The sequence below is a fragment of the Metabacillus halosaccharovorans genome, from assembly GCF_002019635.1.
GTDB lineage: Bacteria > Bacillota > Bacilli > Bacillales > Bacillaceae > Metabacillus > Metabacillus halosaccharovorans.
The window spans coordinates 1,903,162-2,018,504 of sequence record NZ_KV917372.1; the positions used below are offsets into that span (position 1 = coordinate 1,903,162).

At 35.0% G+C, this 115,343-nt stretch carries 88 protein-coding genes (2 of these 88 only partly in view); 6 read left to right on the forward strand and 82 right to left on the reverse strand.

Translation table 11 applies throughout. The features are described from left to right. Positions 1-240, reverse strand: partial view of a beta-mannosidase gene (locus BK577_RS23180; RefSeq protein ID WP_078435108.1) — the start only. The gene continues 2,226 nt to the left of window position 1, outside the view; 240 of the gene's 2,466 nt are visible here — the first part of the coding sequence; its start codon is at positions 238-240; the stop codon falls past the left edge of the window. Between the two features lie 434 nt (positions 241-674). Between BK577_RS23180 and BK577_RS23185 the strand changes: the two genes are divergently transcribed. Continuing rightward, the gene (locus tag BK577_RS23185; RefSeq protein WP_218970503.1) at positions 675-2,912 is read left to right on the forward strand and encodes an alpha-galactosidase; all 2,238 of its coding nucleotides are present in this window, start codon (positions 675-677) and stop codon (positions 2,910-2,912) included. A 187-nt stretch (positions 2,913-3,099) separates the two neighbouring features. Here the strand turns inward: BK577_RS23185 and BK577_RS23190 are convergent, their stop codons facing one another. The 6 genes from BK577_RS23190 to BK577_RS23215 all read right to left on the reverse strand — a co-directional run bounded on the left by BK577_RS23190 (position 3,100) and on the right by BK577_RS23215 (position 12,050). After that, entirely contained in the window at positions 3,100-4,833 is a 1,734-nt protein-coding gene (locus BK577_RS23190; protein WP_078435110.1) for a glycosyl hydrolase, read from the reverse strand. 236 nt (positions 4,834-5,069) lie between these two features. Beyond that, on the reverse strand, positions 5,070-6,737 hold the full coding sequence (locus BK577_RS23195) for an ABC transporter substrate-binding protein (RefSeq protein WP_078435111.1): 1,668 nt from the start codon (positions 6,735-6,737) through the stop codon (positions 5,070-5,072). A 70-nt stretch (positions 6,738-6,807) separates the two neighbouring features. Continuing rightward, entirely contained in the window at positions 6,808-7,719 is a 912-nt protein-coding gene (locus BK577_RS23200; protein WP_078435112.1) for a carbohydrate ABC transporter permease, read from the reverse strand. A 12-nt stretch (positions 7,720-7,731) separates the two neighbouring features. Next, the gene (locus BK577_RS23205; RefSeq protein WP_078435385.1) at positions 7,732-8,670 is read right to left on the reverse strand and encodes an ABC transporter permease; all 939 of its coding nucleotides are present in this window, start codon (positions 8,668-8,670) and stop codon (positions 7,732-7,734) included. 256 nt (positions 8,671-8,926) lie between these two features. Then, positions 8,927-10,459 (reverse strand): response regulator transcription factor, encoded by a 1,533-nt coding sequence (locus BK577_RS23210; RefSeq protein ID WP_078435113.1) that lies wholly within the window; start codon positions 10,457-10,459, stop codon positions 8,927-8,929. Then, positions 10,452-12,050, reverse strand: a complete 1,599-nt coding sequence (locus BK577_RS23215) for a sensor histidine kinase (protein WP_078435114.1) — start codon at positions 12,048-12,050, stop codon at positions 10,452-10,454. Before BK577_RS23215 ends, BK577_RS23210 begins: the two co-directional genes overlap by 8 nt. 379 nt (positions 12,051-12,429) lie before the next feature. Here BK577_RS23215 and BK577_RS23220 point away from each other — a divergent pair, with 379 nt between their 5' ends. After that, on the forward strand, positions 12,430-13,080 hold the full coding sequence (locus BK577_RS23220) for a YesL family protein (protein WP_169908453.1): 651 nt from the start codon (positions 12,430-12,432) through the stop codon (positions 13,078-13,080). Positions 13,081-13,194: 114 nt separating this feature from the next. On the opposite strand, the gene sda is transcribed toward BK577_RS23220, so the two are convergent. From sda to BK577_RS23310, 18 genes are all read right to left on the reverse strand, one after another. After that, positions 13,195-13,389 (reverse strand): sporulation histidine kinase inhibitor Sda, encoded by a 195-nt coding sequence (sda, locus tag BK577_RS23225; RefSeq protein WP_034333476.1) that lies wholly within the window; start codon positions 13,387-13,389, stop codon positions 13,195-13,197. Between the two features lie 127 nt (positions 13,390-13,516). Further along, positions 13,517-14,128 carry an FMN-binding negative transcriptional regulator gene (locus tag BK577_RS23230; protein ID WP_078435116.1) on the reverse strand — a complete coding sequence of 204 codons (612 nt, stop codon included), beginning with the start codon at positions 14,126-14,128 and terminating at the stop codon, positions 13,517-13,519. A gap of 22 nt (positions 14,129-14,150) precedes the next feature. Beyond that, on the reverse strand, positions 14,151-14,669 hold the full coding sequence (paiA, locus tag BK577_RS23235; protein ID WP_078435117.1) for a spermidine/spermine N(1)-acetyltransferase: 519 nt from the start codon (positions 14,667-14,669) through the stop codon (positions 14,151-14,153). Positions 14,670-14,689: 20 nt separating this feature from the next. After that, positions 14,690-15,142, reverse strand: coding sequence for a MarR family winged helix-turn-helix transcriptional regulator (locus tag BK577_RS23240; RefSeq protein WP_078435118.1), 453 nt, complete (start codon positions 15,140-15,142; stop codon positions 14,690-14,692). Positions 15,143-15,634: 492 nt separating this feature from the next. Beyond that, entirely contained in the window at positions 15,635-15,928 is a 294-nt protein-coding gene (locus BK577_RS23245; protein ID WP_245823569.1) for a GNAT family N-acetyltransferase, read from the reverse strand. A gap of 287 nt (positions 15,929-16,215) precedes the next feature. Continuing rightward, positions 16,216-17,556: a 2-hydroxycarboxylate transporter family protein gene (locus tag BK577_RS23250; RefSeq protein WP_245823570.1), complete on the reverse strand. Its 1,341-nt coding sequence runs from the start codon at positions 17,554-17,556 to the stop codon at positions 16,216-16,218. A gap of 543 nt (positions 17,557-18,099) precedes the next feature. After that, positions 18,100-18,816 carry a response regulator gene (locus tag BK577_RS23255; protein ID WP_078435119.1) on the reverse strand — a complete coding sequence of 239 codons (717 nt, stop codon included), beginning with the start codon at positions 18,814-18,816 and terminating at the stop codon, positions 18,100-18,102. A gap of 10 nt (positions 18,817-18,826) precedes the next feature. After that, complete coding sequence (gene dcuS, locus BK577_RS23260) at positions 18,827-20,413, reverse strand: DcuS/MalK family sensor histidine kinase (protein WP_078435120.1); 1,587 nt, start codon at positions 20,411-20,413, stop codon at positions 18,827-18,829. Between the two features lie 460 nt (positions 20,414-20,873). Then, positions 20,874-22,097, reverse strand: coding sequence for an NADP-dependent malic enzyme (gene ystJ / locus BK577_RS23265; protein WP_078435121.1), 1,224 nt, complete (start codon positions 22,095-22,097; stop codon positions 20,874-20,876). Between the two features lie 322 nt (positions 22,098-22,419). Continuing rightward, the gene (locus BK577_RS23270; protein ID WP_078435122.1) at positions 22,420-23,925 is read right to left on the reverse strand and encodes a malate:quinone oxidoreductase; all 1,506 of its coding nucleotides are present in this window, start codon (positions 23,923-23,925) and stop codon (positions 22,420-22,422) included. Between the two features lie 194 nt (positions 23,926-24,119). Further along, a complete protein-coding gene (gene pckA, locus BK577_RS23275) occupies positions 24,120-25,706 on the reverse strand; it encodes a phosphoenolpyruvate carboxykinase (ATP) (protein ID WP_078435123.1) in 1,587 nt (528 codons plus the stop codon). Between the two features lie 151 nt (positions 25,707-25,857). Further along, entirely contained in the window at positions 25,858-26,886 is a 1,029-nt protein-coding gene (locus tag BK577_RS23280; RefSeq protein ID WP_078435124.1) for a glyceraldehyde-3-phosphate dehydrogenase, read from the reverse strand. Positions 26,887-27,058: 172 nt separating this feature from the next. Then, positions 27,059-28,264: an acetate kinase gene (locus BK577_RS23285; protein ID WP_078435125.1), complete on the reverse strand. Its 1,206-nt coding sequence runs from the start codon at positions 28,262-28,264 to the stop codon at positions 27,059-27,061. Between the two features lie 121 nt (positions 28,265-28,385). Further along, on the reverse strand, positions 28,386-29,726 hold the full coding sequence (locus BK577_RS23290; RefSeq protein ID WP_078435126.1) for a 2-hydroxycarboxylate transporter family protein: 1,341 nt from the start codon (positions 29,724-29,726) through the stop codon (positions 28,386-28,388). 1,142 nt (positions 29,727-30,868) lie between these two features. Continuing rightward, entirely contained in the window at positions 30,869-32,242 is a 1,374-nt protein-coding gene (locus BK577_RS23295; RefSeq protein WP_078435127.1) for an alpha/beta hydrolase-fold protein, read from the reverse strand. Positions 32,243-32,507: 265 nt separating this feature from the next. Next, entirely contained in the window at positions 32,508-33,797 is a 1,290-nt protein-coding gene (locus tag BK577_RS23300; protein ID WP_078435128.1) for an ABC transporter substrate-binding protein, read from the reverse strand. A gap of 82 nt (positions 33,798-33,879) precedes the next feature. Continuing rightward, positions 33,880-35,439 carry a response regulator gene (locus BK577_RS23305; protein WP_078435129.1) on the reverse strand — a complete coding sequence of 520 codons (1,560 nt, stop codon included), beginning with the start codon at positions 35,437-35,439 and terminating at the stop codon, positions 33,880-33,882. 1 nt (position 35,440) lies between these two features. Continuing rightward, positions 35,441-37,198, reverse strand: a complete 1,758-nt coding sequence (locus BK577_RS23310; RefSeq protein ID WP_078435130.1) for a cache domain-containing sensor histidine kinase — start codon at positions 37,196-37,198, stop codon at positions 35,441-35,443. Between the two features lie 294 nt (positions 37,199-37,492). On the opposite strand from BK577_RS23310, the gene BK577_RS23315 reads away from it, so the two are divergent. After that, positions 37,493-37,792 (forward strand): HPr family phosphocarrier protein, encoded by a 300-nt coding sequence (locus tag BK577_RS23315; RefSeq protein ID WP_281252637.1) that lies wholly within the window; start codon positions 37,493-37,495, stop codon positions 37,790-37,792. 242 nt (positions 37,793-38,034) lie between these two features. On the opposite strand, the gene BK577_RS23320 is transcribed toward BK577_RS23315, so the two are convergent. From BK577_RS23320 to BK577_RS23365, 10 genes are all read right to left on the reverse strand, one after another. Continuing rightward, entirely contained in the window at positions 38,035-39,351 is a 1,317-nt protein-coding gene (locus tag BK577_RS23320) for a prolyl oligopeptidase family serine peptidase (protein ID WP_078435131.1), read from the reverse strand. A 125-nt stretch (positions 39,352-39,476) separates the two neighbouring features. Further along, complete coding sequence (locus tag BK577_RS23325; protein WP_078435132.1) at positions 39,477-40,274, reverse strand: alpha/beta hydrolase; 798 nt, start codon at positions 40,272-40,274, stop codon at positions 39,477-39,479. Between the two features lie 52 nt (positions 40,275-40,326). Further along, positions 40,327-43,221 (reverse strand): alpha-L-rhamnosidase, encoded by a 2,895-nt coding sequence (locus BK577_RS23330; RefSeq protein ID WP_078435133.1) that lies wholly within the window; start codon positions 43,219-43,221, stop codon positions 40,327-40,329. A gap of 20 nt (positions 43,222-43,241) precedes the next feature. Next, entirely contained in the window at positions 43,242-45,473 is a 2,232-nt protein-coding gene (locus tag BK577_RS23335) for a glycoside hydrolase family 3 protein (protein WP_078435134.1), read from the reverse strand. A 105-nt stretch (positions 45,474-45,578) separates the two neighbouring features. Then, complete coding sequence (locus tag BK577_RS23340) at positions 45,579-46,202, reverse strand: YesL family protein (RefSeq protein WP_026560701.1); 624 nt, start codon at positions 46,200-46,202, stop codon at positions 45,579-45,581. Positions 46,203-46,314: 112 nt separating this feature from the next. After that, positions 46,315-47,208 (reverse strand): carbohydrate ABC transporter permease, encoded by an 894-nt coding sequence (locus tag BK577_RS23345; RefSeq protein WP_026560700.1) that lies wholly within the window; start codon positions 47,206-47,208, stop codon positions 46,315-46,317. A 17-nt stretch (positions 47,209-47,225) separates the two neighbouring features. Then, positions 47,226-48,095, reverse strand: coding sequence for an ABC transporter permease (locus BK577_RS23350; protein WP_139367455.1), 870 nt, complete (start codon positions 48,093-48,095; stop codon positions 47,226-47,228). Positions 48,096-48,394: 299 nt separating this feature from the next. Next, positions 48,395-49,861 (reverse strand): ABC transporter substrate-binding protein, encoded by a 1,467-nt coding sequence (locus BK577_RS23355; protein ID WP_026560698.1) that lies wholly within the window; start codon positions 49,859-49,861, stop codon positions 48,395-48,397. A gap of 141 nt (positions 49,862-50,002) precedes the next feature. Beyond that, positions 50,003-51,628, reverse strand: a complete 1,626-nt coding sequence (locus BK577_RS23360) for a response regulator (RefSeq protein ID WP_026560697.1) — start codon at positions 51,626-51,628, stop codon at positions 50,003-50,005. A 23-nt stretch (positions 51,629-51,651) separates the two neighbouring features. Continuing rightward, positions 51,652-53,373 (reverse strand): sensor histidine kinase, encoded by a 1,722-nt coding sequence (locus tag BK577_RS23365; RefSeq protein WP_034332473.1) that lies wholly within the window; start codon positions 53,371-53,373, stop codon positions 51,652-51,654. A gap of 344 nt (positions 53,374-53,717) precedes the next feature. Here BK577_RS23365 and BK577_RS23370 point away from each other — a divergent pair, with 344 nt between their 5' ends. After that, a complete protein-coding gene (locus BK577_RS23370) occupies positions 53,718-54,677 on the forward strand; it encodes a nucleoside hydrolase (protein WP_026560695.1) in 960 nt (319 codons plus the stop codon). Positions 54,678-54,834: 157 nt separating this feature from the next. Then, positions 54,835-55,872, forward strand: coding sequence for a LacI family DNA-binding transcriptional regulator (locus BK577_RS23375; protein WP_026560694.1), 1,038 nt, complete (start codon positions 54,835-54,837; stop codon positions 55,870-55,872). Between the two features lie 73 nt (positions 55,873-55,945). On the opposite strand, the gene BK577_RS23380 is transcribed toward BK577_RS23375, so the two are convergent. The 14 genes from BK577_RS23380 to BK577_RS23445 all read right to left on the reverse strand — a co-directional run bounded on the left by BK577_RS23380 (position 55,946) and on the right by BK577_RS23445 (position 74,067). Next, positions 55,946-57,418: a DUF5605 domain-containing protein gene (locus BK577_RS23380; RefSeq protein ID WP_026560693.1), complete on the reverse strand. Its 1,473-nt coding sequence runs from the start codon at positions 57,416-57,418 to the stop codon at positions 55,946-55,948. 101 nt (positions 57,419-57,519) lie between these two features. Next, entirely contained in the window at positions 57,520-58,785 is a 1,266-nt protein-coding gene (locus BK577_RS23385; protein ID WP_034332471.1) for an ABC transporter substrate-binding protein, read from the reverse strand. Between the two features lie 110 nt (positions 58,786-58,895). Beyond that, on the reverse strand, positions 58,896-59,723 hold the full coding sequence (locus BK577_RS23390) for a carbohydrate ABC transporter permease (RefSeq protein WP_026560691.1): 828 nt from the start codon (positions 59,721-59,723) through the stop codon (positions 58,896-58,898). 8 nt (positions 59,724-59,731) lie between these two features. Continuing rightward, on the reverse strand, positions 59,732-60,667 hold the full coding sequence (locus tag BK577_RS23395; RefSeq protein ID WP_078435137.1) for a carbohydrate ABC transporter permease: 936 nt from the start codon (positions 60,665-60,667) through the stop codon (positions 59,732-59,734). A 259-nt stretch (positions 60,668-60,926) separates the two neighbouring features. Beyond that, a complete protein-coding gene (locus tag BK577_RS23400; RefSeq protein ID WP_026560689.1) occupies positions 60,927-62,177 on the reverse strand; it encodes a response regulator in 1,251 nt (416 codons plus the stop codon). Between the two features lie 20 nt (positions 62,178-62,197). After that, entirely contained in the window at positions 62,198-63,958 is a 1,761-nt protein-coding gene (locus tag BK577_RS23405; protein ID WP_026560688.1) for a sensor histidine kinase, read from the reverse strand. A gap of 128 nt (positions 63,959-64,086) precedes the next feature. Further along, positions 64,087-65,610 (reverse strand): DUF1593 domain-containing protein, encoded by a 1,524-nt coding sequence (locus tag BK577_RS23410; protein WP_026560687.1) that lies wholly within the window; start codon positions 65,608-65,610, stop codon positions 64,087-64,089. A gap of 118 nt (positions 65,611-65,728) precedes the next feature. Then, a complete protein-coding gene (locus BK577_RS23415) occupies positions 65,729-66,655 on the reverse strand; it encodes a sugar ABC transporter substrate-binding protein (protein WP_051475573.1) in 927 nt (308 codons plus the stop codon). Positions 66,656-66,683: 28 nt separating this feature from the next. Further along, entirely contained in the window at positions 66,684-67,682 is a 999-nt protein-coding gene (locus BK577_RS23420) for an ABC transporter permease (RefSeq protein ID WP_078435138.1), read from the reverse strand. A 1-nt stretch (position 67,683) separates the two neighbouring features. Further along, on the reverse strand, positions 67,684-69,168 hold the full coding sequence (locus BK577_RS23425) for a sugar ABC transporter ATP-binding protein (RefSeq protein ID WP_078435139.1): 1,485 nt from the start codon (positions 69,166-69,168) through the stop codon (positions 67,684-67,686). A gap of 141 nt (positions 69,169-69,309) precedes the next feature. Continuing rightward, positions 69,310-70,797 (reverse strand): glycerol kinase GlpK, encoded by a 1,488-nt coding sequence (gene glpK, locus BK577_RS23430; RefSeq protein ID WP_051475572.1) that lies wholly within the window; start codon positions 70,795-70,797, stop codon positions 69,310-69,312. Between the two features lie 13 nt (positions 70,798-70,810). Continuing rightward, positions 70,811-71,776 (reverse strand): transketolase family protein, encoded by a 966-nt coding sequence (locus BK577_RS23435; protein WP_026560682.1) that lies wholly within the window; start codon positions 71,774-71,776, stop codon positions 70,811-70,813. After that, the gene (locus BK577_RS23440) at positions 71,773-72,603 is read right to left on the reverse strand and encodes a transketolase (RefSeq protein WP_026560681.1); all 831 of its coding nucleotides are present in this window, start codon (positions 72,601-72,603) and stop codon (positions 71,773-71,775) included. Before BK577_RS23440 ends, BK577_RS23435 begins: the two co-directional genes overlap by 4 nt. Before the next feature lie 27 nt (positions 72,604-72,630). Next, entirely contained in the window at positions 72,631-74,067 is a 1,437-nt protein-coding gene (locus BK577_RS23445) for an L-fucose/L-arabinose isomerase family protein (RefSeq protein ID WP_078435140.1), read from the reverse strand. A gap of 351 nt (positions 74,068-74,418) precedes the next feature. Here BK577_RS23445 and BK577_RS23450 point away from each other — a divergent pair, with 351 nt between their 5' ends. Continuing rightward, the gene (locus tag BK577_RS23450; protein ID WP_078435141.1) at positions 74,419-75,510 is read left to right on the forward strand and encodes a LacI family DNA-binding transcriptional regulator; all 1,092 of its coding nucleotides are present in this window, start codon (positions 74,419-74,421) and stop codon (positions 75,508-75,510) included. A gap of 214 nt (positions 75,511-75,724) precedes the next feature. Here the strand turns inward: BK577_RS23450 and BK577_RS23455 are convergent, their stop codons facing one another. The 33 genes from BK577_RS23455 to BK577_RS23610 form a co-directional block, all read right to left on the reverse strand. Continuing rightward, the gene (locus tag BK577_RS23455) at positions 75,725-76,027 is read right to left on the reverse strand and encodes a Dabb family protein (protein WP_026560679.1); all 303 of its coding nucleotides are present in this window, start codon (positions 76,025-76,027) and stop codon (positions 75,725-75,727) included. Positions 76,028-76,883: 856 nt separating this feature from the next. Next, positions 76,884-77,384 (reverse strand): thiol peroxidase, encoded by a 501-nt coding sequence (gene tpx, locus BK577_RS23460; RefSeq protein WP_026560678.1) that lies wholly within the window; start codon positions 77,382-77,384, stop codon positions 76,884-76,886. A gap of 164 nt (positions 77,385-77,548) precedes the next feature. After that, positions 77,549-78,829: a TRAP transporter large permease gene (locus BK577_RS23465; protein WP_034332469.1), complete on the reverse strand. Its 1,281-nt coding sequence runs from the start codon at positions 78,827-78,829 to the stop codon at positions 77,549-77,551. Positions 78,830-78,838: 9 nt separating this feature from the next. Next, positions 78,839-79,312, reverse strand: a complete 474-nt coding sequence (locus tag BK577_RS23470) for a TRAP transporter small permease (protein ID WP_034332467.1) — start codon at positions 79,310-79,312, stop codon at positions 78,839-78,841. A gap of 74 nt (positions 79,313-79,386) precedes the next feature. After that, the gene (locus BK577_RS23475; RefSeq protein WP_078435142.1) at positions 79,387-80,397 is read right to left on the reverse strand and encodes a TRAP transporter substrate-binding protein; all 1,011 of its coding nucleotides are present in this window, start codon (positions 80,395-80,397) and stop codon (positions 79,387-79,389) included. 84 nt (positions 80,398-80,481) lie between these two features. Beyond that, positions 80,482-81,507: a zinc-dependent alcohol dehydrogenase gene (locus tag BK577_RS23480; protein ID WP_169908454.1), complete on the reverse strand. Its 1,026-nt coding sequence runs from the start codon at positions 81,505-81,507 to the stop codon at positions 80,482-80,484. 425 nt (positions 81,508-81,932) lie between these two features. Further along, entirely contained in the window at positions 81,933-82,640 is a 708-nt protein-coding gene (locus BK577_RS23485; protein ID WP_026560674.1) for a FadR/GntR family transcriptional regulator, read from the reverse strand. 236 nt (positions 82,641-82,876) lie between these two features. Continuing rightward, a complete protein-coding gene (rpiB, locus tag BK577_RS23490) occupies positions 82,877-83,326 on the reverse strand; it encodes a ribose 5-phosphate isomerase B (protein ID WP_026560673.1) in 450 nt (149 codons plus the stop codon). 107 nt (positions 83,327-83,433) lie between these two features. Then, positions 83,434-83,562, reverse strand: a complete 129-nt coding sequence (locus BK577_RS23495) for a GapA-binding peptide SR1P (RefSeq protein ID WP_078435144.1) — start codon at positions 83,560-83,562, stop codon at positions 83,434-83,436. 205 nt (positions 83,563-83,767) lie between these two features. Further along, positions 83,768-84,478 (reverse strand): FadR/GntR family transcriptional regulator, encoded by a 711-nt coding sequence (locus BK577_RS23500; protein ID WP_026560672.1) that lies wholly within the window; start codon positions 84,476-84,478, stop codon positions 83,768-83,770. An 87-nt stretch (positions 84,479-84,565) separates the two neighbouring features. Next, entirely contained in the window at positions 84,566-85,324 is a 759-nt protein-coding gene (locus BK577_RS23505) for an SDR family NAD(P)-dependent oxidoreductase (protein ID WP_026560671.1), read from the reverse strand. 41 nt (positions 85,325-85,365) lie between these two features. After that, positions 85,366-86,316, reverse strand: coding sequence for a transketolase family protein (locus BK577_RS23510; protein ID WP_026560670.1), 951 nt, complete (start codon positions 86,314-86,316; stop codon positions 85,366-85,368). Next, on the reverse strand, positions 86,316-87,149 hold the full coding sequence (locus BK577_RS23515) for a transketolase (protein WP_026560669.1): 834 nt from the start codon (positions 87,147-87,149) through the stop codon (positions 86,316-86,318). The genes BK577_RS23510 and BK577_RS23515 overlap by 1 nt, the downstream gene beginning before the upstream one ends. 206 nt (positions 87,150-87,355) lie before the next feature. Next, positions 87,356-88,624: a TRAP transporter large permease gene (locus tag BK577_RS23520; protein WP_026560668.1), complete on the reverse strand. Its 1,269-nt coding sequence runs from the start codon at positions 88,622-88,624 to the stop codon at positions 87,356-87,358. Continuing rightward, positions 88,621-89,148 (reverse strand): TRAP transporter small permease, encoded by a 528-nt coding sequence (locus tag BK577_RS23525; protein WP_026560667.1) that lies wholly within the window; start codon positions 89,146-89,148, stop codon positions 88,621-88,623. The genes BK577_RS23520 and BK577_RS23525 overlap by 4 nt, the downstream gene beginning before the upstream one ends. 30 nt (positions 89,149-89,178) lie before the next feature. Then, the gene (locus BK577_RS23530) at positions 89,179-90,186 is read right to left on the reverse strand and encodes a TRAP transporter substrate-binding protein (RefSeq protein ID WP_078435145.1); all 1,008 of its coding nucleotides are present in this window, start codon (positions 90,184-90,186) and stop codon (positions 89,179-89,181) included. 545 nt (positions 90,187-90,731) lie between these two features. After that, on the reverse strand, positions 90,732-92,081 hold the full coding sequence (locus BK577_RS23535; RefSeq protein WP_026560665.1) for a gluconate:H+ symporter: 1,350 nt from the start codon (positions 92,079-92,081) through the stop codon (positions 90,732-90,734). 928 nt (positions 92,082-93,009) lie between these two features. Continuing rightward, positions 93,010-93,663 carry a response regulator gene (locus BK577_RS23540; RefSeq protein WP_026560664.1) on the reverse strand — a complete coding sequence of 218 codons (654 nt, stop codon included), beginning with the start codon at positions 93,661-93,663 and terminating at the stop codon, positions 93,010-93,012. A gap of 89 nt (positions 93,664-93,752) precedes the next feature. Continuing rightward, the gene (locus BK577_RS23545; protein WP_026560663.1) at positions 93,753-94,598 is read right to left on the reverse strand and encodes a sugar phosphate isomerase/epimerase family protein; all 846 of its coding nucleotides are present in this window, start codon (positions 94,596-94,598) and stop codon (positions 93,753-93,755) included. 340 nt (positions 94,599-94,938) lie between these two features. Continuing rightward, positions 94,939-96,171, reverse strand: coding sequence for a cytochrome P450 (locus BK577_RS23550; RefSeq protein WP_026560662.1), 1,233 nt, complete (start codon positions 96,169-96,171; stop codon positions 94,939-94,941). Positions 96,172-96,228: 57 nt separating this feature from the next. Then, complete coding sequence (locus tag BK577_RS23555; protein WP_026560661.1) at positions 96,229-96,468, reverse strand: ferredoxin; 240 nt, start codon at positions 96,466-96,468, stop codon at positions 96,229-96,231. Positions 96,469-96,493: 25 nt separating this feature from the next. After that, positions 96,494-97,510, reverse strand: a complete 1,017-nt coding sequence (locus BK577_RS23560) for an NAD(P)/FAD-dependent oxidoreductase (protein ID WP_139367425.1) — start codon at positions 97,508-97,510, stop codon at positions 96,494-96,496. A gap of 334 nt (positions 97,511-97,844) precedes the next feature. Beyond that, complete coding sequence (locus BK577_RS23565) at positions 97,845-99,035, reverse strand: sensor histidine kinase (protein WP_026560659.1); 1,191 nt, start codon at positions 99,033-99,035, stop codon at positions 97,845-97,847. A 248-nt stretch (positions 99,036-99,283) separates the two neighbouring features. Further along, positions 99,284-100,816 (reverse strand): glycoside hydrolase family 43 protein, encoded by a 1,533-nt coding sequence (locus tag BK577_RS23570; RefSeq protein WP_026560658.1) that lies wholly within the window; start codon positions 100,814-100,816, stop codon positions 99,284-99,286. A 49-nt stretch (positions 100,817-100,865) separates the two neighbouring features. Next, positions 100,866-102,581: a HAMP domain-containing methyl-accepting chemotaxis protein gene (locus tag BK577_RS23575; RefSeq protein WP_026560657.1), complete on the reverse strand. Its 1,716-nt coding sequence runs from the start codon at positions 102,579-102,581 to the stop codon at positions 100,866-100,868. 415 nt (positions 102,582-102,996) lie between these two features. Continuing rightward, on the reverse strand, positions 102,997-103,119 hold the full coding sequence (locus tag BK577_RS26695; RefSeq protein WP_281252638.1) for a hypothetical protein: 123 nt from the start codon (positions 103,117-103,119) through the stop codon (positions 102,997-102,999). A gap of 202 nt (positions 103,120-103,321) precedes the next feature. Next, positions 103,322-104,743 (reverse strand): MFS transporter, encoded by a 1,422-nt coding sequence (locus BK577_RS23580; protein WP_034332464.1) that lies wholly within the window; start codon positions 104,741-104,743, stop codon positions 103,322-103,324. Positions 104,744-105,165: 422 nt separating this feature from the next. Further along, the gene (locus BK577_RS23585) at positions 105,166-105,975 is read right to left on the reverse strand and encodes an SDR family NAD(P)-dependent oxidoreductase (protein WP_034332462.1); all 810 of its coding nucleotides are present in this window, start codon (positions 105,973-105,975) and stop codon (positions 105,166-105,168) included. Positions 105,976-106,010: 35 nt separating this feature from the next. Then, complete coding sequence (locus BK577_RS23590; protein ID WP_051475570.1) at positions 106,011-107,546, reverse strand: MFS transporter; 1,536 nt, start codon at positions 107,544-107,546, stop codon at positions 106,011-106,013. Between the two features lie 473 nt (positions 107,547-108,019). Beyond that, entirely contained in the window at positions 108,020-110,689 is a 2,670-nt protein-coding gene (locus BK577_RS23595) for a glycosyl hydrolase (protein WP_026560655.1), read from the reverse strand. 392 nt (positions 110,690-111,081) lie between these two features. Then, complete coding sequence (locus BK577_RS23600; protein ID WP_026560654.1) at positions 111,082-113,394, reverse strand: glycoside hydrolase family 2 protein; 2,313 nt, start codon at positions 113,392-113,394, stop codon at positions 111,082-111,084. A 103-nt stretch (positions 113,395-113,497) separates the two neighbouring features. Continuing rightward, the gene (locus BK577_RS23605) at positions 113,498-114,301 is read right to left on the reverse strand and encodes an SDR family NAD(P)-dependent oxidoreductase (RefSeq protein ID WP_026560653.1); all 804 of its coding nucleotides are present in this window, start codon (positions 114,299-114,301) and stop codon (positions 113,498-113,500) included. A 56-nt stretch (positions 114,302-114,357) separates the two neighbouring features. Further along, a protein-coding gene (locus BK577_RS23610) for a glycoside hydrolase family 1 protein (RefSeq protein WP_026560652.1) crosses the window boundary here: on the reverse strand, positions 114,358-115,343 show its 3' portion. Its footprint extends 310 nt past the window's final position; only the last 986 of its 1,296 coding nucleotides appear in the window; its start codon lies beyond the right edge, outside the window; its stop codon occupies positions 114,358-114,360.

Consider the following 115,343-nt stretch of genomic DNA (forward strand, 5'->3'; position numbering starts at 1 on the left):
ACGTAAAATAATATTTTCACATTGTATTAGTTCTTCTTCAACTATAAAATCCCGAATATATACATAGTCCTTTGAAGCAATATCATATGCAAAACGCTCATTATCTCGATAAAAAGGATCGTCAATTCCTCCATGACATAAAAGGTCATTCATGACAGTACCAGGAACTAGCACCTTAAGATTTTCTGAGCTACCCACACTCTTCATTTGCCAAGTACCATTTAAGTTGATTTTTCTCATTTTCCCTTTCCCCTCACTCTTTATAATATGTTCTAGTAAACACTTAAAATAAGCTTAATTATTCAATAGGAGTACTCTTATTGTTAAAATACTACCTCCTCCTAATTATCTCTCCGCAGCATTTAACTTTATCGTTAAGTTATCGTAAACTATATAATTAATGCTATATCAAAACCCCCTTCTCGTCAAATACATTTATGGAATTATTCATTTCTTAATACAAAGAATGTCAAGCATAATATGACTGTGATGAACTTCTTATTCTCCAATACTCCCTCAAATATATATTGCAGAAAAATCGCAAAAACTTATTACATTTTATAGACAACATGTTATAATGATAACATAAAATTAACTATTCGATAACTTAATATATAAGTTAATCGTTTGTAAAAAGTAGTCATATACTAACAAAACAGATGAGGTGTTATACTGTGCCAATTAAAGTAAATAACGAATTAAAAGAATTTCACTTATTTAACGAAAATGTAAGCTATATTTTTAGAGTTTTAGAAAAAAGCCATCAACTGGAACATATATACTTCGGAAATCGAGTGAAACATCGGGAAAGCTTTCACCATCTAATTGAACGTGAAGTAAGACCGTCAAGCAACTTGTTCGAAGGTGACCACACATCGTCTTTGGAACATATCAAACAAGAATATCCAAGCTATGGAACTACTGATTTTCGTTATCCGGCACATTCTATTACAGATCAGGAAAATGCCCATATTACAGACTTTCAGTATGAAAGCTTTCAAGTCATAAAAGGCAAACCTGCTTTAGAAGGCTTACCAGCCACTTATGTAGAAGATCATAATGAAGCAGAAACACTTGAAATTACGTTATATGATGCTGTGCTCAAAACAAAACTTATTTTGAGCTACACAATATATGCTGACCGAAATGTTGTCACGAGAAATGCAACGTTTTTAAATGAAGGCGATGCCCCCATTTTCCTTGATCAAGCAATGAGTGCCAGCGTAGATTTTCCAGACGATGAATTTGAAATGATTCACTTATATGGAGCATGGGCAAGAGAAACACATATGGAGACAAGAAAATTGTCAAAAGGGATTCAATCTATTTCCAGCGCCAGAGGAGCCAGCAGTCATGTCCACAACCCGTTTCTTGCTTTAAAAAGATTCGATACAACTGAACACTCAGGCGAAGCTTTTGGTTTCAGCTTGGTTTACAGCGGAAACTTTCTTGGGCAGGTTGAGGTAGATAGCTACAATGTCACACGTGTTATGATGGGCATTAACCCTTTCCAGTTTAAGTGGAAATTAAGTCCTAATGAATCATTTCAAACACCTGAATGTGTGATGGTTTATTCAAATAACGGATTAAATGAGATGAGCCAAACATTCCACCACCTTTATCGCAGCAGGTTGGCACGCGGTTATTGGAGAGATAGAACTCGTCCAATTTTAATAAACAACTGGGAAGCTACCTATTTTGATTTTAATGAAGACAAGATTTTATCTATCGTAGAATCATCAAAAGAACTAGGAATTGAGTTATTTGTACTGGATGATGGTTGGTTCGGAAACCGTGATGATGACTCTAGCTCATTAGGTGATTGGTTTGAGTACGAAGAAAAACTGCCAAACGGCATTAACGGCTTATCTCAAAAGGTAGAAGAATTAGGGATGAAATTCGGTCTTTGGTTTGAACCGGAAATGGTCAGTAAGGGAACAAAATTATTTGAAGAACATCCTGACTGGATTCTTGCAACACCTAACCGTCGTGCATCACATGGCAGAAATCAATTTGTCCTTGATTTTTCCCGAAAGGAAGTTGTCGATCACATCTTTTCACTTATGGATAACATCATTAGTAAATCAAAGATCTCCTATATAAAATGGGATATGAATCGATATATTACCGAGGCTTATTCACATGTTTTAGAAAAAGATCAACAAGGTGAAGTTTTTCATCGCTACATCTTAGGAGTCTACGACTTATATGATAGATTAATAAACAAATATCCTCATATTCTGTTTGAATCCTGTGCAGGTGGTGGTGCCCGTTTTGATCCGGGAATGCTTTTCTACGCGCCTCAAACCTGGACAAGCGATGACACAGATGCAGTGGAACGACTCAAAATCCAATATGGCACATCTATGGTGTATCCACTCAGTTCAATCGGAAGCCATGTTTCTGCCGTCCCAAATCATCAAGTTGGCCGTATGACACCAATTGACACCCGAGCAAATGTAGCGTATTTCGGTACCTTCGGATATGAACTGGATGTGACGAAATTAACAGAAGATGAAAAAGAAAAAGTAAAAGAACAGGTATCATTCTTCAAAGAATATAGAGACATGATTCACAATGGAACTTTTTACAGAATCTCAAATCCATTTACTTCTAATGAAACAACATGGATGGTTGTGTCACAAGATCAAAAAGAGGCCATTGTCGGTTACTATAAAGTCCTTGCTAAACCTAACGACTCTTATAGCCGAATAAAAATAAAAGGTTTGGACCCTGAGAAGTTATATACGATTAACAACAGTACTACCACACATTATGGTGATGAATTAATGAACATCGGTATTATTTTAGCGGAGAATTATACAGATCGCGCTTCAGAGTACTGGTCACGAGAACATCCGCATGATTACTATTCTAAATTGTTTGTGATTAAGGAATTCACTGGTCAATAGGATAGTTAAAAACGGTAAAAAAAGTACGTGTCGATAAACACGTACTTTTTTGTTATTGTTCTTTATTAACATTATTATAATGCTTCATCAATTTTATCGTTGTTTACTCAAGTAAAAACCCATTGTATAAACAATGGGCCTTTTTATATACTCGATAAAACAGAGCTACTCTTTTTATTTTATTAGTCTATCTGTTAATAAGTGTAATCCTTAGTTCATCCAAAGTCTTATTTAGTTCAATCTTTGCATTTTCTGATATATTATTTTGTAACCCTTTGTTATCAAGACTTTGTTTGAATTTATCCACATGTTGCACAGCTTGTTTATAATGCTTTTTATTGAATTGATCTTGTATTTGTTTGTATCTGTTATTTAATTGTTTTTTTAGTGCACCGGTTAATTCACCGTCTTTCTCATATTTGTCAATTATAGTAGATAACTTCCGTAACAATACATCTTCGTTATATGTTTTAAGATTAGGCATTTCATCCAATGTAATAACATAGTCGTGATTGTATACCTTCTTTAGGTGCTCTTGGCTATTTTGATCCTTCAGTACATCTCCATTCCATGTAGAAAACCAACTGTAATTAGCATGGTATATTGGCAATAAATCAGGATCTGGTATTGGACCATTTTCTGCTATAGAAATGATTTTTTTGTTATTAGTCAACTCTTTTAATGCCTCGTACTGACTGCTCATAGGACTATAGTTATTTCCACCCGGATATGAATCAAAGCTTACAATATCGACATATTCATCTCCTGGATACCAATCTTTCTCAATAGAATTCCAAACCCATATTAAGTTATTTAGGTTATGGTAATTCGTCATTCGATCATACATTAATCTCCATAATTCCTTTGTAGGCTCAGGACCTTTTGCTCCCCACCAGAACCACCCACCTTCTGCCTCATGCAGGGGGCGCCATAAGACAGGTACATCCGCTTCCTGTAATTTCTTTAATTCACCAGCTATAACATCGATATCACGAATAAGAAGCTTATAGTCCTCAGACTCCGGATGATTCAATGCGTATTCTATGTCAAAGGTTGTTGCGTCCGTATAAAAACCACTCCACCACTCTTTTCCTGGTTCATCTATCAAATCTTTTGGAGCATTCCAATGCCAGGAGAAGGAAACAATTCCACCTTTATTCCACCAGTCAATAGCTACTGGTGTTTCATCAGCTGAGGCTCCGTGCTCAACTCTTGAAGGACTGTTATCTATAAAGTCTAAACCTAAAATAGCCGGGTATTTACCAGTAGTTTCATAGATATATTCTAAATCTCCAGGTCTTGTACTTGGAAAATCATGTTGTCCAGAAAGGACCTTTTCACCAAAGTTATCAACAAGATAGCTTATTACAGCTTTTGCCTCATTTGTTGCATTTGGATTAATTAATTTCTTTTCTACTTCATGTTTTTCCGGTTCAGGTGCAGGCTTAACTTCTATATAATCAATGGCAAAATATGTCCAATTTGGTGTTATCGAAATTGTATTGGTGCCAGCGTTAAGTAGTATGTTTCCGGCTGATTCTTTACCAAACCCACTTCCCATGGTAAAAGAGCTTAACACCTCACCATTGACTACAACATTAGCAACTTTTCCATCTCCATAAATTGCTCCATATCCAATATTCAGATTATATAAGCCGGTTTCAGGTGCATCCACATGAAAAGTAACACTTTGAGAACTATTTTCAAAATCACCAACATATCCAGTACCTGAGAACCCCGCTACAGAATTCTTAACAGTCAGCCCATTTAAAGTAGCATCTTCTGCTTCAAAAATTCTTACTTCAGATTCTGCCTTTGTGACATTTCCTTTAGTAGGAATTATGGAAATACTTAATGCGAATATACTAGCAGCAACCATAGTATTCTTAGTGATTGAAATCATGTTTTTCTTTTTCCTCATCCTTCTTCCTCCTTCAGTTTCCTCTCAACCCAATTCATTTGTTCTTCACTTGTGCAATGAATTTTTGAATGAGTCATTGCAAATATCCTAAAAACTTATTGATGCTATAAGATTACATTTAAATTATCCGGTAAAAGGAAGCGCTTACTTTTAATTGCTATTTAGTTGACTAAGTATAAGATAGAAAGATGAAGGTCCTGATTTTAGGACCCTCTATACTTTTCAAAAAGGTCTTACTAATTATTCCATAACTCTACTGTATCTTTTACAATCTGTGTAAATTCCTCTTCAGATTCCTCAACACCCAATTTATCTAAATCCTTCATATATTGATCCCATATTTCGTCAAACTTTTTTGGTTCTGAAAGAATAGCTTCTGGTACACGTTTAAATGTAATATCCAGCATTCTTTGATTATTAACTTCAAGTTTAGAACCCGCAGGAATTGGTAAATTATATGCCGCTCCCCAAGGGCTTACAGGAATTTCATCTTTAGAAGGATATAAATCTTTCCACAATTCTACACCATAGTTCTTTAAAACTTCTTTTTCTATTTCTGTCTGGTTCGCTATTTGTTGCTCACGAGTATTTATTGTGTATGTTTGACCTGTTGAATCTAATGCACCGTCACCATACCGTGGAGCAAATCTCGAGAAGTTGTATCCAATTCCTGTTTCTTTTAAGAAATTTTTATCATTGTTACGTCTTTCTAAAACATCTTCCGGTATAACTCGTTTCCCATCCACAACTTCATAATGCTCACCTTCAATACCCCAATTAAGCATAACTTGAGTCTCTTCTTTAACTAAGTAATCAAGAAATTTTATAGCACGAACAGGATCTTTACAATCTTTTGTAATCCCAATACCCCAACCAACTTGAAAACCATTATCTCGAAATGCATTATGATTATACTCTTCACTTAATGTAATAGGATACATCCCATACATTCTTTCTTCCATTCCTGCTTCACGTAATGCTGACTGAGCTTCATATATCATCCAATCAGGAGCTATAGTAGCTAATGCACGACCTGTCGATAACTTTGAAAGCCATTGGTCATGTTTTTGAACAAAAGAATCAGGATCTAATAACCCTTCGTCATTCATTTTATTATACCAACGGAAAACTTCTTTCTCTGCAGGACGACGATAATGTAAAGTAGCTTCAAAGGTCTCAGGATCCACAAAATATTCACCATCATCAGCTCCGCCCGTCATCATAAATCCGCTATTTAGTGTTGCTGATTGTAACCGCCATCCATCAGTCTGTAACGTTAAACCTAAAGTCGGTTGTCCATTAATTTCAGGGTGTAATTTTTTATATTCTCTAATTGCATTTTCAAGGTCTTCGAGAGTTTTCATTTCCGGATAACCCAACTCTCTAACAACATCATGTTGCACAAGTGCACCAAAATTAGGATTCGCACGATCCTCATCTACTGTGTTATTGCTAAGGATATAAATAGAAGGATCATCTTTACTCCATTTTAATCGGTTTATATCATCTCCCAGCATTTTTTTGATGTTCGGTGCATGCTCTTCAATAAGTGGAGCAAGGTCAATCAAAGCACCAGCATCTACAAGAGTGCTTGCTTCATTCTTCGGAAGTATCATATCTGGATATTCACCACTAGCTACCATTAAAGGGATTTTTGTTTGTCCCCCTTCAATATCGAACTCAGGATCTAAGGTAACCCCAGTGTCCTCTTTTATTTTTTGCCCGACCGGACTCTCCATTTTTTCCCAATCAGGATTTGTATCAGAATCAAAAACCGTCAATGTAATCGGACCATTTCCCTCTGAATTGGTCGTAACCTCTTCCTTTGAATTCTGACAAGCTGCCATGATTGATAAAAGTGCGGTCAATAAAACGAGACTAAAAAATTTATAGCATGACCTCATTCTAAATTCTCCCCTTTTGTCTACTATATTGTATAAACAGAATATAATCTGTTAACACCATCATTAACTTTTATTGTTTTACTGCACCTAAAGTCATTCCTTGGATAAAATACCTTTGAACAAATGGATAAACCAGCATGATTGGAATAACAGTTACCATGGTAATAGCCATTTTAATAGATTCAGGAGAAACCTGATTCTGTTGCTGTTCATTTGGCCTCATTTGGTTCGCATCCACATTACCACCCATTGAGGTATTATCCAGAATTTTCATAAGTTCATACTGCAATGTTGTTAAATTTTCATTCATACTATTATATAAATACGTATCAAACCAACTGTTCCATTGTCCTACTGCCACAAACAATGCGATCGTTGCTAAAACAGGTTTACATAACGGCAGGATAATTCGGTAAAAGATGGTAAAGTCATTTGCGCCATCCATCTTTGCTGATTCTTGTAAAGAAAATGGTATTCCATCCATGAACGATCGAATAATAATAATGTTAAACGCACTTACTAAACCTGGCAAAATATAAACCCAAAACGAATTCATGAGCCCTAAATCCCTTATTAGCATGTATCCAGGAATGAGTCCACCAGAAAAATACATCGTTAAAACAAGGAATGTTGAGACAAATTTTCTACCCTGGAAATCTGCACGACTTAGTGTAAAAGCCACCATAGCTTGTGCAAATACTCCTAAAATTGTACCAATTACTGTTCTTAAGACAGAGTTAAAAAACCCAGTAACTAAATGATCGTACTTCATGATTTCTAAATAATTATTGAGGGTGAATTCTCGCGGCCAAGCATAGATGCCACCTCTTACAGTGTCAGTTGATTCATTTAGAGAAATTGCTAGTACATTTAAAAACGGATAAAGTGTAACAATCATAACAATTAGAAGAAATATATAGTTGATGATATCAAAGACACGCTCTTTCATCGTTGAATCCATCAACTTACCTTTCGTGACCATACAACTACCTCCTTACATAACACTTTGATTTGAAAAGCGTTTAAAGATTCCGTTCGCTAGGAATAACAGGAAAATACTTACAACAGAATTAAATATTCCTATTGCTGTCCCATAAGAAAACTGTCCTAAACCAATCCCGTAATTAAGCGCATACAAATCTAAGACTTCAGAATAATCCAGCACAAGGGAATTCCCTAATAACATCTGCTTCTCAAAACCAATACTAACCAAGTGACCAATATTCAAAATAAGAACTACTAAGATTGTTGGTCTAATTCCAGGTAATGTAACATGCCATATCCTTCTTAATCTCCCTGCTCCATCAACCTTTGCTGCTTCATAGAGTTGTGGATCAAGACCAGCAATCGCGGCTAAAAAGATGATGGCATTCCAACCCATTTCTTTCCATAAGTCTGAAACTGTAACAATTCCCCAAAACCATGTTTCCTGAGCCATAAATTGGAAGGGCTTATCGATTACCCCAAATCTGAGTAATAAATCATTTACAATTCCCCCATCAATGGACAACATCTTTGTAACAATCCCTGCTACGACTACCCATGATACAAAATGTGGTAAATATGTTACTGTTTGAACAGTTCTCTTAAAAAACGAATGGCGAACTTCATTTATTAACACCGCAAACAATATCGGCACAGTAAAACCTACTACTAGTCCCATTAAACTCATAGCCAGTGTGTTTCTTAATACCATAAAAAAACGTTCATCAGTAAACAAGGTAATAAAGTGTTCTAGTCCTCCCCACTCTTGTTCAAAAAATGACCTTCCAGGCCTAAAATTTTGAAATGCCATCGTCCAACCCCATACCGGTAGATAATTGAAAATAAACACCCACACAACAAAAGGAAGTGACATCATATAAAGTGTTTTTTGACTTTTAAACACTTTCCAAAAACTGTGTCTTTTTTCTTTTTCTTTTACGATCACCATTTCTGTAATCGCTTTCCTACTTGTATCCGCCATGTTCCCCCTCCTTATTTGTAACTTAATTTTATATTAATAATTAAGTTACAGGTACCTTAATAATCAAAGGGGATTTCATATAAAAATATTAGAAAAACTAAGGCTTTCGCCAAGTCCTAATGGCGAAAGCCTTAGTTTTTCTTATACTATCATCCATAAAAATTTATATACTGTCTGATAGTACAAAATAATACCTCCTGGGTAAATGACAGGAGGTCTCGGATTACGATAAACCATGATTTTTTTTATAAGACGAGGGAGATTCGCCTACATATTTTTTGAATTTACTATGGAAATAATCCACATTAGAAAAACCAACTTGTTCTGCTACTTCATATACTTTGAGTCCTTGTAACAAAAGTTTTTTCCCGTTTTCGATTCTAATCTTATCAAGGTAAGTGTTAAAATATTCCCCCGTATAATCTTTAAAGAGTTTCCCTAAGTAGAACCTATTATAATTAAGGACCTTTGCTAGTGTTTCAAGCTTAATATTTTTATAATAGTTTTTTTCAATTAATTTAATCATTTTTTTCACTAATATATCTGAGTCACTTGAATCAATACTATCTAACATCTCTTCTAATAAAGTTGTTACGTAAGTAAGTAGCTCCGTAAGTTTTGACTGTGTTTCAATTTCGTATACTCTTGAGAGGATATTGGACACCGTTTCATGAATATTCTTGTTCTCATACATAAGTTTCTTTAATAATGATGTAACAATTTCTATATATTTTTCTTTGATAGTCTGTTCAGATAACTCATTAAAAATCATATACTTTCCTACATTCATACAAATTCTTTCAATTACCTTTTTATCTCCTATTTCCAAAGCGAAGACTAACTGTTCTACAACTTCTGAAAATTGTAATGACGAAATTTTATCTTTGGAAACACCTACTTCAACTGTAATAACAGGCTTAGAATCAGAGTGTAATATGGTTCCCTCATCGTAGAAAAATTGATCTTTTATTAAATCCGAAGCAATATTGAATTGAGTACTTAAATCTTCAATTTCCTTGAAAGTTTGCGAGATGGACGCTACAAATTTAGTTTGGATGTTTTGATGTATTGCCTTGTATATGTGAGCGATATTATTATTTACTTCTTGATCTGCATTTAGGAGAATTCCAATATAGGATCCAGTGGTAAAAATAAGTCCCTTTTTATCTAATTCATAAACCTGCTTTAATTGCTTTTTAATATCACCCAAAGAGTATTCATTTTTCTTCACTTCTATAAGCAAAATTCGAAATCTATTCCATTTTAAATGATCAAATAGTTCTTTTAATTCCTCCATACACTCTCCAGTTACAGCAGCTTGGATAACTCTTTCCTTGTTTTCCTCATCCATTTTCTTTTTTACCCTACTAAATTCTTCTTCTTTGATAAACCCTTGCGCTAATTCAGTTAATATAGGAATGAGTTCATCTTCATCAACCGGTTTCACCAAATAATCTTTCACATTATACTTCATTGCATTTCTTGCATACTCAAATTCGGCAAAACCACTCAAAACGATAAATTGGATTGAGGAATCCACTTCTCGAATTTTTTGTATTAACTCGATCCCACTCATTTCAGGCATTTTCATATCAACCATCATTAGATTTGGTTTTAACTCTTTATATTTTTCAATTGCATCAAAACCATCTTCCGCTGTACCAACAATTTCAAATCCAAGGTCCTCCCAGGGGATAAACATTTCTAACCCTTCCCGTGTTGAAGGTTCATCATCAACAATCATTACCTTAAGCATCCTTCCACCCCTCCTTAATAGGTATAAAAATAGTGACCTTCGTCCCTTTGTTTACCTTACTATCTATTGATAATCCTGATTTCTTACCGAATGTAAGTAGTAATCTCTGATGAACATTCTTTAATCCTATACGCTCCTCATTGTGGTGACTTTGCTCATTTAACATCATTGAAATAGCCTCTTGTTTCTCTTCATTCATTCCAACTCCATTATCAATGATATGAACAAGTAATCCCTCTGCAACGGCGTTGGTTTCAACACAAACATGCCCGCCTTTCCTACTATTCTCTAACCCATGAATAACAGCATTTTCTACAATCGGCTGTATGATTAGAGGGGGAATAGGTACATGTATAAAAGATGGATCAACCTTTAATTCATAAGTTAAGCGGTTACCATACCGAAACTTTTGTATTTGTAAATAGGCCTGAACGATTTTCAATTCATTTTCAAGAGTCACTTTACCAGTTCCAACCTCAATACTATTCCTCATTAATTTCCCAAGCATTTTTACTACCTGAGATATTTCTTTTTCTCCTTTTGCGTATGCCTTCATCCTGATCGACTCAAGTGCATTAAATAAAAAATGTGGATTTATCTGACTTGCCATCATTTTGAACTTTATTTCATTTTGCTTTCTTTCCAGTAACGTTTTCTGTCTATTAGTCTCATACACTTCATTTAAAAGATTCTTTGTATTATTCACCATGAATTCCAATTGTTTTGATAAGTGTCCAATCTCATCTTTACCGTCAATTGGTATCCTTATATTAAAGTTTCTGTTTCCAACTTGCTTAATCTGCTCACTAAGTATAATGAGCCTATTTGAAAGTAATTTTGAAATATAATAAATTAACAATAAAGCAAAGCACATACTAACTCCAACAACCAAAAATCCCGTATCCCTTACCTTATTGGCATTTCCTACAATACTCTCATCAGAAATGAATGAAACAATCCTTATATCATTCAAACTATTTTCCACTGAAATTGTCTCAACAAAGATTTGGGTCGGCTCCCCTTTAACATCACCTTCAAACATACCAGCCTTACTCTCCCTAAGCGATTTGGAGTTAACTATGTCAGACAGTTTTTTCCCTTTAAACTCAGGCTGATTTGTACTAATAATATAATCTAGGTCATCCACGATCATAATTGGTTGAGATTCCTGTGATAAAATCAGGTTTAATGTGTCAGTATTAACATTAATAATTAATACACCGTTTGTATCCAAATCCAAAAAGTTTATTGTCCTTACTAAACTTAAATATTTGTGGGGTTTATTTGTTTCATCTTCCATGTAGACCCATCTAACTAAGCCTTTATCTGATATGGCTTTTTTATACCATTTAGAGGTTGTTATCATTTCATCTATCGGTATTATTTCCCAACTATTCAGTAATGTTTCATTTTTCATATAAAATCTGATATTTGAAACCTCTTCTTTATATAACTTTCGGTATTCTTTGAAACTATTGAAATCTCGATATGATTCAACAACATCATACCTAGATTGATATTTTGTATTTACAACATTTTTTAATTGTTCATCAAATAAGAGATTATTAGAAACATATAATGATACATTCATAACTGCTTGAGTTCTTTCCTTTACCCGCTCAATATTTATTAGAGCTTCTTGCTTTGCATCTTCAAGCGCTAATTGCCTTAACTCGTTTGTTAAAAATCCCCCAACAGCTATTAGTGGTATAAATACAACTAGAATAAAAGAAATATACAGTTTATTACGTAGCTTTATATCATTTAACTTTTTCTTAATAACAGAGAAAATATTAGATACACCTCCTTGATCTTTTTGATTCTAATAATATTAAATAAACACACAATAAATTATCCCTATTAAATTACTTTACAAAACGCAATACATTACCTTAATATTAACTTAACAAATCATCTATTTACAACTTAATATTTTATATTAAATAAACTAATAAAGGGGCAAACATATGATGGATTCTTCCTCAATGAGAGGTTTCTATAAGATATCAGAATGGATAATGAATTTTGCTTATTTAAATATATTGTGGATTGCATTTACATTATTAGGCCTTGTTTTATTTGGAATTTTTCCTGCAACGGTATCATTGTTCATTATTGTACGGAAATGGGTCCAAGGTCAGCGTGATTTTCATATAACAAAATTATTTTGGAACTCATTTAAAAAAGAATTCTTAAAGAGTAATCTTCTTGGTCTAATTCTGGTTGTTATAGGAGGTATTTTATATACTGACTTCTTATTTGTTAGAGGAAATGACGTTCATCTTGTTCAATATACTTATTATCCTTTATTAATTATCATTGCTATTTTCACGTTAGCTTTGTTATATGTCTTTCCAATCTATGTTCATTTTGAAACAAAACTCATGCATATTTTAAAAAACTCAGTATTATTAATGATCATGAGCCCACTCATTACGATTATGATGGTCACTTTCATCTTAATTTTGTATCACATTTTAAGACTTATTCCTGGATTAACCCCTTTGTTTGGTGCGAGTCTTTTTGCCTATATTATAATGTGGTCTAGTCATTTTGTCTTTCAGAAAATAGGAAGATATAAAAACACCAATAAACAAGAAACTTCAGGACAAATGAATTAAAGCTGACCTGAAGTTTCTTTTTTTATTATCAATTAAGGGACTTAAATACCAATTTTAAGTCAGAACAATTTTTTAAGTTCAAAGTACCTTCGAACTTTATATCCAAAACCATCTTTACTTTTTCTCATTTCTTTCTGAAAATCTCTTTACAGCTCTAGTAGATGATTTAATACGTTGATTTTGAAATGGATACAAACCTCTTTTAGATAGTTCTTTCTCTATTAAAAAAATAAAATGTGGATCGAGATTTAATTCAATAGATTTCATATAAGCATCAATTAGGTGGTCATCCCTTATTTTTTGGAACATTTATTGCCCCCCCATGTGCTAAAATTAAAGAACTGATTATTTCGGTTTGTGTTTTGCAAAAGTTGTGAAATGACTAAATTACTCTGCAACTCTAAATGTCGCAATTGTTTAAGAGCAATATAAACAATTATTTTATTAGATTTGCCTTCATCAATGAAGCGACCTGTTGCTCATCTGTAGTAGATTTCTGTTCGAGTTGATTAATAACTAGCTCTTGTCTCTCTAATGAATGGTTTTGACTTAATTTACTTTTCCCTTCTATTTTATTGATCTTTATTTTGAAACCTTGGACTCCTTTATTCATACCAGCCAGATACTCAGGATCTACATCCCGTAAACTATATGAACTGTCTGGAGCTTCATATTTTACTACCATGTCATGTAAGGAAGCTATTAACTCCTCTTCGTCCTCTAATAGCTCTACTTCTCCATATACATGAACTGTTACGTAATTCCAGGTCGGTACCGCCTTATTCGTCTCATACCAAGATGGTGAAATATAACAATGAGGACCATGGAAAACAGCTAAGACCGTTTGATCTTTAATATCTTTCCACTGAGGATTTGGTCGAGCAAAGTGTCCGTATAAGTAAGACTTCTCCTTGTTCAAAATTAACGGTAAATGAGTCGCAAATGGCATTCCATTGTTTTGAGAAAAAAGAGTCGCAAAACTATGTTCTTTTATAATGTCGTAAGCCACCGTTTCATCTGTGATTTTAAAATATTTTGGAATATACATCATAATCCACCTTTCGAAGAAGTTATATAAGTGTTTTGGTCATAATAAAGTCCGTTTGTTCATCATCACCCATATAAAAAGAGTGAGTTCCTGTTTGAACAAATCCCATTTTTTTATAAAAACCAATAGCATTTTCATTGTTTTCCCATACACCCAGCCAGATTTTCTGTTTATTACATTCCATTGCAAGTTCAATCGCTTTATTTAGTAGATATTTACCAAGTCCATGTTTTTGAAATTCCTTCTTTATATAAATTCTCTCAATTTCAAGTGATTCATCACCCATTTCTTCAGACTGAGCATCATTGATATTAATCTTTAAATATCCAGCTACTTCATCATTGAAATAAATAAAAAAGAATTGTGAAGAACGATTGGATAACTCTTTTTCTAGTTGATTTAAATTAAATGCTCTCTCCAAAAAAGCATCCATATTTTCGAGTGAATTATGATGTTTAAATGTCTCATTAAATGTTACATAACTAATTTCTTGAAGCATGCGCAGTTTCTCAATGGTGCATTTCTTTATAGTTATTGTCATTAGTCGCCCCCCTTAAATAATCAATAATTTCTCTTGTTTCCTTTCTTAACGAATTCCCAATCGACTTCTACATTTTTCCTTACTCTTTGGAGTAAATGATAAATGGTCTCCACTTCAATATCAGTAAATCCCTCTAATGCCACATTATTGGAATGTTCATTTTCTCTTTTTATGAAGGGATAAACATTTTTCCCTTTCTCTGTTGGAAAAAGTTTTTTTATTTTTTGGTTATATTCATCATTTTTCTTTTCAATAAAACCATTTAGCTCAAGCTTTTTTATAGCACGAGCAGCAGTTGTTCGATCTACTTTTATCATCTCAGCTAGTTTTTCTTGAATGATTCCTGGACTTTCACATATTCTCACAAGGTACAAATACTGGCCTTTTGTGAGGTCATATTCTTTAAATTCTATATTGCTTATAGAATCTAAAGCTCTTGCTATCATTCCAATTTCACGAAGAATTTCCTTCATAATAGGCTCCTTAGCTCATGTATTGTTGTAAATACAATAAAAATAACTTATATTAAATGTACCCAAACTTTGTTGTAAATGCAACAAAATAAACGATAAAGAACTCATGTATATTGAATTATGTTTTTATGAATTATGAAATTTATTTAACTCTTGGTATTTCATTCACTATACAATCAGACCTTGTGACTTCAGCCTTAATGCACTTTTGGTATGTCTGTCCATAAATGCGGGACTTACTCTGGGTAGCCTCTAGACGTGTTAATTACACTTATCATTCGTTCCTGATACAATAAAAAACGCCTAATATCCAGTTCTATCAAGGATTTAAGGCGTTTCAACTACTAAATTTGAGTTTTGTTAATCGATATTTAACACGAAGTTAAGACTTTAAGAATAATAGGGAGTTTCCTCCCTCTCTTCAAAACTGTTCATTATTATCCCCAACTGGAAAGGCATTTAACTTAGTTTAATTAGATAAAACGTGAAACTTTAGCAATTGCGCTCCGATTCCTGAAAACCAATATTTCTTGTAAAACTATCGCTTCCCATTAGTTCAAAAAGATCATTGCGTTTTAAATTCCATAAAAACCGTTCTACACCTGGATATTTTTCACCTAGACTTGTTATCTCAAAATCAAAATACCGATGCTCAGTAATATAATTAATCATACCAATACCCTTTCCTCTTTGAACTGAAGATACTGCAATATGTTTAATTTCGCACTCAATTAAACTACTAATTTCACCCCCTGCACATCCAACAATTTCACCTTCAAAGTTCAAAACTATATAATTTTCGGTTTAATAATTTCAAATATTTTCCATATTCTTGATCCTAATAAAGGTAGAATTGGTGATATACTCTCGTATACATTTATACCAACTTCTCTTGCTATATTGTATTTAAATTACTACGAAAAAGGAAACAAATGGAAGTTATCTATCCTTTTCTCGGACATTTCATTTTTGATTGAAGTGGTATGGCCTACTTTGGATACATGAGGTACTTTAACATGCCTAGCACATAAAAGAAGCATTGAGGATATCCCCCAATGCTTTTCTTGTATTTATTAAACTAGCAGTGGTATGATCAGACCGGAAAGTAGTAAAATCAACGCTCCTCCTAATCTCGATGAAATTTGCGCAAATGGCATTAATTCCATTCTTTTTGCTGCAGATAACACCGCAACATCACCGGTTCCACCCATGTTAGCCATACATAAACCTGCTGTAATCGCTGCTTCAATTGGATAGAAACCTACTAATTTCCCTAAAAGACCTGCTCCAATAATTGCTCCTAATACCACACCAAATACTGTTAGAATATATTGAAGTGTGAGTGCTTCAATTACAGTATTTAAATCTGTGTATGCAACACCGATTCCAAATAATAGTGCAAATGTCCAGTTACTTGCTACAAACTGATACCACTGACTAGCACCGTCAAGTACAATAGGTGGGATTATATTTGCAACCTTCATAAGCGCAATTAAAATAATCATAATTGCATATGGATGTAATGGTATAAACGCTCCTAAAAGATTTCCAAGTGTAAAGAAAGCTAATGCAGCCAATAACCCTACACCCATTTTTTTAATGTCATATTTTTGTTGAGGTTTCTCATACTTAAATCCTTTAACCAATTGTCCATCACCTGATAGTGATGGGAATTTTTTGCCTACCATATCTAACACACTTGCAAGAACAATCGCGAATACATTTCCTAGAGCAAGTGCCGGTACGAGCATTGAAATATAATAGCTTGGTTCATTTCCTAACATTTCAGAATAGATTTGACTCATCGGCACAGCACCAGCACCCATTCCGCCGCCCATAATCGGCAGTGTAATAACTAATATCGCGTCCTGAAGTGTAAAACCTACTAAGGAACCAATAATACCTGCTAGTATAATGGCACCAATAACAGCACCAAAGATGGGAAGGAAATAACGTAAACCTACTTTTACTAAGATTTTTGAATTCATTCCCAAAATACTCCCTGTAATTAACGCCGCAATATAAAAGTCTAGAAAACCGCCTGTTTGCATGAAATCTGTAACAGATGTTGTGATTGATTCTGGAAGCAACCCGCTGTATACCATGTAAGCAGATCCAAAGATCGCTAAAATGGCTCCCCCACCTAAAAACGTTTTCATAATTGGTGTGCGATCGCCAATCCAGCCAAATACTTCACCTAATACAATCATCACTAGTAAACTACCAATCATTCCACCTGGTAAGTTTCCAGTATACATACTAACTAATGTGATCGCTGCAAATAGTCCAAACCATAAAACTGGTGTATTAAATACTGTTATTTTCGGTTTTGGATCTAACTGATTTACCTTTGTGTCTGTTTCAAAGGAGATTTTTTTTACTGTTTGTTCCATTAATAAATCCCTCATTTCCATAGATTTAATTCTCCTCTCAGTATGAAAGCACTGTTTCATACTGAAGCTTGCGACTGCATTCTTATTGCTTCTTCAAGTCATGATTTCAAGATTTAATTTTTCATTAAGGCTCTTTTCGTAAAGATTGTTGTTTTTACAAGTAACAAATTCGAACAGCTGTTGATTGGAGTGGAAGGTACGAGACTCCTGCGGGAGAAGCGTGTTAAGGGAGACCCCGCAAGTGCAAAGCACTGAGGAGGCTCCTGAGACCGCCCGCGGAAAGCGAGTACCTGCAACGGAAATCAATCCAGGTTTTAAGAGTAAATATAATTTAAAAGCAACAAAGTACAAAAACAGCCTTCATTAATAATAAAATTGCTTCTCTTCCAAACTAAGTCCCCAGTATGTTGTTCCGTCTGAAACAATGGCTTGTCATTGACCCGCTTATAGTAATCGCTTACATTCCTTGAACCAATATTACTTAAATATTCAATCAATTTATACCTTTTGTAATTATTGAAGTCTTTTGTAATTAAAAAAAGCAGCCCCCGCTGCTTTTTTTAATTACTCATATTGCACAAGAATCGATTCGTTTTCTTCATTAAACATATAAGAATAAAGAGGTCTACCTATACCATAGGTTAATGTTTCATCAATTACATGAATCTCATTTAAGAATTTTAAATACTTTCGGATTGACACTCTAGAAATATCAGTGATTTCTGCAATTTCATCTGTCGTAAACGCATGATTTTCTTGTCCTTTAATAGCATTAAAAACGATAGTTAAAGTCTTTTTAGATAAGCCTTTCGGCAGAGGCTTTAATGGTTCAGTCGCAGTTAATTCATCCTGTTTTACTAGGAAGAGCTCGTCTAATTCCTTTTGCTTCATCTTACTTTGTTGACTTAGTATGAAGAACTTTTCTTTATAAGAGATAAGTGCTTGATGGAACCTCTCAAATTCAAATGGTTTAATTAAATAATCTACAGCTCCATATCTTAAAGCTGTTTGAATTTTATCTACATCAGATGCAGCAGTAATTAAAATGACATCTAATTCTTTTTTTTCTTTTCTTATTTTACTTAATAAAGTTAGTCCATTTTCGCCTGGCATGTAGATATCTAAAAGGACTAGATCAACTTTTTGATTGTTAATGATTTTTGTCGCTTCATTTACCGAATGTGCCACACCAACTAAAAAGAACCCATTAATTTCTTTTAAGTATCGTTTATTAAACTCTGCTACCATTGGGTCATCATCTACAATTAGAACATTAATCATTTGTCTCCTCCTATCGGTTGTAAGGAATTTGAATGATAAACTCTGTGCCTTTTTCAACACTTAAATTTAGTTGAATGGATCCTCCTAATGTTTCGACACTTTTGCTCACTAAATATAAACCGTAGCCGCGATTTTGTCCTTTTGTCGAATACCCTTTTTTAAATATGTGAGTAAACTGTTCTTCTTTAATCCCCGGACCTGAATCTCTGACTTTAATTAAAAGTTGATTTTTATTATAGTTTAACTTTACCTTCAGCTTCTTTTCCTTCATTTCACTCATAGCTTCTATCGCATTATCTATGACATTTCCGATAATGGTAATTAATTCATGAGTCACATGATCCTCGCTAGGTTTTGGTATGATTGTCTCATTATCTATTTTCATCTCTACCTTATTTTCCCTAGCGGTACTAAGCTTGCCCATAATAAATCCAGCGAGGACAGGATCTTTAATATCTTTAGTCACATAACTAACTTCGTTTACACGATGATCAACAATTTCATTTATAAAATCCATTAACTCATCATAAAATTCCATCCTAACCATTCCAAGAATAACATGGAGCCGATTCATAAACTCATGTGACTGAGCACGCAATGCTTCAGCATATATTCGAACACCTGTTAATTGTTCTGCCAATTGATGAACTTCCGTTTTATCCCTAAAAGTTGAGATAGCTCCGACAATTTCTTTGTTGACAATCAATGGAGCTCGATTAGTTAAAAGTGTCACACCATTGACCGCTATCTCTTCATCTTTTTCAGGCTTTCCCGTTTTTAACACCCGGTCTAGCTTTGAGAATGGTAGATATTCAGTTAGTTTCATACCTACAGGATTATCCGATAGGCCGATATTCGTAAATATTTTCAAAGCTGATTTATTGACTAGTGTTATTGTCGAATTTTTGTCTACTGCAATTATCCCTTCATGTACAGAATGAAGCATTGTATTTCGTTCTTCATGAATTTTTGCAATCATAAACGGTTCTAATCCAAATAAAATCTTTTTTATATATCCCGCTAGGAAAACTGCGCCTACGATACCAACTAAAATACCTACAATAGATCCAATAAAAATATTTTTATGACCTTTTTTAAGTGCTTTTTCAACGTTATTAAGTAATATTCCAACAGAAACTGCTCCTATCTGTTCATTTTCATCATTATAAATAGGAGTGAATGAACGTAATGACTCCCCTAGTGTACCTTTCGATATAGAAATATGTTCTTCTCCAGTTAATACCTCCTTCTCATCACCGCCAACAAAACGTTTCCCAATCTTTTCTGAATCAGGATGAGATTTTCTAATTCCGTTCATATCCAACACTACAACAAAAAGAACATCAGCTGCTTGTTGAATATCAACTGTATACTCTTGGATTGCCCCACCATCATCTTCTTTCTCAAGCCCACTTATAACGATTTCAGATTTGGCAACTGTTCTTGATACAATCTTTGCTTTTTCTTCCTGGTTGTTACGAATAGATTCACTAACTGTATGACTAATTAATAAATCAGTTAAAAGCAACGATATAAGAACAACTAAGCATACAAAGAAAATAATGATAGTACTTAGCTTATATTTTTGTTTTGACAATGAATCCACTCCTAAAAAAAATTCCTGGATTTAATATAAAAAACCTTACCTAAACAGATTATTAGGAAGGCTAAAAAAGCAAAATATCTCTCTTAATAATACATAATCCAAGATTCATGTTGAAGCAATTTCCTTAATACCCGAAATACGAATCGAATTCACCTTTTCATGTATATCTTTTAAAACGAGTGCTTGTTTATTTACATCGAGATTAAAAATATGACCTTTACACATTTGCAAAGATTCATTTTAATAATGAGTAATTGTTAGCAAACGATTTTTTGTTAATTCTTGTAAGAACATCTCTTTGGTCCCTCTATTGCTAGCGATCTATTAAAAGGCTCTAGTTAACGTTTACATTACTAATGTTTTTATCGCCTTGAACACCTTTTCTCTCCTTAAAGAATCAAAGTATGTTCAAGGCTTTAAAAGCTTATAGCATTATTGATAAATCGTAAACTTACTTTACTACTAGTAGATCCCCATTAGGTTCTTGTGAATTCAATTCTTTTCTCGTAACTCCTGATTTTATGGCTGCATCTGCAACAGCTTCTGCAACATGTTTTGCTACTCTTGAATCAAATGGATCCGGAATAACATAATCAGCGTGAAGTTCTTCACTGTTAATTAATCCAGAAATTGCATAAACTGCAGCAACTTTCATTTCTTCGTTAATTTCCTTCGCACGAACATCTAAAGCCCCGCGGAAAATTCCTGGGAATGCAAGGACATTATTCACCTGATTTGGGAAATCAGAGCGTCCAGTTCCAACAACAAGTGCTCCCGCTTCTTTTGCCTCTTCAGGCATAATTTCTGGTACCGGGTTAGCCATAGCAAAAATAATTGGATTCTTATTCATCGAACGAACCATCTCTTTTGTAACTGCTCCTGCCGCAGAAACCCCAACAAACACATCAGCACCTTCCAATGCATCTGCTAATGACCCTTGTTTTTGCTCTTTATTTGTAAGATCTGCCATTTCTTCTTTGAATTTATTCATACCAACTGGACGATCTTTATAAATAATTCCTTTTGTATCACATAAAATGACATCTTTTACACCCATATTTAGCAACAACTTAACAATCGCTACGCCTGCAGCTCCAGCCCCATTTGCTACAACACGAATATCTCCAATTTTTTTGTTTGCGAGTATAAGAGCATTAATAAGTCCTGCTGCTGTCACAATAGCTGTTCCATGTTGATCATCATGAAAAATAGGGATATCGCACTCTTTGCGTAAACGATCTTCAATTTCAAAGCATTGCGGTGCAGCAATATCTTCTAAGTTTACTCCGCCAAAAGTAGGTTCTAACATTTTGACGTGCTCAACAATTTTATCCGTATCAGTCGAATTTATACATAGAGGAAAGGCATCGACATTTGCAAATTCTTTAAATAACAATGCCTTTCCTTCCATAACTGGCATAGCTGCTTTCGGTCCGATATCTCCAAGCCCAAGGACAGCAGTTCCATTTGAAACAACGGCAACAAGATTTCCCTTCATTGTGTAATCATATACTCTGCTTTCCATCTCATGAATTGCCAAGCAAGGCTCCGCTACACCAGGTGAATAAGCAAGACTTAAATCTTTTGCATCCCGTACTTTGACTTTAGAGTATACACTAAGTTTCCCTTGATTTTCTTTATGCATCTTCAATGCTTCTTCGCGTAATGTTGACATAACTAAATCTCCCTGCCCTTGTTGAATTTTACCACTAATTGAAAATGATAGATTAGCATATTAGTTTCTATATAAATCACTGATCATATTAGAAGGTAACAAATATACTTTTTAGATATACAAATCAGGAGAAAAAAGCGCTTTCTATTTACTGCGATATTATTGGCTCTCCTTCTTTAACAAAAATTATAGTATTTTTTAGAAAACTTCATAGTTTTTGTAACTTTTTAAACTATTTTTTAATTTAAATAAGTTTTGCTCAAAAAAGCACACTTTATTTGACTTTTTACTGTCTACTCTAGTTTTAGATTAGATTAAAGAATTAACTCATGACCAGTTCAGGCTTTTTTTCGCTTAAACCAAGTGTTTGAGCTGTTAAATGAAGAATTTCGTTCAGAAGATCTGGATTTGCATTTAGTGATAAGCCATAAGAAGGAATCATTTCTTTAATTTTAGGTTCCCACTTTTCTATATGCTCAGGGAAGCATTTTTCTAGAACTTTAAGAATGACATGCACGGCGGTAGAAGCACCAGGAGAAGCGCCAAGCAATGCTGCAATCGAACCATCAGCAGCATTAACAACTTCCGTACCGAATTGTAGTGTTCCGATACCAGCTTCAGTATCTTTAATCACTTGCACACGCTGGCCTGCAACAACCAAATCCCAATCCTCACTTTTTGCGCTCGGGATAAACTCACGTAATTCTTCAATGCGCTGTTCTTTTGATAACATAACTTGGTGGATCAGGTATTTTGTCAATGATATGTTTTTTGCACCTGCAGCCAACATCGTTAATAGATTATCCGGTTTAACTGATGTGACCAAATCAAACATTGAACCATTTTTCAAGAACTTAGGTGTGAACCCAGCAAATGGTCCAAATAACAATGATTTTTTATCCCCAATAAATCTTGTGTCAAGATGTGGAACAGACATTGGAGGTGCACCAACCTTAGCCTTTCCATAAACTTTTGCATGATGCTGTGCTATGACATCTGGATTATTACACACCATAAATAATCCGCTTACAGGGAATCCTCCAATATGTTTCCCTTCTGGTATACCGGTTTTCTGAAGTAAATGGAGACTTCCTCCACCCCCTCCGATAAAGACGAATCTTGCAGAATGACGTTCGACAGTACCGCTAATCAAGTTCCGCACTTGTAATTCCCACAATCCTTCGCTGGTACGTTTTATGTCTTGAACACTATGTTTATAGTTTACTTCGACATTTTTACTCTCTAAGTGGTCAAATAACATGCGCGTTAAAGCACCAAAGTTGATATCAGTGCCTGAGTCGATTTTAGTTGCAGCTATAGGTTCATTCGTTGTTCGTTCTTGCATAATAAGCGGAATCCATTCCATTAGTTTTTCAGGATCATCGGAAAATTTCATTCCTTGAAATAACGGATTTTTTGATAGCGCTTCAAATCGTTTCTTTAAAAACGACACATTTTGTTCTTCATGAACTAAACTCATATGAGGTAATGGCATGATAAAATCTTGTGGATTTTGGATCATCTTGTTGTTTACAAGATATGACCAAAACTGCATAGAAACCTGGAATTGTTCATTAATATTTATCGCTTTGCTCATATCGATTGATCCATCCGGTTTTTCGACTGTATAATTAAGCTCACACAGTCCCGCATGTCCCGTGCCCGCGTTATTCCATTCGTTGGAGCTTTCCTCACCTGCGTTTGGAAGCTTTTCAAACACCTTAATTTCCCAATCCGGTACCAATTCCTGCAAAAGTGTTCCCAAAGTTGCACTCATCATTCCAGCACCAATTAAAATAACGTCTGTTTTCGTTTTTCTGTTGCTCATTTTTACTGCTCCTTTCTCTGTTGATTCATACTTTCTGCGCGTGAAAAAAAGACAACTCCACCATATGGTGAAGTCTGTCCAAATTGTTATAAATTGTTCGGAATTTCATCATACGTTTTCATTTAACAAATAATCATTCGTTTTATGTCTCAACAAATTTCTGTAAAAACTAAAACAGTCGGGTCCGCTCTTTCTTAAACAAGAGGTCCGCCCAGCTTAACAATCTCTTCAGATACATTTGTGAACTTTTTAAAGTTTTCATTGAACTTGCTGGCAAGATTTAACGCTTTTGCATGATAAGCTTCCTTGTCAGTCCAGGTTTTTTCTGGAATTAATACTTCATTAGGTACACCTGGAACTTGAAGAGGTATTTCCAGGCCGAAGATGTCGTCCTTTGCTGTTTCCGCATTTTCTAATTCTCCGTTAAGTGCTGCTTTCACCATTGCACGAGTGTAGGAAAGATTCATACGTTGACCTGTGCCATATTCTCCGCCAGTCCAACCAGTGTTCACTAAGAATACGTTCGCATTGTGCTTTTCAATTTTTTGGCCAAGCATTTCTGCATAACGAGATGCGTCAAGCGGTAAGAATGGTGAACCGAAGCAAGTAGAAAACGTTACTTGTGGAGATGTAATCCCTCGCTCTGTTCCTGCTAGCTTACTCGTATAACCGCTTAAGAAATGATACATGGCTTGTTCTTTAGATAGTTTGCTGATTGGAGGCAGCACGCCGAATGCATCAGCCGTTAAAAACACAATTGTATCCGGGTGTCCGGCCACACTTGGAAGCATGATATTATCGATTGCGTCAATTGGATATGCTGCACGTGTATTTTCCGTTAGAGATACATCATTGTAATCTGCGAGACCAGTATTCTCATTAATGACTACATTTTCTAATACAGCTCCGAATGTAATAGCATCAAAAATCTGAGGTTCCTTCTCCCTAGATAGGTTTACGCATTTTGCATAGCAACCTCCTTCAATATTAAATACACCATGATCAGACCATCCATGCTCGTCATCTCCAATTAACTTACGGTTGGGATCTGCAGAAAGCGTTGTCTTTCCTGTTCCGGATAAGCCGAAGAACAAAGCTACTTCACCTTCTTCAGATACGTTTGCAGAGCAGTGCATAGGTAAAATATCTTGTTCCGGCAACAAATAGTTCATGATAGAGAAAATGGATTTCTTCATTTCACCTGCATACTCAGTACCACCGATCAGAATGACACGCTTTTCAAAAGAAACAATGATGAACGCTTCTGAATTTGTCCCGTCAATATCCGGATTAGCTTTGAATGTTGGGGCGGATACGATTGTAAATGGTTCATTTTGATCTGAGGAATCAATCTCTGTCGGACGAATAAACAATTGCTGTGCAAATAAATTATGCCAAGCAAATTCATTTATTACTTGAATTGGAAGACGAGTGCTGTGCTCCGCTCCAGCAAAGCCTTTAAATACGAAGATTTCTTCTTTATTTTTCAAATACTCTAATACCTTTGTGTACAGATTATTAAAATGCTCCTTAGAGATTGGTTGATTAACAGTACCCCAATCAATTTTATCTGCAGTAGATGCTTCCTTAACAATGTATTTATCTTTAGGAGAACGGCCTGTATATTTACCTGTTGAAACAGAAACAGCACCGGTTGACGAAAGTTTACCTTCCCCTCTTTTTAATACTTTTTCCACTAACTGTGAAACACTTAATTGAACTTGTGTATTGCTGCCATTTACTAACTCATGTAAATCAATTTGAACGTTGACAATACTCATATCTATATCATCCTTTTATCTTTTTAATGAATATTTCTCGTAATCTATTTAAATAGTACATACATTAACTTAAAAGCTTCATACTATTTATTGGGTTTGTTAGTGAATTATTTTTGAAATTTGAATTTGTCCTAATAATAAAAATGATCGACTAAATAAATTGCATGTCTTTATTTCTAGTAAACTGGTCTGCTACTAGCTTTACAAGGTCTACTACGCGACAGGAATATCCCCACTCATTATCATACCAAGCAAGAACCTTTACCTTTCGGGTTCCCATAACAATTGTAGATAAACCATCAATAATAGACGAACTTGGATTTGTATTGAAATCTACAGACACAAGCGGTGTATCACAAAATTCTATAATTCCCTTCATTGATCCTTGAGATGCAATTTGGAAAGCTTTATTAATTTGTTCCACTGTCACATCACACTTTACGTCAATAACAAGGTCTACAAGCGATACATTTGGAGTCGGAATACGTAGTGCCATACCATGTAATTTACCGGATAAATGTGGTAGAACCTTGGCTAATGCTTTAGCAGCACCTGTTGTAGTTGGAATAATGGATTGTGCACAAGCACGAGCTCTACGTAGATCCTTATGTGGATTGTCTATATTATTTTGATCATTTGTATATGCGTGTACAGTTGTCATTAAGCCATTCTCAATGCCAAATTGTTCATCTAACACCTTGACGACTGGAGCGAGACAATTGGTTGTACAAGATGCATTTGAGATCACATCGTGTTTTGTCATATCCAATTGCTCATCATTTACACCAACTACAATCGTCACATCTTCATTTTTACCTGGAGCTGTTAAAATGACTTTCTTCGCTCCTGCTTCCAGGTGAAGATTCGCTTGTTCTTTAACGTTAAATTTACCTGTTGCTTCAATCACGACATCAACGCCCAGCTCCTTCCAAGGAAGCTCTTGAGGGTTACGATGATTAAGAAGCTGAACCAGCTTTCCATTCACCATTAATTGATTTTGTATTACCTCTATCGTACCGTCAAACTTCCCATGTACTGTGTCATACTTAATAAGGTGTGCCAATGTTTCGGCAGGGTAGCTTGCATTTATAGCAACAATATGGAATGCGCTTTCTTTAATCGCTTGACGGAACACCATTCTCCCAATGCGTCCAAACCCGTTAATCGCAACATTAATCATACTAATAAGTCCCCCTCAGTCAATTGTGTTATACTATTAAAACATTAATCTATATATAGTATAACACATTAAAGGGTAATCTATTACGTTTTTTTACTTTTTTTAATTACATTTTCTTAAAACACCTTACTTCTAAAGAACGTTTTCAGTAGAAAACAAGTAATCTAGGTCCTTATATGACTATTTCATAGCTTTTTATCAATTGAACGACATCACGGGCAATCATCACTTCTTCATTTGTAGGAATAATGATTACCTTTACAGGAGAATATGGATAGCTAATAAACCTTTCTTCACCACGGACTTGATTCAGTGCAGGATCCCAATAAACACCCATAAATTCTAATCCACGTAACACACGAGAACGGATAATGTCACTGTTTTCTCCAATTCCAGCAGTAAAGATAATAGCATCTACTCCAGACATTTGTGCTGCATATGAACCAATATATTTATGAATTCTACTAGCGAATACTTCAAGAGCCGTTTCTGCACGGACATTTCCCTCTTTAGCGGCTTGTTCAATGTCACGAAGATCGCTTGATAATCCTGAAATTCCCAAAACACCACTCTTTTTATTTAAAATATCTAATACTTCCAGTTCTGATTGACCTGTTTTTTCCATAATGAATGGAATTAATGCCGGATCAATGTTTCCTAAACGAGTTCCCATTGCAACACCTGCAAGCGGAGTAAAGCCCATTGAAGTATCAATAGATCTACCACCTTCAATTGCAGCTATACTCGCCCCATTTCCTAAGTGACAAGAAATCAATCGCAATTGTTCAATCGGACGTCCTAATAATTCTGCTGCTCTTTCAGATACATACTTATGTGAAGTACCATGAAATCCATATTTACGAATTCCATATTTTTCATAATATTCATAAGGTAAACTATATAAAAATGATCGTTCAGGCATTGTTTGATGGAAGGCCGTATCAAAAACTGCTACTGTATCTACCTTTGGTAATACTTCTTTGAATGCTTTAATTCCAACAATATTCGCCGGATTATGAAGTGGCGCTAAATCTGAAAGCTCCTCAATTTTCTGAAGTGTTTCATCTGTAATTAAAACAGAGTGGTGAAATCGCTCACCTCCGTGTACTATACGATGACCGATTCCTTCAATTTCATATAAAGTCTTGAGAATTCCAAAATCTATGAGTTTGCTAAGAAGTATCTTAACTGCAGCTGCATGGTCTGGAATGTCTACTCTATCTTTTACTTTTTCTCCGTTCACTAAAATAGTGAATATTCCCTTTTCTAAGCCAATACGTTCTACTAACCCCGCTGTTAGAACTTCTTCACTTGGCATTTCAAATAATTGAAACTTTAAAGAAGAGCTCCCTGCATTGATTGCAATTATTTTTGCCATGATATTTACTGCTCCTTTTCATCCAAACCATTTTTAACATAGTTCAGCTACATATGGAGATTAGACCAGGCTTTAATCCCTTGATTAATAGCAAAAACCTGGACTTGCTCTCCCTATCCTATTAACTAAACAGCTTCATTAAGATTGTTGCCATGATTACTGTAGCAGCACCACCAAGTCTTGTAGCTACTTGTGCAAATGGCATTAATGACATTCTGTTGGATGCAGATAAAATTGCTACGTCTCCTGTTCCTCCTAATCCGCTATGACACCCCGTTACAATCGCTGATTCAACCGGATGCATATTTAAGAACTTACCAACAAAATAACCTGTCCCAACCATTGCAATGACAACAGATAGACAAACGACCACATATGCAGGAGTTACTATTTTCACAACTTCCTCCAATGGAATAAACAGCATTCCCAAGCCAACCATAAGTGGCCAAGTTAAACCGGTAGAAACAAATTTATAAAGATGAAATGCACCCCGTTCCATTTTTGCCGGCATGAGCTGAAGACACTTAACCAATGTAGCAGCCACAATCATTAAAACTGGACCCGGAATACCTAAAAACATATGGGCAAATTGACCGAAGATGAAAAAGCCACAGGCAAGAAGTAAACCTGCACCCATTAACGAAAAATCAACAGGAGCATTGATATTTGTATTCTCGTTGTTCATCTCTTTAACGCCATCTTTTGATTTGACTAATATGCCATTTCCGGTAAGCTCCGGCTTTCTTTCCCCTAAATTTTTCATTAATCCCGCACATATAACTGCGACGATATTTCCGATAACTGCAGCAGGAATCATTTGAGATACATACGTTTCAGCTGATCCACCTAGAATTTGCGAGTACGCTAGTGACAATGGTAAAATTCCTTCACCAACCCCTCCTCCGATAATAGGAACAATGATATAGAAAAAGGTATGCTTCATCTCATAACCAAATAGTGCTCCAACTGATATACCAACAACAATAGATGCTATAGTTCCGAGAACAAGCGGTATAAACATCTTTGAAAAACCTTGAATCAACACTCTACGATTCATTCCCAGGATACTTCCAGCTACTAAAACGGAAATATACAAATAAAGAAAGTTCGACGTTTTCATTAATATTGTCACCGCTTCCATCGAAGCCGGATTAAAGAGGTTAAAAAATACAAGAATAGATGGGACTAGTAGAGCTAATATAGCAGGACCACCAATATCTTTTAAAATAGGAATCTTCATCCCCAAGTCCCCTAGTAAAATCCCAAGCACCATAATAACCGCAAATCCACCGATCATATCTGGAGGTAGTTGATTATAAACAGATGCACCATAAACAATTGCTGCTAATACTAAATAAAGTGGTAACGGGATAACCCCTACCTTTATTTGTTTAAACTTTGTTAGAAATCCCTTTTTTTCATCTTCATGTTGAAGCGTTTCCAATTTTCTTGCTGTTTCCATGAAGTTAATCCTCCTTTATTGTTTCTGTAACTACAGAATAGTTGCACCGCTTCCCAAAAAGAAGTTTATGAAATTTATAATAGTGTTTTGACAATAAAAAAAGTAAGCAACAAAAAGTTGCTTACTTTTTTTATTGTTTTATATAAATACTTGTGAGAAAAGAGCCTAGTTTATATTCTGCTGAATCTCATGCAAGGAGTAACTTTCTAGTTCCTTGGCATCTTTTATAAGTTCTTGGCGATATAATCCGACGTATAAACTCGATAACCATTCTCTGATCTATATATTAGGTTTGAGTATAATATTATGGTCCTCATATTAACGAATAGAAGCCATACTTACACCTGTTCTCTCTGCAAGATTGCCTCTCGTCATTCCTTTCACCTCTTATACCTCCTCTCTGTCCTTACCCCTGATAGGAGAGACATTTTTTTGTAAGAATTGAAAATAGTGTTTCTTACTAAAAGACGTGGTAATAAACACTTATCACTTGTACATATAGTAAAGATTTACAAGTGAAAATCATCTATGTAACTAAATTGATATATATTCTTAATATAGTAATAAATCGACTTGTAAATGTGATTCAATGATAATAAAAAAGCTTCACTCCCTTATATACAAGGGAGTGAAGCTTCTCACTATTATAAATTAATAGGTACAATTCTTTTCTAATTTCTTATAACTGGAAAAATAAATAACTAATTCTTCCTATAAATTATTTAAGATGGCTTTGGAAGTCATTAAAGTAGTTAACATTAGTTTCAGTTTCAGTTTCAGCTTTAAACGTATTATGAAGTGGTGATAAAGAAAAATTCCCGTTGCTGCTATTGATAATAATTTTTTCAATTTCAAAATAGTATGCAATAACCCAACGCGCTAGTAAATAGTAATCCCTTACATTTACTTAAATATAAATACCGATTATAAGAGAATGCTAGTTTTTTAATAAACACCCGCTTTGAATAAAGGCTCTATTCGGGATCATTACTATTTTTGCTCATCAACATTCTCTATCATTACTTTATCTATATATGATACGAGAGCCTGATCCTCAAAAATTTGGGTCAGACTCTCTATCATTATACCTTCTTACAGATATTAACTATTCGTAATTCTTTCTCTTTGTCTCTGTTTTTACCTTAATTGCCATTGTTTGCTTTGTTGCCGTTATTACCTTTATTACCTTTGTTACCCTGATTGCCATTGTTGTTTTGATATCCGTTGTCGTCTTGGTCAGCTTTCCACAGATGATCCTCTACAAAAGCGGCATATAACAACTGCCACGTTTCCCAGTCATGCGCTGCAGGAACTTCAAGATATGCATGGTCAATTCCCTTTTCTGTCAGTGCCTTGTCTAAGTTTTTCACCGGTTCAAGTCCAAAGTCCCAAATACCTGTGCCCAGCATTACAGATGGTTTGTCCAAATCACTATAAGTATCAATGTTGTTCAGTTCATCACCCGTCACTGCATAACTCCAAATTCCAAAATAGGCAAATTCGTCTGCGTGGTTAAAATACATCCGATTAGTGGTCATTCCACCCATTGACAAACCAGCGTAAGCGCGACCTTCAGGCTTATCATATACATTATAGTTAGCTTCGATATAAGGCATAATATATTCAAATTGGTCTTCTTCTATTTTTCCATAGTCCCAATTAAAGTCCTGATTATTCATGGTTACGACAACAAACGGCTCAGCCGTTCCATCTGCAATCAAATTGTCTGTAATATTAGCCACTGCTCCCTCGTTCATCCAACGCAGTTCATTGCCATATTTATCGCCAGACATACCATGAGTAAGGTAAAGCACCTTGTAAGGTTCTTCGCGGTTAGGATCATATCCGTCAGGCAGGTAAACCGCAAGACCGCGTTTATCATCGGCAGCTCCTGTATAGGATACAGTTTCCACCGTGCCTGTCTTTTTATCTTTGCGGGGAAGCTCTACTGAGCGATCAAGAAAATCTCCTGTTCCCATTGTTTTCGATTTATACGGAACATAGACCATACTAGACAGACTAGAAATATTTGTCGCCGTATTGGTTAGCGTCGGATTATTAGGGTCATCCAGTCTTGCCGTTGTACTACCATCCGGATTAGTGATACGGAAATTGTAGACAAAAGCACCGCTGGAAAGTGGAACTTTTGCTCCCCATAAATGATCACCAAGATTCTCCATGTTTACATATAATGTTGTATCACTATTACCACCAGCTGGGAACATACCTGCTTTGTAATCCTTCGGTTGATATGGGTTTGCAAAACCATCTTCAAGTGTGAAATGATTAAAGGTGTCACTATATAGTTCAACCTTTGTTGCTTCTTTAGTCTCATCCTCGTAAATAAACGTCGCATAATAGCCAGTCGGAGAAGTAGGATCCACCTTCACAGTTACACCAGGTTTATATTTAGCGTAATTAACTTCAGAAGACTCTGAAGCAAACACTGATATATTATTGCTAAATAACAAGCATACCATGTATGCAATAACTCCCAGACACAATACTTTTTTCATTTTCTTTCTCCCCTCTCAAATTCCTTCAGTCATAGATTAATTTAATAAAAGCGATTAACTAATACCTAAACTAGTTCATCTGTCCCCCTTTGTTGAAATCGCTTACCATTTAATCGAAACGAAATGTTTCTTGATCATTATGTTATCAAATAGGGGAAGAGTAAGTTTGTTGAAAATTTTGAGTTATTTGTTGAATATTTTGATCTACTGTATAGGGCTTTCTATTAAAAAGGGTTATTTTTCAAGATAAGTGACGGCTTCTAGTTTATTCAGTATCAGCAATCGCCTGTTCTAATGCCTCCGCTACCTTATCCATCGCTTCTTTTGATGTAGTTTCTCCACTTAAAGCTTTTACTACTGCATCTCTCATTTCAGAAGATACCTTTGATATAACAACTTGATTTCCCCAGTCATTTGCTGCTGCCATCGGTGTATTTTCTAATTCGTTTGAGAAGGTTTTAAACATCTCTTTACCAAACTCATAATCTAATTCACTATTATCCTTTCTCGCACTTAAAAATAGTGACTCTTGATTGAATTTTGCATTAATTTCTTGTGATGATAAATAGTTAATAAAATCAGCTGTCTCATCTTCTACCCCTGTATTTTTAAAGCCCATAATGTAATTTCCACCTGGGACAGATGAACGGATCTCATTTTTTGGAAGGTACGTTACACCCCACTCAAAATTCTCAATATCCTTGTAATTGCTTAACATCCAATTACCAGCTAAGTATGCTGCAGTGGTTCCCGAACGGAAAAGGTTACCCGGATTTTCTCCACCTAACCAAACAGATTCAGGAATGATTCCTTCTTTATGCAGATTGATAAAGTAGTCCAGTGCTGCAACACCTTCCTCATTATTGATTGCCGGTTTAGATAAATCTTCAGTAAAAATACTTCCACCAAATTCATAGAGTAGCGTTGAATATCGATGAGGTGTTCCATCGACTACTAATCCGTATTTAGCTCCCCCTTTTTCCTTTACCTTTTGAATGACAGCAGCAAATTCATCCCATGTCCAAACCTCATCAGGTGATTGAGGAACTGTAGCTCCTGCTTTTTCAAACAATGTTTTGTTATAAATCAGTCCGTTTGACGAAACATCCATTGGTGTAGCAATAATTTTGTCACCTTTTACATAGTACGGTTTAATAGAAGGTAGAAACTGTGAAGTAAATTCATCCACTCCTCCTACATATGAAGAAAGATCCAATGCCTGCTCTGAAAAAATCCCGGTATTTGAAATACGAGTCAAAGCAGGAGGCTGTCCACTAGCAATCATTGTTTTTAATTTCGTTTCAAGATCACTATAGCCAACTTCAATTATTTTGATTTCAACATGTTCATTTTTCGCTTGATATTCTTTAATGATTTCCCGCATAACATCCCCTTCAATTCCTGCAGAAAACCAGAGAAACTCTAACGTTACTTTTTCATTCGTTTCTTTATTTTCCATATCTTTAACAGAAGCACCTTCAGAGCATGCGACTACCATAACAAATAGAAATACTGTAAGCCATGTTAGGCATATCTTTTTCCATTTACTTTTCATACACATCCTCTCCTTTTTTTGAGAGTAGTTGATTCTTGAATTGATAGGTTAAAGAGGAATTGATTATCATTTATACCTTCCCTCATTTAATTTTCTTATAAGCTGAAGGTGTTGTTCTCGTAAATTTCTTAAAGACTTGTCCAAAGTATCTTGAATCCAGAAAACCTACTTTTTTTGACACTTCATTTGCTTTTAAATCAGTATTATCTAATAGCATTTTGGCAACGTTAATTCGTCTATTTGTTAAAAAAGTACTTAGATTTTCTTCCGTTTCCTTTTTAAAGGTCCGACTCAAATAACTAACGCTAACATTTAGTTTTTCAGCAATAAATTGTGCATTTAAATCCGGATTACTATATTGCTGTTCGATTATTTGTTTTGCTTGCTCTACTAATCCTAAGTTATTATTATTCATTGTTTTATAAAGATGATGTTTCATCTCTACACAGATCTCGTACATAAAATCTCTTAATTCGTCAAATGTATGAATCCGTTCAAGCTGTTCATACCCAACTTCCAATTCAAAATTTTTATCCCATTTCGATACAACAAGACCTAGCTTAATTAATAACTCTAAACAATGATTTAATATAGGCGTTTTATCAAAAGTAGATTTAAAGATCTCAAATAACTCTTTAAATCTATTTGAAAACACCTCAAGCTCCCATTCTTCAAACCCTTCCACAAAGCTCGTAGATTTGAATGATAATTGATTATTAGTCTGTCCTAATTTTTCATCGTCAAAAATATGAAGTTGACCCGTCCCAGTGAAATAACTCTTTGACAACGCTTTAACAGATTGGAGGTAAGAGGTATGTAAAGAATCCACGGAAGCGTAAAGTCCTCCAATACCAATTGAAACGATTAACCTCTCCTCAATAGATAGAAAATATAGAATACGTTCAGCTAATTCTTTTAATCGTGCTTCTACTACTTTATTTGGTAAGGTTTGTGATAAAGAAGGCAAAATATGAAGTTGCTGATCATGTGTGATCATTCTTACTTGAATACCTTTGTTTAAAAATAGTTTCTCAATAGAATCTATTATCGGTTGAAAAGAGAGAGTATGATGTAAATCATTAAATAGTTGAATTGTGATTACAGCACCTTTTCCATTGGTTAGTTTATTGTTATCCATTCCTCTTAAATGATGCGTATTTATATTCCCTTTAACAGTAATGTCATATAATATTGACTGCTCTATAATGGGTTTGCTCTCTTGAAGGGCTGTTTCCATATATTCATAATTTTTCTCTTTATCCCTATGTTGCTCAATTTTATTTACTGCTTTTTTTATGACATAGCTGACTTCGTCTTTGTCTGTTGGTTTAAGTAAATAATCAAAAACACCATGTTGAAGTGCTTCCTTAGCATAGCTAAATTCATCGTAACCTGATAATAGAATGATTATCGTCTTCTTTTGATTTCGCTGAACATACTCAGCCAATTCCAATCCGGTATGACCCGGCATAACAATATCCGACACCACAATATCAGGATTGAGCTCATCTATCATCTTCTTCCCCTCGAATCCATTCGAGGCTATTCCACAAATCTCACACCCAAGTCCTGTCCAATCTATTTTCTCAGACAGGCCTTTACTTATTAATGGTTCATCATCCAAAATAAGTACTTTATACATTTTAGTCCTCCTCCCTTTGGATAGGTAAAACGATTTCAAACAACGTTCCGATGTTTTTATTACTTTCAATCTTCAGTCCATTATCTTTCCCATATAATAATCGAATACGGTTTTGTACAATTAAAATTCCATTGCCTGTACCTTTTGATTCATCAATTTTCTCGTACTTACCTTCCAATAGTGCTGTAACAGTACGTTCATCCATGCCAACCCCATTATCAATAACTTGTATGTGTAATTTGTTATTTTTAATCATTCCATTAATAAAAATATATCCATTACCTATTTTCTTTTCTATTCCATGAATCATTGCATTTTCAACGATTGGTTGCAGAATTAATTTAGGTACAACATATTGTTTAACTTCTGAATCAATATGAACTGAATAATGAATTTTATCCTGAAATCTAATGCTTTGAATGGCCATATAATCGTCAATATAATTCATTTCTTCTTCAAGTCTAATAAACTCACGATTATTTGTTATACTCGTTTTTAACAATCTACTTAAAGCTGTCGTTATTTTACTCACCTTTTCAGCATCTCCATATTGAGCCATCCAATTGATTGTATCCAATGTATTATAGAGAAAATGTGGATTTATTTGAGCCTGAAGTGCTCTGAGATGAGCCTCTTTTTCACTAATCTCTTTCTTATAGATGTCAAAAACTAAGGTATTAATTTTATCCATCATTCTATTAAAGCTTTCTCCCACTCTTCCCAACTCATCCACTCGGTCGATCTGCACCTGAACATTAAAATTATCTTTTTCTACTTCATCCATTACTGCACTTAGTTGATTTATAGGTTTGACGATATAGTTGGTGCTGAACCAAATCACAATAATGCCAACTAAAATAGCTACTACTCCTATTAGGAAAACCGATTTGCCAATAAGGGCAGGCCCTTCCGAAATCTCGTGTAAACTAATTAACGAAATAATCTTCCACCCTGTTAAGTCTGATTGATATTTATTAATAATCAATTTTTCCGAGTTAGGGGCTTCAAGAATAGGATTAGAGTTATCATCATGTTGATTTTTATTAGAAATCCATGTTGTAACCGCTTTTAATTCTTCGCTACCTGTATTTGACAAAACAACATGATTATTTTTATCAAGAATAATGATATGCCTTTCCTCTGTTGGATCAAATTTTTGAATCCTTTCCTGTAAATATGATTGATTCATGGACATCGTTAGATAGCCAATGTCATTCATTTTATCTGACTGTATATCGTAAATCTTCCTATTAGCTGTAATCACAGATTGCTCAACTTCCCATGTTACTTTGCCATTTTGATCATATTTCTTTGTGTCCATAGTATTAAAAAAGTCGAAGTTTGAATTGTTCACCCTTCTCCTTAAATTCACTCTTACTCTTTCAGTATCGTATAGGTAGATAAGATCAACTTCATCGAACATGATCGTTTCATCTGTTACTTTTGAAGTTAAATTCTTATTTAATACGTACTCTTGTTGATTCGTTTCGTATTGAGTTTTTAACAGGCTCTGGATGTCAGTATTAAATGATATGCCATCCATAACACGGTTAAAGGATTCTGCCATATTATCGACACTTTTACTTATTTGGGTGACCATGATCGTATTGTATCTTATTGCCTCCTTTATCTGAATCTGTTTGGCAATCGTATAAGTTACGATTGCAGTTAACCCTATGATCAAAATAATATTTAGAGTATTCTGCATTAGTAATTGATTTTTTAAATGGCGAAACCTGGGGAATCGTATTAATCTCATATTTTCACATCGCTTCTTCTAAAAGACATCTAAAACGAAAAAAGAAGATTCAACAAAAAAACACCATAACAGGTACTTTTTCGTGAATCTCCTAATCTCCGTCACAAATTATTAACTTGTGATTAAATTATACTCTAAGGAAAAAAACAACGTCAAACTCTTTAGAAAATTTATTTTTACCAATATTCAGAATTCAAAAGTTTAAATGTCTATTTTCACTGTATAATCCCTACACTCATATTCAATGGTATACTTAAACTAAACACAAACCGTTTATTAAGGAGGCATTAAATAATGGAGTTTAATAAAAGAGCATCTAATGCATCAAAATTAGCACAAGCTTTACAATCAGGCTCAATTAATGTAAAGGATATGGCTTCGATTGTTAATACTGCAAACAAATTTAAATCAAGTATTGTTCTGCATGCAGAAGAAAAAATAATTGATGTAAAAAGTTTTCTTGGCCTAAGTGTATCCTTGATGTCCAATTCTACTCAGTATACATTAGAAATTCATGGTGATGATGAAGAAGAAGCAAAAGAAGAAATGAAAAAGGCTTTTAATGAGTATGGGATAAAGGTAGAAGTTAATTAAGCATATTATAAGTTTATAAATGAATACGTGGATTCAAATTTATAGAGAAAATTATAAAAACGTCATACATCCTCATATCGAAGGTTTATGACGTTTCATTTACACCTTTAGGTTTAGACCATACATATCCTTACATTTTACTCAGTGCAATTTTTGTACAATTGGAAGATTAGCGTAATTATTTTTCGCCATAATTTTTTTCAGCCATATTATTTTATTAATCTGACAAACACGCTCCCACCTTAATTTATTTTATTGTATTGAATTTCACTTGTATCCTTATTATGACCTATACGATTTGATTGTAGTGCCAACCACTGAAGAAGAGTTACGTCTTTTCCATTTACTTTTACGGGAGAACCATCGTAATCTAGTACACATTCATCTTTTAGCATATAAATCCAGGTACCATGTCCGAAGAATTCAAAAGGGTTGCCTTCAGAATCCTTGAAAATACCTGACGTATCTACTACCTTATCAAAATATGAAAAGTGAACATTTGGTGCACCGGCTTTTAGTAGTCGCTCATAAGTTGGAATTGCTGTAATCTCCGGATCCACAATCGTATCATTTTGGGCATGTGTAAACCAAATAGGTGTATTTTTAATATCTTTAATTTGTTGATCTGTAATCATTTTATCCAGAAGGGCTTCGCATACAGGAAACGCTGCAGCGAAGAAGCCGGGGTAATCAATGATCATACGCATTGTCATAAACCCTCCATTTGAACAGCCACCAATATAAATACGATTTACATCTATGTGTGGATGAACACTTACAAACTCGTCAATGAGCGCTTTCAATGCCGAAACGTACTTCGAATTACCACCCCAAGTAAACTCTTCAGAGCCATCATCCATCCACATTGTAGGTACTTGTGGAGCTAGAACATAAGCTCCTCCGAATATTTTCTGTACTTTTTCACTTGATAAATTTACGACATTATTTCCAGCATACGCAACTGTGGTGTCATAGCCACCTTCCCCTCCGCCATGCAACCAAATGATAAGAGGACGTTTTTCCTTACTCATATTTGGTGAATAATAGCCAAAACGCAGAGGCAACTCAGCATAAGAGGACTTACTGTTTACCCACCCTCTGACTTGCTCCATTTTACCGGCGCTAAAATGATCATAAACAAGACCAGAAATGGGATCATTTTCGGTTTGTATTTCTTTTACCTGTGTTATACGAAAATCGCAAAATACAAATACATTGTGTTCCAAATATGCAATTTCAGAATTTAAACGATCGATTGCCTCACATTCAAGTTCTAGTGTAACGTAACTTCCTATTGTTGTTTTATTCCCTTCAACGTCTGATGTATAAGCTTTTGTAACTAGACAATACCCTTTTGACGAATGAGTCTCTTCCGATATAAAGTCTTTTCTTAATTGAAGAATTTCACCGTTTTTTTTATTTCTTCGTTCTACATAAACATTGAAGGTATCTTCCGTTATCACCTCTGATTTAACAGTTTCAGGCAGCGGGAGAATGATTTTTGTTACATATGGGCCATAGTTGGTGACTTCGGTAACAGTCATGTATGGACGATTCATTTTGATATCTCCTTTTATATATGGATTTAAATGAAACAAACGTACAAAAATTGGAAAATTCAAAGTTTACTTGTCTGTACATTCCTTCCGTGTTTTACTATAAATTACCTTTCTCTTTTGAGAGATTATTTAACGATTTTGTTGCTTTCAAGTGGCAGCCAATCTAATACTCGTTGAATATTCGTATCCCAGTAGCTCCACTCATGTCCACCTGGCCCTTCTTCATAATGTAAGTCCACTCCTAAACCATTCGCATAGTCTCTAAATGTATGATTATTTTGATATAGGAAATCTTCTGTTCCACATGCCTGGAATAATTTAGGGATTCTTTTATTTTCTTTCTTCAATTGTTCCAATACGTATACTAAGTCATTCCTACTTTTAGGAACAGTAGAGCTATCGCCGAATACATTTTCAAAAAAGCTTGGACCAGGTCCGTTCAAAGAGTCAACTAAGTCTAATAAACCCGACAGTGACGCAACAGCTGCAAATTTCTCCGGTTTACGCAACCCAAGTTTGAATGCACCGTAGCCTCCCATTGATAATCCTGCCGCAAAAGTATCTTCACGTTTATTTGAGATAGGAAAAGCAGCCTCAATAAAGTTTGGCAATTCCTCACTAATGTACGTCCAATACTTATGGCCATGAATCATATCACTATAACAGCTTAAGTCAGCATTTGGCATGACAACAGCAATCCCTTTATCTTCAGCATACCTTTCTATCGAAGATAAACGTAACCAACAGGAATGATCGTCAGTTGCACCATGCAAAAGATATACTATAGGAAACTTTTTATGCTCATATGTTAGGTCTGATATGTTCTCGATATCTATTCTGTTTGTTCCAATAGGCAGTAATACATTTACGGATGTTTGCATCATAAGTGCCTTCGATTTAAAGCTCACTTGTAATAAGGCCATCTACTTTTCCTCCTTATAAAATGAATGAATATACTCCTTAGGACTCTCTTGTTTATACATGAACGAAAGATAGCTTCTCATCCAGTTTTTCTAATTGTTCAGTTGTTACTACTTTTGCACCTAATGGAGAGTGACTCAATTCTCTCAATGAACTCTCCGCGAATCGGTGAAGAATGATTTGGTTCGAAATCACATCTGGTAGTAATTCGGCTAAGATTTCTTCTGTTTCCTCGTTACTTAGTAACTCTCTAATACTATTGTTTGAGCTATATTTCAAGATATAATCTTTCGCAGGGATATATTCTATCTGATACGTACCTGCAATTAATTCTCCTTTTACGTGATCATCTTCTTGTACTGCCTTAATTTCACTTCTAATCAATGGTTGACCGTTCACTATTACTTTATCTATTACAGCATCAGGTAAAATAAATTCAGCTGTAGAATTGAATGGTACTTTAAAAGCAAATGATAATTTACCATTTTTATGGATTTCCCAGCCACTCTCAATTAAGCCGCTTGCTGAATGTAGCTTTGCCTTTGCATATGATAATTTTCCATATGGTTTTGGATTGAACACAATTTTGCGATATCCTGGTGCATTCTCTACCGGATTAATTCCGCACATTTGCGTATACATCCACTCTGCGATTGAGCCATATGCGTAATGATTCAATGAGTTCATTCCTGTATCACTAATACTTCCATCTGCTAGAACTGAATTCCATCGCTCCCAAATAGTTGTTGCCCCTAATTTGACTGCAAATAACCAGCTTGGAAAGTCCTCATTTAATAATAGGGTATAAGCATCTTCATTTGCTCCGTTTTCTGATAACACATGGCAAAAATATGGTGTTCCGACAAATCCCGTTTTTAGATGCATCTTATCTGCACGTAATTTTGCTTTTAAATCAGTTATGACACGTATACGAAAATTGTCTGGAATAAGATCCATGTAAAGTGCTACGATCATGGCTGTTTGTGTATGAATCGTGATTCTTCCATTTGGAGAAAAATATTCACTTTTTATTGCCTCTTTAATCTCATTAGCAAGTGTCGTGTATTCTTCTGCTACTTCGGTTTTACCTAATACAGACGCTGCTTTTACCACTAACTGTGCAGAGTAGCAGTAATAGGCTGAAGCAATATAATGAGCATCCGTTCCACCCATTGGGCTTAATGGATCTGGACCATCAAGCGCTAACCAGTCACCAAAGTGAAAGCCATCCTGCCATAATCTCTTTCCGCCGGTTTCTTCATCTACTTTTTTGATGTAGTCTACCCAATCCTTCATCGTATCAAATTGTAGGTCAAGTAATTCCTTGTCTCCATAATGCTTATAAAGGACCCATGGAATGACTGTTGCCGCATCACCCCAAGCTGTAGAACCATGTCCTGTAACAAAACCAGGGTCATCTTTTGGTTTGATTTGTGGAACGATGAATGGGACGGATCCGCCAAGGCGCTTTTGCTCTTCCCTTAAATCAAACATAAATTTGTTATAAAATGCTGGAGAATACATATTGTAGCAAGCGGTTGAAGCAAATACTTGTGCATCCCCTGTCCAGCCCATTCTCTCATCGCGTTGTGGACAATCTGTTGGTACATCCAGGAAGTTTCCTTTTTGCCCCCATAATGCATTTGAAAATAATTGGTTTACTAATGGGTTTGATGTTTCGATATGACCTGTTTGATTAATATCACTGTAAATGACACATCCTGTAAAGTCCTCGAGATTAATTGCTTTATCAAATCCGGTTAACTTCACATAACGGAAACCAAAAAACGTGAAATATGGCTGTACTACTCTTTCACTTCCATCTGAAATATACGTATACTCTGCCTTTGCCGTACGTAAATTATCTCTGTAAAAACAGTCATTTTGCAGTATTTCTCCGTATTGAAGTTGTAATGTTGTGCCTTTTGGAGCATTTGTTTTAAAAGTAACCCACCCAGTCATGATCTGCCCCATATCAAGAACAGTTTCTCCCGCCGGAGTCGTAATGATATCAACTGGTTTACGAACTTCTTTAATCTTTACAGGTAAGCTTAGCCTTGCTAGGAATTTATCAGTTTTTACTGCTGTTAGTGTAACTCCTGTCCAGCTACTATCATCCATATCCGCATGTGACCAATTTGGAATTTCAAGATTTGCATCATAGATTTCTCCATCATAAATACCACTGAACGTAATTGGTGATGATGTGCATTTCCAACTCTCATCAGAACCTATAACAACTGTCGAGCCGTCTTCAAGTGTTACAAAAATCTCTCCGATTACAGCAAATTCACTCCCATACAATTCATGGTGTCCACCGTCAAATCCAAAACGTCCCTTATACCAGCCATTGCCAAGCATAACTCCGATCGCATTACTTCCTTCAGATACTAAATCCGTCACATCATATGTTTGATACTGAATCCAATGATCATAAGCATTAAACCCCGGTGCAAAATACTCGTCACTTACACGCTTACCATTAATTTGTAAGTCATAGATTCCTAATCCAGAAAGATAGACTCTAGCAGAAACGATACCCGTTGGTAACATAAATTCTTTTCTAATTAGGGGGTGTATTTCTTTATCAAGGTCAGGTGAAATCCATTTCCCTTGCCATTTTTCATCCATTTTTGCTGTTTCAAACCATGCTGTATCACTAGTAACACTGTCACCAGTATCCCCCCAAACTGTTACCCGCCAGTAATAACGTGTACGAGGTTTTAATTCTAGGTCAAGTGAATATCCTAAACTATTAATCTCCTCTTGAACTCCACTATCAAAAAGGACGGCTGAAAAATTAGATTCTAAGCTGACTTCTACTTGCGCTGCTTTCTGTGAAACGGATAGACTATCACCCGCTGCTGTCACCCATGATAAATTTACTCGTCCAAATTCAAACCCTAAAGGATTCGTAATCTGGTTTGTTCGTAACTGAGTAATTTCCATGCTTTTACCTCCTTAATAGCTTAATTTCTTATTTTATGGTTCTTTTTGTATTTTTTTGTTCGATCATCTTGAATGACACCGGACCAATTGAGCCCAAAAGCAAAATCATATTCATTTCCTTCTGTGTCTAAGTGACATACCATGTCATGTGGTACATCTTCGTATTGTTCTTCAACTGTCTTCATATGTGCTGGCAATTGCATTGGAAGAAGTCCTGAAGGTTCAGTTACTCCTGTTAAAATATCAAGTAGAGCTTGGTCCTGTACGCCAAAATTTAAGAGGAGAGCATCGATGTTACATTCAAACTCCTCAACTATAGTAGGTTTTGATAAAAGTAGAGACACAATTACAGGTTTACCCTTCATCTCTTCTTTTGTCTTTTGTACCAACTCAAGATCAGTCGTATTTCGAGGGGTAAAGGATTTCCCTTTGTAAGTACGATCCAATACATCTCTTACATCGCCCGCTATACTTTTTTCACGTGCGAATTCGGCCGTATATGTTCCATACTGTAAGCTAATCGGAACATATCCTGTTCCACCGTTTTCCACATCTTCTCTACTAAAGCCCTCACCCTCTGGACTTGATATACCAACTAACGCAAAATCTGCCTCATCAGGTTTATCTGTCACATTGAAATATTTCCTTACCACATCTAAATTAAATGAGTATTCATACTTTTCAGGTATTTCCATACCAAACCAGTTCTTTCCAGCAGCTAAATAGCGTTTTGGTATATAAACAGTCTTCCTTTTTACTAAGGGCAGAAGTTGATTTTTATTTTTCACCATAACAATTGACTTTAATTGCGCGTCGTAACCCTTCGCCATAAATTCTTGGCTTCCAACTGTATCAGCACTTTTTTCAACATCCAAATATGGATTTTCAAATAGACCTAGACGGAAAATATTTAATAATAAGCGAACAGCTGATGTTTCAAAGCGCTTACGCATAAATTCTTCGCCATGTTCTTTTACACCCATTTCATATGCTTCAATAATTGGAGCAGCCTCATTATTCCCACCAAACTGGTCAACTCCTGCTATCAAAGCTTTATAATGACGTTCAGCAACTGTCAAGTGTTCTACTCCCCATGGTTTACCTGCAAAAATATCAACGGCAGCTGGTTCATCTCCAGTAATTAGCCAGTCTGTACAAACGACACCACCATATCCATACCTGTCTCTCAGAAGATCTGAGATGAGATATTTATTATATGAATTCCCTACATTTTCACTGTTCATATCGTCTTGGTCCACTGAAATAGTGTAATATGGCATAACGGCAGAAGCCTTGCCTGTTTTTCCAGAAAGTTTAAAGGCTCCTTCTGTAAACGGCAGTAGATGGTCTGCAAAATTGTTTCCAGGGTATACGGCAAACTTTCCGTAACCCCAGTGTGCGTCTCTCCCGGCTTCTCCTGAGCCACCACCTGGCCAATGCTTGACCATTGCGTTAACACTTTCTTCTCCCCAGCCATCAATTGTGTCATCTGTTGTTTGAAAACCATCTACATAAGCTTTTGCCAAATCAGCTGAAAGACTAGGGTCTTCACCAAATGTCCCATTAAATCTTGACCAACGCGGATCTGTTGCAATATCAATTTGTGGCGATAGCGCTGTTGTAATTCCCAGTGCTCTGTATTCTTTTGAAGCAATTTTTCCAAAATCTTCTGTTACTTCAGGATCAAAGGTTGCTGCAAGACCTAGTGTCTCTGGCCACATTGAAATCTTGCCACCTGCACCTGCATTGTACTCTGTGCTTGCAACAGATGCGTGACGCGGGTCAGAGCTAGTGTTTATTGGAATACCTAATCCAATTCCCTCAACTAATTCTTGTGAATTATTATTCCATTGTGCAGCCACTTCAGGGCTTTCAACTGTAGTAATTAATACATGTCTCAAATCATCATTTGTAAGAAATTCCTTTTGTTGATCTGATAAATCACTTGGATTTGCAACGCTTTCAAAAAATGGATTGCCACCATATGTACCCGGGAATGGCCCTTGGCCTGCAGGGATTGATTGATGTCGACTATAAAGCATTAATCCCGCAATTTGGGCAACTGACATTTTTGAAGCCAAATCTTTTGCACGTTCTTCTGCAGATAAACGCCAGTCTTCATATTTGACTAATTTGCCGTCTTTATTTAAATCTTTAAATGCTTTTCCATCGACATTAAGAATTCGGACACCTGATTTACTAGAGTATCCTAAAGTAGGACCTCTTTCATTTTCAACATAATTTATGGGCATCTTACTTCTCCTTTTCCATTAAGATATTATTCTACTACTAGAATTTTCTTCAACTATGCCAACAAATTTTAATATAAAATATTAGTATACGTTGCTAGGTCTTACTTAATATTTTATTTCAACAACTCTTGAAGCTCGGGTAAAGGCATAGTTACTTAAAAACATAAGCAAAAATGCAGTCATACTTCCACTGAAGAATGGGATTAGCCCAGGAAATTTATAAATGATGAATAGTAAAAATCCAGTTAACACGACCATACAAAAAGTGGAAATTGGATTAATAGTCATGATAATAAATGCATTTTTAGCAACCTTCGTTAACTTCACATCATAATGAACAAAAACCGGAAAAATATATAGGACAGTTAATAAAAATAAAAGTGTTACAAGTCCATTAGGTATATATAAGACCTTTAAAGAAGGAATCGTTACGGAACTGATGATGTTCAAACTGGAATACATAATAAATGCAAAAATACTAATAAATATTCCTAGTATGTTACTTTTTACAAATTCCTTTTTATAATTGGACCAGAAGGTTTTAAAGACGGGGATATCCCGATCGCCCAATACCCATTTTCGGATAACAGCAAACATTGCAGTAGTCGAAGGGTAAAAACCTACTACACCCAATCCTACGATTGTAAATAAAATCCATAGAATATTTACATACATTAATCTTGCCAACCACAAGGAAATTGTATAAAAACTTTTCATCATGCCTTCCATTGTTGCCACTCCTTACGTTCGATTAAATCATGAAATTTGTTGTTCAAAATGAGATATAATCAAGGAGCCATGCAATGACTGCTTTGGCCCCTTGATTAACAGTGTACATCCCTTACCCTTTTACAGCCCCAATCGCAATCCCCTTTACCAAATACTTTTGGAAGAATGGATAAGCAATTAAAATTGGTAACACACCAATCACTGCAATGGCCATTTGAACAGCAGTTGTTGGAATCGATGCAGCTGAAGCACCTGCGTTACTTCCAAGATTTGAAGAATTAGAGGTTAAAAACTGAATGTCCTGAAGCATTCTATTTAATAGATTTTGAATACTAAAAAGGGAAGGCTCCGTAATATAAACCAATCCATTGAACCAGTCATTCCAATAGATGATCGTTTGCAATAATCCGATCGTAGCTAAAATTGGTAATGACAACGGAAGAACGATCGAGAAGAAGGTTCTAAATTCACCTGCTCCATCCATTCTCGCTGACTCAATAACAGGTTCTGGTATCGAAGTCATAAAGAATGTTCTCATTAATAAAACGTTAAAACCATTCATTAATAATCCTGGTACAATTAAAGCCCAAATCGTATTTTTAATATGGAATATTTCGGTGTACACAAGATAAGTAGGGACCAGTCCTCCGTTAAATAACAAAGTAAAGAATACGAAGAAGGCAAATACGTTTCGATATGGTAAATCGCGTCTAGAAATGGCATATGCCAGAAGTGAGGTAATCGTTAAGCTAGCTGTCGTACCAATTATCGTGATAAAAACTGTAACACCATATGCTCTTCCGATTTGTTCAAAGTTACTAATTAAATATTCATATGCCGCAAAGCTCCACTCTTTCGGAATGAATGAATATCCATCTAGTATTAACGATTCTTCAGATGTAAAAGAAGAAGAGATTAATATAACAAATGGAATAATACAGGATATTGTTAGAATGATGAGAAAGCTATGGGATACCCATTGTGTAATGCGATCAGATTTATACATCTATTGCCACCTCCATTTTAAAATAAGGCATTATCTTTATTGCGCAAACGAACGAGCCAGTTCGATAATATGACAAGAACAAATCCAACAATTGACTGATATAATCCAGCTGCAGCTGACATACCAATATCACCAAGCTGCATTAATCCTCGATATACGTATGTGTCTATAACATTTGTTGTTTCATAGATAGCACCTGAGTTCATCGGTACTTGATAGAATAAACCGAAATCAGAATAAAAAATACGGCCGATAGCAAGCAATGTCATCATCACAATAACAGGCATTATATTCGGAATTGAGATGTTCCAAATTTGTTGTATTTTTGAAGCTCCATCTAATTGGGCCGCTTCATAATACTCTTGGTCAATTCCAACAATGGCTGCTAAGAAAATGACACATAAAAATCCTACGCCTTTCCACACATTGATAATGGTTAAAATATATGGCCAATATTTCGCTTCAAAATACCAGGCAATTTCTTCTAACCCTAACATTGGTAATAGTGTTTTGTTAAAGAAACCAACGTCAACACTTAAGAAGGATAAACCTAGGTAACTGACAATAACCATTGAAATTAAGAAGGGAAGGAGAATGATGCTTTGATAAAAACTTTTGAAAAACTTGTTTTTAATTTCGTTCAGCATGATGGCAACAACGAGCGCGATAACAGTATTTAAAATAATAAATCCACCATTATATAGGATGGTATTTCTTGTAATAATATAAGCATCTTGTGTACTAAATAAATACTCAAAGTTTTTAAATCCGATCCAATCACTTGCAAAAATCCCAACCGAGTAATTGATGTCTTTAAATGCAATGACTAAACCTGCCATTGGCATATAGTTATTTATTAGCAAATAAATAAAGCCAGGTAGGATCATGATAAAAAGTGGCAAATACCTTTTTAATTTTTTTATTTTCGATGTTGTTTTCTGTTTGGGAACTACCTGTACCTCAGTTTCTAACGACTTGACTGATGCTTGTGACATTTCAATCCCCCTTATTTAAAATGATTTACTAACATTCAGGCTTCCTCTCCTTATGTCAAACTGATAGAAAAACAGAAAAGGAAATGGTAAAATTTTCATCAACTTAATTAGAATAGTATTAAGTCGATGCCTTTGTTTATGAATAAGGAGAACTAGTGCACTTGCTAGCTCTCCTTATTTGCCCTCCATCATTATTTACTAGCTTCCCACTCATCAAATTGCTTTTGTTTTTCAGCAATAATTTTGTCTAGTCCAGCTGATTTTAGTTTTTCATTAAAATCAGAAAGGCTTTTTTCTGGATCTAATGTACCAGACTCTATTCCTCTTCTAAACTCGGTTACAACGTTTGACGCAGCAGCAATTTCTGTTTTTACAGGATCTGGATTAAAAGTAAACCCAAATGCAGGAGAGATAATCCCAGAGTCATTAAACTCACTCATTTCCTCCCAATAATCAGGTGAATTCCCAACCCAAGGATACGTTAAAGCGTTATTACCCATCATCCATGCATTGAACACATAACTAGATTCTGTAACACCTTCAGGCAATTGGATTGTCCCCTCTTCATTTACTTCGTAATGCTTCCCTTCAATACCATTCGCTAATAAATTCATGACATCAGCATCAGTGTATAGGAGGTTTAAAAATTCCATTGTTTTTTCTTTATTTCGTGTATTTTTTGAAATAGATAAATTAAATCCTGTTGATGCAGTTGTATAAATGAAAGGTTCGGATAATTCTACTACTACCATTTCAGTACCAGCAAGTATGGACTCTTGAACATCATATCCTGGTTTTAAATTATTAAAATAACCAAACCCTTTACCAGCTGCAACGACATTAACTGATGCCTCTGTAGAAGTTGCCGCATCTTTTAAAATATAGCCTTTTTGATACCACTCTCTTACTAGTTCAACATTTTCAATGTATTCAGGCTGTTCGAACAAGTTAACTATTTTTCCAGAATCATCAAAACGCATAACTCCTAGAGATTCGCCAAGTTCATCATATATTCCACCAGTCATTGAATATACAGGAGTCTGAGAAGTGTTAACCAACGGAGTCAATGTAGGTTCATTTTCCTTGACAATCGCGAACACTTCCCCTAAATCTTTCCAGTCTTTGATTTGAGTAACATCTATATTATATTTATCAAGAATATCTTTTCTCATCGCAATACCATAATTTGCTGACCAGTCACGAACACTTGGAATCCCATAAATATTTCCGTTAACCTTATTACCTTCTAAAATATGTTCTGGCATTGTTTCCAAAATTCCTTGACCATGCGATTCAAGCAAGTCATCTAAAGGCAGATATTGTCCTTTAATCGCATTTGTGTTATATCCATAAAATGATGATGAAAGAATCAGATCTAATTGCTCACTACCTGTTAATAACAAGTTTGATTGTTCCTGCCATGCACCAGCACTAATTGGCATTAGTTTAACAGTTGCATTAATCTTTTCTTTGGCAATTTTGCTAATTCCCTCTTGAACTGACTCAATATCTTGAATGTTCGAAAAATTCATGTAAGCCATTACGACTTCGTATGTGCCATCCTCGGTTGATTTTGTGCTGCTTTCTTCATTAGAACACCCTACCATCACTAATGCGGCCACTAATAGAAGAACTAGCATTTTAGACATTTTCTTCATTTGTTTCTTTCCCCCTTTGTTTTTACAACTCTTACACAAAATTGTAAGCGCTTAAATATAAACGCTTACAATTTTGTTATATTTATATTTTAAGGTGAATAATCAATATTCACCTACCAAAAATACGACTAGTTAATTTCACTATTCCGACTTTTCTAGACGCGACTTTTCTTTTCTATACTCAACAGGTGTTGCATGAACCATTTTTTTGAAAATCGTTGAAAAATAAGAAAAATTAGAATACCCTGCTTTAAGTGCAACTTCACTTACAGGAAGGTCTGATTCTTCTAATAATTTCTTTGCATATTCTAATCGCTGATGCTGCATGAAATCTGAAATAGATAATCCTGTTTGTTTTTTGAATACTCTTGTTAAATAATCCGGATTTAAATAAACATGATTCGCAATATCTTGGCGGGACAATCGCTGTTCGCCAAGATTATTGTTGATAAAATGAATAACCTTTTCTACGACACAACCCTTATCCTGTGGAGACTGCATTTTATTTGCGACAACATCCACGATATAAAGTACCCATTCTTCAAGTGAACATAATGAGCGCAAAATCTTCTCAGGGGTTTCAATCAACATCTTATTTGAAAAAACTTCATTTGCTAGAACCCCTTTTTCTTGTAACACATAGAAAATAATTTGAAGGAAATCTTGATAAAATAAATAAAGTGAATGTGCAGTAATTTTACGCTCTTCCTTTTTCCACACAAGGAAATACTCACAAATCTCTTCTTCAAATCTTTTAAAAGAACATTTCTTTAATAAATAAATCCATGAGTCAACTGGAATAGGAGGAACATAGCAATCTCCTGTTACTATATTTCGATATTCAATTGTTTGATTTTTAAGGGTTACATTATTTCGATTTATTTCTAGTAATTTAGCAACCATACTAACTACTTCCTGTATTTGAACTTGTGTACCGATATAACAACATAACTCACATGAAAAAAACGTTGAAAATTTTGAAATAAACTCATTACATTTCTCGAAAAGATACGCTTTATTTATTGTACCTGTCTGTGGAAGTATCATTAATACTTGTCCACGATCTAGAGAGATAATCGGAAGATGGATGTCGATATCTTGATCCTCGACAGCTTCTTTTAGACCATTTTTCAAAGCATACTCTAACATTTTTTCATCTTTAATGGAAAGCTCTTTCTCTAAAGATTGTACATGAACAAGTATTGGTAAAAATACTTTGTATTTAGCATATGAAATATCGAATTTTTCCATATGCTGATTAATATCCGATAAAGAAGATGGAACAACTTGTTCAATCAAATCTAACCAAAAACGCTCCTCAACCACAGTGCGGTGAGTTTTCTCAAATTTGAGATATGATTCATGTACTTTTTGCTCTTTTTGTACTTTATTAATCTTTTCAAATGCTTTTTCGACTTCATTTTCAAGTTCCCGATAATCTACAGGCTTTAATAAATAATTAAAGCTATTTAATTCAAGTGCTTTTTTTGCGTATGTAAAATCTGAATGACAGGTTAAAAAGATCGCCTCTGTTCTTGGATAGTTTTCTCGAACCCATTTTAGTAAATCTAGCCCTGACCCTTTTGGCATTTCAATATCACATAAAAGAAGATCAATATCGTGTTTCATAAACATTTCTTGTGCTTTCGTCATACTGGTAGCAGTAAAAATGTTTGCTATATTTAGATTTGCCCAATTTACACCAGCCTGAACTCCTCTAATAGAGTGAACTTCATCGTCAACAATTAACACTTGAAACTTTTCCATCATTGATCCCCCTATTCACCTATTTACATGATTTCAATCGGCAATCTTATAATGACAGTTGCTCCTTTACCATGTTCATTTGAGAAATGAATGTCTGTTTGATCTTTATATAACAAATTGAGTCTTCTTTTTATATTCCAGATACCAATACGTTCTCCTTCGTCAGTCATTAATACTTCATCATTTTCTAAACTATTTAACACTTCTTCAGGGAAGCCTTCCCCTGTATCTTGTACCTTTATTGAAATGAATTCATTATTTTCTTGTACAACTACTATTGAAATGTTTATTGGTTCATCCATAGTAAACGCATGCTTGATTGAATTTTCAACCAAGGTTTGAATCACGAGCGGAGGTATTTTACACTCTGCTAACTCAGTAGGTGTTTGAATCGTGTATACAAACGAATCTGGGTAACGTAGCTGCTGAATTTTTAAATAGTTATCAGTATGCATGATTTCATCTTTTAAACGAACGAAATATGAATTACTTTTAAACATGAAACGGAAATAATTTGCTAAACACTTTGCCATTTCTTGAATGACTGCATAATCCTTTACCGTTGCCAAATTATAGATAATATTTAACGAGTTAAGAAAAAAGTGTGGATTAATTTGTAGCTGTAAATGTTTTAATTCTGCTCGCTGATGATTCAATTTTTCTTCATAAATATTAATTTTTAAATCTTTTATTTCCGAGATCATATGGTTAAATGTTTCATTCAAAACGGCAAACTCTGTAGAACTATGCCTTCCGGGGAGTCTGATATCTAAGTCCCCCTTACGAAGTTTCTTCATCGCAAATACAAGTTGAGAAATTGGTTGAAGAAAAATCTTCCTCATGATAAACAAAAAGAATGATAAAAACAGGATGGAAATAAATATAAACACTGATGATATTTTATATAGAAATGGTAATTGTTCTAGAATCTTGCTTTCTGGTATGAGCGCAAATAAATAGAAATCACCTTTATTCGAATGCTCCTTCATGACAATAAACGGTTCGTCATCACCTGAAACCGCATACATATTTTTCTTGAATGAAATATCGATCCCTTCCTTTTCTACGAACGGTTTACTTGTTAAAGGTTCAAATGAAGAATTCGCTATTAAAGCCCTACCCGTGTCGCCAAAATCAAGATGCTTAAAAGGTATGATTAACTTGTCAATATCAACCCAAGCACCCACATAAATATTTTCATTTTTAATATAGTACAAAAGATAATTCCGATCCTTCCCTTCTAGTATTCTCCAATGACCATATTGAAGTGGTTCTGGCTTTGTTCTTATAAATTGTAAAATTTCATCCTTAGCTGAGTCTCTTTCCAATAAATCACTTCCAAATGTTTGTGTATTTAAAAAGTCATCATAAGCACTTGTGTACACAAAAACAGAATCGATAGCTCCGTAAAAATCCGCATTAGAGTGTAAGGTATTATTCAAACGAAGTTTTGCTTGAAGAAACTCATTAAAATCATGTTGCTCTCTCGATTGATAATAAGCTAGATCACTGTTATCTTGAGAAAGTTGATACAGATATTTTTCAACTATTTCCAGGTTTCGATCAATTTCACCCATATATATATTCAGCATATTTTTATTCGATTGAGCTACTTGGTTACGGATAACAGATACTGAATAATATTGATTAACAACTAAGACGATGAGAAGCGGCCCAATTACTGCAAAAACTGCCAAGAATAGCTTAAAAAGTAAGGAGTTAAAGACTGGTTTTATCTTTCGCATTGCTTATGCCCCCGAGTAATAGAATCTAACCCAAACAAGGTAAAAATACCCATGGATAACTGAGTATTTTTTATTATACACTAATTGACAAAATTTTCTAACAATTACTTAAAAACTTATCCTTAAAAGAACTTAAATCTTATAAATTTTTTTATATAAATAGATTTATTTTTTTATATTATATAACACTTAAATTATTACACTCAACAAAATTTCCATTTTTTTAGTTATTATAATATAAATAATAACTAAAAATATGTGATTTTAACTAATTTTTTTTATTGAATACACTTACATTCGCTGTTAAAATTTATATATATCGTACTCTAAAGGGGGATTTATCTATGAAACATCCATTTGATATTCCTGAATCTAAGAAAATTCGTTTAATTATTAATACGGATGCTAAAAATGAAGCCGATGATCAATTTGCTATTGTGCACGCATTATTAACACCTCGTTTTAAAATTGATGGAATAATAGCTGCCCATTTCGGTAAACACCGAACAGAATATTCTATGGTAGAAAGCTATGAAGAAGTGATCAAGGTTTTAGATATTATGAACCTTCGAGACGAGGTAGATGTGTATAAAGGAGCAGTAAATGCAATGCCTGATGAAGAGACGCCTCAATTATCAGAAGGTGCTGATTTCATTATCCGTGAAGCAATGAAGGATGATCCAAGTCCTTTATATGTTGCGTTCTTAGGGCCTGTCACTGATTTAGCAGCAGCCTACATGAAGGAACCTGCAATCGCAGACAAACTGACAGCACTTTGGATTGGCTGCGGTGCCTGGCCGGAAGGAGAATTTGAATTTAACTTAATGAATGATATCAATGCAGCAAATGTCATTTTCCGTTCACCTATTCCATTATGGGTCATTCCACAAAACGTTTATAAGCTTATGCGTGTGAGCATTGCAGAATTAGCTGTTAATGTTAAACCTTACGGAGAAATTGGCGCATACCTGTATCAACAACTAATAGACTTCAACTTTGACATGGTAGATAAATATATTCCTAATATGATCGAACACGCTAAACAGGACGGTAAGGAAATTGATCCTAAAGATTTTGAAGGATGGCCAAAAGGCGAAATGTGGCATTTAGGAGACTCTCCAATCGTTAGTTTACTTTTGGATGATCATCAGTATGGATACGAGATGAAGCCTGCACCTAGAATAACTTCTGATATGCGATATGTTCATTATCAAAAAGAGCGCTTGATTCGTTGGTATCATTTTGTTGATTCTACTTTTACGTTACAAGATATGTACGCTAAATTAAAATTACATTACGGATAATAACTACCCCTATTTCCTTTTCTGCAGGAAATAGGGGTAGTTATTATTGGCAGTCTTCAAACTAAACTCCCACTAAAACAATTTAACTTATGGTATAATTTAGGTTAAATAATTTATCTAACAAAATAGACTAAACTTTAAGTAGGTGTACCTTTTTATGAAAATAGATGATATCGCTAAATTAGCAAACGTTTCTAAGTCTGCTGTTTCTTTAGCGTTAAACGGAAAACCTGGGGTGAGTCAAGAAACTCGTGACAAAATATTAAAAATCGCCCATGATCATGGATATATCCCTCGCCCAATTATTAAGGCTGATCAGTATTTTCACTCACATTCAAAATTATTAAGATTTGTTGCATGTACGAATGAAGGCATCGTTACAGAACAATATGAATCACTTCCATTTTTCACAGAATTAATTAACACTATTGAAAAGCAAATAAGTGCCAGCGGATATTCACTTATTGTTTCATCAATAAATATAGATAAACTGGATGAAGAAATATCCAGACTTGAGAGGGAACAAAAATCAGCCGGTATTTTGTTATTAGGTACTAACTTAAGACCGGAACAAATTAAACTTGTTTCTTCTATACAACCAAATTTAGTTGTATTAGATACTAATTTCGAAACATTAGATGTAAATTTTGTTGTAATGAACAACGTTTACGGAGCTTATCAAGCAGGAAAATATTTAGTGGAATTAGGGCATCAAAATATTGGATATGTGGAATCACAAGCGAGAATGTACAACTTTGATATGAGAAAAAAGGGATTTCTCCAAGCCATATCTGATAGTCATTTAAAAATTAATGATAATAATTTTTTCTCCATTTCACCAACTGTCATTTCGTCACAAGAGGTTTTTAAAGATAAAATAAAAAATCGTCTTAATCAATTACCTACGGCTTTGTTCTGTGAAGCTGATTATATGGCCATTAGTACGATAAAATCCTTAAGCGAACTAGGACTTAAGGTGCCAGAAGATATTTCAATTATCGGCTTCGATAATATTTTTGAATCTCAAGTTATCACTCCTGAGCTTACAACCATACATGTCAAAAAGGATAAAATAGCATTACTGGCGATTGAACAGTTAATTAGAGAAATTGACCACAATGATACAGATAAAATCAAAATTTTTGTTGATACAGATTTAATCATAAGAAAGTCTTGTAAGGCTTTAGATGAATAATGATAGAGAATGAAATAAGGAGGATGATTATATGGCCAATCCCATTAATCATCCTCCTTATTATATTCTCTACTTATGATAAGACCTTCGTTATTCTTAAAGCCATATACGGTTTACCAGGCAAGTTAATACGACTCTCATCTGTATACAAACCTTCTAAAGGTGTAATAGACATTTCCCAGGTATCAATTAACTCAACTTTATATTGATTACCTTTCGGGAGCGGCAATCGTTTAAACGAAGGCCTGCTTTGTCCGAAATAAGCTAAGATATATTCATCATCAACGATTCCCGCAGAAACATCCCAGCTAAAATCAATAGGAGTTAGTCTTTTCGCAGGACCTTCTTCTACTATATTTCTTAAGAAGGCGATCCTTTCCGGACTTTCTCCATGAAGTTCCCCACCATGAGACCACCAGATAATTCCTTCCGGATGCATATATGTTTCGCCATGTGTCACATATCCTCCACTACACACACCATCCCAAAATAGCTCAACCATTTTTTCACCTGTAATATTTCCCCATCCATGGTTGATGTCCCCTTCATAACGACATTCATCATTAATGATCGGTTTCCGGAAGGTTTCACGCCACTCTTTAATAAAGAACATATCAGGATGCTGGATACTTGCATGAGTGACCCATGGCTTATTATGATCATACCAATGGTTATTATTACGATAGTGAATGGTCGGGTGATGCCAGTTATGAATGGATCTTAAATGCTGTGCCGGATCTTTTTCCTGCACAAGTTTAAAGAAACGGTCCCAATCGTCCATTTTTTTACTTTTCATTAAATCAAATTCATTTGCAAATGACCACCAGATGTTACGGAAAGATGCTAATCGTGCTACTAAATAAGTTAAATATCGATCATCTGCTTCTTTTCCCATGTCTGAAAAGCCCCATCTATCATACGGATGGAAAATGATTAAATCTGTTTCAATCCCCATATTACACAAGTCATCAATCTGTTTTTCTAATTTATGGAAAAAACTAAGGTTAAATAGTGTATAGTCGAAACCTTCCTCCTTAGAACCTGCAAAAGCAAACTCTACTGGTTCATGAAGGTTATAATCATAATGCTTTGGAAATACACACATACGAATCTTATTAAATGGAGCATTTTTTAATGATTCTAATGTTTGATTTTCAAGCTCTTCTCCTTGATGATTCCATACATAGGCAGTTGTACCAAATGGGTAAAACGGTGTTCCATCTGCATACTGAAAATGAGTTTGATCTGATACTTGTACGGGTCCGTGATTATTTTCCCCGGGAGTAGTACTTGTAAAAGATCCCGTTATCCCATTTAATGAAGAATTGTTACTATATGTAGTAAACGTCCATTCTCCTTCTGTATCAGGCATAAATCGTATCTTATATTTTCCGTTTCCATCATAAAATCCATCTGCTGTAACCGCTCTATTACCGATACTAAATGTCGCTCTTAATTTAATGTCTATGAACGGATTTCCATTATCAGGTCCATCTAGTTCAACTTCAAAGCGATCCCAACACTCAACACTCTTCTGTTTATCCATCTTTACATTTCCCCTCCAGATTGATATTGTAAAGTACTTGTAAAATGAAAAGGAACAGGCACTAGTTAAGTGATTGTTCCTTTTCCATTTCAAAAAATTAACTATTTAACCCCTTCTGCTGATTTTTGTAAAAATTCGGCAGCTTCTTTTGGTGTAAACTCACCTGTTATTACATTATCTTGAGCTTCAAAAAACTTAACTACTAGATCCTGAGGTAATGCTTGGTCAGTAATGACAAATGCTCCCTCATTAAGAGAGTCTACAAGTGTAGGTACATTAGGAAACTCTTCCGGAATTTCTACTCCAGCTGCCGCTACAGGAAAATCATAATTATCTTTATACTTTTCGATTACTTCTTTAGATGTTGCGTATAAAGCAAACTCTACTGCCGCATCTTGTACTTCTTTCGATGCATGACCATTTATTTGGAGCATCTCAACAAAACTAGAAACCCTTTGAGGTTCTTGATCAGTTGGGAACGGAAATACACCTATATTCTCTAAAGGAAACTCATCCTCTGTTGCAGTAGTATCAAACCAAGGTCCTTCTAATAGCATTGCAGCATCTCCACTATAGAATGGCATCTTAGCTTCATTAGGATCTGCTGTAATAAATCCTGTCGGGAAATATCCTTTTCCTTCCCACTCTTTTAATTTTGCGTAAGTTTCTTCAACAGCTGGGTTATCCCAGGATTGTTCTAAGCTAATTAACTGATCTTTTAACTCAGGCCCTGCATAATGCTCTAGAACTGCTTCAGTAAATCTCATTGTATGCCATCCGAATTTTCCTCCAACTGAAACAGGAGTAATATTATTATCTTTTAACTTCGCCATAACTGCTTCAAACTCGTCAAACGTTTTTGGTACTTCAATACCTTGTTCTTCAAAAATATCTTTTCTATAGAAAATACCTAAGCCTGCAAGTTTTGTAGGTACCCCGGTAATTTTCTCTTCAAACTTTGTTAATTCAAGTGCAGTCTCTAAATATAATTCATTCCATTTTCCTTGCTCAGCATGTTCTGTTAAATCAAGTGTCAACCCGTTTTCCGGATAGAATGAACCTAATGTTCCTCCCCAGTTAAACCAGACATCAGGCATTGTATCAGAAGAAGCGGCAACTTTTAACCCCTCCTTATGAGCATCAACTGTTCTAGTCGAATAACTGATGTCAATTTCAGGATGCTCTTTTTCAAAATCCTCAATAACTGGTTCATATATACGTTTCTGAGTATCAAGACCCCAAAATTCAACCGTAATTTTGTCCTCTGATTCACTACTATTAGCGCTTTCATTCCCTTTTGAGCTACATGCACTTAAGATTGATAAAACTAACACTGTGATCATTGTAATTGAAAACAATCTTTTCATTTGGATCTCCCCTTGTTTGTTTAATGAAAAATATTTTTCTCTCTTAAAACTTGTATATTAAAAGTAATAGAACATAAAATTTAAATCATTGTATTCTATTACCATCAATCCTAACCTTTTACTGCTCCACCAAAACCATTCACAAAATGTTTCTGGAAGATAAGATAGACAAGAAGAACAGGTAAAACCGATAATAGAACACCTGACATCATTAGCGGATAATTTGTAGAATACTCGCCTTTGAATGACATGATTCCTGTTGTAATTGTTTTAAGTTCATCCGATGTCAAGAAAATTTGAGCTAACAGAAATTCATTCCATGTTGCCAAAAAGTCTAAAATGACTAGAGTTGAAATGGCTGGTAATGCTACTGGTAAAATAATTCTCAGGAATAAAAAGAGGTCACTGCACCCATCTATTCTAGCTGCCTCATCTAATTCATTAGGAATTCCTTTAAAAAATCCATATAAAATTAAAGTTGCCATTGGTATACCAAAGCCTATATAGATAAAGATTAATCCAACGTGTGTATCCATTAGATTCACCTTATTTAACATAATAACCAACGGGACTAAACAAGCCTGAAATGGGATTGTCATTCCTAAGATAATAAACAAATAGACGGGTTTTTCCCATTTAAAGTTAAGACGAGTTAGACCAAACGCCGCTAACGCAGCCACAAAAATACCTAGTGGAACTTTAATGACGGAGATGATCAGACTATTCTTCATATACATCCCTAAATTTCCTTCTTTCCAAGCTTCCACAAAATTTCCCCATTGAAATTCTTCCGGCAGGGCATACAGTGGATTCCCGAATAAATCGCCATTGGATTTTAGTGAAGTTAAGAATAGAAAGAACACGGGTATTAACCAGACCAAAGCAAACGAAGTAATAAAGATATAAAATAACAACCTAGACGGTTTCAACTTTTTCACACTCCCTCTTAAACATGTGATTTTTTACCTTGCCATAAAATATATGGTACAGCTATGATCATAACCAGGAATAATAGAATCATAGATATAGCAGAACCAGTTCCAACATTATTTAACGTAAATCCTTGATAATACATCCATGAAGCTAAAACTTGTGTACTATGTGACGGTCCACCACCAGTCATCGCATAAATGATGTCAAACACTCTCATTGAATAAAATAACGTTGTAGCAAAAACAATAATAAATGTTTCTCGCAAAAGCGGTAATGTGATATTGTAAAATGCTTGAAAACTATTTGCTCCATCTACTTTTGCTGCTTCAAACGGCTCTTTCGACATTGATTGTAATCCTGCTAAGAAAATAACCATTGAACTTCCTACATGTTGCCATGTCGCAGCAATAAATACGGCATATAAAGCAATTTTTGGATCCGCTAACCATGGAATGCTATCAATTCCTACCTTATTAAGTAATTCATTTAGCAACCCCATATTTGGGTGATAAATCCATACCCAGATGATCGCAACAACGATATTTGATAGAATAAATGGAAAATAGAAAACAGCTCTAAACAACGCTCTACCTTTAAAACTTTTATTTAGCATTAATGCTAGTAAAAGTGCAAATCCCATACTAAAAACTAATGACAAGACAGTCCAGATAACATTATTTTTCAACCCTTTTAAAAATACGGTGTCATTTGTAAATAAGTTAATATAATTACCGAAACCTACAAAGATTTTCTCAACAGAAACACCATTCCATTCAAAGAGACTAAGATAAAAAGTATAAAATGTAGGTATTACGATAACAGTTATATAAATAATTAGAGCCGGAAGCATATACAATATCGGCTTCAAAGTCCGTTTTAATTCCGTCTTTCTTACTATTTTTTGTGGACTTGAAATAGGTACACTTTTTTCTATTACTTCTTGTTTCATCAGATCCCCTCCTATTAAAAGCAGTCTAAATACAACTTACCAGGTCCTTTGTCACTTAAATTTTTATATCTTTTTTAATTCGAAACAACCATATACTGTTTACGCTTTCATTATCCTATAGTTTATTTTTGATTAATAGGAGGTGAATGTGATATATCTTGTGTTTTTACAACTAATTTAAAAGCGCTTTCAAAAACTTCTTTAATGAACAACAAAAAAAGAATGATCAACGATAACTTATTGACCATTCTTTTTCATATTAAGATCTCATTTTATATTCCTGTGGTGTTATTCCTACAGATTTTTTAAACACATGAGTAAAATGAGCTGGGTCATTATAACCGACTTGTTCGCAAACTTCGTAAATTTTTAATGCAGGGTTCCTCAACAATTCCTTAGCTTTTTCAATACGCAGATTGATGAGATAGCTGGAAAAACTCTCGCCTGTTTCCTGTTTAAAAATTCTCCCAAGATAAGTTGGATTCAAATAAACTTCTTCTGCTAATAATTTTAAGGTTAAATCCTCGAAGAGATAGGTTCTCATCTTCTCAAGTATAATTTCAATAACACGACGGTTCTTTTTTCCTTCATATTTTTTTTCAAGTTGTTTAACTTTATCTGTATTTTGCTCGATATCTCCATAAAAGCTAATAGTAGAAACATTATTTTTTCTTGCTTCTTCCATGGCATACATACTTTCTTTATAACGGAAATGAAGTTCTGTTAAATTACTGCATGGAAAGCCAAATCCTATTAATAACTCAAATTTTAACAGTGCACGAATTAGTTCATAAAGACGGCTCAATATTTCCTTATAAACCAGTCTTTTATCTTCACTATCATTAAAGAAAACAATAACAGCAATATGTTGTTCCTGAACAATGACATACGCTTTCCCAAAAGTAAGGAACCATTCCTCAATAATATTCTTAATTGCTGAATATGCATTAATCTCCACCCAACCCGCTTGAAGTGCGCTAGCTTCTTTTATACAACAGGTGAAGATCAATATTTCATTAAATCTAGGTATTAATTCATCATCATAAAGTGGGATAGGTAAACCAAAAAGTAGATCGTCTAACCGTTTTTCTAGTATATCTCTTTCTCGTTTCTTTCTTAATCTATTTACATATTTCTCTTTCAAAATACAGTCTTCGATTTTTTCAATTGATTCAAAAAGAGATTCAAAGGAACTGGGTTTTAAAAGATAATCAACTACTCCACACCTGAGAGCTTGCTGAGCATATCCAAAATCCTTGTATCCAGTTAATAGGATTACTTTTATATTAGAGAAATTCTCTTCAATATATTTACTTAATCCCAAACCGTCTACTGCAGGCATGCGAATGTCAGATATGACCAAATCAACTTCATGCTTCTGTAGAATCGTAATGGCTTCTTCACCATCTTCAACAGCCGCTACTATCTCCCAGCTACTTTTTGCATCTTGAATCATTTCTTTAAGCGTCCGTAAGGCGAATGGTTCATCATCTACGAGCAATATTTTCATCTTACCCCTCCTCTGTTATCTCATTGTAGAAAAGGAATTACGAGCTGAACTTTAAGTCCTCCCAAAGAGCTAGAACTTAATTCAAGTTCATACTGATTACCATATATCAATTTGACCCGATGATGCAGGTTGGAAAGTCCAATTCCTGAATGCATCATTTTATCGGTCTCAGATTCTAGATCTTCATTGTATTTCAAAGCATTTTCCATTTCTTCTTCGTTCATACCTTTTCCATTATCCTCTACAATGAATTTAACCATGTTGTCTTCCTTTGTAATGGAAATATTAATTAACCAATACTTTCTTTTTATACTCTCTAATCCATGGGTAATCGCATTTTCTACTAGGGGCTGTAGTAACAGCTTCATTACTGGAAATTCGAGAAGTTCTTCTTCCACATTCATCTTAATTTGCAGTTTATCTTCATAGCGATAACGTTGTAGTTCAATATAATGGTTTAATTGCTTTAAATCTTCCTTTAGCCGTACAAATTCAGATCCAGGTTGGATACTATACCGCAGAAGTTCGCTTAATGACAATACCATCTCTGCAAGCTTGTTTTCCTTTTCACTTATTGCATAATAATAAATGGTATTGAGTGAATTGTATAAAAAATGAGGTTGAAATTGAGCTTTCATTGCGATTAGTTGTGCCTGTTTTTCTCTTATTTGTTTAAAAGACAAAATCCTTATTGTTTCTTCTAAATTTTCGATCATATGATTAAAGCTATCGTAAAGGACAGTAACCTCTCTATTATTCATTGTTCCTGTATAGGGTTTTAATTTTCCTCTTTTTAGATTAGACATGCGGGAAGCTAAATCTCTTATCGGCCTCGATAATGACCATGAGAAGAAGGAAGAAAATAATAAAGAAGCAATAATTCCAAGAATCACGATAAAAAACGTACTATTTTTCATTCCTTTTAAATCCATTACGGCTTCTTCAACATCTATATAAGTAACTACTGTCCAGTTACTATAGTTTGATGTGTAAGATGAGATATACACCGAATTTCCATCTATTTCCTCCTGTGTGATATTTCCATTATTTTTACTATCGTGAACCTCTCCCAGGAAAGGACCGTCTATAATTTGGCCAAACTCACCTGAGTCAGTTGAGTACAATATACGTCCCGTTGAGTCAATAACCTGAACCTTATTAGAAGGATTTGCAAGGAAATTTCCAACAACATCCTCCGTAGCTTCAACTGGAATTACTGTTAGCATATAACCAATATTTTGAGATGGATGAGAATAATCTTTAATCTCTCTTACACCTAAAATGCCATGAATCAAATCCTCCGTTTCTATGTCATATAACATATTATTCGTTGTCCAGAACATCCCTCCAGCTGAATCAAGGAATGGATACCAATCCATCTGTTTAATATGAAATGGATGGTAGAATCCTCCTTCCCCTTGGTTGCCAACGAGTTCTACCAAAAATTCATTTCCAAGATAGGCCTGTTCATGCGTAATCACTTTTTGAACATTATAATCACGAACTTCTCGACCAAGTGGTTTTTCATTTATATTCTTTAAATATTCCTGCGTATCAGAATGTAAGGCAATCCTTAGCGAAAGACGGTCATATTCCTCTAGCATACGATCTATTTTCCCACTCATTTGAATAACCGACTCTAGTAAGTATTGTGATGTTTTATTAACTACCACCTTAGAGGAAAACCGATAAGAAAAATAACTACTTATTGAGATGGTTATAATCATGATAATAGAAAATCCAATAATCATTTGTAATAATATAGTAGGTTTTTGTTTCATATCGCTCCTCCAGCTGCTGCATTGAATAATATGAAAATAATCCTTATCTCCCTGAAAAAGGTAGATAAGGATTAACACAAAAATGAATGCTAATTTTTAAAGTTGTAGTTATAAAAGTTCTCCGACTTCTATCTTGAGACAGTTAATACTACCCTCTTGTATGATGTTAAAGGTTTATCACCATTGTCCGTTGCTTCGAGAATAAAGTGTAGCGTTTGCCCATTAACAGCATCTGTAGGTACAGTAAATTGACTTATTACCTTGATCTCATCTTTTATTAACTTTGCAATTTCTGGTGAACCTGGAGACGGAACAACAAATGGATAGAAATTCTCCGACTTAGTATTTTGTTCTTCCCCATCGGAAATTAAGTCTATCTGTCCAGGATAAGTACCTGCTTCCTCATATTGCCACCAGTGACCTGTAAGATTATCTCCATCTGGATCCTTAACAACCGCCTTTAAGATAATGGTTTGCCCAGGTCTAACAACTGTGTTCTCCAAGCCGACTACCTCGACAACTGGATGGTGATTTGCATCCTTATATTCCGGTGTAATAGTCCACTGCATCCTAGCTGCAAAGTCTCGTTGAGCAGCTCCGAACCAACGTGAGGAAGAATAGTCTTTTGAAGCCATGCCATTAGGATCAATGTCTTTGCCGTTTCTACCTCCCCAGCCACCAAAGCTTGCATCCACATGAGCATCAAGGCCATTGTCCAGGAGATTCATGTACATCGATGTGTCACCCTCGGATATCCAGGAACCGGGCTCTTCAACCCCACCATACCACGGTATGTAACCGAGTTCCTTAAGTTGCTCTACAGTTACACCAGCAAATCCGAAAAAGTCAGTAATATCATTCTTATGCATTTGTTTTCCATCTCCCCAAACCATATAAAGCTCTCCGAAAGGTCCGACGTTGGATATATTTTCACGCGTCCATGCAGCTGAAAGAAAATGACGGTCCTCAGGTAGAACTACTCTACGTGCGGGGTATCCCCAGATTGATGTTGCCATTTCACGAAATTCAATATCTGGCCAAATTGGACCAATATAGGATTCGTAGACTCCATCTTGATCACCAAATGACTGGATGACTACCTTTTTGGCAATCTTTTCATAAATATTCTTCCATTGACTACTATTCTTGTATTCCTCTTCAATTGACTTCAGAGCCCTTCCGATCGTTGATTGGCCCGCTCCCGTTAACAAGTATAATTTGCCCGGCTTATCATCTAGAATCAATTCCTTGATGAGATCTGATCCTGGACTGTCCTTTGAAATGTCTCCTGGAAATTCCACATTGCCCTCATAAATCCGGGAGCGTAACTCATCAGGGTGTGGGTAACCTTCTGCATGAACCAAAAGATTCGGATACACTTCGGCGTAGGCTTCGACAGCATCCTCCATAAAGCATGAGCCCTCATCCCATCGCCATTGAGGAATCGGTCCTATTCCAAGCTGAGAATGTTCAGACTCCCCACTGAATAATGTACCCTTGCCGTCACCCTTCCAATGAAATCGACTACTTGAATAAATCAGTCCTTCTGTTTCAAATTGATGACTGTAGAGCAGATATCGAATGATCGTATTAAGATCATCAAGCTCTGGGTCGTGCAAAACTACGGTACGAAGCTTCTTATCCCTAGTCATATTATCACTTCTCCTAAAAATAAAAGTTTTCTAATGAGTAAATATTTCAAATATTAAATAAATACAAAGTCCCCCGTCTAATATACCGAGAGACTTAAGGAACTAGCAATCTATTTTCTTACTTTTTTTCATCTGACATATAAACATCAACCAATACTTTTTCCTCAGGTTTTTTACCATCCTTCAAGAAGTCGTGTACATAATTAACAGCTTCAGAACCGATAAATTCAAAATCTTGTACAGCTGTTACTTCCATTTCTCCTTTATCTATTAAATCGTACGCTTCTTTCGCTCCATCAAAACCGATAACAATAATTCCATCATCTTGTCGTCCGGCCGTTTCAATTGCACGTGCTACTCCAACTGCCATTGTATCGTTTTGAGCAAATACCACATCAATATCATCATGTTTTGCTAAAAAATCTGACATTGCACTTTCCGCAGGTGCCATTGAGAAATCACCAACTGCTGTGTCCAAAATTTCAAATTCACTATCCGGGTTTTGTTCTGGATCAATAACGCTTAAGAAGCCGCCCCCACGTTCTCGTTGTGGAGCTGTACCGATAATACCTTCAATATGAATGACCTTACCACCTTCAGGTAATTTTTCTTGTAACCATTCTCCTACAAGCTTTCCACCTTTTAAATTATCAGTCACTAAATATGATAAAACACCTTCTACATCTACTGATCTATCAACTGTTACAACAGGAATATCCTGTGCGATAGCATCCCTTAGAGCGTTTGCTGTCGACGATTCATCTCCAGGGTTGATTACGATAGCGCTTACTCCTTGTTGAAGGGCATCCTCTACTTGAGAAGGTTGCTTAGAAGGGTCATTTTGTCCATCGTAGACTAATACCTCATATCCTAGTTCTTCACCCTGTTCGACAACAGCATCACGAAGTACATGAAAGAAAGGGTTTCCTAAGTCAGCCATTAATAAAGCTATTTTTTCTTTTCCTCCATCTCCACTGGATTGATTGCTACATGCTACCATCATAAATGTCAAAATTGAAAGCAAAACTAATAATAACTTCTTCATTTTTTCTCCCCCTTAATAGTTAGCTGAATTATCTAGAACTCTTACGATCCAAAATCACCGCAAGGAGTATCACTAGCCCTTTAATGAATTGCTGATAGAATGCAGATACACCGATAATATTTAATCCATTATTTAGTACACCGATAATAAGGACTCCAATTAATGTTCCAAATAACCTTCCTTTTCCACCCGCTAAGCTAGTACCACCAATAACAACTGCTGCAATAGCGTCTAGTTCAAAGCCAGCACCAGCAGTAGGTTGTGAAGAACTTAGACGGGATGTCAATATAACACCAGCTAACGCAGACATAACACCACTTATAATATATACTGATGTTTTAATTCGATCTGTTGGTAATGAAGATAATCTTGCAACTTCTTCATTTCCACCGATAGCATATACGCCTCTACCAAAGACTGTTTTTTGGAGTATTATTAACAATAGGGCAAAGACAACAAGAAGAATAATCATCGGAAATGGAATACCCAAAATATCCCCTTGGCTAAAGAAATTTAATATTGGAGAATTCTCTGTTATACCCATTGCTGGAATACCATCAGAAATAATCATCGTTATCCCGCTAAACATCGTCATTGTTGCCAAAGTAACAATAAACGCCTGTAATTTAACTTTTGAGATAAGTACTCCATTAAACCATCCTAATAACGCTCCTAATAGCAACACTAATGGAATTGCTATTAAATCAGGTGTACCTGACGCAACCATTAACCCTAACACCATTCCTGTTAAAGCTAAAATGGCACCTACTGATAAGTCTATTCCGCCGGTTAGAATAACGAATGTCATTCCAAAAGCAATTAAACCATTTATTGAAACCTGACGGAAAACATTCAAAATATTATACATTGATAGAAACTTAGAATTCATTATTGAAATAATTAATACTAATACAAATAGGGCAATTACAGTTCCATACTTCCGATATATATTACTAAGGTTAGCTTTTTCTTCACTCTCTCCATGTACAGTTCCATTCTTTCGATAGATATTACCGAGATTAGCCATTTTATATCCCTCCCACTGCAGCATATTGCATGACACTTTCTTGTGTTGCTTCGTCTCGATTAAAAATCTTCACTAACTTTTTCTCATGCATCACTGCAATGCGATCACAAATACCAAGTATTTCAGGCAATTCACTTGATACAATAATAATTGCTACACCAGCCTTTTTTAATTGATTAATAATTTCATAGATTTCCTTCTTCGCACCAACATCAACACCGCGTGTAGGTTCATCCAGGATAAGTATTTTGGGATTCGTTATTAGCCATTTGGCTATGACAATTTTTTGTTGATTTCCCCCACTTAGCTTTCCAACTGAAATTTCCTGGCTTGCTGTTTTTACCTTTAGCTTTCCGATGAACTCTTCTACCATACTTCTTATAGATCTATCTTCTATTAGTTTATTATTCGCAAATGAAGATAAAGATGGTAAGGCCATATTATCCCTAACTGAAAAATCTAAGATTAGTCCTTCATTTTTTCGATCTTCTGTAATAAAACCAAGTCCCATTCGTTTTGCGACAATAGGGGAACTAATATTAACCTTTTTTCCACTTATGTGAATTTCTCCTGAATCAAATTTGGTACTACCAAATATAGCATGCATAACTTCTGTTCTTCCTGAACCCATAAGTCCTGAAAAACCTAAAATTTCTCCCTTTCTAACATCGAAACTGACATTCTCAAATTTACCTTTTTGAGACAAATCTTTAACTGATAGTATGGTTTCACCAGGAGAGATTTCAATCCTCGGGAACCGTTCATCTAAATCGTAGCCTACCATCATACTTACGATTTCATCGAAAGAGGTCTCCTTAATTGTTTTTTGACCAATATAGGCACCATCCCGCATAATGGTAATTTCATCACAAATGTCAAAGATTTCTTCCATTCGATGTGATATATAAACAAAAGAAACCCCTTTATCTCTTAGTTCCCTGATAATTTTAAATAATAAGGCTATCTCTTTATCGGTTAATGCAGCAGTAGGTTCATCCATGATAATAAGCTCTGCATCCATTAATAATGCTTTTGCTATCTCTACAAGCTGGCGACTTCCTATAGAAATATCTTTAATAAGTGTGCTTGGATCAATGTCTAAGCCCAGCATTTGAAGCTTTTCCTTTGCTATTTTAACCATTGCTTTCTTATCTATTAGGCCTAATTTATTCTTTTTTTCCTTACCCAAAAACATATTATCCACAATACTCATTTCGTTTAAAACATTGAGTTCTTGATGAATAAAAGCAATTTTTTTATTTTCACTATCCTTTATACTAGTTAACTCAAAAAGTTCTCCGTTTATTTCTATATCTCCGGTGTCCTTTGTATAGACACCTGTTAGTATTTTCATTAAAGTAGACTTACCTGCTCCATTTTCACCCATTAATGCGTGTATTTCCTTTTCTTTCACATGGATCCCAGCATCTTTTAATACCTGAACAGCCCCAAAACTTTTGCAAATTCCACTCATTCTTAATTCCATATTCCCACCCCATTTCTATCCACTTGTTGTTAGCGGTTACAAAAACTTTGTCTAGAATATAGTTAATAAAAGCACTCTCATTAAGGGCAACTCTAAATTTCTTATTAATCATACAAAACACATAAGTAACCCTTTATTTGATCATTTAACTAAAACGCTCTTTACCGATTCTTGCCAACCTTGATAATAACGATCTCTCAACTCACTTGAAATAACTGGTTGATATTTCTTACTTTCCTGATTTAGCCGTTGTATCTCATCAATCGAATTCCATATCCCAACACCTAATCCAGCTAAGTACACAGATCCTAATGAAGAAAGTTCTGCCACTAGTGAAACAACAACATCACTTCCAATCATGTCAGCTTGGTACTGCATTAAAAATGAATTACTTGTCGCACCACCGTCTACTTTTAACTCTTTTATCTCAATGTTTGATTCATTTTTCATTAATTCAATAGCGTCAGATACTTGATAGGTGATACTTTCTAACGCTGCACGAATAATATGTGCCTTCCCTGAATTTCGATTCATTCCCAAGATGGCAGCTCGTGCATATGGATTCCAATAAGGTGCACCTAAACCAACAAATGCAGGAACTAAGTATACGCCTTGATTATCCGGGATAGAAGTTGCGAGAGATTCAACCTCTGAGAAATCACTAAATAACTCAAGATCCTCTTTCACCCACTTCAGAACATCACCCGTGCTATTGATAATCCCCTCAAGTGCATAACTTACTTCACCATCAATCACCCATGCAACAGATGTAACTAAACCATTTTGTGCATTTACTAAATGACCAGTATTCATCATGACAGAAGTACCCGTACCATAGGTTGCTTTTGCCATTCCTTTTTCAAAGCACTTTTGTCCAAATAAGGCGCCCTGTGAATCACCTATGATTCCCGAGATCGGTAATCCTAAAAAAGAAAGATTAGGATCATTTACTCTACCAAAAATATCATTTGAGCTTTTCACCTCTGGTAGCATTGTTTTCGGGATATTGAATATCTCTAATAATTCATCGTCCCAAGCAAGGGTATGAATATTAAATAGAAGTGTTCTACTTGCATTTGTATAATCAGTTGCATGAACGCTTCCACCCGTTAACTTCCAAATTAACCAACTATCTATCGTTCCAAGTAATAGTTTTCCTTCATTTGCTTTTTCTCTTGCACCTTCAACATGATCTAAAATCCAACTTATCTTTGACGCAGAAAAATAAGGGTCAATCGTTAAGCCTGTTTTAGATTGGATTTTATCTTCAAATCCTTTTTCTTTTAAGCCCTTACAAGAATCAGATGTTCTTCTACATTGCCATACGATTGCATTATAAACAGGAATTCCTGTTTCCTTATCCCAAACGACAATGGTTTCCCTTTGGTTTGTTAAAGCCAACACTTTATATTGATTAAGAGAAACAGAGGCAAATTGAACAACCTCTGTTATCACATGTTTTACATTTTCATAGATTTCTATTGGATCATGCTCAACCCACCCTGACTCTGGATAGTATTGTTTATGGGCTAGCGCAGTTTTATGTGTAATTTCTCCATCTGAATTTACAACTAAAGCTTTTGTACCTGATGTGCTTTGATCGATCGCAAGTATATAGTTTGTTGTCATATCTATCCCTCGATTAATTGTTATTCAATTGCAAAGCGATATTTTTTACATTATCGACACTAATCCCATAATGCTTAAAGACTTCAGCAGTATTCCCAGTAATAGGAGGTTCATCTGGTATTCCAATGATTTTCAATGGAACCGGTTGATGTTGAATGACCACTTCAGCAACAGCTGCACCTAAACCACCATGTATGCTGTGCTCTTCAATCGTAATAATTTTTCCAGTCTCACGCGCTGCTCTAATAATAGCTTCTTCATCTAAAGGCTTGATTGTGTGCATGTTGATTACTCTACAATTAATTCCTTCTTGTTCAAGTGCTTCTGCAGAGTCTAATGCTACACGAACCGTTTCTCCACTAGCAATAATCGTTAAATCACTACCCTCTCTCATCGTAACCGCTTTACCAATTTCAAATTCGTATTCATCTGATACATAGGAATCCTCTACTGGATTACGCCCAATTCTTACATAGGCTGGTCGGTCACTTTCAACTAAAGCTTCAATCATCTTCTTAGCTTCATGACGATCTGCAGGCATCATCACATCAAGGCCAGGTATCGCACGTGTTACTGCTATATCTTGTAAGGAGTGATGTGACATACCAAGCGCACCGTAACTAACTCCTCCACTTATCCCGATCAACTTTACATTTGTTTGCGAATAGGCAACATCTACTTTAATTTGTTCAATACTTCTCATACTTAAGAAACAAGCTGGTGAAGCAATAAACGGCTTTTTACCAGAATGAGCCAACCCAGATGCCATCCCAACAATATTTTGTTCAGCAATTCCAACCTCAACAATTTGTTCTGGCAATTCTTTTCCAAACTGTACCATTGAAGCAGAGCCTCTAGAATCGCTTGTTAGCACTAATAGATCTTTATCTTTTTTACCAAGTTCTAATAATATTTCACTAATCGCCTGGCGATTGGCTATTTTATTACCTTTTGATGTTTTCACTGCAACATTTTTCATACTAAAACCTCCAATTGTTTTGAAAGTTCCTCCATAGCTAGGTTATATTCTTCTTCAGTTGGAACGCGGTGATGCCAGCCTACTTGATTTTCAGCAAACGAAATTCCTTTTCCTTTTACTGTATTAGCTAGGATTAATGTTGGTTTCCCTGGAGTTTTTGGAGTATGACTGAATACATTAACTAGTTCTTTCACATCATTTCCTTCTACTTCAACAACTTCCCATCCAAAGCTTCTCCATTTATCTCCAAGTGGTTCAAGACCCATGACATCTTCTGTGGTATTCGTAATTTGCAGGCGATTTCGGTCAATAATTGCCGTTAAATTATCCAGTTTATATTGTGAAGCTGCCATCGCACCTTCCCATACAGAGCCCTCAGCCTGCTCTCCGTCTCCCATTAAGGTATAAACCCGATAAGATTTTCCATCCATCTTAGCAGCTAAAGCCATACCAACCGAAATTGGTAAACCGTGCCCCAATGAACCTGTATTCATCTCAATGCCAGGTACTTTATTATTCGGATGCCCAATTAGCCTGGAATTAAATTTCGAAAATGTTTTTAGTTCTTCTTTCGGAAAGAAGCCTTTATCAGCTAAAATAGCCCATAAAGACTCAACTGAATGTCCTTTACTTTGAACATAACGATCACGCTCTTCCCAATTTGGATTGTTTGGATCAATGTTCATAATCTTGTAATAAAGAACAGTTAAAATATCAGTGTTTGATAACGAGCCACCCGTATGACCTGTTCTTGCCTCATAGATCATCGTTAATAGTGATTTTCTAATTTCTATCGCCTTTCTTTTCAAAAATGCAATCTCTTCCATAATAAGAACCCTCCCATTTTTCACAATTTATTTGTTAAGATCACTACCACGTAACCATGCTCTAATTTCATTTTCTGTCGGATCAACCGGGTCAGGTGTTAAACCAGGAATATACTCACATGCCTCAAATAGGACCGGGATTACGTTTGCATGAATTCCTACCGAATGATGAATATATGGGCCTTTAACTAATTTTTCTTCCCATAATGGCCAGTCATTTACCTCAACCCATACATATGAACCTCTGGTAAATGGTCCTTCAATTCCTTTTGCCTTCCCCAGAAAGATTGAATACTCTCCATGGTCTCCATCAAAACGAGCTAAAGTCATTTCTCCACCTTTAATTTCACCTTCATGAGTTCCTGGAGAATGATCATCAAACAAAAAATGCTTGTTTAATTTTGGTTTTTCTTCTTTACTTAGTGAAACAGGGAAGTTCCCACAATGGAACAATAATTCACCATTTGGATTCTCAGGATGACGAACCGTGATGTCGGCAAAAAATGTTGGATGCGTATTTAATGTTGCTGCTTGAACCATAATTGATGTAATCGCTCCATGGATATCTGTTTCACAAGTAACTGGAATTTGTTCATCCGTTAAAATTGCATTTGCTAAGCAAGGCATGATGCCAATAATATCTTGTAGTGTTGACCAACATTGGATGGCAATCGCTGTACTCCTTGTATCTTCAGCCAACTGTTTCATGGCTACTTTTAATGATGCAATTCGTCTAACATCTTCTTCAGTCACTGAGCTCCAATCAAGCTTTTCCTTGATATAATTCATAGCCTCATCTAATTCAGGACTATCCGTCTTTTCTATTTTTAACGTTGTTTTCTTTAACTCATCTAGAGTGATAGGATGGATTTGAATACCAAATGTCTCTAATAACTCACCCTCGTTGCAAATAACTGACCAGAAATCAGAAGGTCGAGTTGAAATCTGTAAAATTCTTAAACTACTAAAATGCTTAACTACATTTGCAGCACCAATGAAATTTTTAAAACCTCTCTCGAAGATTGGATCATCAACGCGGCAGTTCGTAATGTAAGTGAACTTTACATTAAATCGTCTTAAAACCTTCCCTGTTGCAAAGATTCCACATTGTGAATCACGAAGGCGCATACCATCTTCTAGTGGAGCTTCATCTCTAGGCCCCCAAAGCAATACCGGCTTTCCAATAGCCTTTGCCACACGAGCAACAATATCCTCAGTTCCAAAATTACAGTGAGGGAAAAACAGCGCATCCACTTCAGCATCTCTAAAACGTTTAATAATAGCAGGCTCTTCAAGGCGTTCATGTAATAGCCCTTCGTCGTTAATCCCCTCTAAATCAACAATCTCAATATCCAATCCGAAGCTTTCAATTTTTTCTCTTATTAAGTTTTTGTATTTCAGTGCATCTTTTTTACTAAAAACAAATCGACGTGTAGGTGCAAAACCTAACTTTAATCTTTGCATGAGTAGTTACCTCCAAGAAATGGTCTGAATTTAGGTCAATTTTAATTTTAAAGCGTATACATAAACTAAGTAACTAAACCTTTTTAGTTTTTTTATATGTGTTATAAATGTATAATAATTCATTTTTTTCAGTAGGTCAATAAACTCAACTAATATTTTTTAGTTATTTTATTGGAATTTATATAAAAGTTTATTTAAAAACTTAATTTTACTCTTCATTCCTCAATGAATATGCTGATCATTATTATTACCAACAGACTAAACGATATCATGTTTAGTTTTATTTATGCTATAATACATAAAAATATTTAGTTTAATTCATATAAACTTTAAATAGGCAGGAGAAATTAGATGAGACTAGATGATATCGCTAAATTAGCAAATGTTTCAAAATCAGCTGTTTCTTTAGCTTTAAATGGAAAAAATGGTGTGAGTGAAGAAACTCGAGATAAAATAGTCAAAATCGCACAAGAACACGGGTATATTCCACGTCCGATTCTAAAAGCTGAGCAATACTTTCAGACCCGAAATAAATTATTAAGGTTTGTAGCTTGTACAAACTCAGGAATTGTGACGGAACACTATGAATCACTTCCTTTTTTTATGGAGCTAATAAATAATATTGATAAACAGGTTAACCCCAGCGGATATTCCTTATTAGTAACATCAGTTGACATTAATATGTTAAAAGAAGAATTAACAAGACTTGAGCAAGAGCAACCATCTTCAGGTATTTTATTATTGGGAACAAACTTAACACCTGAACAAATCAACATAGTATCGACTATTCAACAAAATTTAGTTGTTCTCGATACTTGCTTTGAAACATTAAATACCAATTTTATTGTAATGAATAATGTCCATGGGGCATATTTAGCAGGAAGGCATCTTATTGAATTAGGGCACAGTGAAATTGGTTATATAGAGTCTAATTCAAGAATGTATAATTTCGAAATGAGAAAAATAGGGTTTTTACAGTCACTTAGTGAACATGGTTTAGAAATTAAGAACGAAAATGTATTTTTTCTATCACCAACAACCATTTCCTCCCAGGATGTCTTTATAGAAAAGATAAAAAAGCGTTCACACAATCTTCCTACAGCTTTGTTTTGTGAAGCAGACTATATTGCAATTAGCGTGATTAAATCACTACTTGAGTTAGGAATTCGTGTACCTGATGAGATATCGGTAATAGGATTTGATAATATTTTTGAATCCCAGGTTATTACTCCAGAATTAACAACTATTCATGTAAAGAAAGAAAAGATGGCTGCAATAGCAGTTGAACAACTTATTAATCAAATCGAAAATAACGATTTTGATCGAATAAATATGTTTATTGATACTGAATTAGTGGTAAGAAAATCCAGTACTTTTTATAAAAATGAAAATATGACTGATGAAGTAAAACCTAATAAAATTTCTAGTACTTTAATAAACTAGAGATTTTTTGTTCTCATTGACCTATTTGATCACTAAAGAATCATGTAAGGTTAGAGACCAATAGTGACTAAAAAATATAAGGAGGATGATTACTAGGCTATTTCTAATAAACATCCTCCTTAATTTATTGTCTACTTAAGATAAAAAACCTAGTTCTCCTTAAAATATGTTTTACCAGGCAAGTCAATACGACTCTCATATGAAACCCTTCTTTTTACGCAAAAGGATAGTCAACAACAACCACGTCTTCAATAACTCCTTCTAATGATCCCACAAACTCTTGATGAACTGGATGAGGCCCATAATTGTCCAGAGCATTCTTATTTTCAAAAGTCACTCGCAGCCCTAAAGTAAACCCCTTCATATTTTCCACTTCCTCTGTAACGTTAAATCCTGCCGTTAATTCTTTAATACCAGGAATCTTATCTTGAAAGCTATTAAGTCTTCCAAGTAATTCCTTTTCTTTCTCCGGTGTTAAAAATTCATTAAATTTAAAAAATACCATGTGTTCATACATTTTTATTCATCCCTTTCGACATAAATTTATTAGAAATTTCATCATTCTTTACATTATTACTCATTATACAGGGGAAATCCAAGCATTTTATCCAATAATTCCATAAATTGGAATCATTTGAATTTTCAAAGGTGAAAAGCGTGTCCCTAGTCCCAACTATACTGTTAAACTCTATTCTACTGATCGTCTACCAATGTTTGTACACTTCCAGATCCACTGTAATTTATTGTTGTGGAGAGACCCAGATATTTGAGACAAGGAAGTAACACTTCCGAAATAGTTTAAATCTATCACGATTACATAGAGGTGTTTTAAACGGAGAGAAAAGGTCATTCGGAAAATAAAATGGAAAGTCGTGAAAATGAGACAGCAAGATTATACCCATAGATAAAAGTTTTTAGTATTAAAAATAGAGGCAAATTCAGTATTACAATGGGACAGTACTGGGGGGACTTATTGTTTTTCTCAACTAGTGGGAAAACTATATTCTTATGATAAAGTAGCCGTCTTTTTGTTTTTTGGATAAGTTAAGAGGAGTTGGATCCATTAAGTGTTATTAAAGTAGTAACAGAACTTTCTTCTGTATACAAAGCTAAAGTAGCGTTTAGAAATTAAAATATATACATGCCAACATAAATGGCATTAGGTGAAATTCAAAAGCTGTACTAGGACATCACCGTGTTCGAGTCACATTAGATACCTTTTTGCATGTAAGTACAGAGGTTTAAACAAAATTTTTCTAGAGAAAATGTGCAATTTGAAAGTATGTGATCAACCTTTTGATAAAAATACCGATAACAAAAAGGAAGGCTCTAACTCAAAGAACCCTCCTTTTCTATAGTAATATTATTTTTTCTTATCGTGCTGCTTTAACAGCTTCAATTGCTGCCTCATAATTAGGATGATTTGAAACTTCGTTTACATATTCAACATATGTAACCTTATCACTTGAATCAATAACAAAAACGGCTCTTGCTAAAAGACGTAATTCTTTAATATGAACGCCATACGCTTCACCAAATGAAAGATTACGGTGATCAGAAAGCGTTTTAACATTTTCAAGCCCTTTTGATCCACACCATCTTTTTTGTGCAAATGGTAAATCAACGCTGATTGTTAACACTTCTACACCGCTTACACTAGAAGCATCTTCATTGAAACGACGAGTTTGTGCATCACAAACCCCAGTGTCAAGTGAAGGTACCACTGAAATTAAGCGTACCTTTCCTTCAGAATCCTCAAGTCTTACCGGTGATAAATCATTATCAAGTACTACAAAATCAGGTGCAGTGTCTCCGACTTTTATTTCTTTTCCTACTAATGTAACAGGGTCATTTAAAAATGTAACTGAAGCCATACCAATTCCTCCTTTATGTCTAAACATTGGATACACTTATCTAATGAATACAAACAAATTAACTATCAACCTAACTCGTTTGTATTCTTGTATACTAAGTAATCCAATAACTAAAGTTTACTTTTCCATATTGTCCTTGTCAACATCCATAGTCTCATTTCTTTTTATTTAAAAAACTCAACCAAGAACAGAGACACTTCAGGAATGACTGTAATAACCGTTAAACTTAAAATCATCGCAATAAAAAATGGAACCGTAGCTTTAGCAAGAGACTCGATTGATAACCCCGATATTCCAGACCCAACAAATAGATTTACACCTACTGGTGGAGTGATAAAACCAATTGCCAAGTTTACAATCATGATAATTCCAAACTGAATTGGGTCGATTCCAATATTAATGGCAATAGGCAATAAGATTGGAACTAATATAATGATTGCTGCTACAGTATCCATAAACATTCCAACAAATAATAGCAAGAGATTAATAAGCAATAATATGACAAGAGGATTAGACGATACACTTAACAATGAATCAGCTACCAATCTAGGAATTTGTTCCATCGTTAAAATTCTTCCAAATGCATTTGCCGTCCCAATAATAATTAATATTGTTGCAGATGTTAATGCTGCATCCTTTAATACTTTAGGAAATGTTTTAAATGTCAGCTCTTTATAAACAAAAATACTAATAATTGCCGCGTATACAACAGCAACTACAGCCGCCTCTGTTGGTGTAAAGATACCTCCATATATGCCTCCTAAGATAAGGATAGGAATAAATATGGCCCACTTCGCCTCATTAATCCCGGATAGCGCTCTTTTAAATGTAAACTTTTCACCATTTCCTTTATAGTTATTCTTTTTCGAGTAAATATAACTCCATGCCATCATTACGACACCAATTAGTACTCCAGGTATAATACCGGCAATAAACATATCACCAATTGATACACTTCCAGATACACCGTATATAACCATAGGGATACTTGGTGGAATGATAATACCTAGTGCACCGGCAGCTACGACAACTGCGGTAGCAAATTTTTTATCATAGCCATATCCAACCATTGCTGGAATCATAATCCCTCCAACTGCTGCAACTGTTGCAGGACCAGATCCGGAAATCGCTGCAAAAAACATACAAGTCAGTACCGCCGCCATTGCGAAACCACCTGTAAAATTACCAACAAAAACATTAGCCAGCTTAAAAAGACGCTCTGATATTCCACCTTTCCCCATAATCTCTCCTGCTAAAATGAAGAAAGGAACTGCCATTAAAGGAAATGAATCAGTAGATTGAACAAGACTTTGTGCGAGATATTCAACTGATGTGACATCTGCATACAAAATTGTGACAAGAGAAGCTAATCCCAGAGATATACCGATAGGAACAGTTAAAAGTAAAAAGAATACGAAACTACCAAATAATACAAGTGCTGTCATACTTATCACCTACTCCCCAGATCTAAATAGATCAAATTGAATTTTCATTCTTTGAATGATTCGAATAGCCGTTAATAATAATCCAACCATTGGAGCTGCATACACCCATTGCATAGGTATATTTAAAGCCGGTGAAGTACGTGTAACTTGAATGACGACTTCAAAACTGAAGTATATGAGAATAACAGCAAATGCTAAAAATGCTAAATTTGCGCACATGGCTAACAAAAACTTACCTTTCCTTTTAAACAGCATTGCCAATGCGTCAACGCTTATATGTGCTTGCCGTTTTACTCCATAACTTACCCCAATATAAATCATCCATATAAAAGCATACCTGGCTAATTCCTCTGACCAAACAAGAGAGGCACTTAATACATACCTCATAAACACTTGGATAAAAACGACTACTACTGTTAGGATACTAAGTAAAATAAGTAAGAAGCCCTCTATATTCTCATCTAACCATTTTATAACCGACATAAATTTACCCCCTTTATAAAAAGCAGAATCCACTGAAGATAACCATTCGGATAGATTCTGCTTTTCTCACCTTTTTACTCTTGAGCCTTTAGGATACGGTCGATAAGGTCTTTACCATAAGTATCTTCATATTCTTCATAGACAGATTTGGAAGCTTCTCTAAAAGATGCGACTTCAGGTTTATTCACTTTCATTCCCTCTTTTTCCAGCTCTTTTAAAAGAGTTTCTTCATCCTTCATAACTAAGTCTCTATGAAATGTTGAAGCTTCTTTTAAACTTGATTGAACGATTTCCTGCTGTTCGGATGTTAACGTTTGCCAAAATTCATCACTTATTGCGACAGTAGTTGGGCTATATGAATGACTTGTTAAACTTAGATATTTTTGAACTTCATAGAACTTCGTTGCATGGATATTTGAGATCGGATTTTCCTGTCCATCCACCGTACCTTGTTGTAAGGCCATATAGAGTTCTCCAAATGCCATTGGGGTAGGGTTTGATCCAAGCGATTCAAAGATGCTTACTAATATAGGCATTTCAGGCGTGCGAATCTTTAATCCTTTTAAATCTTCAACTTTTTCAATTGGTTTTGAATTATTCGTAACATGTCTGAATCCGTTTTCGAAATGTCCCAGCACACGTAAGTTGTCATCAAGTAATCCTGAAAATACTTCCTCACCAATTGGGCCGTCTAATGCTTCCCATGCCTGTTCATTTGTCTCAAATAAGAAAGGTAACCCAAAAACATCTACCTTTGGTTCATATTGTGCAAACGTACTAGCAGCTACCATTTGAATATCGTTAAATGAAACACCTTCAACCATTTGCGGCTCACTACCTAAAACCTCATTTGGGAAAACTTCAACTGTTATTTGATTATTGGACTTCTCTTCTACTAAAGATTTAAATTTCAAAGCAGCCTCATGTCTTGAGTTTGATTCGACGGCACTATGTGCAAATTTAATCGTAATTTTGTCCCCATTGTCATTACTTTTTTTACTATCACTAGATGTTTCTTTTCCACCACAAGCAGCTAAAAAGACCACTAAAATTACTAACATAAATGATAAAGCTGTTTTTCTCATCATTACTCCCCCTTATAATCGTATATATATTTTTAATAGGCATTTTTTTAAAACGCACCTATCTTTTAACAAAGAAAGTAGAGACTAAATTTTCATCATATCAACAACCACTTTTATTGGAGAACCATTTTTTGTTAAGGCTACTTCCATCGCCTCATTTATCTGGTCAAAGTGATACCTATGGGTAATTAATGATTCAAGCTTATACTTACGACTCGCTAAAATATCAATTGCCATATCAAAGTCTTCTTTTACATACATTGAAGATCCATATATCTGAATCTCTGACATCATCAATCTATTTAAATCAATCGAAATTTGTTCTTCGAATAAGGCAATAGAAATGATTTTTCCTTTTCTTTTCAACACATTCAAAGCATCATCTACTATCGTTTCATAACTCGCTGTAAGAAAAACATGATCAAATTGACCAATATGAGCAGCAGCATATTCTTTTAAGGATTGATACCTTACATTCACAACATCCGTTGCACATAATTTTTTTCCTATTTCTAAATTTTTATCGATGGCATCTGTCAGACATATCGTTTCAGCCCCTTTGGCATGAGCAGCAACTGCCGTAACAAGTCCTATAGGTCCTGAACCAAGTATGGCTACTTTATCTCCCTGTTTTACTTCGGCAATATTTACAGCATGAACACCTACTGCAAGAGGTTCTGTAAGGACAGCTAAATCTGGCGTTAGCGTTTTCGGAAGTTTGTAAACACTCTTCTCTTTAGCTACTACATATTCTGCGAACCCCCCATCCCACTCGGTTGTTCCGAGTACAACTTTTTCTTCGCAAAGATTGTAGTCCCCTTTTATACAAGAATTGCAATTCCCACATCCAATCTGCGGTTCAATCGTGACCATATCTCCTTCTTCAAACGTTAAGACACTATTCCCCACCTCTATTATTTTGCCGACTACTTCATGTCCTAAAATGCTTGGTGGATGCCGAAAAGGATGTTTTCCCAAATATGCATGAATATCAGAACCACATATCCCGGCACTTATCACTCTAATTAACACATCATTCCCCTTTATTTTTGGCACCTCTTTTCCAATGACCGTAAAATGTTCAACCCTATCAAATAATGCTGCTTTCAAAGCCATTCCCCCTTAAGCTATTTTTCATGAGAACAACGCAGACAAGTAATCGCTTACATTTTAAAAGATAAAACATAACCTTAATGAGTAGAACAGGATGTAACATACAGCAGAAGCCATACACAATAAGCGAAATCTACTAAGAACTTCTGATGTTTTCAACTCAAAAAGGTAACTGGAGACTATTTTGTTAGCGATTACAAAAATTAAAAAAACAATATTGTCATCTTATAATCTTGTTAACTTGTATGCTAAGTTAACTTATAATCACAGTATATCTACCCTTGACCTAAATGTCAATGTAAATCAAAAGAATATTCAGAACCTTCCGTTGCTTTTTTATACCAAAATATAAAAAGGACTTTATCAAGAATGGAAACCTTGATAAAGTCCTTTAAGCATTTATTATAACCGTTCTTTTACAATTAATCTTTCCAATATCGATCATAGAGGTTCTGCATATGAGTCGTCATTAGTTCCACAGCTTTCAATTCATCATGCTCTTCGATGGCTTTAATAAGCATTTTATGCTCTTCAAAGTTAACGTCTCGATAATCTGGACGAGTAAATGTCCGATCTCTAATGAGCTTCCACATTTCCTGCTGTTTCATTGCATTACTAATTGCAGCCATAATTTTAATAAATAAGTCATTATGAGAAGCCTTTGCTATTCCTTTATGAAGGGCTTCATCAGTATCCGGGACGTATATGCCAGACTTTGTTTCTTCCTCCATTTTTTGAATAGTTGAGCGAAGTTCCTCAATATCCTCGTCAGTTGCTCTTAGTGCAGCATATTTAATAATAACCGGCTCAATATTCATTCTTGCTTCTACAATGTCTTCTGGTGAGGTTGAATCCAATATAAAAGCTGAATCAGAATGATTTAATATTTGTGTATTTTTAACATACACACCTTCTCCTTGACGAGAGTAAATGATACCATTCAACTCAAGAGCACTTAATGCTTGTCTAATCGGAGCACGACTAACTCCAAACTGTTCGCAAAGCTCTCGTTCTGCAGGTAATTTATCACCTATATTGAAAGATCCTGATTGGATTTCTGAAAGAATTTGATTATAAATTTGTATATATAATTTTTCACTGGATACTCGATTAAAGCTAATTTTAATCACTTCTCTCAATATGTATTCTTACGTGTAAACGTTACTAAAACACATTTAATTATAAGCTTTTCTCTTTTAAAGAGCAACACTAATACAGGATTAATTTAACATATATCGAAGCTATTCTTGTTGATTGCTGCTGTTTGATTTCTTTATGGGTAACCCAGAAGTCCCCTTCGTACCACTTCTCTAGTTTCCAAAGCATTAAAAGAGAGTGATGGGCAGACCATCACTCTCATATAACATTATCTATATTGCATTTCAAGTTCTGTTACCTTTCTAATACGATTTTCATGTCTTTCGCCCTCTTCGAAGGAGGTAGTTAACCATATTTTTGTAATATCACGAGCTAATCCTGGACCAATGACACGCTCTCCCATAGCTAGAATATTCGAGTTATTATGTTCCCTTGTTGCTTTAGCACTGAAGGTATCGTGAACAAGTGCACAACGAATTCCCTTTACCTTATTAGCAGCAATACTCATTCCTATACCAGTGCCACACACTAATATGCCTCTTTCTACCTCACCTTTTGCTACCATTTCTGCTACTGGGACAGCATAATCAGGGTAATCTACTGAGGATTGGCATTCACACCCTAAGTCAATATAATCTACATTCATTTCCTCAAGCAAAGAGATAATTTCTTTGCGGATGGTTATACCACCATGATCTGATGCAATAGCTACTTTCATTTTTTCCCTCCTACTCGTGTATATCCATAACTTTGATTTTATTACTAAGTTATACGTTATTAAACTGAAAACCTTTTCATTTGATTCCAAAAAGAACGAATATAAAATTATTTTTTTGTACGATCAATCTTTTTAGCGTTGTCACAGCATTCACACTTAGAATAAAGAACAGTTACCTTTTCATTTTCAAAGTGATCGATCGTTGAATTACAATTTTGGCAAATTACTGTACCCATCTGTTCTTCTCCCCCATTCAATTAATCGTAAATTCGTATACTTGTGTACTTGTCATACAAGCGTACTTATATTTAGTTTACTTTTCAATCCATCAATTGTCAATGTTCTTTGTTTTATAGCTTAGTCTTTTACTTTTACATTTGCTTTCTTTACGATTGCACTTTGTTTATAGAGAATTTAAGATCTCTTCATGTCATCTATATATTATGCCTTCCAATATCGCTCATAAAGATTTTCCATATGAGAGGTCATTAATTCTACTGCTTTTTTTGCATTATGTTCCTCAATAGCTTTGATAAGAGATAAGTGTTCTTTAAAATTTATATCTCTATAATCTGGTCTGGTTACCGTCCTATCTCGAATAAAATGCCACATTTCCTGTTGCTTCATTGCATTACTAATAGCCGACATAAACTTTATGAATAAGTCATTATGGGAAGCCTCTGCTATTTGTTTGTGTAATGTTTCATCTGTTTCCGGTACGTATACTCCAGATTTCGTTTCTTCTTCCATCTTTTTGATCGTCTTTTGAAGTGCTTTAATATCGTCATCTGTAGCTCTTAGTGCAGCAAATTCAATTATTAACGGCTCTATACTCATTCTTGCTTCAACAATATCCTCTGGGGAAATCAATTTTAAAAAGAATGATGTTTGAAAATTCCCTGTAAGAACCTTACTATTTTTCACGAATATGCCTTCCCCTTGGCGTGAATAGATAACTCCATTCAACTCTAATGCACTGAGAGCCTGTCTAACAGGTGCTCGACTCACATTAAAAAGTTCACATAACTCTCTTTCCGAAGGCAGTTTTTCCCCTTCTTTAACTACGCCAACTTCAATCTCTGATAGTATTTGATTATAAATTTGAATATATAGTTTTTTACTGGAAACAGGGATAAAATTGATCGTCCTCACTTCTCTCTATATTATGTTATAGAAAACTATTAAAATGAATGTTGAAACAGGCAGCCAAGTCTTGGTTGCCTGTTTTAACTATAGAAATTAATCCATGTGAGAACCACCGTTAATATCTATTTCTTCGCCTGTAATATAAGATGCTTCTTCTGACGCTAAGAATGCAATAGCTGAGGCAATTTCACTAACTTCACCAGGTCTACCCATTGGGATGCTATCAATAACCTTCTTTGCATCTTCTTCAGGAAGAGACTTCCAAATTTCAGTGTTAACTAGTCCAGGTGCAACACTGTTTACTGTGATGCCATCCACAGCTACTTCACGTGCAAGATTTTTAGAGAAGCCTAATACAGCAGCTTTAGATGCTGAATAGTGCGCTCCGCCGAAAACTCCTCCACCTCTTTTAGCAGATACAGAGGAAAGGTTGATAATGCGACCAAACTTTTGTTTTCTCATCGGCTCTAGTACACTTTGAGTACATAGGAACAGACCAAACATATTAACATTAAAGACTCTCGTCATATCCTCAAGTGTCATGTCCTGTACAGTTACTTTTTGAGATATTCCCGCATTATTAACGAGAATATCAATTCTTCCGTATTCTGCGAGTACTTTTTCTACCATAGCGTCAACAGACTCTTTGTTTGTAACATTTAATTCTACACCTAACGCCTTACCACCAGCTTCAGTAATGGCGTTTACAGTATCATCGATTCCTTCTAGATTTAAATCAGCTACAACTATCGCTGCACCTTGTTTTGCAAGTGCTAATGCAATTGTACGTCCAATCCCTTTTTTAGATCCACTTCCTGTTACGATTGCTACTCTATCATGTAATTGAAACATTTTCTTCCACTCCCAATTTTATAATTTATTTATTTCAAAGATTATCGAAGCATATTTTTAGCAGTACCAATAATATTCTCAACAGTGATTCCATTCAGTTCTAATAGTTTTTCATATGGCGCAGACTGACCAAATTGATCCTGAACCCCGATTCTGCTTACCTTACCTCTGCCTTCTTCTGCTACAACTTCACATACACCGCTGCCCAAACCATTTAAAATATTGTGATCTTCAACAGTAATAATTTTTCCAACTTCTAAACATTCAACCACAGCCTCACGGTCTAATGGTTTAATTGTATGCATATCTAATAGCTTGACAGAGATTCCTTCTTTTTCTAACTCTTTTGTCGCTTCAATTGCTAAGCGCACAGTGTCACCGTTTGCAATAATAGCAATGTCTGAACCATCTTGTAATTTTTTGGCCTTACCGATTGTGAATTCTTCATTTTCGTCATAAATCATTGGAACTGTATCTCTTGTAAAGCGGAGGTAAACTGGACCATACATGTTTGCCGCTTGCTCAACTAGCTTTCTAGTAGAATAGTAATCTGCCCCCATAATGACTGTCATATTTGGAAAGCTTCTTAATACTCCCATATCTTCAATTGCCTGGTGACTTCCACCATCGTTAGCTGGAGTTAATCCACCGTGAGAACAAGCAATTTTAACATTCAAGTTTGGATAACAAACTTCTTGTCTAATTTGCTCTGCCATTCTTAAAGAACCGAAAACTGCGTAAGTGCTTACAAAAGGAATCTTTCCAGTAGTTGCAAGTCCTGCTGCTAATCCAGCTGCATTTTGCTCTGCAATTCCAACATTTATATGTTGATCAGGTAATTGTTTAATAAAGTTGCTCGTTTTACACGATTTCGCAATATCAACATCAATGACATAAATATCTTTATTTTCCTTTCCTAACTTTACAATTTCATCACCAAAAGCTTCTCTAGTTGCTTTCTTTGTCGTTAGCGTTTTTTCTAAGATACTCATTATTTTAACCCCCCTGCGATTTCTCCAATTGCCTGTTTGTATTCTTCATCATTAGGAGCTACCCCGTGCCATTCAGCAACATCTTCCATATAAGAAACACCTTTACCTTTTACAGTGTCCATCACGATACATTTTGGTTTTCCATTTTTAGCAGCTCTTATTTCATCAAGAGTTTCAACAATCTCTTCCATTGAGTGTCCATCGATTCGTTTTGTTTCAAATCCAAACACTTCAAATTTCTTTTCTAAATCTTGTAATGGCATGATTTCATCAGTAAAACCATCGATTTGAAGTCTGTTGTTATCGACAAACACGACTAAATTATCTAATTGATATTTCACTGCAGTCTGAGCTGCTTCCCAAATCTGACCTTCTTGACATTCACCATCACCCAATAATGAGAAGACACGATAATCTTTTTTATCTCGTTTTCCTGCAATCGCCATCCCTACACCACATGAAAGTCCTTGACCTAAAGATCCAGTTGAGATATCAATACCAGGACATTTCTTCATGTCTGGGTGTCCTTGGAATGGAGAGCCATATTCTCTTAACGTGTAAATTGTGTCATATGGAACATACCCTTTTAAGGCTAAAGCTGAATATAGAATTGGACAAACATGTCCTTTGGAAAGGACAAATCTGTCACGATCTTCCCAATTAGGATTGCTTGGATCGATGTTCATTTCTTTAAAATATAGCGCTGTCATTAAGTCCGCAGCAGATAGTGACCCACCCGGATGACCTGATTGTGCTTTGTGAATCATTGTTACAGCTGTTTTTCTCATTTCAATGGCTATGTCTTTTAATTCTTCAATACTTATATTTTTCAACTTTATCACCTCAATGATTTATTTAAAATTGTAATCTTATAATGTTGTTCACTTGTCATACAAGTTATGCCGCACTTGTCTAACAAGTTTTTCTATACCTGTAGTATACATCTTCCACTTTTACTTGTCTACTAAGTATACAAATTATTTTTAATAAATTTATATTTTGCTAAAAAAAGAGGAGAGATATTATCTCTCACTCAAACTTAAAGTAATAAAAGTGTTAATTTGGGTATAACCGCAATAATAGCCAAACTAACAAGCATGATGAAAAAGAACGGAACAACAGCTCTTACTAATGTAGGCATACTAAGTCCGGATATACCTGATCCGACAAATAGATTTACACCAAGTGGCGGTGTAATAAAACCAATCGATAATGTCACAATCATGATAATTCCAAAGTGAATTGGATCTAAACCTACTTGGCTTGCTACCGGAAAAAGAATTGGTGTAAAGATAATCACTGCTGCTGATGTATCAATAAAACATCCAATAATAAGCAACAGAAGAATGATAATTAAAATGATCACAATTGAGTTTTCAGATACTGATAAGAAAGACTCAGCAACAGCTTGTGGTATTTTCTCCATTGTTAAAATAGTACCAAAGGCGTTTGCTGTTCCAATAATGATCAAAATAGCAACAGAGCTTATAGCCGCTTCCGCAATAATCTTTGGGAATTGGCTGAATTTGATTTCTTTATGCAGGAATATACTAACAAAAGCTGCGTAAACAACTCCAAAAACGGCTGCCTCTGTTGGAGTAAATATCCCTCCATATATTCCCCCTAAAATGATGATTGGGACTAAAAGTGACCATTTAGCTTGATTTAAAGCAATAAGCATCTTTTTAAAGCTAAAGCTCTCTTGGGTACCTGAATACCCTTTCTTTTTGGAATAGAAATAACACCAGATCATTAAACAAATTCCAATTAAAACTCCAGGAATAATACCACCCAGGAATAAGTCCCCAATTGACTGGTTTCCTGATATTCCATAAAGAACCATTGGGATACTTGGAGGAATAATAATCCCCATTGATCCTGCCGTAACAATTACAGCGGTTGCAAATTTTCTATCATAGCCTTGTGCTACCATTGCAGGTATCATAATGCCCCCAACTGCTGCTACTGTTGCAGGACCCGATCCGGAGATAGCAGCAAAAAACATACAAGTGATAACTGCAGCTATTGCGAAGCCACCAGTATATCGTCCTACAAATATGTTAGCTAAATTAAATAATCTTGCTGATATTCCTCCCTTACCCATTATCTCACCGGCCAGGATAAAAAAAGGAATGGCCATTAACGCGAAATTATCAGTCGAAGTGACAAAGCCTTGTGCAAGAAATGTAATGGAAATATTCGGTGAATAAACAGCTGTAATTAAACCGGCTAACCCTAGAGATATCGCAATCGGGACGGATAGTAGCATAAACAAAAAGAAAGTACCAAATAATACAAAACTAGTCATACAATTTCCTCCTGAAGATCAGTCTGTTCTTCACTCTTGTCAAACTTAGGAAGATTTAACGTTTTCAATTGGTTTACTAAACGAACTAATTTTTGAATGAGACGAATCGACGTTAAAATCATTCCGACGACAGGGGCAGCATAAACCCATTCAAGAGGCAGTTCCAATGCAGCTGATTCTCTCGTTACCTTTAGGACGATATCAAAACCGTAGTAAGTCATGATAACAGCAAATAGTAAAAATGAGAAACTAGCTATCATATCAATGATAATTTTCCCCTTTTTTTCAAACAGCATTGGAAATGCATCGACCCCAAGGTGTTTCTCTTTTTTTACTCCATAACTAATACCTACATAAATCATCCAAATAAATAGATACCTTGCAACTTCCTCTGACCAAGTAAGAGACTCTCCAAGCACATATCTCATAAATACTTGTGTGAATACAATCATTACCGTTAAAATACTTAATCCGATTAAGATATATTCTTCAAAGTATTCATCTAACCACTTGATTCCTTTCATGTCATATCCTCCTCATGTGTAGTTTGAAACTTATTGGTTTTGTTCAACTTCTTTCAAAAGGCTATTAACAAATTCCTCTCCAAATCTATTTTTATAGGCATCATAAACGGCTTCAGCTTTTTCTCTAAATTTATCCCTATCTGGTTGAATAACTGTCATGCCAGCGTCTTGTAGTTCGCTAATCATCTTTTCTTCATTATCTCTTAATATATCTCTGTGAAACGTTGCAGCTTCACTTGCGCTGCTTTTAATAATTTCCTGCTCCTCTGGAGTAAGCGTTTGCCAAAATTCTTCACTTATGGCAACAGGTAATGGCATATATTGATGTCCAGTTAAATTTAGATAATCTTGAATTTCATTAAATTTACTAGCATACGTATTCGCAATTGGATTTTCTTGAGCGTCGACAGTTCCTTGTTGTAAAGCCATATATAATTCACCAAATGCCATCGGTGTTGGATTAGAACCAAATGCCTTAAAGGTACTTATTGATAATGGAAATTCCGGTGTTCTAATTTTCAATCCACCTAAATCTTCCGGTTCTTCAATTGGTTTATTTGAAGTAACGTGACGGAAACCGTTCTCGAAATAAGCTACTACTCTTAAACCATCTTCTAATAGTGGTTTTGCCACTTGCTGTCCAATATCACTATCCAGAATACTCCACGCTTGTTCGTAGGAATCAAATAGATAAGGTAATTCAAACACACTTATTCTTTGATCATATTGACTAAATGCACTCGCAGCTACCATTTGAAGGTCATTAAACGTAACACTTTCGATCATTTCCGCCTCAGAGCCGAGTTGTTCATTAGGATACACTTGCACTTTCATTTTTCCTTGTGATTTTTCTTCTACAAGTTCTTTAAATTTCATAACAGCTAAATGTCTTTCATTTGATTCTGCTGCGCCGTGTCCAAATCTAATAACAGTTTCGTTATTTGAACCTGCTACATTACTAGTAGTAAAGAAAACTACTAATATACTAAAAGCTAATCCTATTGTTAACATGATCATTATTTTTTGAAGCGTTTTCATTTTATCCCCACCCTTTGATACATATTATTTTCGGGTTAAATAGTGAAAAACCTACTCTTATTTACACCCATTATTTGTAAGCGCTTAAAGTTTTAATTTTCTAAAGAAGTTAAGTTTAGATTATTAAGATAAAAATTACTTATCATGGACCATGTGTTTATTACACATATGAATAAGGTAATATATGTAACCCTTTACATATTCGATAAAAATAGATATTACTTCTTCATTAAAAGAACCCTGCACAATCAGTAATATTAAGTAAGGTAAATAAACCTCTTTAAAATGAAATGAAGATTACTACTATCTTTTTCACCTTGTTCACTTGTCTACTAAGTAACCTTGTAGTTAAATTGTACGTTTCATATTACTAATTGTCAAACGTTTTTTCATACTTCCTTGTTACTATGTAAGTTGGACTATTATTTTTTATAATCAAAGATTTCATATATCCAAAATAAAAAAGATGCTCCAAAAAGCCAGGCTCTTTGAACACCTTTTTATTATCTAGTAACTACTTTGTGAGAAGACGCTATTTTATATATCTAAATAAATACATCAAGAATTAAAATAAACCCTAATCCAACTACAGCTGTAATAGAAGAAAGAACACTATACGTTGCAAAGGTTTCCTTCATCGTCATTCCCATATACTCTTTTACAATCCAGAACGCTGCGTCATTTACATGTGAGCCCATACAACTTCCGACCCCTGTTGCAAGGGAAACCAATACTAAATTTACGTCTGGGGTTTGGCTTAATATAGGGATGACTAAACCTGCAGTTGATAGTGTAGCAACCGTGCCGGATCCGAGTGCAATACGTAAGATTGCAGCTACTGTCCATGCAAGTAAAACTGGTGAGATTGCCTTTCCTTCAAATAGTTGAGCGATATAATCCCCTACTCCACCATCTATAAGAACCTGCTTAAAAGCTCCCCCTCCACCAATAATAAGCAGGAGCATTCCTAAGGCATTAATAGATTTTCCACATGATCCCATCAATGTTCTCATTGGAATCTTCCTAGCAATTCCCATTGTGTAAATAGCTAACAATAAAGATAGCAAAATGGCTGTAGAAGAGTTTCCAATGAAACGGATAAATAAGATAACGCCATTATCTGAAAAACCTACTAATCTCTGAACAAAATCCACTATTGTTCCAAAAGTCATTAAAATAACGGGAAAGATGGCTGTAAAAACACTGATTCCGAATCCGGGGGTCTCGTCCTCTTTAAACTCTTTTTGTTCACCTATTGAATCTACATTGCTTTCTCTTGAAAATGTAGCCGGCATCCATTTCTCTACTAATCTTGTGTACCACACTCCTGCAATTGCAACAGTTGGTATCGCAATGACTATACCGACGAGTAATACTGTCCCCATATCTGCCCCATACTCTGCAGCAACAGCCGTCGCACCTGGATGGGGTGGAAGAAAGGAGTGTGTTGCTAATAATGTAGAACTCATTGGCAGACCTAACTTAATGATCGAAATGTTTAACTCTTTGGCAATTGTAAAGATAATCGGAATTAATAAAACAAAGGCTACTTCATAAAACAAAGTGATTCCAACAATAAACGAAGCAAACACCACTGCCCACTGAATTTTCTTTTCCCCAAACCGATTAATTAACGTCATGGCAATACGATGTGCTCCACCCGCATCTGCAATCAGTCTGCCGAGCATAGCACCAAGTCCAAAGATTAAACCGATATGACCAAGAGTCCCACCTAAACCGCTTTCAATTGTATGAACAATATCCCCCGCAGGAATTCCCAATAATAAAGATACAATAAAAGATACGATTATTAGTGACACAAAGGTATTCAGTTTAAATCCCATAATTAATATGAGTAATATGACAACTCCAATAGATGTAAATAATAATGGCATAATTGCCCTCCGTTCTAATATGTTAGTTATCTAGTATATCCTGTTAATGTACTTTTCGTAAAAGAATTTCTTGAACTGATAATTTCCTATATTTCCTTTGTTAGCCCTTACAAACCTTTCGGTAAACTTATGTAATAAAATAAACTATGTGCCAGCTGTTACATAGACATGTCGATTTTTAAGGACTCATCGGCCGCATGTAAAAAGAGGTGGTAGATCGCTCTCCTTGTTCACTTGTCTACTAAGTGAACCACACATTAAATAATAATTTTATTTTTAGTTACTGTCAACTATTTTAATAGCTATAAAATACAAAATATGATTAAACAAAAGAGATTTTAAGAAATCCACACATGTAATTGTTTTCATCTCGGATGTTCTCGTTTTCATTAGAAATGCTACCGTTATCATCGACTTTGCCTTTATCAAGTCGAAAAACGATAATGATTACATAAAATTTCGTTCATACGAAAGAAGGTAAGAATAATGGAAAAGTTTCTACAAAAGTTAATTGAAGGCATGGAATACTACGCAAAATCATACACTATTTCTGGAAACTATAATCTCTCTAGCTCTAAATCATTCCAGTCTAGTTCATATAAAGGGAAAGAAATTGAGATAAATAATATACAAACGCTTTTTGCATCACAACATAAATAATTTTTGAAGACCAGTACTCCTTAATGGAATATTGGTTTTTTTACAGAAAAATTTCACTTGAAATAACCCTTTTCCGAATTAATTAATGGTCTTTAGATAGATGGAAAAACAAAAAAGCTCCAATCCCTACCTGTTTAGGAATTAAAGCTTTAATTCGATAGGGATCCCCCCTTACCCCTACTCATTTTGAATTGAGTGGGGAATAAATATTATATAAGTATTGATAAATCAACCAAACTAAAAGAATTCAACTAGAATTTCATGAAAATTATAGGGTAATATCCCCCCTCTTAATAGCAACAGAAACGGCCTCAGATCTCGATTCTACATTCAATTTATTGTAGATATTTGTTAAATGCGCCTTAACAGTTCTCTCAGATAACCCCATATCAAATGCAATTTCTTTATTTCGGTAGCCTTTCGATACAGCACGTATGATAAATAATTCTTTTTCCGTTAAAATAGACTTTTCTTGTTTATTTTCAATATCCTCAAGCTCGCTTCTCTCTTTCAAACTTAAAATCTTTATCATAATTTCCGGCTTTATAAGGGTATCGCCTCTTAAAGCTGCTTCAATTGTTCGGAATAAATCATCTCTATTCGTATCTTTTAGTAGATATCCTTTCGCACCTAATCTAATGCCAGTTACCATTAAATCATCCTCATTGTATGTTGTAAGGATAATAACCGGGATATCAATTTGCTTTTGATTCAGGTACTGGATTGTATCTAAACCATTCATTATTGGCATATTTAAGTCAAGTAATATGAGATCTATTTTATGTAGTGGGAGGAGATCAATCGCTTCTTGACCATTTTCGGCTTCACCGATCACTTGATAAGATTCATTTGTCTCTATTATCAATTTTAGGCCTTCCCTTACGACTAAATGATCATCTACAATTAAGATATTTTTTTTCATATAAACTGCCTTCCTAAGCTAGTGTATCTTGTTAAATTTTCATATGATATTGTTAATTTTTGATTTATCAAATGCTTTAAATCAAAAAACTAAATGTGTTTGTTGAGAAATTCGGCACTTAATTGAAACGACTTTACTGGTGATTTATCAACCCAATTCTTATGAGTTTCCAAGATGATAGCTTCTACACCAATTTTTTTTGCAATTTCTACAAGTTCTAATAGATTTATGTTCCCATGACCAAGTTCCATACTGTCAGACTTCAATATCGATCCGGTACGGCCTGTTACTCTTGTTCCTCGATCATTGATATGATACAGTTTCATTCTTTTTCCAAGTTTATTCATTAGCTCAAAAGCGTTACAGCCTGCCTCAATAGCCCAGTAAGAATCAAATTCAAAGTTGACATAACTCGCTTCTGTCTTTTCCATCAATAACTGGAATGCTGTTTTCCCCGACTCAACTTTACGAAATTCGCAATTATGGTTGTGATACAGTAAATAAATCCCGCCTTCTTTCAGAATTTCACCAGCACGATTCAATTTATCTGCAAGTTCCAGTACAGCCTGTTTGTTTGAATAGTCAAACCTGTGCATTCCCGTTACTACGATACAGTTTGTTCTATATGCCTTTGCTTCCTCAATGATCTTCTGAGGATTGTTTAAAATACTGCCTAGATCCTCATGAATGCTGACTACTTTTAGTCCGGATTCTGTAATTAATTGCTTCCAGTTTAATTTTCCACTTCGTCCTATAGGCATACCAGCAAAAAATGTGAGGATGCGGACAATATAAGGTACCTTCCTAATCATAAATCCACAAAGTTCAATTCCATTATATCCAGAATCCTTTAAAGCTTTAAGGGTTTCTCTTGCCATTTTCTCATTTCTAAGTACGGTACGGAGTTGGAACTGCTGAATTGCTTTAACAGTCAATTTATACCTCCTCTAACCTATATAGTCATAAAATTAATCTATATCGACCTAGGTAAGACTTATGTTCATTACCATCACTATGAAGTACTTTCTTTAGAATTTCCCCCTAGATAAATAGATTTCTATATACATTTTAAATTTTGTTTCTATCAATGTATGGTAATTTAAATTGTTTTTTATTATAAAGTGACCAATGTATAAGTAAAATTGATTGGAATCCACTATTTATACCCTGCTCATAATATTCTCTCTTGTACCAAACAATTGAGTAATACAAAAAACCTCCGAATAGTTAATTTAATATCGGAGGTGATACTATAGTTCAAGAAGTACTTTTACTCTATCTATATATTCTTATTGGTAATTGAGTCAAAGTTTGACCTGTAGCAGAATCAGTTAAACTATTTTCCAGATCAAATGCCTCAACTGGTTCTATATGGGAGTACTTTTGTAAGAATGTCTTCAAAGCAATATTCAATTCCAACCTGGCAAGCGGTGCACCAAGACAAAAATGTGCTCCATTACCGAAAGTTAAATGTTTTTTATTGTTAGGTCGATGGATATTCATTTCAAATGGATTATCAAACATATCTTCATCAAAATTTGCAGCACTCATCCAAACAATAATTGTTTCGCCTTTTTTTAATTCAACGCCCAAAAGATTGTTGTCCTGTTTTACAAATCGCTCTCTTTTAGAAATATGAAATCTATAACGCAGCATTTCTTCAACAGCATTTGGTACTAATTCCAAATCATTTCTTAGTTGATCATATAAGTTACTATCATCATACAAGAAAGAATAAAATATACTCGATATTGCATGACCAGTTGTTTCAATTCCTGCCCCTAGCAAAAGCATTGTTGTTCGCACGATTTCATCATCAGTAAACCTTTCACCGTCTATTTCTACTTTTATTAAATCTGAGATAATGTCCTCAGATGGATTTGACCGTTTTTGTACAACAAGTGGATAAAGATATTGAAAATACTCTATAGCAGCAGCCTGTTTTTTTTCATCAATTTCTTTTTCCCGTCCTTTAGTATAAGGTTGGAACAAAATATCCACCCATTTTTTATACAATAGACTATCTGTTGAAGGAACTCCAATCAAGTCAGCCATAACCATTGTAGGAAAGAGACCTGAGAAATGCTGGACGATATCTACATTGTCATAAGCTTCCATATCATCTACCAGCTTAGTTGCTATTTCTTGTATTCGAGGCTCCCAATTTTTTAAGCTGCGAGGTGTAAATGCAGCTGACAGAAGAGAGCGCACTTTTTGATGCTGGGGAGGATCGACTTCTGTAACATTTATTTTCTCTGGAAACTCTCCCTCTTTATTATTCGCACCTACAGCTATCGTGGTTCTTGATCCTACACTAGAAAAAAATTCATGTTTACTCAAAACCACTTTCGCATCATTATATTTAAAAACATTCCAAGTATCTGTTTCCTTATGATAATATACTGGGGCATTCATCAACATATTTTTGTACCAACTTATTGGAAAAAACTCTTCAGATCTAGATTTAAATTGAGTAATTTCTTGCATTGCAATGATTTCTTTATTAATAATGGCCACCTCCGATAGTACGTTGATTATTATTGGTCAAGTTTGCATTACATATCGTTAGATGTTTTTCTGTAAAACATGATCTGATATGTGAATAGATTCAGTAGGGCAATCCTCTAGCGCTTCCTCCATCTGATCCCATAATTCTTTCGGAATTTCAGATGTACCCTGGTTTTTGTCTAAAATAACATAAGCGATCCCATTGTCTTCAAAATCATAGATATCCGGAGCAGCAGCTCCACACGCACCACATGCAATGCATGTTTCTTGATTCACCCATGTGTACTTTGCACTCATTGTTTCCTCCTAATTGAAAAATTGATTATTGTACCAGTGATTTATCTTTCTTTTCCATTAAGCTTGTACTGTGCAATGGTTGTACTTTTGCTGATGGCTCAATATAAACTTTTGCATTACTTACAGCTGTTGCAGCTTCTCCAAAGCCGGTTGCAATGAGCTTTATTTTCCCATCATAGGTACAAATATCACCCGCAGCATATATCCCCTCAATATTTGTTTCCAGTTTTGAGTTCACCACGATTGAGTTTCCATTAATATTAAGATCCCACCCTTTAATAGGTCCCAGAGATGAAACAAATCCAAAGTTTACGATCACTTCGTCTGCCTCGACTTCTATTTCACAATCTCCTTTAGCTTCTTTAAGAATGACTTTTTCTAAAGCATCCTGACCTTCTAATCTAAAGGGTATATAAGGAGTAAGAATTTCTACTTTTGATTTTTCAAGAAGAGCTACACTATGTTCATGTGCTCGAAATTTATCACGTCGATGGACAAGTGTAACCTTTTCAGCGATTGTCTCTAGCATTAAAGCCCAATCTAATGCTGAATCTCCCCCTCCAAAAATAACCACTTTTTTACCAGTAAACTTACTTACATCATTGATAAAGTAATGAATGTTCAAGTCTTCTATATTTTCAGGTACTTCAATAGGCAATTTTCTCGGCTGAAACGCACCATTTCCAGCTGTAATAATAACTGATTTAGAGAAATGTGTTTCAGATTCTGTCTGAATCTTGAAAACCTCATCCTTTTTTTCAATGTTTTGTACCGATTGTCCAAGGCAAAGTTTTGTATGTTCCTCGAATAAATTCATTTGCTCCTGTAAATTGTCTATAAGTTCTTGAGCACGAACTTTAGGAAATCCTGCTATATCATAAATGTATTTTTCAGGATATAGCGCGGATAGCTGTCCTCCAAGCTGGGGGAGGCTCTCAATTATTTTTACCGATGCTTGCCTCATTCCTGCATAAAAAGCTGCAAACATTCCAACTGGTCCGCCTCCGATAATGGTAATATCAAATACTTTCTTGTTCTGCATCCTTTCCCCCCTTTTCATGAATAATTATAGTAAACAATACAAAATAAAAAATCGTACAATTGGGTAAGTACCAACTGTACGATTGGGCATGTTCTATTTATATATAATTAGTTCTCTAAAAACTACCTATTTCAGTCAATATTTCTTTCCCACTATCTTTCGGCTACTATTTGACCTATACCAACTCAAAATCTAGATCTAATTTCTTTATCTATTATTATGCAGTTAGCTTCTTTATTACTATTGTAATAGATAATCAAATAAAAAATATCGTACTAATGGGCATGAAATCCATGTACCTTCGGGCAAACATTGTTTTATTTCTTTTATTTTTTTAAAGAGGAATATTGACTAAAACCACGGTTCCTTCTCCTTTTGCACTTGTGATTTTAATATCTCCTTTTAATATACGAATCCGTTCATTCAGTCCTATTAATCCATAATGTCCGACTTTCTTACCTATTGTATCAGGATGAAAGCCAACACCATCATCCTGAATTTCAATAAAGAGGCCCCCTCCTTTAATCCAAATCGAAATATTGACTTGAGTGGCTTTTGCATGTTTGGCTATATTCATAAGACACTCACTGATAACATACAAACTATGTTTTTTTATATGTGTTGGTAGGCTGGACAACGACACAAAAGATTTATTAACATTCATTGATGTTGCAGTTGTAAATTTTAATATTTCTCTTTCGACTTCATTTACAAAATCCGCCTCTGTCATAGATACAGACCTTAAGTCGTCGATAGCTTCCCTAGCATCCTTAAGAGTAATTCTTGACTGAAGCATAGAATCCTGAACAATTTTCCTCGCACGTTCATAATTATTATTTTGTAGATGAATATCTATTGCTTCTAATTTCATAATTAATCCTGCAAGCCCCTGTGCTAATGTATCATGTAAATCCCTGGCGATCCGTTTTCTTTCATTAACAATTGTAAGTTCTTCTATTTTTTGATTGGCTAGTTGTAATTCGGATAAATAGTATTGCATTCGTCTCCACGCATTGGCTTGTCTCACATAAAGAATAGAATAAAAAATTGCAATAGCCATAATAAAAAATAGGATTGGTATAAAAAACGGTAATTCTTGAATGCCATAATTAACACTAACCGCATAAGAATAGGGTAGATATAATAGTATAACAACAATGATTACTTTAAGTGAATTGTCAAATATATAGATACTTTGTGCAATGATTATTGGTAATAAACCAATTAACACTGCCGGAGAACCACTCGGCATAATAAAGGCAGAAATAAAAATAATAGAGCATTGTATTATTAGATAAGGCCAAGCATACTTATTTTTAAATTTCCTAGAGAACCAATGCAAGAGTAAATGAATTAGCATTAATATAAAAAATACAATGGCTTTATCATACATAGCCTCTTCCAAAAATTGCAGTAGATTAGCCGCAATAAACACAATGACTACCCAAAATACCAATTGAAATCTATAGAATGGGAGATTATCAAATATATCGTAATCTTCTATATTTTTATTTTCTTTAACCATTTCTTTTCATCCTCTCATTTAAAATAACTAGTTCAACTTATGGTTCTACTACTCTTCCATGTACTGCTTCTCGTCTTATCCTTATTGATTACGTTAGATTAAAAGGTATAAGAAAAAAGCATTCATGTGTGAACGCTTTTTTCTTATACCTTTTGAGTAGTGTGGTAATTAAAAAACGCCAAAATTACCCCTTTGTGTTATTTCTCTTCTAAAACCTTTATTCATACATCCTAAAAATTCTCTTAAGATCATAATCCAGGCTTATATTCAAAAAAATCGAAGCATGCAGGTGTAGTCGAAGCCTTACCATTTCCCGTTGCATACATGGCGAAGTAAAGTCCCGTAAATCCACCAGCAATTTGTGTAGACAGTAAAGATGTTTCACCAGTTCCAATGACAACAGCATCGCCGGTTGTAGACGAGTACGTAAAAGTAAAACTTGTATCAGTAGCCTCAACCCCTAATATAACACTGGCATCATTATATTCAACTTCAGCTTCTACTATCTGCATACTTCCTACTATACGGCGGAATATGAGATAAGTTTTTCCTTGTTTATATGTTTTCGCAATATCATAATGGTATTTTTCATTCATATATACCGTTAAGCCAGCTTCTTCTCCATCTTCTTTCGGAGTGAATTCCATAAATGTAGAAACTTCACAGTTAAAATGCTGCTGTCTACGTCCAACAAAAGCTGGTGATCCTGTATCATTTAAAGTACAAGATTGGCCCATTAGAGATAAATAGCCTGGTTTTTCAGTTAATGACCATGAATTTTCACTAGGGTTGCGGTTAAAGTTCCAAACAGGTGCAAGGGTTTGACCTAAGAAATCTTCTTTCTCTAACCACTGCTCTGGATTACCTATCGGAAGTGCTGGTACCTCATTCTCCACTTCAGCACGCCCGTTATTCCCAATCGTTGGCCACCCTTCTTCAGACCATTCAACTGGTGCTAGATTGGTTTCACGGCCTAAATGATGAGTCTTGGTACTTTTCACAGGGCGGAAACCTAAAAATACTGCCCACCAAGAGCCCTCCTCTGTTTGTATCAGATCAGCATGTCCTGTTGCTTGTATTGGTTTCGTACTGCTCCGATTTGAAAGAATCGGATTATTAGGGTTACTTTCAAAAGGACCATATGGACTTTTGCTCCGTGCTATTGTTACCATATGCCCATATTCTGTTCCTCCCTCAGCAATCAATAGATAATACATTCCATTGATCTTATAAAGATGGGGGCCTTCTGGGGAACTTCCACCTGTCCCTTCCCAAATCAACTGAGTTTCACTTTTCATTTCTCCTGTTTCTATATCAATTTCAGTTTGAATGATCCCTTCAGGTCCAAATCCAGGAAAGCTTGCTGCAGTCAAATAGACTTTTCCATCATCATCAAAGAATAAAGATGGATCATACCCTAACAATCCTTCAATAAATATTGGTTCTGACCACGGGCCTTTCGGATCATCCGCCCATACAAAGAAACTCTTTCTAATTGTAATATTCGTAGTAATCACATAAAATCGTCCATTATGATAACGAATCGTAGGAGCATAAATACCCTGGGATGTGGTAAAAGAATGTTGTCGAGTTAATGGTAACTGACTCTCACGTGTTAACACATGTCCTATTTGACTCCAATTTACTAAATCAGTGCTATGAAATAAAGGAATACCTGGAAAGTAGTCAAATGAGCTAGTAACTAAATAAAAATCGTCTCCTGCCTTACAGATACTAGGATCTGGATGAAATCCACTAATTATAGGGTTTGAATACATCATTTTAATCAATCCTTTCAAATGAAGATAATTCTCGAAGATTTGTAAAACTTTATTTAACTTTGAATTTAATAACTAATTCTCTTAACTCTTCAGACATATTTGCCAGTGTGCGTGATGCTTCTGTAATTTCTTCTGATGAGGCAAGTTGCTCCTGTGTTGTGGCTGCTACTTGTTCAGCACCTTTTAATCCTGTATTTGCTACTTCTGCGATTTTATCGAAGGAGTGATGTACCTCGTTCGTGTTTTGTTTAAGAGAGCTAATAAATTCTCCTGATTCTATTACTAGTTTTGTCACTTCCTTGATTGAGGTTTGTATATGATTGAATGCTTTTTCTGCTTCCTCTGAAGCAATACTACCTTCTTTCACACCTTTATTTGTTATTCTCATTGAAGACAAAGATTTTCCAATGTCATGTTGAAGTACTTGGACTATTGAGTCAATTTGTTGTGCAAATTTACCTGATTGTTCCGCAAGTTTTCGCACTTCTTCGGCAACAACAGCAAACCCTTTTCCTGACTCTCCTGCTCTTGCCGCTTCAATAGCAGCATTTAATGCAAGAAGGTTTGTTTGATCAGCTATAGTAGTAATCATTCCACTTATGTTTTCAATTTTCTCCGAATGATCATTAAGTCCTTCAATTAAGGAACTTAATTGACTAACATCCTGTTGAATCTCAGCCATCCCTTTTTTTACGTTTTCGAGAATAGTCATACCTTTTACAGCTAACTCATCTGTTACCGTAGCGCGCTGAGATACTTTATTCGTATGAGACGAACATTCACTTATCAAACTAAGCATCTCATTAAGAACATTTGTGCTATAATTAATTACCTTCGACTGTTTTTTCGAACCATCTAGTAACTGTTCTGTAATGACTGCTGATTGGGCGCTAGCCTCCTTACTTTGATAAGCAGCTGCAAATAACTCCTCTGAGGAGGCTGATACTTGTAACGATGCATGATCAACGTTATGAATGATAGATGAAATGCCATTTCTCATTTCATCGTAGGATATCATTAGTTCGCCAATCTCATCCTTGGAGTAGTAAGTAATTTCTCCTGTAAAGTCCCCTTGCTTAGCATCTCCAAGCAAGGTTTTTAGTTGTGTGATTGGCTTTGTTATCATACTCGATATCTTTCGACTAACTATTATCAACAAGATAATTCCAACCCAGTTAACTATACTAAGAGTTATAATTAGTTTCTGTCCCTCCCCATCATTTTGGGAATTCAGTTTTGTTGCAGCTGATTTGTGTATTTCAAGCAACTTACTAATCGACTCGGAATTTTTGTTTTGTAACGTACGAAATTCATCTAAATACAAACCATATGCCTCTGTTATTTTTCCCTCTCTGTGATATTCAAAAATTTGTTTCGTCAATTTATTCATGTTTGATACATTATCGATATACATCTGCATATGACTACTTTCTTTTGTATCCATTAATGATGTATTTTTTTTGTATTCATTTATTAATTTTGTTTTTTCATCATCCATTTTCAGCAATGATTCTTCAGTTTTACTAGGATCTTTAGACGTTAGCCCCTCATACGTTAGTTGATACATGCTATGATCCAAGTTAGAAAGTTGAGTAAGTATATATGAAGGGAGCATCTGTTGTTCATATATAATTTCTGCACGCTCCTTCATCTTTGCAGCATTCATGTTCCCAACTACTCCATTTATAAATAAAAATAATATAGAAATAAATAGCAAAAGTGATAACTTGCGAGAAACTTTCAGATTAAATAACCATTTCATCATTACAATTATTCCTTTCAAGTGGGGAGAGATTACCTTTCTTTTTTTCTTACATTATTTACATCGATATTCAACAATAGTTACATTTCATGTTATGATTTTCTCATCCCCTATTTACAAACTTTAATTGAAATCCCTTACATAAAATTATAAGGAATATAATTTGTTTTTTATGGTAACTATGTATCCTTTTAGGTATTTTAGTTAGTTTATTTAAGGTATTCTCAAAAAAAAGCATTACTTGTGTTTCAATCCAATGTATATGAGAAAAAGCCTCAGTTTAGTGAAGTGAGGCTTACACAACTATTTATATATTGAAATAAAATACATTGAATAGGAATAATTAAATTTGTGGAAAAAGATGAGCTGGCCAATTGGCCTTTGAGGATTAAACGAAGAAAAACTTAGAAAATACTTTTCAATTGTTTCTAAACATTTTAATCATAAATTCTAATTCACTTTTACTACAAGGTTTTACAGCCATTTGATATGCGAATAGGTATTTTCCATATTTATTCAAGAGTTTTGTCAGTTTCTCCATATGAATACCTCCTTTCTTCCTTACTCTAATTATCTTATTTTTAATTAATTTTGACAAAGTTCAAGTAAACGATAACATCCTGTATGAATGCGATAACATTTGCTTTGTAAACGCATTATTTCTAATTTCTTATTAATTTTCTCTATTTTGCTTTTTTGTAATAAAAAAGCTTCAATCCCATAATTAGGAATTGAAGCTTTTATTAATTGTTAGAAGCACCCTGCCTTCTTCTCTCAGCAAGTTCTTTTGATATTTTTGCTTGCTTTTCCTCTGTTAAATCAAAGAAAGCAACACATACTGTAAATGCAATCACAATAGACGGGAGCAATCCCATTAACATTTTCAATCCGAAGATTGTTTCATCACTCTGTTCAATCCCAGGTACATATCCAACAAACGCAAGCCCAGTAGCTGCTATTGAACCAGCAAGAGCTGTAGAAAGTGTTTGCATAAACCCTTGCAATGAACCCATAAATCCATTGACATTAATTCCGGACTTCCATTCTGTATAATCCATGGCAGCTGGTAACATTGCGCCTTGAGCGGGACTCGCAAACCCTAAAAATAAGCTAGCGATCACACTTGTTACTAGAAACATGACAATGCCGAATGTTGTATTAGGAATGAACATGACAGACGCCATTGATATAACACTTACAATTGCACATGCTAGTACATTCATCTTTAGACCAATTCGTTTCGTTACCTTCGAGCTTAACATTACTCCTAGAATAGTAGGCACTAAACTAACGATTCCAAATAAAACCATAAGACTCTCAAAATTAAAATAATATTTAAAGTAGTGAATCATAACTGCTGACCTAATACCATTTGCCATATTAATCGAAAAAACATAAATGTATACAATAATAGCCGCTTTATTAGTAAAAACAGCTTTAAGCAACACTTTAATGGAAGGCCTATCTTCTTTCTTATTAAGATTTACCACGTATTTTTCTTTTAGTGATGTGACTTGAAAAAGGGAAAGAGATACACATAAAATACCTATTAACCCCATTAAGATAGAGAAACCTTGCGCGTCATTTCCTCCACCAAACACCTTATATAAAGGCTGAACTCCCGTTGAAATAAATATTGCTGCCAACATAACAAGAAAGTATCCGATTTGTCCCATTGAAATTCTATCATCAATTCTTTTTGTAATAGCGGGACCTACCGCTGCTGCTGGTGCTTGCAAGCTTGCAACCAAAATACTATAAATGACAAATGTAACAGTAATGTATACTAATTCTGCCCTTGGACTTAAATTAAAATCTGTAAAAGTTAACCATCCGAATATTGCAATTGGGACACCTAATATCAAGTACCAAGGAACAAACTTACCCCATGGAGTACTTGTTCGATCTACGATTATACCAAATATCGGCGCAGATATTGCACCGATAATCCGTGCAACTAAAATTAGGCCTGCTACATATGCTAAACTCACTTCCATTACATCTGTATAGAAGAAAAGCAGGAAAACAGCTATCATTTGAGAGTGAATAGTTCCGTTAAAACCTGCAAGGGTGCCTGCAAGTTTCTCACGAAATGTAAGTCTTTGCTCATCATCAATTTCTCTGTTATTAATAGATTTTATCGACATTGTTTCTGGAGTTTCCATATATTTATCTCCTAAATGAAATTTAATAAAAATACTTAAATTTTTTCCTACGACCCTATGGTTGATATTACTATCAGAGGTGATGTTACGAATTTTAACTTTAAAACAAAGTTTCAAATGATTTTCATAAAGAGTTAATTACTTTTTAAGAATGGCCGGAAGTATACTTAACTAAGAGGATTGAAATGATGATGAGCTATTTTACTAACTAAAAAGGTATGAAGTATGAATATTTTATAATCTTTATGATTTGAAGGATATAGTGACCAATTAAACTTGGATTTAGCTAATTTTATCCTGTTGTGGCTATCTTATATTGTACTTTAGTGTTTTTTTTTGTATTTTACACTTCTGAAATATTATAAAAAAATGAAAATAACTTCCTTAAATCTAGGAAGTTACTTTCATTGTGACCGAAATTTTCAGTCTAAAATCTCTGGATTAGACCATTTTGCAGGTGTTAATTTTCCTGCACTAGAGCCAGCATCAATAGATATTGCTGCTCCACTGATGTAACGAGCTAGATCAGAAGCTAAAAATAAAGCTAGGTGACCAATTTCTTTAGGATCACCCAATCTTTCATTTGGGGATAACATTTTTGCATATTGTTGAACAAGTTCTTCAGGAGCCTCTCCCCAAATGGAGGTTCTAAATGTTCCCGGACAGATAGCATTAACCGTAATATTATGTGGTGCATAATCTAGTGCTGCACTCTTGGTTAACCCAACAACTCCATGCTTAGATGAAGTATAAAGTCCCATTGAATTATTACCTAGTAAACCAGCTAATGAGGCAATATTGATAATAAAACCTCCTGTTGATTTTGACTTAAGTATAGCTTCAATTCCAAACTTCATCCCCAAGAATACACCCTTTAAATCAACAGATGTTACTTTATCAAATTCATCTACAGAATATTCATGTGTCGGTCTATTAGGAGCTGCAATACCAGCATTATTAACAAGACCATCTAGACGGCCGTAGGTTTCGACGGCAACATTGATCATATTCTTTACATCTTCCTCTTTACTTACATCAGCTCTAACAAAAATCGCTTCTCCACCTGTGGATTTAATTTGTTCAACTACTTTATTACCCTTATCCACATTTACATCCGAAATAACAATTTTCATTCCGTTTTCTGCATAACATTGCGCAATTGCCTCTCCTAATCCATCAGCAGCACCTGTTATAATAGCAACTTTATCCTTTACACTTGAAAAATCAGTCATTCTAAAAATCCTCCTTCTAACTTTTGAGCCTACTTTTATTTTAAAATTCTCTCTTGATGTGTATTGGTATCTTTGTTCAGGATCGCTTGACGTCTTGCTTCAATTTCTTCCTGAATTTCAATCATTCGATCTCTATCTAATTCATAGAACTTCATTGCAATTAACGAGATGATCCATGCGATTAACATGACTCCAATCGACAAAAACATAGTTACCCAAAAAATCCCTTCAGTATACGGTGTTTCTACATCAGGGAATGCTGCTTTAAACCCAATAAGGGCAAGCATCAAGCCAACCAATGTTTGCTGAAGAGAAGAAACTCCTTTATCAATAAATGAATAAACAGTTGAAATTACACCCGCTGCAAAGCGATCTGTTTTATACGTGTTGTAATCAATAACATCTGCTAACATCGGAAGGACTAACCCAGAGGCTACATAACGAACGGCTCCTCCAACTAAATATAAAAGTAAAAAACTAATTGTCATAAAGCCCATGTTATCCATACGAATTTGTGTTGGATCCCCAAGCCATAGCAGTAAAAATAGAAGTCCATAGCTGAATAGACAGGCCCAAGTTGCTATAACATATCCTTTTTTCGATCCGAATTTCATTGAAAAGCGAATACCAAAAAGGAGGACTAAAATATTAGGGATTAGCGCTATTGCTTGTGTTGTCCCCATCATCGTATAATTCCCAAGTACAATTCCAAATAGCATGACATTCACAATCTGATTACCAGCAATTTGCATACTCAATTTATCTGTACTTGCAGCTATAATAAACATTTGAAGTGGTCTATTTCCCTTAAGTAGCGGCCATAAATCTTTCAGCTTAATAGTTACTGAATCATCACCTGTACCAAAATTTTCAATACGATCCTTAGAAGAAATAGCTATAATGGCAAGACCATATGAGATACCTGCGATAATTACAGTAAAGATAGTAAATTCATGGAATAATCCTACATTACTATAACCACCATATTTTCCTGTTAAATAAAACGATAGATATACTGTCGCAGCTGTATAGAAAGCCATCGTATATATCATCGTAAGTCCACCAAATAATGGTCTTTGTTCTGGATCATTTGTAAGAATTGTATTTCCGACATTCAATCCGGCTTGTGACAATGTATATCCAATAATGAAAACCATATATAAAAGAATAAAATAAATAAGCTTAAATCCCTCAGGAACTAAATGGTTTGTGAAGAACATCAGTAAGGTCGAAATAGACATTAAAACATATGCAATAAGAATAACTGGTCTAACCTTACCGTATTTCCCTTTTGTTTTATCTATAACTAATCCAATAATCGGATCGGTAATAGCATCGAACACTCTTGAACCAGTAATAACGATTGAAGCAATGACCGTACCCAATCCAACAATTCCTGCAGCATAATATGAAACTAGAGTCATTAAAAACATAAATGCATTATGACCAAATCCACCAATCGGATATAAAGCCATTTGCCAGGCCTTCGCACGTCGATATTTTTTCTCACGTTCAGCTTTTTGAATAGCTTTTTGTTCTTTCGCAATTTTCCTTTTTTGATTTTGCGACATACCTTTCCCTCCCTATACACAAGAATAATACGCTTTCATTCTTTGGAAATTAAAGACTTATAAATGCTTTAGAAATTACACAAGAAGATAAATTGAAATACCTTAGGAATTATTTATCTCACCCCCGTAACTCACTTTTAATGTTAGCACTTACATTTTATTTGTTATGGTATTTTAGTCTTGTTTTTGGTGAATAAACACAATATTTTCATCCTATTTACGTATTTCTATATTTATGTCCAACCCTTAATTTGCACTAAAATGGAAAAGGAGGTATTTCATAATAATGAGTATATATGACTAAGTATTGCAATTTTTATATAATTGAAATCTTTCAGCTCGAATGTTAAAGGAGAGACCCCGCCCTTAACTCCAAATTATCCTTTACTAGATTGTTCACTTAAACACCAGGCATTAAGGATAAAACTAAATCGGCTTCATATTAGAAGCCGATCTCCATCACTTGAAATTCATTATTTTTGAACCAATATTTTAACATCCCCTACAATTCCAGTAGGTTGAAGCATTGGAGCTTTAGCAAATGCCGCAAAGAAGTTACCAGGCTCAAGCGGTCTAAAATGTTGTTCACGCTCAAGCGTTGTAGCGACCTCAATACGAACCTTATTTTTACCCTCTCTTAGTTGCTTACTTATATCAAAGACAAATGGTGGAGCTATTTGAATTCCAACTGACTCATCATTTATGAAGACCTCTACCCCTTCAAACGCATCATCAATCCTTAAAGATGCTTGTTTTGTCAAAGGAGTTTCAACCTCATTCTCATATCGGATAAAACCTGAAAACTCGGGATACTTCAATCCTATATTCTCTAAGCTAGAAACTTCCTGTGTATCATGAAAATTAGGATACTCTATTGAAGTGGCAAAACTCATTGTCCATCCATCCTCAAGAGTAATTTCCTGATCAAAAGAAACAGGTGACTTAACTTCTATCTCCTCAGATTTATCAAATACTACGACCACACTTTGAGATGGCGGAATTTCCAAACTAAGCACTGTTCCTTCTTCATTGTGGTCTGCACGTACTTCATATAATTCATTATTCCAAACATCATAACCGTATACAGGGCCTGTATTTGGCACAGTGATAGTTCCGACAAATGTCTCTGCCATATTCTCGTTAGTGAAGAGATATAAATCACTTTCTTCACGATAATGTAGATAGCGCAGCATAGAAAAAGCAGGCTCTACAGAAATTTCTTTTGCAGCATTCTCTTTTATAGCAGAAACTAGAGTCTCTAAAGTAACCACCTTACAACTAGATAATTCTTCAAGTAACGTATTATCTCCATCTACAATTCCACTAGGCAAATTATTGATGAAAAGAACTTGATGCCCTGCTTTATTAAGTTCAATTACTGCTTTAGCTGTACTTTCAGTGACATATTGTGAATAAGGTATAATTAAAGACTTATATTCTTGATTATTGACATGCAAATGCTTGCCTATTTTTGTCTTGAATCTGTCTAGCTCAGTAAAAACATCAGACGGTAAGATATCAAAATCAATTTGATTATCCATCAATACGTGTGCTGGCTTCTGATTTAGCATATATTCCCCAGCCCATTCTGCTTCAGCATGATAAAGTATAGCAGTAGAAGTCACTCGTTTTCCGTCACTAATTAAAGCACACATACGATTTAAGTATCTCATCAGTGCACCAAAGTGTCGGAACTGTGGGTCATGACCGTTAGCATAAAAATGTGGCGGGCAGTCTGGATCAGGGTAAGGCTTCGCAGAAAAAGCGTGAGGAACATAATGATTCACACCTCTCACTAGGAAATGATCCACTAGATATTTCATCATTCGAACACCTTCACCCCAACCATATGCACCAAATATTTCACACATAGTGCGACCTTTCTTTATCGGATCAATGGCTGCAAAGGAACTACCGAGTTTTCCAAGCATATAATGAAAGAATTCTCCATCTCGATCACCAATAATCGTTTTCTTTGGATAGATCTCACCGCCTGGCATTACTTGCCCACCAATATCATCTATTCCTGACATATGTTGTCCAGATAATCCACGGAAGAAATGTCCTAAACTTGGGCCTGTTCTTGCATGCATGTTATTATCCTCGATTAAATGCCCAATGTACTCCACTCCATGTTCTTCACACCAGTTACCAATTTGCTTAGAAAAATTCTCTTCAACCAATCTTGTAATAATATCCATGTAAACATAACGAACTTCTGCTGTTTGATCAGTATTTCTGGCATCTTCCCAAAGTAAAGGTAACTTTGTTTTCCAATTAGCTCCTAAACGTTCCTTCATTTGCACTTCTACCTCTTCACTCCATGGAAGATCTGTGTCTGTACCAATTGGCTGATTTGCATTCATCTTTCCATTACCAAGCTCAGGTTCATCAGAAAAGAAACCAGCAATTGTTTTTCCAAACTCTTCTTTATAACGTTCAAGGTGAGGCTCATATACCGCTTCAATTTGCTTTCTTGCACTTTTATGGTTAAGCATATTGATATAATTGTCACGACTTCCTGCATTTCGTGTAAGATAGTTTACATATATGATCCACTTACCTTCTGGAACGTCCCAAACAAGTTCTCCATCCTTAACTAATTCTGTAATATCAATTAAAGTCGATGCATCAAAGTCTTGGTCAATACGTGCTGCACAAACACTAAGCAGTGTATCATCATCAAACTGTCTTCTCTCTTTTTTAGCACGCATAGAAAACATACTAGTTTCAAAAGGATTTTTAACATATTTAACATGTTTAGCAACATTTAACTGTGCTGATTTTGCTGGTCCTATTACCTCAATTGAAGAATAATAAAGAAATTGTCTACATAATTCAGCAGGTGCATCTTCTAAAGCCCCATTAGCAAATCCTGTAGGAAAGTGACTATCATCTAAGATCCAAACTTTCATATTACGCTTTTTCGCCTCATCCAAGATGATGTCCATATCACGCCACCATTGCGGTCCACAATAATCAGGATGTGGTCTACTTTCCACACAAACAGCTCCTATTCCAGCTGATTGAATTGCCTCCATATACTCTCGTAATACTGACTCTTCCTCGCCATGTAACCAGAAAAATGGTAAAATATAATTATTTCCTTCATTATTTAATAATTTCTTTATTTTTTGATTCAAGTTAATTCCTCCCTACTATCTATAAAAATTTCAATTTAAAATAGATTTGTTTAACCAAAATTATTTTTTCTTTAGAGTTTTTAGCATTCAAAAGGATCGCTTTTTAACAATGCTAGTAACAGGATAAGTACATCTTTAAATAAAAGTGCTATTAGAAAATAAAGCGATTACAACAATTTAATAGTATCATTTCCCGATGTCCCTTTATGGTATTTCCGTTCTTTTTTTTGTGTTTTTTTCACTAACCTATCGAGTTTTTATAGTATAAGTAATTGGTGTGATAGAGCTTAATACCTTCCTTAGAAGTTAACCAAAAGGATTTTTCAATTTAGCTAGTTGCTTTTCTATATTACAAAAGGTGTCTCTATTTAAAGGAGACACCTTTTGATTCTCTACTTTGTAACTTTTACTAAGTCACGGTTTAGTCGATTTATTACTTTTTCATTAAATAGAGTGCTATCATTATCCATTGATGCTAGAGCATCTAACTTGAAACCTTCCATCATTCCATACATTGGAATTTTTGTAAGATCACCTAGTATTTTTATAACAATTTCTTTTGTTTCGTCATTGGCCATTAAATCATGTAAGGTGTCGCGTGATGAATAAACACCATCAGGTATTTCTACTTTTTCTATTGGCTCATCGTCGTCATACTCAGGCAAGTCAAACCAGTTGGCAACCATTTCACCCTTATCTTCCACAGGTGCAGAATAGCAAGGATTCTCAGTCGCAACCTTTTCAATCCAAGCTTGGTCTGAGAATGAATTGTTTCCATCCTGAGCTAGTACCTCGATATGGTTTCGCCCTTCACTTAAATCCACACCTTTGAAAACTATAATCTTATCTATTCCAGATAGAGTCTCGATTTCTTCACCATTAATCATTAAAGTAACTTGCTCACAATTGGTATATACTTTCAAATCTGTTGTTTCACTTGCACGTTCTACATAACGCTTCCCTGCAATATGAACAAATGGTTCATTTGACCAATGTGCTTTATACATAAAGAAGGCATCTTTTTTCACTTTTCTGTCATAGGTAACAAGTCCTTTATTATTACGTCCTTTTACTCCACCCTCATCTCGGACATTTGCACCGAAATCAAACATGTTCCATACATATGTTGCCCAAAGATAAGGACGTTCTTTAAATATTTTCCACGTTTTTTCATGATAGAGTGCATGATATTCCTCAGTGTAATCTTTAACCTTAGGTTCATCACTGTGATACTCGATAATCCCTTCAGCACCGTACTCTGAAATACATAAACTAGTATTTGGGTTTGTTTCATGAAAGCTGTCAAGCCATGGAGCGAAGTCTTCTGCTTTCCCATTATACCAACCATAATACTTGTTATAGCCTATAACATCGGTCATGTAGTTATATTCATCCTTCTCGTCAACTATAAACATATTTGCCATTGTAGTTAATCGAGTTGGATCCTCTTGTTTTGATAATTCGTTTAATTCACGAACAACTTGACGAACCTTTTCTTCGTTTTTGCTGCCAATTTGAATCTCATTTTGTATTCCCCAAAAAAGAATGGATGGGTGATTGAAGTTCTGACGAATTAATTCCACCATTTGCGACTTAGCATTCTCACCTGTTAAATCAGTTAGTGACATTTGAGTAATAAATGGTATTTCTGCCCAAACAACCATTCCTTCACGATCACATAGATCATAGAAATATTGGTCATGTTGATAATGTGCAAGGCGAATGGAAGTTGCCCCAATCTCCTTTATCAATGCCATATCTTCCTCATGCTCTTTATGAGTAATAGCCCACCCCATATCTTTTCGATCTTGATGTCGAGCTACACCATTTAACCGAACATTCTTGCCGTTTAAAAAGAGTCCATGATTTGGATCAACATGAAAATAACGAACACCGAAAGGAACTATAATCTCGTCGACCGTATCATTAAAACGCTGTAAAGAGATACGTGCCTCATACAAATATGCATTTTCTATACCATTCCATAAATTTGGCTCATTAATTCTCATAGCTAAATCAACAGGCTTTGTTTCACCCGCATTAAGGTTGACCTCAGCCCCACAATTACTAACTAAATTGCCTGTTTGATCTAATAGGTCAATCCATAATCTAACCTTACTGTCTTCTTGTAAATCATTAGTAATTCGTGTATTCAACCTTAATTTCGCTAATTTATCGGTTACTTCTTCTTGTACGACATAAACACCTGTAGAACCTTGATCTAATAGATCGATGTGCACTGGATTTACAACAATTAAATTAACATCTCGGTAAATTCCACCAAAGAAGGTGAAATCAGCTCTTAGCGGATAGACATCTTCAATGTCTGAATTGTCTACTTTTACAGCCAATACATTCGGTTTTCCAAACTCGAAATGATCAGTTAAATCAAATCGAAACGAAGAATACCCACCGCGATGCTGACCTAAATGCTTTCCGTTTAAATAAACATCTGCAATACTATTTGCTCCCTGAAACTCTATAAAAACCCGATTATTTTGATCTAATTCTGGTAAATTAACAACTTTGCGGTACCAACATGCACCCCGATAATATTCATTACCATTTGCTCCGTCGATTGCGTTCCATGTATGTGGCAATGACAACTGTTCCCATTCATGATCGTTAAAGGTAATTTCTTTTGCCCTTTTTTCGTCTTGCTTTGAGAATCTCCACATCTCATTTAAATTGATTATTTTTCTCATTTCCGTACCTCCAAGCTTACCTATTAATAGAGTGAAGAATTATTTGATAAGATTACTAGTTTACAATTTACTGACAATAAGGATTGAGAGAACTTAGATTGATTTAGACTAAATCCTTCATCTTCTCAGCAATTAGATCTGATGCTCTTCTCGGGCTTAAACGATAAAGCTTATCCATCGCTTGAGAGTCCTTACCAGCCAAAACCCGGTCCTTATCATTTTCAATTCCATTTACAATAATTTCTGCAGCTTTACTAGGTGTTAATAATTTCGATACATCTTCTTGACTCATCTCTTTATTATCTGCATTCTCTAAACCGGAGTTTTTCATAATATTTGTACTTACTCCACCTGGAAAAACAACCGTTACCTTCACATTTGTGTCTTTAAGTTCAGCACGTAGCCCCTCTGTTAAAAGCTTTACAGCAGCCTTTGATGCACCATAAATTGTTTGGCCAGGAACAGGTAAAAACCCTCCCATACTTGATATATTTGTAATATGTGCAATTGGTCTTTTTAAAAGATACGGGAGAAATGTCTTTACCATAAATAGCGTCCCATAAAAATTAATATCCATTACCATTTTAATTTTTTCATATTCTAGTTCGTTGACACTCACAAATGAATGAATAATGCCCGCGTTATTAATAATTCCATCTACTTTCCCATGATAAGCAATTACTTGCTCTGGAAGTGCCTCCACAGCATCCCGCTCTGTTAAATTCACAATATGTGTAGAAAGCTTTCCATTTTTATCTCCCGATTGTTTGACAGTTTCCTCTAATGCTTCCTTACTTATATCAACAGCTGCAACACTTGCACCCTTTGACAGGAGGTTAAGAACTAACTCACGACCTATCCCGCCTCCAGCACCTGTAACGACAAGAACTTTGTCAGATACTTTCATTTTTATGTCACCTCTAGATAGATTCATATTATTTTAATAACTAAAGATTTAGTTAATTAGAGTCCATTCTTATTAATATCTCCTAAAACTGCTAAGCTTTCTTTTGGAAGTCTGGTTTGAGTAGAACGATCAACAGCAATTAATCCGAAGGTTTGGTCATACCCCAATTGCCATTCAAAATTGTCTAGTAAAGACCAATATGTGTAACCAATTACTGGAATCCCATTTTCTAGTGATTGATACACACCACTTAGTGCACGTTTGATAAACTCAACTCTTTCCTCATCGTTGTCAGTGGAAAGGCCATTCTCTGTAACAATAATTGGTTTTTTCCAATGTTGAGAAACGAAGTTTAATACATTTCCAAGTGCCTCTGGATAATACTCATATCCCATTTTTGTTAATCTTGTTTCTTCACCTAGAAGAACAACTCCATTTGGTCCGTGAATTTTACGTGAATAATTCTGAACTCCTAAAAAATCATCCTCTTGAAGAAACGGTAGATATACAAGAAAATCTTCATACTGTTCTTTTTCTACAAACTTTTCGCCTCCTGGCAAGGCTTGATGGTCATAAAGTGAAAATGTAATTCCAACTTGAATTTCCTGGTTAATCTCTTTGATTACACTTCTTGCTTTTTCATGGCATTTCATAATGATAAGTTCACCATTTTCAGTCCTTGGAGATAGAAACGATTGTACGTTTCTAGGGTCAATTCCAAATACCTCTCCCAATTCTAGAAAATAGTTTTTCATTCTATCTTCCATTCCAACATTTAGACCAACCTGAACATCTGCTTTTTTATCTTTTTTCTTTCCCTTGTCTCCATTTGAATTCATCATTCTTTTCATAATCTTGGTTATTTGTTTACCCATATTGGCTTCATTAATTGTACAGACGTAAGGAATTAAATGACCTAATTCTGAAATAACATACTGGCAATACTTCCCGAAGTATTCAATAGTTGTTTCACTTTCCCATCCACCTTCAGTAATCAACCATTTAGGTGATGAAAAATGATGAAGTGTAACAATAGGTGTTA

Coding starts and splice junctions, on each gene's coding strand:
- BK577_RS23190 (WP_078435110.1), bottom strand. CDS start 4,833: ATGAGGAAAAAGAAAAACATGATTTCAATCACTAAGAATACTATGGTT.
- BK577_RS23195 (WP_078435111.1), bottom strand. CDS start 6,737: ATGAGGTCATGCTATAAATTTTTTAGTCTCGTTTTATTGACCGCACTT.
- BK577_RS23200 (WP_078435112.1), bottom strand. CDS start 7,719: ATGGTCACGAAAGGTAAGTTGATGGATTCAACGATGAAAGAGCGTGTC.
- BK577_RS23205 (WP_078435385.1), bottom strand. CDS start 8,670: ATGGTGATCGTAAAAGAAAAAGAAAAAAGACACAGTTTTTGGAAAGTG.
- BK577_RS23210 (WP_078435113.1), bottom strand. CDS start 10,459: ATGCTTAAGGTAATGATTGTTGATGATGAACCTTCAACACGGGAAGGG.
- BK577_RS23215 (WP_078435114.1), bottom strand. CDS start 12,050: ATGAATGTATCATTATATGTTTCTAATAATCTCTTATTTGATGAACAA.
- BK577_RS23220 (WP_169908453.1), top strand. CDS start 12,430: ATGGATTCTTCCTCAATGAGAGGTTTCTATAAGATATCAGAATGGATA.
- sda (WP_034333476.1), bottom strand. CDS start 13,389: ATGTTCCAAAAAATAAGGGATGACCACCTAATTGATGCTTATATGAAA.
- BK577_RS23230 (WP_078435116.1), bottom strand. CDS start 14,128: ATGTATATTCCAAAATATTTTAAAATCACAGATGAAACGGTGGCTTAC.
- paiA (WP_078435117.1), bottom strand. CDS start 14,669: ATGACAATAACTATAAAGAAATGCACCATTGAGAAACTGCGCATGCTT.
- BK577_RS23240 (WP_078435118.1), bottom strand. CDS start 15,142: ATGAAGGAAATTCTTCGTGAAATTGGAATGATAGCAAGAGCTTTAGAT.
- BK577_RS23250 (WP_245823570.1), bottom strand. CDS start 17,556: ATGGAAATGAGGGATTTATTAATGGAACAAACAGTAAAAAAAATCTCC.
- BK577_RS23255 (WP_078435119.1), bottom strand. CDS start 18,816: ATGATTAATGTTCTAATTGTAGATGATGACCCAATGGTAGCAGAGTTT.
- ystJ (WP_078435121.1), bottom strand. CDS start 22,097: ATGTCAACATTACGCGAAGAAGCATTGAAGATGCATAAAGAAAATCAA.
- BK577_RS23270 (WP_078435122.1), bottom strand. CDS start 23,925: ATGAGCAACAGAAAAACGAAAACAGACGTTATTTTAATTGGTGCTGGA.
- pckA (WP_078435123.1), bottom strand. CDS start 25,706: ATGAGTATTGTCAACGTTCAAATTGATTTACATGAGTTAGTAAATGGC.
- BK577_RS23280 (WP_078435124.1), bottom strand. CDS start 26,886: ATGATTAATGTTGCGATTAACGGGTTTGGACGCATTGGGAGAATGGTG.
- BK577_RS23285 (WP_078435125.1), bottom strand. CDS start 28,264: ATGGCAAAAATAATTGCAATCAATGCAGGGAGCTCTTCTTTAAAGTTT.
- BK577_RS23290 (WP_078435126.1), bottom strand. CDS start 29,726: ATGGAAACAGCAAGAAAATTGGAAACGCTTCAACATGAAGATGAAAAA.
- BK577_RS23295 (WP_078435127.1), bottom strand. CDS start 32,242: ATGAAAAAAGTATTGTGTCTGGGAGTTATTGCATACATGGTATGCTTG.
- BK577_RS23300 (WP_078435128.1), bottom strand. CDS start 33,797: ATGAAAAGTAAATGGAAAAAGATATGCCTAACATGGCTTACAGTATTT.
- BK577_RS23305 (WP_078435129.1), bottom strand. CDS start 35,439: ATGTATAAAGTACTTATTTTGGATGATGAACCATTAATAAGTAAAGGC.
- BK577_RS23310 (WP_078435130.1), bottom strand. CDS start 37,198: ATGAGATTAATACGATTCCCCAGGTTTCGCCATTTAAAAAATCAATTA.
- BK577_RS23315 (WP_281252637.1), top strand. CDS start 37,493: ATGGAGTTTAATAAAAGAGCATCTAATGCATCAAAATTAGCACAAGCT.
- BK577_RS23320 (WP_078435131.1), bottom strand. CDS start 39,351: ATGAATCGTCCATACATGACTGTTACCGAAGTCACCAACTATGGCCCA.
- BK577_RS23325 (WP_078435132.1), bottom strand. CDS start 40,274: ATGGCCTTATTACAAGTGAGCTTTAAATCGAAGGCACTTATGATGCAA.
- BK577_RS23330 (WP_078435133.1), bottom strand. CDS start 43,221: ATGGAAATTACTCAGTTACGAACAAACCAGATTACGAATCCTTTAGGG.
- BK577_RS23335 (WP_078435134.1), bottom strand. CDS start 45,473: ATGCCCATAAATTATGTTGAAAATGAAAGAGGTCCTACTTTAGGATAC.
- BK577_RS23340 (WP_026560701.1), bottom strand. CDS start 46,202: ATGGAAGGCATGATGAAAAGTTTTTATACAATTTCCTTGTGGTTGGCA.
- BK577_RS23345 (WP_026560700.1), bottom strand. CDS start 47,208: ATGTATAAATCTGATCGCATTACACAATGGGTATCCCATAGCTTTCTC.
- BK577_RS23350 (WP_139367455.1), bottom strand. CDS start 48,095: ATGATCCTACCTGGCTTTATTTATTTGCTAATAAATAACTATATGCCA.
- BK577_RS23355 (WP_026560698.1), bottom strand. CDS start 49,861: ATGAAGAAAATGTCTAAAATGCTAGTTCTTCTATTAGTGGCCGCATTA.
- BK577_RS23360 (WP_026560697.1), bottom strand. CDS start 51,628: ATGGAAAAGTTTCAAGTGTTAATTGTTGACGATGAAGTTCACTCTATT.
- BK577_RS23365 (WP_034332473.1), bottom strand. CDS start 53,373: ATGCGAAAGATAAAACCAGTCTTTAACTCCTTACTTTTTAAGCTATTC.
- BK577_RS23370 (WP_026560695.1), top strand. CDS start 53,718: ATGAAACATCCATTTGATATTCCTGAATCTAAGAAAATTCGTTTAATT.
- BK577_RS23375 (WP_026560694.1), top strand. CDS start 54,835: ATGAAAATAGATGATATCGCTAAATTAGCAAACGTTTCTAAGTCTGCT.
- BK577_RS23380 (WP_026560693.1), bottom strand. CDS start 57,418: ATGGATAAACAGAAGAGTGTTGAGTGTTGGGATCGCTTTGAAGTTGAA.
- BK577_RS23385 (WP_034332471.1), bottom strand. CDS start 58,785: ATGAAAAGATTGTTTTCAATTACAATGATCACAGTGTTAGTTTTATCA.
- BK577_RS23395 (WP_078435137.1), bottom strand. CDS start 60,667: ATGAAACAAGAAGTAATAGAAAAAAGTGTACCTATTTCAAGTCCACAA.
- BK577_RS23400 (WP_026560689.1), bottom strand. CDS start 62,177: ATGAAAATATTGCTCGTAGATGATGAACCATTCGCCTTACGGACGCTT.
- BK577_RS23405 (WP_026560688.1), bottom strand. CDS start 63,958: ATGAAACAAAAACCTACTATATTATTACAAATGATTATTGGATTTTCT.
- BK577_RS23410 (WP_026560687.1), bottom strand. CDS start 65,610: ATGACTAGGGATAAGAAGCTTCGTACCGTAGTTTTGCACGACCCAGAG.
- BK577_RS23415 (WP_051475573.1), bottom strand. CDS start 66,655: ATGAAGAAGTTATTATTAGTTTTGCTTTCAATTTTGACATTTATGATG.
- BK577_RS23420 (WP_078435138.1), bottom strand. CDS start 67,682: ATGGCTAATCTCGGTAATATCTATCGAAAGAATGGAACTGTACATGGA.
- BK577_RS23425 (WP_078435139.1), bottom strand. CDS start 69,168: ATGGAATTAAGAATGAGTGGAATTTGCAAAAGTTTTGGGGCTGTTCAG.
- glpK (WP_051475572.1), bottom strand. CDS start 70,797: ATGACAACAAACTATATACTTGCGATCGATCAAAGCACATCAGGTACA.
- BK577_RS23435 (WP_026560682.1), bottom strand. CDS start 71,776: ATGAAAAATGTTGCAGTGAAAACATCAAAAGGTAATAAAATAGCCAAT.
- BK577_RS23440 (WP_026560681.1), bottom strand. CDS start 72,603: ATGGAAGAGATTGCATTTTTGAAAAGAAAGGCGATAGAAATTAGAAAA.
- BK577_RS23445 (WP_078435140.1), bottom strand. CDS start 74,067: ATGCAAAGATTAAAGTTAGGTTTTGCACCTACACGTCGATTTGTTTTT.
- BK577_RS23450 (WP_078435141.1), top strand. CDS start 74,419: ATGAGACTAGATGATATCGCTAAATTAGCAAATGTTTCAAAATCAGCT.
- BK577_RS23455 (WP_026560679.1), bottom strand. CDS start 76,027: ATGTATGAACACATGGTATTTTTTAAATTTAATGAATTTTTAACACCG.
- tpx (WP_026560678.1), bottom strand. CDS start 77,384: ATGGCTTCAGTTACATTTTTAAATGACCCTGTTACATTAGTAGGAAAA.
- BK577_RS23465 (WP_034332469.1), bottom strand. CDS start 78,829: ATGACAGCACTTGTATTATTTGGTAGTTTCGTATTCTTTTTACTTTTA.
- BK577_RS23470 (WP_034332467.1), bottom strand. CDS start 79,312: ATGTCGGTTATAAAATGGTTAGATGAGAATATAGAGGGCTTCTTACTT.
- BK577_RS23475 (WP_078435142.1), bottom strand. CDS start 80,397: ATGAGAAAAACAGCTTTATCATTTATGTTAGTAATTTTAGTGGTCTTT.
- rpiB (WP_026560673.1), bottom strand. CDS start 83,326: ATGAAAGTAGCTATTGCATCAGATCATGGTGGTATAACCATCCGCAAA.
- BK577_RS23495 (WP_078435144.1), bottom strand. CDS start 83,562: ATGGGTACAGTAATTTGCCAAAATTGTAATTCAACGATCGATCACTTT.
- BK577_RS23505 (WP_026560671.1), bottom strand. CDS start 85,324: ATGTTTCAATTACATGATAGAGTAGCAATCGTAACAGGAAGTGGATCT.
- BK577_RS23510 (WP_026560670.1), bottom strand. CDS start 86,316: ATGAGTATCTTAGAAAAAACGCTAACGACAAAGAAAGCAACTAGAGAA.
- BK577_RS23520 (WP_026560668.1), bottom strand. CDS start 88,624: ATGACTAGTTTTGTATTATTTGGTACTTTCTTTTTGTTTATGCTACTA.
- BK577_RS23525 (WP_026560667.1), bottom strand. CDS start 89,148: ATGAAAGGAATCAAGTGGTTAGATGAATACTTTGAAGAATATATCTTA.
- BK577_RS23530 (WP_078435145.1), bottom strand. CDS start 90,186: ATGAAAACGCTTCAAAAAATAATGATCATGTTAACAATAGGATTAGCT.
- BK577_RS23535 (WP_026560665.1), bottom strand. CDS start 92,081: ATGCCATTATTATTTACATCTATTGGAGTTGTCATATTACTCATATTA.
- BK577_RS23540 (WP_026560664.1), bottom strand. CDS start 93,663: ATGAAAAAAAATATCTTAATTGTAGATGATCATTTAGTCGTAAGGGAA.
- BK577_RS23555 (WP_026560661.1), bottom strand. CDS start 96,468: ATGAGTGCAAAGTACACATGGGTGAATCAAGAAACATGCATTGCATGT.
- BK577_RS23560 (WP_139367425.1), bottom strand. CDS start 97,510: ATGCAGAACAAGAAAGTATTTGATATTACCATTATCGGAGGCGGACCA.
- BK577_RS23565 (WP_026560659.1), bottom strand. CDS start 99,035: ATGGTTAAAGAAAATAAAAATATAGAAGATTACGATATATTTGATAAT.
- BK577_RS23570 (WP_026560658.1), bottom strand. CDS start 100,816: ATGATGTATTCAAACCCTATAATTAGTGGATTTCATCCAGATCCTAGT.
- BK577_RS23575 (WP_026560657.1), bottom strand. CDS start 102,581: ATGATGAAATGGTTATTTAATCTGAAAGTTTCTCGCAAGTTATCACTT.
- BK577_RS26695 (WP_281252638.1), bottom strand. CDS start 103,119: ATGGAGAAACTGACAAAACTCTTGAATAAATATGGAAAATACCTATTC.
- BK577_RS23580 (WP_034332464.1), bottom strand. CDS start 104,743: ATGGAAACTCCAGAAACAATGTCGATAAAATCTATTAATAACAGAGAA.
- BK577_RS23585 (WP_034332462.1), bottom strand. CDS start 105,975: ATGACTGATTTTTCAAGTGTAAAGGATAAAGTTGCTATTATAACAGGT.
- BK577_RS23590 (WP_051475570.1), bottom strand. CDS start 107,546: ATGTCGCAAAATCAAAAAAGGAAAATTGCGAAAGAACAAAAAGCTATT.
- BK577_RS23600 (WP_026560654.1), bottom strand. CDS start 113,394: ATGAGAAAAATAATCAATTTAAATGAGATGTGGAGATTCTCAAAGCAA.
- BK577_RS23605 (WP_026560653.1), bottom strand. CDS start 114,301: ATGAAAGTATCTGACAAAGTTCTTGTCGTTACAGGTGCTGGAGGCGGG.